This window comes from Xanthomonas sp. F1, assembly GCF_014199855.1.
Window position 1 is genome coordinate 115,344 of the sequence record NZ_JACHOK010000008.1, and the last position, 96,251, is coordinate 211,594.

General features: G+C 66.6%; 87 protein-coding genes and 1 pseudogene (1 of these 88 only partly in view). 52 read left to right on the forward strand and 36 right to left on the reverse strand.

The genetic code is table 11. The features are described from left to right. Positions 1–2,263: the 3' portion of a glycine--tRNA ligase subunit beta gene (gene glyS, locus GGR71_RS16545; RefSeq protein ID WP_160960396.1), read on the forward strand. The gene continues 26 nt to the left of window position 1, outside the view; 2,263 of the gene's 2,289 nt are visible here — the last part of the coding sequence; its start codon lies beyond the left edge, outside the window; it ends in the stop codon at positions 2,261–2,263. A 717-nt stretch (positions 2,264–2,980) separates the two neighbouring features. Here the strand turns inward: glyS and rep are convergent. Then, positions 2,981–4,957, reverse strand: coding sequence for a DNA helicase Rep (gene rep, locus GGR71_RS16550; protein WP_026144192.1), 1,977 nt, complete (start codon positions 4,955–4,957; stop codon positions 2,981–2,983). Positions 4,958–5,092: 135 nt separating this feature from the next. On the opposite strand from rep, the gene GGR71_RS16555 reads away from it, so the two are divergent. Both GGR71_RS16555 and GGR71_RS16560 read left to right on the forward strand, forming a co-directional pair. Then, entirely contained in the window at positions 5,093–5,713 is a 621-nt protein-coding gene (locus tag GGR71_RS16555) for a thymidine kinase (protein ID WP_048491719.1), read from the forward strand. A gap of 171 nt (positions 5,714–5,884) precedes the next feature. Continuing rightward, positions 5,885–6,646, forward strand: a complete 762-nt coding sequence (locus GGR71_RS16560) for a sel1 repeat family protein (protein WP_160960393.1) — start codon at positions 5,885–5,887, stop codon at positions 6,644–6,646. Positions 6,647–7,146: 500 nt separating this feature from the next. Here GGR71_RS16560 and GGR71_RS16565 read toward each other — a convergent pair whose 3' ends face one another. Then, entirely contained in the window at positions 7,147–8,751 is a 1,605-nt protein-coding gene (locus tag GGR71_RS16565; protein ID WP_160960390.1) for a glucan biosynthesis protein, read from the reverse strand. 400 nt (positions 8,752–9,151) lie between these two features. Then, a complete protein-coding gene (gene mutM, locus GGR71_RS16570) occupies positions 9,152–9,964 on the reverse strand; it encodes a bifunctional DNA-formamidopyrimidine glycosylase/DNA-(apurinic or apyrimidinic site) lyase (protein WP_160960387.1) in 813 nt (270 codons plus the stop codon). A 381-nt stretch (positions 9,965–10,345) separates the two neighbouring features. Here mutM and GGR71_RS16575 point away from each other — a divergent pair, with 381 nt between their 5' ends. Continuing rightward, entirely contained in the window at positions 10,346–15,064 is a 4,719-nt protein-coding gene (locus GGR71_RS16575; RefSeq protein WP_237474380.1) for an RHS repeat-associated core domain-containing protein, read from the forward strand. A gap of 3 nt (positions 15,065–15,067) precedes the next feature. Continuing rightward, complete coding sequence (locus tag GGR71_RS16580) at positions 15,068–15,478, forward strand: hypothetical protein (RefSeq protein ID WP_160960384.1); 411 nt, start codon at positions 15,068–15,070, stop codon at positions 15,476–15,478. A gap of 228 nt (positions 15,479–15,706) precedes the next feature. On the opposite strand, the gene GGR71_RS16585 is transcribed toward GGR71_RS16580, so the two are convergent. Next, complete coding sequence (locus GGR71_RS16585) at positions 15,707–16,114, reverse strand: CREC-EF hand family protein (RefSeq protein WP_160960381.1); 408 nt, start codon at positions 16,112–16,114, stop codon at positions 15,707–15,709. Further along, the gene (locus GGR71_RS16590; protein WP_160960378.1) at positions 16,111–17,307 is read right to left on the reverse strand and encodes a DesA family fatty acid desaturase; all 1,197 of its coding nucleotides are present in this window, start codon (positions 17,305–17,307) and stop codon (positions 16,111–16,113) included. The genes GGR71_RS16585 and GGR71_RS16590 overlap by 4 nt, the downstream gene beginning before the upstream one ends. Positions 17,308–17,442: 135 nt before the next feature. Here GGR71_RS16590 and GGR71_RS16595 point away from each other — a divergent pair, with 135 nt between their 5' ends. Beyond that, positions 17,443–18,285 (forward strand): ABC transporter ATP-binding protein, encoded by an 843-nt coding sequence (locus GGR71_RS16595; protein ID WP_160960375.1) that lies wholly within the window; start codon positions 17,443–17,445, stop codon positions 18,283–18,285. A 224-nt stretch (positions 18,286–18,509) separates the two neighbouring features. On the opposite strand, the gene GGR71_RS16600 is transcribed toward GGR71_RS16595, so the two are convergent. Then, positions 18,510–18,962, reverse strand: a complete 453-nt coding sequence (locus GGR71_RS16600; protein ID WP_160960373.1) for a winged helix-turn-helix transcriptional regulator — start codon at positions 18,960–18,962, stop codon at positions 18,510–18,512. A gap of 132 nt (positions 18,963–19,094) precedes the next feature. On the opposite strand from GGR71_RS16600, the gene GGR71_RS16605 reads away from it, so the two are divergent. Beyond that, the gene (locus GGR71_RS16605; protein ID WP_184452145.1) at positions 19,095–20,000 is read left to right on the forward strand and encodes an NAD(P)H-binding protein; all 906 of its coding nucleotides are present in this window, start codon (positions 19,095–19,097) and stop codon (positions 19,998–20,000) included. A gap of 28 nt (positions 20,001–20,028) precedes the next feature. Here the strand turns inward: GGR71_RS16605 and mnmE are convergent, their stop codons facing one another. The 5 genes from mnmE to rpmH form a co-directional block, all read right to left on the reverse strand. Then, a complete protein-coding gene (gene mnmE, locus GGR71_RS16610; protein WP_160960368.1) occupies positions 20,029–21,372 on the reverse strand; it encodes a tRNA uridine-5-carboxymethylaminomethyl(34) synthesis GTPase MnmE in 1,344 nt (447 codons plus the stop codon). Between the two features lie 31 nt (positions 21,373–21,403). Then, positions 21,404–24,145: a polysaccharide deacetylase family protein gene (locus tag GGR71_RS16615; protein ID WP_160960365.1), complete on the reverse strand. Its 2,742-nt coding sequence runs from the start codon at positions 24,143–24,145 to the stop codon at positions 21,404–21,406. Positions 24,146–24,244: 99 nt separating this feature from the next. Then, positions 24,245–25,981 (reverse strand): membrane protein insertase YidC, encoded by a 1,737-nt coding sequence (gene yidC / locus GGR71_RS16620; RefSeq protein WP_160960363.1) that lies wholly within the window; start codon positions 25,979–25,981, stop codon positions 24,245–24,247. A gap of 18 nt (positions 25,982–25,999) precedes the next feature. Further along, positions 26,000–26,437 carry a ribonuclease P protein component gene (gene rnpA / locus GGR71_RS16625; protein ID WP_160960570.1) on the reverse strand — a complete coding sequence of 146 codons (438 nt, stop codon included), beginning with the start codon at positions 26,435–26,437 and terminating at the stop codon, positions 26,000–26,002. Positions 26,438–26,475: 38 nt separating this feature from the next. Next, positions 26,476–26,616, reverse strand: coding sequence for a 50S ribosomal protein L34 (gene rpmH / locus GGR71_RS16630; RefSeq protein WP_003469983.1), 141 nt, complete (start codon positions 26,614–26,616; stop codon positions 26,476–26,478). Between the two features lie 261 nt (positions 26,617–26,877). On the opposite strand from rpmH, the gene dnaA reads away from it, so the two are divergent. From dnaA to GGR71_RS16690, 12 genes are all read left to right on the forward strand, one after another. Continuing rightward, on the forward strand, positions 26,878–28,218 hold the full coding sequence (dnaA, locus tag GGR71_RS16635) for a chromosomal replication initiator protein DnaA (protein ID WP_160960360.1): 1,341 nt from the start codon (positions 26,878–26,880) through the stop codon (positions 28,216–28,218). Between the two features lie 274 nt (positions 28,219–28,492). Beyond that, positions 28,493–29,593 carry a DNA polymerase III subunit beta gene (dnaN, locus tag GGR71_RS16640; RefSeq protein WP_048491731.1) on the forward strand — a complete coding sequence of 367 codons (1,101 nt, stop codon included), beginning with the start codon at positions 28,493–28,495 and terminating at the stop codon, positions 29,591–29,593. Between the two features lie 480 nt (positions 29,594–30,073). Further along, positions 30,074–31,174 (forward strand): DNA replication/repair protein RecF, encoded by a 1,101-nt coding sequence (recF, locus tag GGR71_RS16645; protein ID WP_160960357.1) that lies wholly within the window; start codon positions 30,074–30,076, stop codon positions 31,172–31,174. A gap of 112 nt (positions 31,175–31,286) precedes the next feature. Then, a complete protein-coding gene (gene gyrB / locus GGR71_RS16650; RefSeq protein ID WP_048491733.1) occupies positions 31,287–33,749 on the forward strand; it encodes a DNA topoisomerase (ATP-hydrolyzing) subunit B in 2,463 nt (820 codons plus the stop codon). A 79-nt stretch (positions 33,750–33,828) separates the two neighbouring features. After that, positions 33,829–34,674 carry a CPBP family intramembrane glutamic endopeptidase gene (locus tag GGR71_RS16655; RefSeq protein WP_160960354.1) on the forward strand — a complete coding sequence of 282 codons (846 nt, stop codon included), beginning with the start codon at positions 33,829–33,831 and terminating at the stop codon, positions 34,672–34,674. A 68-nt stretch (positions 34,675–34,742) separates the two neighbouring features. Continuing rightward, entirely contained in the window at positions 34,743–35,549 is an 807-nt protein-coding gene (locus tag GGR71_RS16660; RefSeq protein ID WP_160960352.1) for a M48 family metallopeptidase, read from the forward strand. A 147-nt stretch (positions 35,550–35,696) separates the two neighbouring features. Further along, complete coding sequence (locus GGR71_RS16665) at positions 35,697–36,890, forward strand: tetratricopeptide repeat protein (RefSeq protein WP_048491736.1); 1,194 nt, start codon at positions 35,697–35,699, stop codon at positions 36,888–36,890. Between the two features lie 152 nt (positions 36,891–37,042). Beyond that, entirely contained in the window at positions 37,043–37,717 is a 675-nt protein-coding gene (locus tag GGR71_RS16670) for an energy transducer TonB (RefSeq protein ID WP_184452147.1), read from the forward strand. Between the two features lie 97 nt (positions 37,718–37,814). Beyond that, complete coding sequence (gene exbB, locus GGR71_RS16675; protein WP_010340667.1) at positions 37,815–38,579, forward strand: TonB-system energizer ExbB; 765 nt, start codon at positions 37,815–37,817, stop codon at positions 38,577–38,579. A 40-nt stretch (positions 38,580–38,619) separates the two neighbouring features. Further along, complete coding sequence (locus GGR71_RS16680; protein ID WP_010340666.1) at positions 38,620–39,045, forward strand: ExbD/TolR family protein; 426 nt, start codon at positions 38,620–38,622, stop codon at positions 39,043–39,045. Positions 39,046–39,048: 3 nt separating this feature from the next. Then, positions 39,049–39,462, forward strand: a complete 414-nt coding sequence (locus tag GGR71_RS16685; protein WP_026143210.1) for an ExbD/TolR family protein — start codon at positions 39,049–39,051, stop codon at positions 39,460–39,462. Positions 39,463–39,859: 397 nt separating this feature from the next. Next, the gene (locus tag GGR71_RS16690; RefSeq protein WP_160963701.1) at positions 39,860–40,273 is read left to right on the forward strand and encodes an ExbD/TolR family protein; all 414 of its coding nucleotides are present in this window, start codon (positions 39,860–39,862) and stop codon (positions 40,271–40,273) included. Between the two features lie 179 nt (positions 40,274–40,452). Here GGR71_RS16690 and GGR71_RS16695 read toward each other — a convergent pair whose 3' ends face one another. From GGR71_RS16695 to cls, 3 genes are all read right to left on the reverse strand, one after another. Continuing rightward, positions 40,453–41,208: a pyridoxine 5'-phosphate synthase gene (locus GGR71_RS16695; RefSeq protein ID WP_160963699.1), complete on the reverse strand. Its 756-nt coding sequence runs from the start codon at positions 41,206–41,208 to the stop codon at positions 40,453–40,455. Positions 41,209–41,222: 14 nt separating this feature from the next. After that, positions 41,223–41,489, reverse strand: coding sequence for a hypothetical protein (locus GGR71_RS16700; RefSeq protein ID WP_048491179.1), 267 nt, complete (start codon positions 41,487–41,489; stop codon positions 41,223–41,225). Positions 41,490–41,744: 255 nt separating this feature from the next. Beyond that, positions 41,745–43,217, reverse strand: coding sequence for a cardiolipin synthase (cls, locus tag GGR71_RS16705; RefSeq protein WP_048491180.1), 1,473 nt, complete (start codon positions 43,215–43,217; stop codon positions 41,745–41,747). 408 nt (positions 43,218–43,625) lie between these two features. On the opposite strand from cls, the gene GGR71_RS16710 reads away from it, so the two are divergent. Continuing rightward, a complete protein-coding gene (locus GGR71_RS16710) occupies positions 43,626–44,711 on the forward strand; it encodes a PA0069 family radical SAM protein (protein WP_160963697.1) in 1,086 nt (361 codons plus the stop codon). 151 nt (positions 44,712–44,862) lie between these two features. Here the strand turns inward: GGR71_RS16710 and GGR71_RS16715 are convergent, their stop codons facing one another. The 8 genes from GGR71_RS16715 to GGR71_RS16750 all read right to left on the reverse strand — a co-directional run bounded on the left by GGR71_RS16715 (position 44,863) and on the right by GGR71_RS16750 (position 51,049). Further along, entirely contained in the window at positions 44,863–45,570 is a 708-nt protein-coding gene (locus GGR71_RS16715) for a 2OG-Fe(II) oxygenase (protein ID WP_160963695.1), read from the reverse strand. 239 nt (positions 45,571–45,809) lie between these two features. After that, on the reverse strand, positions 45,810–46,109 hold the full coding sequence (locus tag GGR71_RS16720) for a hypothetical protein (RefSeq protein WP_160963693.1): 300 nt from the start codon (positions 46,107–46,109) through the stop codon (positions 45,810–45,812). A gap of 108 nt (positions 46,110–46,217) precedes the next feature. Next, positions 46,218–46,829, reverse strand: coding sequence for a flavodoxin family protein (locus GGR71_RS16725; protein ID WP_160963691.1), 612 nt, complete (start codon positions 46,827–46,829; stop codon positions 46,218–46,220). Between the two features lie 206 nt (positions 46,830–47,035). Further along, on the reverse strand, positions 47,036–47,308 hold the full coding sequence (locus GGR71_RS16730; RefSeq protein WP_160963689.1) for a hypothetical protein: 273 nt from the start codon (positions 47,306–47,308) through the stop codon (positions 47,036–47,038). Between the two features lie 194 nt (positions 47,309–47,502). Next, positions 47,503–48,048, reverse strand: a complete 546-nt coding sequence (locus tag GGR71_RS16735; protein ID WP_237474655.1) for a hypothetical protein — start codon at positions 48,046–48,048, stop codon at positions 47,503–47,505. 47 nt (positions 48,049–48,095) lie between these two features. Further along, positions 48,096–48,419: a hypothetical protein gene (locus tag GGR71_RS16740; protein WP_160963687.1), complete on the reverse strand. Its 324-nt coding sequence runs from the start codon at positions 48,417–48,419 to the stop codon at positions 48,096–48,098. Between the two features lie 242 nt (positions 48,420–48,661). After that, positions 48,662–49,678, reverse strand: coding sequence for a class 1 fructose-bisphosphatase (locus GGR71_RS16745; protein ID WP_160963685.1), 1,017 nt, complete (start codon positions 49,676–49,678; stop codon positions 48,662–48,664). Positions 49,679–49,846: 168 nt separating this feature from the next. Continuing rightward, the gene (locus GGR71_RS16750) at positions 49,847–51,049 is read right to left on the reverse strand and encodes an aromatic amino acid transaminase (protein ID WP_160963683.1); all 1,203 of its coding nucleotides are present in this window, start codon (positions 51,047–51,049) and stop codon (positions 49,847–49,849) included. A 130-nt stretch (positions 51,050–51,179) separates the two neighbouring features. Between GGR71_RS16750 and GGR71_RS16755 the strand changes: the two genes are divergently transcribed. The 3 genes from GGR71_RS16755 (at position 51,180) to GGR71_RS16765 (ending at position 54,798) form a co-directional block, all read left to right on the forward strand. Then, a complete protein-coding gene (locus tag GGR71_RS16755) occupies positions 51,180–53,306 on the forward strand; it encodes a TonB-dependent receptor family protein (protein ID WP_184452149.1) in 2,127 nt (708 codons plus the stop codon). A 273-nt stretch (positions 53,307–53,579) separates the two neighbouring features. Further along, positions 53,580–54,113, forward strand: a complete 534-nt coding sequence (locus GGR71_RS16760; RefSeq protein ID WP_160963681.1) for a hypothetical protein — start codon at positions 53,580–53,582, stop codon at positions 54,111–54,113. 298 nt (positions 54,114–54,411) lie between these two features. Further along, positions 54,412–54,798 (forward strand): hypothetical protein, encoded by a 387-nt coding sequence (locus tag GGR71_RS16765; RefSeq protein WP_160963679.1) that lies wholly within the window; start codon positions 54,412–54,414, stop codon positions 54,796–54,798. Between the two features lie 149 nt (positions 54,799–54,947). Here the strand turns inward: GGR71_RS16765 and GGR71_RS16770 are convergent. Beyond that, a pseudogene (locus tag GGR71_RS16770) lies at positions 54,948–56,845 on the reverse strand (sigma-54-dependent Fis family transcriptional regulator). Positions 56,846–57,092: 247 nt separating this feature from the next. Between GGR71_RS16770 and adh the strand changes: the two are divergent. The 3 genes from adh (at position 57,093) to GGR71_RS16785 (ending at position 60,172) form a co-directional block, all read left to right on the forward strand. Next, on the forward strand, positions 57,093–58,622 hold the full coding sequence (adh, locus tag GGR71_RS16775; protein WP_160963677.1) for an aldehyde dehydrogenase: 1,530 nt from the start codon (positions 57,093–57,095) through the stop codon (positions 58,620–58,622). 126 nt (positions 58,623–58,748) lie between these two features. Further along, positions 58,749–59,777 carry an alcohol dehydrogenase AdhP gene (gene adhP / locus GGR71_RS16780; RefSeq protein WP_160963675.1) on the forward strand — a complete coding sequence of 343 codons (1,029 nt, stop codon included), beginning with the start codon at positions 58,749–58,751 and terminating at the stop codon, positions 59,775–59,777. Further along, a complete protein-coding gene (locus GGR71_RS16785; protein ID WP_160963673.1) occupies positions 59,777–60,172 on the forward strand; it encodes a DUF779 domain-containing protein in 396 nt (131 codons plus the stop codon). The genes adhP and GGR71_RS16785 overlap by 1 nt, the downstream gene beginning before the upstream one ends. A gap of 109 nt (positions 60,173–60,281) precedes the next feature. Here the strand turns inward: GGR71_RS16785 and GGR71_RS16790 are convergent, their stop codons facing one another. Continuing rightward, entirely contained in the window at positions 60,282–60,584 is a 303-nt protein-coding gene (locus tag GGR71_RS16790; protein ID WP_184452151.1) for a hypothetical protein, read from the reverse strand. Between the two features lie 156 nt (positions 60,585–60,740). Between GGR71_RS16790 and GGR71_RS16795 the strand changes: the two genes are divergently transcribed. Then, positions 60,741–61,136 (forward strand): hypothetical protein, encoded by a 396-nt coding sequence (locus GGR71_RS16795; protein WP_160963671.1) that lies wholly within the window; start codon positions 60,741–60,743, stop codon positions 61,134–61,136. Continuing rightward, a complete protein-coding gene (gene ku, locus GGR71_RS16800) occupies positions 61,136–62,116 on the forward strand; it encodes a non-homologous end joining protein Ku (protein ID WP_160963669.1) in 981 nt (326 codons plus the stop codon). The genes GGR71_RS16795 and ku overlap by 1 nt, the downstream gene beginning before the upstream one ends. A gap of 269 nt (positions 62,117–62,385) precedes the next feature. Here the strand turns inward: ku and lldD are convergent, their stop codons facing one another. The 5 genes from lldD to GGR71_RS16820 form a co-directional block, all read right to left on the reverse strand. Continuing rightward, entirely contained in the window at positions 62,386–63,546 is a 1,161-nt protein-coding gene (lldD, locus tag GGR71_RS16805; RefSeq protein ID WP_160963667.1) for an FMN-dependent L-lactate dehydrogenase LldD, read from the reverse strand. 13 nt (positions 63,547–63,559) lie between these two features. Next, entirely contained in the window at positions 63,560–64,354 is a 795-nt protein-coding gene (gene lldR / locus GGR71_RS16810; RefSeq protein WP_160963665.1) for a transcriptional regulator LldR, read from the reverse strand. Between the two features lie 198 nt (positions 64,355–64,552). Further along, on the reverse strand, positions 64,553–64,810 hold the full coding sequence (locus GGR71_RS21170; RefSeq protein WP_456362635.1) for a DUF2214 family protein: 258 nt from the start codon (positions 64,808–64,810) through the stop codon (positions 64,553–64,555). Beyond that, on the reverse strand, positions 64,744–64,899 hold the full coding sequence (locus tag GGR71_RS21175; RefSeq protein WP_237474657.1) for a hypothetical protein: 156 nt from the start codon (positions 64,897–64,899) through the stop codon (positions 64,744–64,746). Before GGR71_RS21175 ends, GGR71_RS21170 begins: the two co-directional genes overlap by 67 nt. A 10-nt stretch (positions 64,900–64,909) precedes the next feature. Further along, on the reverse strand, positions 64,910–65,491 hold the full coding sequence (locus GGR71_RS16820; RefSeq protein WP_160963663.1) for a methyltransferase family protein: 582 nt from the start codon (positions 65,489–65,491) through the stop codon (positions 64,910–64,912). A gap of 224 nt (positions 65,492–65,715) precedes the next feature. On the opposite strand from GGR71_RS16820, the gene GGR71_RS16825 reads away from it, so the two are divergent. The 3 genes from GGR71_RS16825 (at position 65,716) to fabV (ending at position 69,012) form a co-directional block, all read left to right on the forward strand. After that, positions 65,716–66,813 carry a sensor histidine kinase gene (locus tag GGR71_RS16825; RefSeq protein ID WP_160963661.1) on the forward strand — a complete coding sequence of 366 codons (1,098 nt, stop codon included), beginning with the start codon at positions 65,716–65,718 and terminating at the stop codon, positions 66,811–66,813. Then, the gene (locus GGR71_RS16830; RefSeq protein WP_048491201.1) at positions 66,810–67,442 is read left to right on the forward strand and encodes a response regulator; all 633 of its coding nucleotides are present in this window, start codon (positions 66,810–66,812) and stop codon (positions 67,440–67,442) included. Before GGR71_RS16825 ends, GGR71_RS16830 begins: the two co-directional genes overlap by 4 nt. Positions 67,443–67,806: 364 nt before the next feature. Next, complete coding sequence (gene fabV, locus GGR71_RS16835; RefSeq protein ID WP_160963659.1) at positions 67,807–69,012, forward strand: enoyl-ACP reductase FabV; 1,206 nt, start codon at positions 67,807–67,809, stop codon at positions 69,010–69,012. A gap of 643 nt (positions 69,013–69,655) precedes the next feature. Here fabV and GGR71_RS16840 read toward each other — a convergent pair. After that, positions 69,656–70,678 carry a sugar kinase gene (locus GGR71_RS16840; RefSeq protein ID WP_160963852.1) on the reverse strand — a complete coding sequence of 341 codons (1,023 nt, stop codon included), beginning with the start codon at positions 70,676–70,678 and terminating at the stop codon, positions 69,656–69,658. 295 nt (positions 70,679–70,973) lie between these two features. On the opposite strand from GGR71_RS16840, the gene GGR71_RS16845 reads away from it, so the two are divergent. The 8 genes from GGR71_RS16845 (at position 70,974) to GGR71_RS16880 (ending at position 82,514) form a co-directional block, all read left to right on the forward strand. Beyond that, positions 70,974–73,751, forward strand: a complete 2,778-nt coding sequence (locus GGR71_RS16845) for a TonB-dependent receptor (RefSeq protein WP_160963850.1) — start codon at positions 70,974–70,976, stop codon at positions 73,749–73,751. A gap of 445 nt (positions 73,752–74,196) precedes the next feature. Then, positions 74,197–77,985 (forward strand): LamG-like jellyroll fold domain-containing protein, encoded by a 3,789-nt coding sequence (locus GGR71_RS16850; protein WP_160963848.1) that lies wholly within the window; start codon positions 74,197–74,199, stop codon positions 77,983–77,985. 251 nt (positions 77,986–78,236) lie between these two features. Then, complete coding sequence (locus GGR71_RS16855; protein WP_160963846.1) at positions 78,237–78,599, forward strand: 4-fold beta flower protein; 363 nt, start codon at positions 78,237–78,239, stop codon at positions 78,597–78,599. Between the two features lie 85 nt (positions 78,600–78,684). Continuing rightward, positions 78,685–79,248, forward strand: coding sequence for a hypothetical protein (locus tag GGR71_RS16860; protein WP_160963844.1), 564 nt, complete (start codon positions 78,685–78,687; stop codon positions 79,246–79,248). Positions 79,249–79,306: 58 nt separating this feature from the next. After that, positions 79,307–79,600: an immunity 53 family protein gene (locus GGR71_RS16865; RefSeq protein WP_160963842.1), complete on the forward strand. Its 294-nt coding sequence runs from the start codon at positions 79,307–79,309 to the stop codon at positions 79,598–79,600. A gap of 78 nt (positions 79,601–79,678) precedes the next feature. Then, positions 79,679–80,272 carry a hypothetical protein gene (locus GGR71_RS16870; RefSeq protein WP_160963840.1) on the forward strand — a complete coding sequence of 198 codons (594 nt, stop codon included), beginning with the start codon at positions 79,679–79,681 and terminating at the stop codon, positions 80,270–80,272. An 806-nt stretch (positions 80,273–81,078) separates the two neighbouring features. Then, positions 81,079–81,336, forward strand: a complete 258-nt coding sequence (locus tag GGR71_RS16875; protein WP_160963838.1) for a hypothetical protein — start codon at positions 81,079–81,081, stop codon at positions 81,334–81,336. A gap of 326 nt (positions 81,337–81,662) precedes the next feature. Beyond that, a complete protein-coding gene (locus tag GGR71_RS16880) occupies positions 81,663–82,514 on the forward strand; it encodes a hypothetical protein (RefSeq protein ID WP_160963836.1) in 852 nt (283 codons plus the stop codon). Positions 82,515–82,588: 74 nt separating this feature from the next. Here GGR71_RS16880 and GGR71_RS16885 read toward each other — a convergent pair whose 3' ends face one another. The 3 genes from GGR71_RS16885 to GGR71_RS21180 form a co-directional block, all read right to left on the reverse strand. Then, complete coding sequence (locus GGR71_RS16885) at positions 82,589–83,113, reverse strand: hypothetical protein (protein WP_160963834.1); 525 nt, start codon at positions 83,111–83,113, stop codon at positions 82,589–82,591. Between the two features lie 166 nt (positions 83,114–83,279). Continuing rightward, a complete protein-coding gene (locus GGR71_RS16890) occupies positions 83,280–83,609 on the reverse strand; it encodes a transposase (RefSeq protein WP_237474679.1) in 330 nt (109 codons plus the stop codon). Further along, positions 83,609–83,782 carry a hypothetical protein gene (locus tag GGR71_RS21180; protein ID WP_237474677.1) on the reverse strand — a complete coding sequence of 58 codons (174 nt, stop codon included), beginning with the start codon at positions 83,780–83,782 and terminating at the stop codon, positions 83,609–83,611. Before GGR71_RS21180 ends, GGR71_RS16890 begins: the two co-directional genes overlap by 1 nt. Before the next feature lie 113 nt (positions 83,783–83,895). On the opposite strand from GGR71_RS21180, the gene GGR71_RS16895 reads away from it, so the two are divergent. Continuing rightward, entirely contained in the window at positions 83,896–84,285 is a 390-nt protein-coding gene (locus GGR71_RS16895) for a hypothetical protein (RefSeq protein ID WP_160963832.1), read from the forward strand. A gap of 318 nt (positions 84,286–84,603) precedes the next feature. Then, positions 84,604–85,404, forward strand: coding sequence for a hypothetical protein (locus GGR71_RS16900; protein WP_160963830.1), 801 nt, complete (start codon positions 84,604–84,606; stop codon positions 85,402–85,404). Here GGR71_RS16900 and GGR71_RS16905 read toward each other — a convergent pair. Then, entirely contained in the window at positions 85,385–85,813 is a 429-nt protein-coding gene (locus GGR71_RS16905; protein ID WP_160963828.1) for a Dabb family protein, read from the reverse strand. The two genes, GGR71_RS16900 and GGR71_RS16905, sit on opposite strands and share 20 nt — an antisense overlap. A gap of 159 nt (positions 85,814–85,972) precedes the next feature. Between GGR71_RS16905 and GGR71_RS16910 the strand changes: the two genes are divergently transcribed. Both GGR71_RS16910 and GGR71_RS16915 read left to right on the forward strand, forming a co-directional pair. Next, positions 85,973–86,236: a hypothetical protein gene (locus tag GGR71_RS16910; protein ID WP_160963826.1), complete on the forward strand. Its 264-nt coding sequence runs from the start codon at positions 85,973–85,975 to the stop codon at positions 86,234–86,236. Between the two features lie 70 nt (positions 86,237–86,306). Then, positions 86,307–86,765 (forward strand): T6SS immunity protein Tdi1 domain-containing protein, encoded by a 459-nt coding sequence (locus tag GGR71_RS16915; protein WP_237474675.1) that lies wholly within the window; start codon positions 86,307–86,309, stop codon positions 86,763–86,765. 340 nt (positions 86,766–87,105) lie between these two features. Here GGR71_RS16915 and GGR71_RS16920 read toward each other — a convergent pair whose 3' ends face one another. Then, positions 87,106–87,783 carry a hypothetical protein gene (locus tag GGR71_RS16920; protein ID WP_160963824.1) on the reverse strand — a complete coding sequence of 226 codons (678 nt, stop codon included), beginning with the start codon at positions 87,781–87,783 and terminating at the stop codon, positions 87,106–87,108. 249 nt (positions 87,784–88,032) lie between these two features. Here GGR71_RS16920 and GGR71_RS16925 point away from each other — a divergent pair, with 249 nt between their 5' ends. The 8 genes from GGR71_RS16925 to GGR71_RS16960 all read left to right on the forward strand — a co-directional run bounded on the left by GGR71_RS16925 (position 88,033) and on the right by GGR71_RS16960 (position 92,134). Beyond that, positions 88,033–88,467, forward strand: coding sequence for an Imm26 family immunity protein (locus GGR71_RS16925; protein WP_160963822.1), 435 nt, complete (start codon positions 88,033–88,035; stop codon positions 88,465–88,467). A 111-nt stretch (positions 88,468–88,578) separates the two neighbouring features. After that, the gene (locus GGR71_RS16930; protein WP_160963820.1) at positions 88,579–88,860 is read left to right on the forward strand and encodes a hypothetical protein; all 282 of its coding nucleotides are present in this window, start codon (positions 88,579–88,581) and stop codon (positions 88,858–88,860) included. 59 nt (positions 88,861–88,919) lie between these two features. Continuing rightward, positions 88,920–89,366, forward strand: coding sequence for a hypothetical protein (locus GGR71_RS16935; protein WP_160963818.1), 447 nt, complete (start codon positions 88,920–88,922; stop codon positions 89,364–89,366). Between the two features lie 147 nt (positions 89,367–89,513). Then, complete coding sequence (locus tag GGR71_RS16940) at positions 89,514–89,771, forward strand: hypothetical protein (RefSeq protein WP_343160860.1); 258 nt, start codon at positions 89,514–89,516, stop codon at positions 89,769–89,771. Between the two features lie 268 nt (positions 89,772–90,039). Then, complete coding sequence (locus tag GGR71_RS16945; RefSeq protein WP_048491220.1) at positions 90,040–90,432, forward strand: hypothetical protein; 393 nt, start codon at positions 90,040–90,042, stop codon at positions 90,430–90,432. A 120-nt stretch (positions 90,433–90,552) separates the two neighbouring features. Then, complete coding sequence (locus tag GGR71_RS16950; RefSeq protein WP_160963814.1) at positions 90,553–90,999, forward strand: hypothetical protein; 447 nt, start codon at positions 90,553–90,555, stop codon at positions 90,997–90,999. 304 nt (positions 91,000–91,303) lie between these two features. Continuing rightward, complete coding sequence (locus GGR71_RS16955; RefSeq protein ID WP_160963812.1) at positions 91,304–91,786, forward strand: nuclear transport factor 2 family protein; 483 nt, start codon at positions 91,304–91,306, stop codon at positions 91,784–91,786. Positions 91,787–91,816: 30 nt separating this feature from the next. Beyond that, positions 91,817–92,134: a hypothetical protein gene (locus GGR71_RS16960; RefSeq protein WP_237474671.1), complete on the forward strand. Its 318-nt coding sequence runs from the start codon at positions 91,817–91,819 to the stop codon at positions 92,132–92,134. 16 nt (positions 92,135–92,150) lie between these two features. Here GGR71_RS16960 and GGR71_RS16965 read toward each other — a convergent pair whose 3' ends face one another. Then, the gene (locus GGR71_RS16965) at positions 92,151–92,888 is read right to left on the reverse strand and encodes an OBAP family protein (protein ID WP_456362636.1); all 738 of its coding nucleotides are present in this window, start codon (positions 92,886–92,888) and stop codon (positions 92,151–92,153) included. A gap of 389 nt (positions 92,889–93,277) precedes the next feature. Between GGR71_RS16965 and GGR71_RS16970 the strand changes: the two genes are divergently transcribed. Beyond that, positions 93,278–95,656 carry a TonB-dependent receptor gene (locus tag GGR71_RS16970; RefSeq protein WP_160963808.1) on the forward strand — a complete coding sequence of 793 codons (2,379 nt, stop codon included), beginning with the start codon at positions 93,278–93,280 and terminating at the stop codon, positions 95,654–95,656. Positions 95,657–96,251 lie beyond the last annotated feature (595 nt).

A 96,251-nucleotide genomic window follows, 5' to 3' on the forward strand; every position in this document is an offset into this window, starting at 1 on the left:
CGAACTGGGCACCGAGGAACTGCCGGTCAAGGCATTGCCGGGCCTGGCCCAGGCGCTGTTCGACGGCGTGATCGCCGGGCTGGAGAAGCGCGGCATCGCGGTCGAGCGCGGCGACGCCAAGCCGCTGTCCACGCCGCGCCGGCTGGCAGTGCTGCTGCCGGGCGTGGCCGTCGAGCAACCGGAGCAGCGCGCGGAAGTGCTCGGCCCCTACCTCAACATCGCGCTGGACGCCGACGGCCAGCCGACCAAGGCGCTGCAGGGGTTCGCCGCCAAGGCCGGGATCGACTGGACCGCGCTGGAGCGCACCAGCGACGCCAAGGGCGAGCGCTTCGTGCATCGCGCGGTGAACCCGGGCGCGCGCACCGCCACGCTGCTGCCGGAGATCCTGCGCGAGGCGATCGCGGCGATGCCGATCCCCAAGCCGATGCGCTGGGGCGATCACGACTACGGCTTCGCACGGCCGGTGCAGTGGCTGGTGCTGCTGTTCGGCGGCGAGGTGGTGCCGATGCCGCTGTTCGGCGTGGAGGCCGGCCGCGACAGCCGCGGCCACCGCTTCCTGCACGATGCGCCGGTGCCGCTGGCGCAACCGGGCGAGTACGTGGCCGCGCTGCAGGCCGCGCAGGTGCTGGTGGACCCGGACGTGCGCCGTGCGCGCATCGTCGCCGAGGTCGAACAGGCCGCGCGCGCCGCCGGCGGCAGCGCGCGCATCGCCGAGGACAACCTGGAGCAGGTGGTGAACCTGGTCGAGTGGCCGTCGGCGGTGCTGTGCAAGTTCGAGCCGGCGTTCCTGGCGGTGCCGCAGGAAGCGCTGATCGAGACCATGGAGAGCAACCAGAAGTTCTTCCCGGTGCTGGACGACGGCGGCAAGCTCACCGAGCACTTCATCGGCATCGCCAACATCGTCTCGCGCGATGTCGCCGAAGTGGCCAAGGGCTACGAGCGGGTGATCCGCCCGCGCTTCGCCGACGCCAAGTTCTTCTTCGACGAAGACCTCAAGCAGGGCCTGCAGGCGATGGGCGCCGGCTTGGCCAGCGTCACCTACCAGGCCAAGCTCGGCAGCATCGCCGACAAGGTGCAGCGCGTGGCCGCGCTGGCCGAAGCGATCGCGGCGCAGGTCGGCGTGGACCCGGCGCAGGCGCGCCGCGCCGCCGAACTGAGCAAGAACGACCTGCAGTCGCGCATGGTCAACGAGTTCCCGGAACTGCAGGGCATCGCCGGCCGCCACTATGCCGTCGCCGCCGGCGAGCCCAGCGAGATCGCCCTGGCGATCGACGAGGCCTACCAGCCGCGCTTCGCCGGCGACGACATCGCCCTGTCGCCGCTGGGCAAGGTGCTGGCGATTGCCGAACGCCTGGATACGCTGGCTGGCGGCTTTGCAGCCGGTCTGAAGCCCACCGGCAACAAGGACCCATTCGCGCTACGGCGCAATGCGCTGGGGTTGGCGCGGACGGTGATTGAGAGTGGGTTTGATGTGGATTTGCGCGATTTGCTAGGCGCCGCCACCTTGCAGGCACTGCTGGCTGTCGCCGCATCAGGTCCGAAGAAGGACGCGTCGGCCAGCCAAGCGGCCGCAAACCCCATGGCCGCCAAGGCTTCCGGCAAAGGTTTCGTCGCCGATTTCTTGAAGTCTCACTTCGCCGAACAAGGTCAGTCGGTCGCGGTAGCGGATACAGCCGCTATGGTCGCGGAGTTGTTCGACTTCATCCTCGACCGCCTGCGCGGCTACTACGCCGACAAAGGCGTGCCGGCGACGCAGTTCAACGCAGTGGCTGCGTTGTTCTCGGTCGCGGCTGAAGCCGCTCCTACAGGTGGCACCGCGGGCACTGCAGGAGCAACCGCGACCGCCGCGCTTGGTTCGCTGTACGACTTCGACCGCCGCATCGACGCGATCGGCACCTTCGCCGCCTTGCCGGAGGCCGAGGCGCTGGCCGCGGCCAACAAGCGCATCCGCAACATCCTGCGCAAGGCCGAGGGCGAGATTCCGGCGCAGGTCGACGTCGGCCTGCTGCGCGAGCCGGCCGAGCGCGCGCTGGCCGAGGCGGTGGAAGCGGCGATCGTGGAAACCGACGGCGCGTTGCGCCAGCACGACTACGTCACCGTACTGAACTTCCTGGCGCGGCTGCGTCCGCAGGTGGACGCGTTCTTCGACGGGGTGATGGTCAACGCTGACGACCCGGCGCTGCGCCGCAACCGCCTGGCCCTGCTCAAGCGCCTGGGCGACCGCCTCGGCAGCGTCGCTGCGATCGAACACCTGTCAGCGTAAGCAGCAGAAGCGTCGAACCAGAGACGGGCCGCCTCGCGCGGCCCGTTCTCGTTTCATGGAGATGGCTGCCGCCGCGATGCGCGGCGCAACTGGCTTCGGCACACCGCGATGCGTCGGGACTGAAGTCCCTCCCACAGTGCATTGGCTGTGTGCTCCGCAAGCCTCGGTAGGAGCCGCGCGTGTTTCTGCCGCGGCGAAAGAAACCAGCAATCACACCGCAGAGAACGCGCCTAGCCGGAAGCCTCCAACCCTGCACACAAGGGACAGTGTGCGAGCGCCCGCAATCAAGCCCCTCTCCCTCCGGGAGAGGGGTTGGGGTGAGGATACGGCGCGCAGCGACCCGCGGAGTGTGGGCACACGAGGCTTCGCCCGGACCCTCATCCGCCCCTCCGGGGCACCTTCTCCCAAGGGGAGAAGGAACAGCCGACTAGCCCCTCTCCCTCCGGGAGAGGGGTTGGGGTGAGGGTACGGCGCGAAGCGACCCGCGGAGTGCGGGTGCACGAGGCTTCGCCCGTACCCTCATCCGCCTCTTCGGGGCACCTTCCCCCAAAAAGGGGGCCGTGGTCCCGCAGGGAGAAGGGAAAAGCTGCACTACAGGCATTACGAAACGAATGCCTCACCATCCGCAGCACAACGCACGACCAGCGCTGCCAATCCCCGGCTTTTCAGCAGCCGAATGGCTGATCATCCCCAATCCCGATTCCCCAATCCCCGCTTCTAATCAAACAACGCCTGGATCGCCGCCAACCCCGCATTCGCGCGTTCCTTCTTGCGTGCCGCGTCGGCCACCGGGTCGGCGCCATCGCGCTGCATTTCCTCGGCCGGGATCTCGTCGAAGAAGCGGCTGGGCTTGAGCCGGATGTGCTCGCCGAACTTGCGGGTGAGCTTGCTGTAGCTCATCCACAGCTGCTCCTTGGCGCGGGTGATGCCCACGTACAGCAGACGCCGCTCTTCCTGCAGGTTGCCCTCTTCCAGGCTGACCTCGTGCGGCAGCACGCCGTCCTCGCAGCCAACGATGAACACGTAGCGGAACTCCAGGCCCTTGGACGCGTGCATGGTCATCATCCGCACCTGGTTGCCGCCGTCGTCCTTGTCGTTGCGCGACAGCAGCGCCAATTGCGCGGCCAGGTCGCCGACGGTGGCGCCACGCGGGCCGCCTTCGAACCACTTGGCCAGTTCCTCCAGGTTGCCGCGGCGGCGCTGGAAGCTCGCTTCGTCCTTGCACTGGCTGCGCAGCTCGCGGATCAACCCCGACTGCTCGGCGAGCTGGCGCACCACGTCGGCCGAGGACAACGTGGTCGAGGCCGTGCGCAGTTCGTGCAGGATGTCGACGAAGTCGCTCAGGCCGTTGGCCGCGCGCGGCGGCAACTGCTGCAGCGCACCCACCGACTCGGCCGCGCGCGACATCGGCAGGTGCTTGGCCGAGGCCAGTTCGGCCAGCTTGGCCAGCGAGGTCGCGCCGACCTCGCGCTTGGGCGCCTGCACCGCGCGCAGGAACGCCGCATCGTCGTCGGGATTGACCAGCAGGCGCAGCCAGGACAGCACGTCCTTGACCTCCTGCCGCTCCAGGAACGCGGTGCCGCCGGTGATGTGGTACGGCACGCTGGCCATCTGCAGCGCCTTCTCCAGCGGCCGCGACTGGAAGTTGCCGCGGAACAGGATGCAGAAGTCGCTCCACGGCACCTGCTTGGCAGTGCCCAGGTAGGCGATCTCGGCGGCCACCTTCTCCGCCTCGTGCTCGCTGTCGCGACACTCCCACACGCGGATGCGCTCGCCGTCGGCCTGGTCGCTCCACAGCGTCTTCAGGTGCTCGTGCGGGTTGTGCGCGATCAAGGCGTTGGCCGCGCGCAGCACGCGGTTGGAGCAGCGGTAGTTCTGCTCCAGCTTGATGATCTGCAGGGCCGGGTAGTCGCGGCCCATCTGCATCAGGTTTTCCGGGTTGGCGCCGCGCCAGGCGTAGATGCTCTGGTCGTCGTCGCCCACGCAGGTGAAGTTGCCGCGCGGGCCGGCCAGCATCTTCAACAGCCGGTACTGCGCGTCGTTGGTGTCCTGGCTTTCGTCCACCAGCAGGTAGCCGATGCGTTCGCGCCAGGCCATCACGATGTCCTCGTTCTCCTCCAGCACCTGCACCGGCAGGCGGATCAGGTCGTCGAAGTCCACCGCGTTGAAGGTGCTCAACCGCGCCTGGTAGCGCTCGTACAGGCTGGCCGCTTCCTGCTCGCGGTTGCTGCGCGCCGCCGCCATCGCCTGTTCCGGCGACAGCCCGGCGTTCTTGGCGCGCGAGATCAGGTTCTTGGCGTCCTCGATGGCATCGGGCTTGGCGCCGGGCATCAGGTCCTTGATCTGCGCGGCGGCATCGTCGGCGTCGAAGATCGAGAAGCCGCGCTTCAACCCCACCGCGGCGTGTTCGATCTGCAGGAACTTCAGCCCCAGGGCGTGGAAGGTGCAGATGGTCAGGCCGTCGGCGGCTTCGCTGCGGATGCGCTTGGCCACGCGCTCGCGCATTTCCTTGGCCGACTTATTGGTGAAGGTGATCGCGGCGATGCGCTTGGCCGGGTAGCGGCCGCTGGCGATCAGGTGCGCGATCTTTTCCACGATCACGCGGGTCTTGCCGCTGCCGGCGCCGGCCAGCACCAGCAACGGACCCTCGCAATGCAGGACCGCGGCGCGTTGGGGAGGATTGAGACCGTGCATGAAGACTTCCCTTGGCCGTGCATTGTACCGGGCGCCGGCCGGCGGTTCAGCGCCGCCTGTCCGCCGCCCCTGAACCGGTTCGTGGACCGGTCTGGCGGCGCCAGCGCGCACGGCCGCCGCGCTAGAATCGGCGGCATGGCGAAACTGTATTTCTACTATTCGGCGATGAACGCCGGCAAGACCACCACGCTGCTGCAGTCGGCGCACAACTACCGCGAGCGCGGCATGCGCACGGCGATCCTGACGCCACGGCTGGACCACCGCGCCGGCAGCGGCGTGGTCGCTTCGCGCATCGGCCTGCGCGCCGACGGCATGGGCTTCGGCGCCGAGACCGATCTGCTGGCGACGATCGACGCCGACATCGCCAGCCACGGGCCGCTGCATTGCGTGCTGGTGGACGAAGCCCAGTTCCTCAGCCGCGCGCAGGTCTGGCAGCTCAGCGAAGTGGTCGACCGGCTGCGCATCCCGGTGCTGTGCTACGGCCTGCGCACCGATTTCCGCGGCGAGCTGTTCGAGGGCAGCCAGTACCTGCTGGCCTGGGCCGACGAACTGCAGGAGATCAAGACCATCTGCCACACCGGCAGCAAGGCGACGATGACCGTGCGCGTGGACGAGAACGGCCATGCGGTACAGGACGGCCCGCAGGTGGAGATCGGCGGCAACGAGCGCTACGTGTCGGTCAGCCGCCCCGAGTTCAAGAAGATCATGCGCGGCGAAGGGCGCATCGATCCGCTGCAGATCGCGCTGCCGCTGTAACCCGACTGCATCAGTCGACGCACCGCGCTGGTGCGTCGCATCGAAACGCGATGAACCGCGGCTGACGATTTCCGCGCCGGCGCCGGCGCCCGCGCCTATGCCATCAGTCTATGGAGACAGCTTCGGCGGCAGGCCTAGAATCGCGCCGATCGCACTCATGGGATGAGGAACATGTTTTCGTTGAAAGGACTTTTCGCCGGCGGCGGCACTGCATTGGCCTGTGCCCTGCTGCTTGCCCTGCCCGGCCCCGCCGCTGCGGCCCCGGGCGACCACACCTTCCAGGACATCCCGGCGCAGGTCCTGACCGACGGCTTCCTCGAAGCGCACCTGGACCTGTTCTATCGCCGTGCCGGCATCCGTGCGGACAAGAAGGGCGAGTACGCCGAGGCCAGGAAGCAGTACCAGCTGGCCGCGCGCTATGCCGACAAGCCGTCGCAGGCGCGGCTGGGCGAGATGTACTGGGAAGGCCAGGGCGGCGCCGTCGACCACACGATGGGCTTTCTGTGGATGGCGCTGGCCGCCGAGCGCGGCTACGACCAGTTCGGCGCGCGCAAGATGGAGTACTGGAATCAGCTGACCCCGGACGAGCGCAAGCGCGCGGCCAAGCTCGACAAGTCGATGCTCGCCGACTACGGCGACCAAGTCGCCAAGCCGCGCCAGGAGGCAGTGCTGCGGCGCGAAGCGATGCGCAGCACCGGCGGCCTGCTCGGCCACTCCGGTGCAGCCGGTCCGCTGTCGATCAACGGCCCACGCGGCGGCAGCATCGATCCGGAAGTGTTCTACGCCAAGCAGTTCTGGGAACCGAGCGCGTACTGGAAGCTGCAGGACCAGGTGTGGGACGGCCGCACGCCGGGCCGGGTCGACATCGGCGATGTCGAGGACATCAGCACGCAAGCCACGCCCCCGCCGCCGCAGGAGCCGGCCAAGCACTGAGTGCGAGCCTCGCGCGTGTCGCGCGAGGTGAAGCGTGTCGCGACTGAAATCCCTCCCACACTGTCTCCAGCTTGGTCCGCTGCCTGCTGTTGAGTCCCTCTCTCTCCGGGAGAGGGGTTGGGATGAGGGGACGACGCGCAGCGACGCGCGAAGTAAGCCCCAGCGCCGTGCAGACAGAGACGGGCCGCATCGCGGCCCGTTCTCGTTTGCGAGTGAAACTTCTGCCGCGGGTACGCAGCGCAAGCGGCTTCATCACGCAGCAATGCGTCGGGACTGAAGTCCCTCCCACAAGCGACGTCGTGTGTCGTCCTGCTTGCTGGCACGGCTGCGCGTTTTCCCGCGACCGATGCTCGCGACCGAGTGCAACCTCCCTTGTGGGAGGGACTTCAGTCCCGACGAGCGAAGCGCGACGACATCGCCTCACCGCGCCTGCGCCGGCACGTCCGGATGAGCGCGCCACGTGCCGATGCCAAGCATCGACACCACGTGCGCATGCGTGCTCAGTACAGCTTGCGCTCGGCCGCCGGCGGCGGCGTCCACTGGTACAGCCAGGTCTCGGTGAGCGGGCGCTCGCCGCTGCGCAGGTACAGGCGGATATCGATCTGCTCGGTGCCGTCGTCCGGCGGCACCACGTCGAACATGGCGCGGTAGCCGGAAATCTCGTGCAACGGACGCGCCGAGACGATCTCGGTACGGCCGCGGTTGAGCTGCAGCACCACCTCGACCTTCGCGTCCTTCTCCTTGCCCAGCTTGGCTAGTTCGCCGCCGGCAAAATCCACTGCGAAGCGCCACGAGAAATAATGCCGCTTCTGCCCGACCACGCCGCCCAGGCCGGTACGGGTGGCCACGCAATGCGCCAGCGGCGAGGACGCCGGCGGCTGTGCGCCCCAGTACAGGCGGTAGCCGAACAGCAGTTCCTGGCCGGGCTGCGGCTTGTCCTGCGGGTTCCAGAACGCGACGATGTTGTCGAAGGTCTCGTCGACGGTCGGGATCTCCACCAGTTGCACCGAGCCCTTGCCCCAGCCCTGCTTCGGCTCCACCCACAGGCACGGGCGCTTCTCGTAGAACACGCCGTCGTCCTGGTAATGATCGAAGTTGCGGTCGCGCTGCAGCAGGCCGAAACCGCGCGGGTTCTCGTCGACGAACATGTTGAAGCGCAGGTGCGGCGGATTGCACAGCGGCCGCCAGATCCACTCGCCGCCGCCGGTCCACATCGCCAGGCCGTCGGTGTCGTGGATCTCCGGGCGCCAGTCCCAATCCATGCGGCGGTCGTTCTCGCCGACCTGGTACATGCTGGTGCATGGCCCCAGGCCCAGGCGCTCGATGGTCTTGCGCGGATACAGCGCGCTGTCGATGTCCATCAGCAGCACATCGCCGTTGGTGATCGCGAAGCGGTAGGCGCCGGCCACGCTGGGCGAATCCAGCAGCGCGTACACCACCACCGTGTCCGAGCCGGCCTTGGGCTGCTCCAGCCAGTAGGCGATGAAGTCCGGGAATTCCTCCGGCCCGCCGGTGCCGGTATCGATCGCCAGCCCGCGCGCCGACTGGCCGTACTGGCCCTCCTTGCCGACCGCACGGAAATAGCTGGCGCCGAGGAACGCGGCGAAGTCGCGCTCGGTGTCCTGCTTGGTGTTGAGGCGGAAGCCGGCGAAGCCCAGTTCCTTCGGCAACGACTTGCCCTTCAGCCCGCTGCTGCCGTAATCGAACGCCGCGCTGTCGTAGGCCAGTTCCTGCGCCTGCCCGTCGACCAGGTCGAACATGTGCACCGGCGTCTTGAAGTACAGGCCCAGGTGGAAGAACTTGGCCTGGAACTTCGGGCCCTGCTCGGCCGCCCACAGCGCGTGGTCCTGGCGGTAGCGGATCGACTGGTACTGGTCCCAGGTCAAGCCTTCCACCGGCGCCGGCAGCACCCGCTTGTGGCTCTGATACGGCGCATCGGCCATGGCCCGCGCGTGGCCCTTGAGCCAGGCGTAGTCGAACGGCTGCGGCTTGCCCAGGCGGCGCAGGCCCACCGCGGGGGCCGCCTGGCCGAGCATCGGCATCGCCGGCAAGCCCATGGCGGCGAAGGCGGCGGCGGCGTTCTTGAGGAAATCGCGTCGTTGCATGGCCGGGATCGAAACGGAAAAGGACGCCCATCATAGACAAGCGGCGCAGAAGGTGGCGTTGAGGGTGTCCATGGGAGTGCGCCCCTGGCGCAGAGGTGCAGGAGATGGCGGGCGAGCACGGGCGCCACGGTTGTGCGGCCCGACCACCTCCGCGTCGGCCATGCCCGAGCAGGCAAGACCTCTTCAGAAGCCTCTAACGACACGATAAGGCCCACTGAAAGTCCACTGACAGGAGCGCTTGAGCCGACGCGTTACCGGTAGGGCCCGTCGCGGCGAAGTCGCTCTTGCGGTGGCGACGGCCTGTCTCGCCGAGCCGCTGCAGGAACGCGGTGTTGGCATTGTCGCTGCGGGCGCCGCGCCGCCTGCGTCAGGTGCGCGCAGCGCCGATCGCGTGCGTCGCTCAGCGCTGGCAGTGACCGCACCAGACGCTGGCGCGCTGGCCGATGCTGGCATGGCGCAGCGTGCGCCCGCAGCGCTTGCAGGCCTCGCCCTCGCGGCCGTAGACCGACAGCTCTTGCTCGAAGTAGCCCGGCACCCCGTCCGGGCTGATGAAGTCGCGCAGGGTCGTGCCGCCGCGCTGGATCGCATAGCCCAGGATCGCCTTGGCCGCCTCGGCCAGGCGCGCATAGCGCGCACGCGAGACCTCGCCAGCCTCGCGCAGCGGACTGATGCCGGCCTGGAACAGGCTCTCGGCGGCGTAGATGTTGCCCACCCCGACCACGATGCGCTGGTCCATCAGGAAGGTCTTCACCGGCGCGGTGCGGCCACGGCTGAGCCGGAACAGATGATCGCCGTCGAACGCCTCCGACAGCGGCTCCGGCCCCAGCTCGGCAAGCAGCGGATGGGTCTCGCCCGGTGCCTGCCACAGCAGGCAACCGAACCGGCGCGGATCGTTGAAGCGCAGCACCCGTCCGTCTTCGAGGCTGATGTCGACGTGATCGTGCGCCCGCGGCGGCGTATCGCCGGGCAGCACGCGCAGGCTGCCGGACATGCCCAGATGCAGCAGCGCACTGCCGACCGCGGTATCCAGCAACAAGTACTTCGCGCGCCGACGAATGCCGTCGATACGCTGCCCCGGCAAGTGCTCCGCCACCTCTGGCGGAATCGGCCAGCGCAGATCCGGCCGCCGCAGGATCACCCCATGGATGCGCCGCCCCGACAGATGCGGCTCCAGGCCACGCCGGGTGGTTTCGACTTCGGGGAGTTCGGGCATGGGTTTACAGCGTGATCAGGGAGCGGGTGACGTCGAACTCTAGCATCCCATTTCACACCCAGAAGCCGTGAATGGCAGCGCTGGGCGATGTGGGCGGCGACCGCAAACCGTTTAGCCCTGACGGCTGCGCCTTCAAGTTGAGTCGCCATGGCCACACGCAACGGTCACCACGACACCCGCGGTTGACAATTTTATCTGTGATAGGTATCCATTTCGCGAGCAGGACGCAGGTCGCCGTGGTGCGGCGTTGAAACGGGAAGGGAGCAATCCACTCGGCGGGTGACCTGCTGCTCCAGTAGTGACATTGGCCGCGCACGGAAGCGTGCGCGAAAGAAGTTGCACGTTGCCATGCGCAAGTGCCACCTCATTTAGGGATAAGAAATGCGCCAGAAAGGAAGCTGTCATGCTAAAGCCACCGTCAAAGGACGGCAGAAGTGGCTACCGCGCCTTTGCTTGCTCTTGCCGTTGGCGGCAATGCTGATCAATGTGGTGGAGGCGGAGGAAACCAAGCGGACATGGACGTTGGTCGATTCCGAGGGGGCAAGCCATGGCCAGTACACGACACAAGAGCAGGCTGCGGCCGCCATCACGGAGTTGCCGCCCCCCAATGCATATGTTCCCGAATTCTACAAATACGCCGATCAGATAAGGAGCCAAGAAATCCTCGAGAACGGCGACGTCAAAATCACATACTGGAACGGTAAGGAGTTACCAACGGATCCAGAATGGATGTATGTCGGTGATCAAGATTACTCCACTGAAGAGGAAGCGATAAGGTCGCTTGAACAAATAGCAAACGAAAGTAACAGTCCTTGTCCAGCGACGGCGAAAATCACACTGTTGGGAAACTGGCAGGACAGCCGCACCGATGGCAACGATGGTGGCGAGTGGGGAGAGAAGGCCTACAGGCTCGACTATAACTATCTGGGGGCCGACGAGTGCGTGCCTAAAAGTGAGGAGATGGAGCTTGCTCGCCATCGCAGGACCGAGTGCCCGGTTGAAAAGCTGATGTCCTGGCGCGACAAGTATCAGGCGTGCGTCAACGAATATGCGGTCGCTTTCGTCGTCACCAAAACCCTTGAGCGCGGTTGCGGCTACGAAGGAAATCCGTGCGATACCAAGACAGGCGACAAATATGAAATTGCTTCGGATTTCGATCTTGGCTGGATTGCACTCGAACGGCACTACCACTCCGGCATCTCGAATGACACTGGTGGCTTCGGCTATGGCTGGACACATTCGCATGCCATCAGGCTTACCATTGGCGACGCCAGCATCGGCTTGATCGATGGTGGCGGCTTCCACACTCGGTACCACCGCGTCGGCGATGCATATTTCGCTTCGGACAGTAGTGGCGACCGGCTTATCGCCAACGGCACATTGTGGAAGCTTTACCGCAAAGATGCCGTGCTTATCTTCGATGCCGATGGCAAGCTTCTTGAACGGGAAAGCCGGGACGGTACATTCCTGCACTACGACTATGACGATCTGGGTCGCTTGACCACGATCATACATAGCAGTGGTCGTACGCTCGATTTTCACTACCTGTCAGCGACAAGTGGGGCGTTGATCGGAGCGATCACTACATCCGGCATTCCACTGGTTACTTATACGTATACTCAACGTGGCCAAGTGGACACCGCCACATACCCAGACGGGACCCAAAAGCTATACCACTATGAGGACCCCCGATTTCCTGGAAATCTGACCGGGTTTACTGGAGAAGACGGCCAGCGCTTCAGCACCTTCGCCTACGACGACGTTGGCCGTGCGATCTCCAGCCAGCACGCAGGTGGCATCGATGGCATCACCCTGGCGTACTCGGCGGCTGGCACTCGTGTCACCGATACGCTGGGCGATGTCAACGATTACACGATGACCGAGGCGGGTGGTGCCTCGCCCAAGGTCGCCGCCGTCGCCAGGACCGACGGGACGCTGCAGTACAGCTACAACGACCAGTCCAGCGACTTTCGCCGCCGGCTGAGCAGCGTCACTGATCGGCGTGGTATCCAAACCCAGCACAGCTACGCCGAAGCGACCGAGAATGGTGTTGCGGTAAACATCCATACCGTCCGCGAAGCGGTCGGGCAACCACAGGAGCGCACCACGACCACGCGTACCGCGGCTGACAGCAATCGCCTGCTGTCGGTGCAGACCGGCGGGCGCACTGTGTCCTACAGCTACAACGATCGCCTGCAACCGGTGCAGATGACCAGCACAGATACGGCTACCGGCAAGCAACGCACGCTGACCTACAGCTACTGCGAAGCGGCGGACGTGGCGGCGACCGACAGCACCTGCCCGATCCTGGGCCTACCCAAGACGGTCGATGGCTCACGCACCGACGTCAACGACATCACCCGCTTTACCTACTACCCCACCGACGACAGCACCTGCGCCATGTCCCCGACCACCTGCCAGCATCGCAAGGGCGACCTGTGGAAGGTGACCAACGCGCTCGGCCAGGTCACCGAGTACCTGACTTACGACGGTGCCGGCCGCGTGTTGTCGGCGAAGGACGCCAACGGCGTGGTCATCGACTACACCTATCACCCTCGTGGCTGGCTGACCGCCAGCAAGGTGCGCGGGTCCGACGACAGCAGCGACAGCGACGATCGCATCACCGCGATCGACTACTGGCCGACCGGCCTGGTCAAGCAGGTGACGCAGCCCGATGGCGCATTCACCCGCTTCACCTACGATGCCGCGCACCGGCTGACCGATATCGCCGACAACGCCGGCGACACCATCCACTACACGCTGGACAACGCCGGCAACCGATCCAAGGAAGACACCAAGGACGCGTCGGGCACGCTCAAGCGCACGCTCTCGCGGGTATACAACCAGCTCGGCCAACTGGCGACACAGGCCACTGCGCAGGGCGATCCGACCGACTTCGGCTATGACGGCAACGGCAACACCAAGACCGTCACCGATGCGCTGGGTCATGCCACCCAGAACGATTACGACCCGCTCAATCGCCTGGCGCGTACGCTGCAGGACGTGGGGGGCATCGCCGCCGAAACCAAGTTCGGCTACGACGCGCTGGACAACCTGACCAAGGTCACGGATCCCAAGGGCCTGGACACCACCTACGCCTACAACGGCCTGGGTGACCTGAGCAAGCTCACCAGCCCGGACACCGGCAGCACGACTTACACCTACGACAGCGCCGGCAACCGCGCCACCCAGACCGACGCGCGCAACATCAAGACCAGCTACGGCTACGACGCGCTGAACCGGCTGACCCAGGTCGCCTATCCGACCACCAGCCTCAACGTCAGCTACACCTATGACGTCAGCCAGAGCACCTGCGCCAGCGGCGAGGCCTACGGCATCGGCCGCCTGACCCGAATGCAGGATGGCAGCGGTAGCACCGACTACTGCTACGACCGCTTCGGCGATCTGGTCCGCAAGGTGCAGACCACCAACGGCAAGGTGTTCGTCGTCCGCTACGCGTACACCAAGGCCGGGCAACTGAGCCGCCTGACCTACCCGGACGGCGCAGTGGTGGACTACGTGCGCAACACCCAGGGCCAGACCACCGAGGTTGGGGTGACCCCGCCCGGCGGCACTCGCCAGGTACTGTTGAACCAGGCGACTTACTATCCGTTCGGCCCGGTCGCCGGCTGGACCTACGGCAATGGTCGTCCGATGCAGCGGGTGCTGGATCAGGACTACCACCCGCTGGCGGTCAACGACACCCGTAGCGATGGCTTGGCAATGGGCTTCGCCTTCGACCCGGTCGGCAACCTCAGCGCGCTGACCGCACCGGGCAACACCGCGCCGGTGATCAAACTGGACTACGACCCGCTGGGCCGGCTGACCGCGTTCAAGGACGGCCCGACCGATACGGTGATCGACGGCTACACCTACGACGCCACCGGCAACCGCCTCAGCGCCAAGGTCAATACCACCACGCAGACCTACAGCTATCCGACCACCAGCCACCGCCTGAGCAGCGTGGCCGGTACCGCACGTAGCTATGACGCGGCCGGCAACACCACGGCGATCGGTGGCACGGCCGTGCAGTACGTGTATGGCGCCAACGGCCGGCTATCCCAGGTCAATCGCAATGGCGCCAAGGTGGCGAACTACGCCTACAACGGCCGCGGCGAGCAAGTCCGGCGTGTGGGCAAGACCAATACCTACACCCTCTACGACGAGAGCGGCCACTGGCTGGGCGACTACGACAACAATGGTGCGGTCGTGCAGCAGGCGATCTGGCTGGACGACCTGCCGGTCGGCGTGCTGGCCAAAACCACGCTGCGCTACGTGCAGCCGGACCATCTCGGCACGCCGCGCGCGGTGATCGACCCGGTCCGCGACGTGGCGATCTGGCGCTGGGACCTGAAGGGTGAAGCGTTCGGCGCCACCGCGCCGGATCAGGATCCGGACAAGGACGGCGCCGTGTTTGTGTTCGACATGCGTTTCCCGGGTCAACGCTATGACGCACTGAGTGGACTCAATCAGAACTACTTCCGTGACTACGAGCCCGTGACCGGGCGGTATGTGCAGAGTGATCCGATTGGGTTCGCTGGTGGGATTTCGACTTTTTCCTTTGTTGAATCTTCTCCGCTCAATAGCTTTGATCTTCAGGGACTGCGCAAGTGGGATTTTGATGGTCCGGGAGACACGTCAATGTGTAGTTACCATGAATCACTTTACAAAAAAACGAGGTCACTTTATTACAAGCGCGCCTTTGAAACATGCAAAGGAAATAATAGCCTCATCAACTCCGCGATAAGGTCCGGAATAGTTCACGCGTGGGCGTCAAATAGAAGTTCAGATTCAGAAAGTGTCATTCTAGCGAAAATTAGAAATGGTCTTGTTCGAGAGGATAGACGCTATTCGGTTAGAGACGAACAAGGACGCGTTGTCAGAGAGCCATATGGAAACTTAATCGACGATTATCACTACAAGGTTTTCCAAGAGGCAGGAATAAGTCCTTTGTTTTATGGAGGATCGTTGTGGCCTAGAGGGGTGTATCCTAATTACGTCCCGCAGGTCGGGGATGGATCCGAAGGGATCATACAATCATTACTTGGAAAGACACCCATTGGGGCAAGTCGTGACAACGATTGCGACGCAGGATGGTAGACGATGAAGATTATTAAATGGGTCGTGGTTATTTTATCTTTTTTTGTTTTTTCTGTTATTTCATTAAATACTTTTTTTGCTAACAAACACTTGATTCGCGACTATTCCGCAGGGGACTATCTCCGCTATTTAATTTTCTTCCCTGGAATAACGCTCTGCTTGTATCTGGCTTTTTCACTCCATAAAGCACGGACATGGTCCGAATTTTTCATTGCCGTCTTCCTTTGCCTACCGGCACTGATTGCGGTGCACTTCGTCGTGTCGGTAATGAATGCACATACGGGCGGCACATATTGGTGGTGGCAGGTATTGGAGATCGTGGTGACTTATGTGGCCTGGTCGCGAACAGGAAAGCGCTGGCCCAAACCGCTGCTATCTGATGGAACGGAGCGCCCCACAAACGGAATCTCGTAGAGAACTTCGCCTAGCAACACGTATGCTTCGGCCAATCACTGCAGCCATAGGCTTCATCCGGTTACGTGCTCCCTCGGCGACTGTGAGCATAGGGAAAATGGCTGTCATCGATTTCATTTGCTGTGGTTGCGCTATTCCCAGCACACCAAAGCATCAACACGCCACGTTTTAGATTTTTCTAAAGCCAGACAGTAGAGACAAAAGATCGCGGTTACGTCGGATCCTTGCTCACTGCGGCGGCGCCGCCAGTTCCCGCGCGCTGAGGTAGCCATCGCCGTTGGTGTCCTGCTTGCGGAAGCGGGCGGTCAGGGTGGCGAGGTGCTGTGCGCGGGTGATCGGCGGGCCGCGGCCGCCGGGCAGTTCGGCGGGGCTGAGCACGCCGTCGTGGTCGCGGTCGCGCGCGTCGAAGGCGTAGCTCATCCAGGCCAGGTATTCGTCCAGGCTGACGCGGCCGTCGCCGTCGCGGTCCATGCGCTGCAGGTAGCTGGTGGTGCTGTCGACTGCCTGCGCTTGGGCGCTGACGATGCCACCGGCAAAGAGAACGCAGGCGATGCCCAGCGTCAGCCCGGCCAGTAACGACGAACGCCGCGCAAGGCGGCGTTCGTGCGGCGAGGTACGCGATGCGCCGGGGCTCATGCCAGGGCGTAGCCCTTCAGGCGCGCGGCGTAGGCCTGCAGCGCGGCGATGCCGCTGGCTTCGGCGTCGTGGCACCAGGCCTGCAGGTGCTTGAGGCGTTCGCTGGCGTCATGGGTGCGCGCTTCGAGCAGGGCCGCCAGGCGCGCGCGGTGCTCGACCAGCGTGCGCATGCGCGGGCGCTGCGCCACCCAGTGTTGCAGTTGTTCGCGGGCGTCGGGCTTGAGCCAGCGGCCGTCGTCGACCAGGCCCTTGCGCAGGCGCCGCGGCAGCAGCTTGCGCAGCTTGGCGCCGGCCTGCGCGGCTTCTTCCTTCAGCGCGGGCTTGAACACGTTGCGCTGGTAGTCGGTCATCGCCTGGAAGCGATGCGACAGCAGCGCACGCAGGGTATCGGCGTCGGGCACGGCGATGTTCGGGCGCACGTCCAGGGTCGGCGCCACGCGCAGGATCTTGGCCAGGCGCAGGGCGGCCAGCGCACGGATCGCGATCCAGCCGATGTCCAGTTCCCAGCGGCGCATCGAGAAGCGCGCCGAACTCGGGAAGGCATGGTGGTTGTTGTGCAGCTCTTCGCCGCCGATCCACAGCGCCCACGGGGTCAGATTGGTCGAGGTGTCGGCGGACTCGAAGTTGCGGTAGCCCCACCAGTGGCCCAGGCCGTTGATCACGCCGGCGGCCCAGAACGGGATCCACGCCATCTGCAGGGCCCACAGCGCGATACCGGGCAGGCCGAACAGCGCGAAGTTGACCACGAACAGCGCCACCGGGCCCAGGTTCGCGTACGGGGTATAGAGGTGCCGCTCGATCCAGTCGTCCGGCGCGCCCTTGCCGTACTGCTCGATGTCGCCACGCTGGGTGCGCGCTTCGCGGTACAGCTCCACGCCGCGCCAGAACACGCGGCTGATGCCCTTGGTCTGCGGGCTGTGCGGGTCCTCCTCGGTCTCCACCTTGGCGTGGTGCTTGCGATGGATCGCCACCCATTCCTTGGTGATCATCGAGGTGGTGAACCAGGTCCAGAAGCGGAAGAAGTGCGACAGCAGCGGATGGAAATCCACGCCGCGGTGCGCCTGGCTGCGGTGCAGGTACAGCGTCACCGCGAAGATGGTGAGCTGAGTAAACAGCAGCAGCACGGCCAGCATGCCCCACCAGCCGACGCCGAGCAGGCCGTTGCCGAGGAAGTCGAGGATCGCGTCGAACATTGCCAGAAGCTCCAGAGCGTAGGACGGCGTGAGGGGATGACGACATGATGGGGGTTGCGCAGGCAAACTTCACCCGGCGCTCGCGTATGGTATTCAGCCGCCAAGCGCTTCCGATCACAGAACGGTGTCGGTTCCATGTCAGCCGCCTCTCCCCAAGCAACCCCCGTGCCAGCGGCCGCGCCGTTGATCGAACTCGACCGCGCCAGCGTGGTCCGCGGCCAGGTCCGCGTGCTGCATGCGCTGAGCCTGCGCATCGCGCTCGGCCAGCACACCGCCATCCTCGGCCCGAACGGCTGCGGCAAATCCTCGTTCATCAAGCTCATCACCCGCGAACTGTATCCGCTGGCCCGCGCCGGCGAGGAACCGGCGGTACGGGTACTCGGCCAGAGCCGCTGGCAGGTGGACCGGTTGCGCAGCCAGTTGGGCATCGTCACCGGCGATCTCAGCGTGAACCTCGCCGACATGCCCGGGCTGGACGTGGAAAGCGCGGTGCTGTCCGGATTCTTCGCCAGCTATGTGGTGCCGCCGCACCGCGAGGTGACCGACGCGATGCGCGAACGCGCACGCGAGGCCCTGCAGGCGGCGCATGCGCTGCCGCTGTTGCGACGCCCCTACGCCGAGCTGTCGGCCGGCGAGACCCGCCGCGTGCTGATCGCGCGCGCCCTGGTCAACCGGCCGCAGGCGTTGCTGCTGGACGAACCCAGCACCGGCCTGGACCTCGTCGCGCGCGAGCACCTGCTGGCGACGATGCGCGACCTCGCCCGCCAAGGCATCACCCTGGTGCTGGTCACCCACCACATCGAGGAGATCGTGCCGGAGATCGCGCGGGTGATCCTGTTGCGCGAGGGCCAGGTATACGCCGACGGCACGCGCGAGGACCTGCTGGCCGATGCGCCGCTGTCGGCGGTATTCGGCGGACCGGTGCGGGTGCAGCGCGATGGCGACAGCTATAGCGCGCGGGTCGTTGCGGAGGGCTGATCCCAGCTTGCCCGGCTCGGATGTTCGGGGGCTTGGGGCTTGCGGGCTGCGCGATGTCGCGGTTGATGCGGGAATTTCTGTAGGAGCGGCTTCAGCCGCGACAGGCATTCCCAGCAACGCCCGTCGCGGCTGAAGCCACTCCTACAGATGGCCTTTCGTCGTTGTTGGAGCCGCCCTGAAGCCGCTTCCACTCGCGGGACGTCCACCGTCGTGCCCTGATGCGCTCAGGCAGACGCCGCGCTTGCCCCCCGCGCCGGTGCGTCGGCTTCGAACGCAGCACGCGCATTGCGGATCTGCGCGTGGTGATCGGCAGCCCAGCGCACCAGCGGCGCCAGCACCACGCTCAGCGATTGGCCCAGCGCGGTCAGCCGATACTCCACACCTGGCGGCACGGTGGGCAGCACTTCGCGGGCGACCAGCCCCTCACGCTGCAGGTCGCGCAGGGTCTGGGTCAGCATGCGCTGTGAGATGTCCGGTACCGCGCGGCGCAGTTCGCCGAAGCGGTGCGGACGCTCGGCCAGCAGCATCACGAACAGGGTGCTCCACTTGTCGCCGATCTGCGCCAGCACGTCGCGCACCGGGCACTGGTCGATGGCCATGCCGGCGCGCTGGTAGTCCTGCAGCTGCTGGCTCAGCAGCGCGTCGCAAGCGGCGGCCGGCGGGACGACGCGATCCATGGTGGTTACCTCGAGGTAATCAGGGGCGGGAAAAGTGCCGTCTTTACAGCCCGGCCAAGGTCTCTAGGATAGACCAGGTTCCTTTTCCAGACCATGGCGTCCTGCGACGCCTCCCTTTCTCAGGAGACTGTCATGTCCGCATCTTCCGATTCCCTGCTCGTCACCGGCGCCGGCGGCCAGTTCGGCCAGCGCGTGCTCGCGCATCTGCTCGACACCCTCAAGGTGGCGCCGTCGCGCGTGGTGGCGATGACCCGCCAGCCCGACCGCCTGGCCGCCTGGGCCGCGCGCGGCGTGGACGTGCGCCACGGCGATTTCGACGACGCCACGTCGCTCGACATCGCATTCCGCGGCGCCGGCCGCGTGCTGCTGATCAGCACCGACGCGCTGGACCGCCCCGGCCACCGCCTGCAGCAGCACCAGGCCGCGATCGCCGCAGCCGAGCGTGCTGGCGCCGGCCACCTGGTCTACACCTCCTGCCCAGAACCGCACGACTCGCCGCTGCTGCTGGCCGCCGACCACGCCGGCACCGAGGACAGCCTGGCCGCCAGCGCCCTGCCCGCCTGGACCGTGCTGCGCAACCACTGGTACTTCGAAAACCTGTTCATGAGCCTGCCGCCGGTGCTGGCCTCGGGCCACTGGTACAGCGCGGCCGGCGACGGCGGCATCGCCCATATCGCGCGCGACGACCTGGCCCGCGCCGCCGCGGTCGCCCTGGCCAGCGGCGATGGCAAGCGCACGCTCACCCTCAGCGGCGCGCGCGCCTACACCACCGCCGAGATCGCCGCGCTGGTCGCGCAGGTGCTGGACGTGCAGATCCAGGTGGTGCCGGTGCCGGTGGAGGGCCTGGTGCAGGGCATGGTCGGCGCCGGCCTGCCCGAGCCGGTCGCGCGCATCTATGCCTCGTTCGACACCAACACCGCCGCCGGCCGCGTCGCCACCGTCACCGGCGACTACCAGGCGCTGACCGGACAGGCGCCGCTGCCGTTCGAACAGTGGCTGCAGGACCAGCGTGCGCAGCTGGCGGCGCTGAAGCCGTAAGCGCATTCGGCGGCGCGTGCGGTGCGCGCTACTTGCCGATGCAGAAGCTGGAGAAGATTCGCCCAAGCAGGTCGTCGGCGCTGAGCGTGCCGACGATCTCGCCCAGCGCGGCGTGGGCCAGGCGCAGTTCCTCGGCGGCCAGTTCCAGGCGCTCGTGCTGCAGTTCGGCCGCTGCCGCGTCGGCGTGGCTGGCGGCACGCTGCAGCGCATCGACGTGGCGGGCGCGCGCGGAGAACTCGCCGTCGCTGCCCTCGCCGGCCGCGGCGCCGGCGATCGCGCGCAAGTGCGCGTGCAACTGCTCAAGACCACTTCCGGTGGCGGCGGACACATAGACGCGCTCGGCGCTGGCCGCGGGCACGGCGGCGAGCAGATCGCTCTTGTTGTGGATCCACAGGCGCTGCGGCACGTCGGCGATGGCGTCGGCGATCGCGGCATGGCCGGCCTCGGCGTCGCGCGCGTCGAGCACGATCAGCGCAAGGTCGGCGCGCTGCAGTTCCTGGCGCGCGCGGCGCATGCCCTCGCGCTCGATCGCATCGCCGCCCTCGCGCAGGCCGGCGGTATCGACCAGGGTCAGTTCCACGCCGTCCAGGCGCACGGTCTCGTGCAAGGTGTCGCGGGTGGTGCCGGCGATGTCGGTGACGATGGCGCGGTCGCTGCCGGCCAGCGCATTGAGCAGGGAACTCTTGCCGGCGTTCGGCGGGCCGACCAGCACCGCGTGCAGGCCATCGCGCAGGCGTCGGCCGCGTTCGGCGTCGGCACGCAGCTGGGTCAGATCCGTGCGCGCCTGCGCCAGGCCAGCGCGGACCTGCGCACCGCCCAGCGTGTCCAGCGCCTCGTCGGCGAAATCGATCGCCGCTTCGATGTGGATGCGCAGGCGGATCAGCTGTTCGGCCAGGTCGTCGACCCGACGCGAGAACACCCCGTCCAGCGAACGGCGTGCCGCGCGTGCCGCACGCAGGTCGCCGGCGGCGATCAGGTCGGCGATTGCCTCGGCCTGGGCCAGGTCGAGCTTGCGGTTGAGGAAGGCGCGCTCGCTGAACTCGCCCGGGCGCGCCGGCCGCGCGCCGAGTTCGCAGCAGCGCGCCACCAGGTGCCGCAGCAGCACCGGGCTGCCATGCGCCTGCAGTTCCAGCACATCCTCGCCGGTGAAACTGCGCGGCCCCGGAAACCACAGCGCGATGCCGTCGTCCACGATCTCGCCGTGCGCGTCGCGAAAGCGCGCGTAGCGCGCGCTGCGTGGCATCAAGGTGCCCAGACCCAGTCCATCGGCGATGGCCGCGGCCGCCGGACCCGACACGCGGACCACGCCGACACCGCCCGCACCAGGAGCGGTGGCGATGGCGGCGATGGTGTCGATGGCAGAAGACGGCATGGCGGGGGCAGCAGGTCGATCGCGTGGTGGATTACAGCGTCTGCAATTGGCCGCGCACGTAAGCGGCCGACGCCCCGTTGGGTTGCAGTTCGAGGTACGTCTGGAAGGCGCGCTTGGCCTTGGCCGCATCGCCCAGCTGGCGGTAGGCGTCGCCCAGATTGACGTAGGCCACCGCACGGGAGGGATCGATCTTCAGCGTGTTCTCCAGCCAGCGCACGGCCTGCGCGTACTTGCCCTGGCGATAGTAGATGAAGCCCAGGTTGTTGGCTGCCAGCGCGAAGTCCGGGCGCAGCTTCAGCGCCTCGGTGAATTGCGCCTCGGCCTCTTCGTAGCGCTTCTCCTTGTACAGCTGCAGGCCGCGGTCGTTGGCGCGCTGCGCGCGCTGGCGATCGGACACCGGGCCGGCCGCCGCCGGCACCGCCAGCGGCCGTTCGCCGCCCTGCAGGTCCTTGACCACCACCGCCGGCTTGGACGCAGCGGGCGGCGCGGCGGCGCTGCTGGCGCCGGCAGTCGGCGTCGCGGTCGATGCCGGCGCGGCCGCATCGACGCGATCGTTCATCGCGATCGCCGCCGAGGACAGTTGCTGGGTGCTGGCGGTGAGGAATTCCTCGCCCTCCGGCACCTGCAGCACGAACTCGCCGCCCTGCGAACCGGGCAGGCTGCCGAACGCGGGCGTCTGCTGCGAGATGCTCGACACCGCCGGCGCCACGTAGGCGGCCAGCTCGGTGCCGGTGATCAGGCCGTCGCCGTTGAGATCGGCCTTGCCCGAGAGCGCCTGCAGCAGCACCCAGGTGAACACCGAATGGCCATTGGGACCACTGTCGGCGACCTGCTGGTCCGCACCGCCGGCGGTGAGCATCTGCCGGGCGATGCGCCGCGCGTTCTCGCGCAGGTAGGCGCTGGTGCCGCCGCCGCGGGTCAGGCCCAGGCCGCTGTAGCACGCGTCCATCACGAACAATACGTGCTTGGCTTCCAGGCTTTCGGCGATGTCCTGGATCTCGGTCATCGGAATCGCGTCGGTGGCGAACTGCGCCGGGTCAGAGTCGGCCGGGATGATGTAGCCCAGGTCGCGCCCGGAGGCGAGCTTGCGGGTCGCGCCGTGGCCGGCGAAGAACACGAACACGCGGTCGTTCTTGCCCACGCCGCCGTGCGCCAGGCGGTCGTGGAAGGCGGCCAGGATGTTGTTGCGGGTGGCCTCCTGGCTCTTCAGCACGATCACCTGCGAGGACGGGAAGCCGAAGCTGCCGGTCAGCGTCTGTGCGATGGCCTGCGCATCGTTGGCCGCGTACTGCAGTTTGGGCCAGTGCGCGTAGTCGTCGATGCCGATGACGATCGCCCAGGACTTGTCGTAGCCGCTGGTCACCGCCGGCGCGGCGGCGTTGCTGGCCGCGCGCGCAACGCTGAAGTCGCGCCCGTTCCAGGCGGCGAACTGGTAGCCGTCGGCGCTGAGCCGGTCCAGGATCTGCGGCAGCGCCTTGACCGTACGTTCGTGGATGTCATGGAACAACAGGATGCCGCGCTGCTCGCGGCCGACCTGCTCGAGCACGCGCTGCACGATGGATTCGGGCACCGGGTCGGCCCAGTCCAGCGAATCCACGTTCCACATCACCGACTTCAGGCCGGCCTCGCCGAGGATCTGCATGCCCTCGGCGTTGCGCGCGCCGTAGGGAAAGCGGAACAGCGGCGCACGCTTGGCGTCCACCGCGCGCAGCATGCGGTCGGTGTCGAGGATCTGGCTGCGCAGCGCGGCGCCGGTCTCCTTGGACAGTTGCGCATGGGTCAGGCTGTGATTGCCGACGGTGTAGCCCTGCTCCATCAGGCTGCGGCTGACGCTGGCCAGCGGCGACAGCTCGACCTTGCCGTCCGGCTCGAGCTTGCCCAGGTTGCGGCCGACTTCGAAGAACGTGGCCGGCACGTCGTAGCGCTTGAGGATGGCGACGATCTCGTCGGTGTATTCGCGATGCGGGCCGTCGTCGAAGCTCAGCACCACGGTCTTGGGCGGCAGGTCGCGGCCGAACACTTCGCGGTCGCTGTCCTGCATCGACATCGGGTACGGGTTGATCACGCCGTAGTCGCGCAGGATCGCCTCGCGCGTGTACAGCGTGCCCAAGTGGGCGACGTAGTCCTCCCACTTCTCGCGCTTCTGCACGATCGCGCGGGTACGGTCGAAGCGGCTGAAGATCGCGGTGATCTCGCGGTTGTAGGTGCGTTCGATCTCGTCGAGCGCTTCCAGGTCCTCGCCAATGCGCTGGTGCAGCTTGATCGCCGGCAGCGAGGAGTCCTTGCCGATGCGCACCTGCCAGTCGGCGAGAATCTCCCGGAACGCCAGGCGGTCGGCGTCGTACAGGTCCGGCGCCGATTCGACGTAGTCCAGCAGGCTGCCGACCGCGGCGAAACGCTGCGGGTCCGGCAGCGCCAGCAGCGCGTCGAACTGCCTGGCCAGCGTCTCGCGGCGCTCCAGGCCCTCGTGGAACAACTGCTGGCCGACGCTGCTGGAGGTCTGCCGCTCGGCCGGCGATTGCTTGGCCTCGTCGGCCAGCAACACGATGATCTTGCGCTGCGCCGCCAGCTGCGCCTGCAGGCCCTGCAGCAGCGTGGTCGCCTGGATCTGCAAGGCCGGAGAGCCGGGGATGGCGATCGCCGGCGCGGGTGACGCCGACTTGGCGCCAGTCGTTTCGTTGCCGGCGGGCGGGCGCTCGCAGGCGGCCAGGGCCAAGGCGAGCAGGCCGATCACGGCCACGGACGGCGACAACGGATGACGGCGCTTGCGCATGACCACGGACTCGCGAGCAAAACGATGCGGGAAACGCACACGCCGGCGCCTTCCCCGGCCACATGCGCAACGCCCGCCGGAGGGCGGGCGTTGTCGGATTTACTTCTTGGCCTTGGCCGGCGGTTTGCCGCTGCCGCTGCCGCCACCGCCGGCGGTGGCCGGTTCGCCATGGCGCTTGGTCATCCACCACTGCTGCAACAGGCCCAGCGAGCCATTGGTGACCCAGTACAGCACCAGGCCGGACGGCACGAAGGCCATCATCACGCCGAACACCAGCGGCATGAACTGCATCATCTTGGCCTGCACCGGATCCATGCCCGGCGACGGCGTCAGCTTCTGCGTCAGCCACATCACCGCCACATTGATCACCGGCAGGATGAAATAGGGATCGCGCGCGGTCAGGTCCTGGATCCAGGCGAACCACGGCGCCTGGCGCAGTTCCACCGACTCCACCAGCACCCAGTACAGCGCGAAGAAGATCGGCATCTGGATCAGCACCGGCAGGCAGCCGCCCATCGGATTGATCTTCTCCTTCTTGTACAGCTCCATCATCGCCGTCTGGAACTTCTGCTTGTCGTCGCCGTAGCGCTCCTTGAGCTGCTGGATGCGCGGCTGGAACTTGCGCATCTTGGCCATGCTCTTGTACTGCGCGGCCGACAGCGGATACAGGATCAGCTTCAGCAGCACCACCAGGCCGACGATCGACCAGCCCCAGTTGCCGAGCAGGCTGTGCAGATGGCTGAGGATCCAGAACAGGCCCTGGCCGAGCAGCGCCATCACCGAGAAACGGCTGTAGTCGACCACGCGGTCGAGGCCGCGCACGTTCTCCTTGGTGATCTGGCTGACCAGCTTCGGGCCAACCCACAGCCGCGCCTCGGTGCTGGCGCTGGCGCCCGGCGCCACGGTGAAGCCCGGGCCGCGCGCTTCGATCACATGCCGCGGGCCGTCATTGGACAGCACGTACAACGCCTGCTGGTCGGCCTGCGGAATCCAGCCGGTGAAGAAGTGGTGCTGCAGCAGCGCGATCCAGCCACCGGAGATGGTCTGGTTGAGCGGGCCGTCGTCCAGATAGTCCTTGAACGCACGACGCTGGTAGCCATCGGCCGGGCTGAACCAGGTGGCGCCATTGAAGCTGAAGGAGTCCGGGTTGGTCATGCCACGGCTGACGATGGTCGGCACCCGGCTCAGCTTGCGGAACACGTAACCCTGCCACGGCTTGCTGCCGTGGTTGACGACTTCGTCGTGCACCTGCACGGCGTAGTGGCCGCGCTGCAGGGTGTAGACGCGCCGGATCGTCACGCCGTCCGGGCCGTTCCACACGAACGGCACCTGCAGGCTGTCCTGGCCCTTGGCCAGCACGTAGGCCTTGCCCGGCTCCTCGGGGCGGAAGCCGCCCGGACCCGGCGACGGCGAATTGTGCTCGCCGACCCAGCCGCTGGTGGCGGTATACGGATGCGCCGCGTCCTCGGTCAGCAGCTGCACCGGTGGGCTGCCGGGCTGCTTGCTCTGCGGGAACAGCAACAGGTCGGCGTCGAACACGCTGCGGCCGTCCAGGGTCAGGCGCAGCACGTCGGTGGTGACGGTGACCCGCGGCGCGGCGCTGGCCGCGGCGGTCTCGGGCGTGGTGCTGGCCGGCGTGGTACCGGGCACCGTGGCCTGGGGCACGGCCGGCACATGCGTGGCGCCGGCGTCGGCGTCCTGCGCCGGCGGCACCGTGGTCGCCGCCGCGACCGTCGCCGCGTTGGCGTTCGGCGCGTGTTCCTTGTTCCACTCCATCCACAACAGCGCCGCGACCATCAGCCAGGCGAAAATCAGGAAAAGGCGGGTCTGGTTCATCGGACAGGCAAGCTCGGCTCAGCCAGAAGCGGGTTCTGACGTGGAAGTGGGGGAAGAAGGACGATCGGGCGGCGGCATTGTGCCGTCCGCGGCCGGGGCCGGCAATGCGCCGGCGCGACGCAGCAAGCGCAGATAGGCCTGACGCAGCTGTTCGCCACTGGCCTGGGCGGCGGCACTGCGCGCCACCACCACGTAATCGCCGGGCGCCAGCCACGGCAGCAGCTGCCGCGTGGCGTCACGCAGCACCCGCTTGATGCGATTGCGCACGACCGCGCGCTTGTCGACCTTGCGCGACACGGCCAAGCCGAGCCGCGCCGGATGCGCCGCGCTGCGCCAGTGCAGGCTCATCAGCGGCTCGGAACAGCGGCGCGCGGCGTCGAACACGACGCGGTATTCCGCAGACGTGCGAACCCGCGCAGAGCGAGGAAATCGCCTACGCGGGTCGGGAAGATTCACGGTCCGGATTGCAGGCGCCGCCTGGGGCGGCGAAGCAATCAAGCGCTCAGGCGCTTGCGGCCCTTGGCGCGGCGACGGGCCAGGATCTTGCGGCCGTCGGCGGTGGCCATACGGGCACGGAAACCGTGGTCGCGCTTGCGCTTGAGGTTGCTGGGCTGGAAGGTGCGCTTGGTGGCCATCGGGGCGCTCTGATCTGAATGGGGCGGAAAGAACCGGAAATTCTATAGGACCCCTCACACCGCGGTCAACTCCCTGTCGCGACGGGAACGCGGGATGGCAACGCCACGCCTGTGGATGGATCTGTGAATAGCCGTGGGAAAACCATTCCCGACCCTGCGCGCCGGTGGTAGTCTGATCCATCCGCTTTCCTCTCCCACCGGCCGAATGCGCCGCGCCCGAGCGCGCCCTTCATGCCCGGTCTATCGACGAATTTAGATCTGATGGATGCTTGGCCCCGTTGCCTGGAACGTCTGGAAGCCGAATTTCCAGCCGAGGACGTTCACACTTGGTTGAAACCGCTGCAAGCCGAACAGCGCCATGACAACAGCATGGTGCTGTACGCCCCGAACGCCTTCATCGTCGAGCAGGTGCGCGAGCGCTACCTGCCGCGCATTCGCGAACTGCTGACCTACTTCGTCGGCAGCGGCGAGGTGCTGCTGCAGGTCGGGTCGCGCCCGCGGGCGCCAGAACCGGCGGCGGCCCCGCCCAGTGAGACCGCCGCCGCACGCACGCCGGCGCCGCCGTTGCTGGAGCCGTTCGCCGGCAACCTCGATTCGCACTACACCTTCGCCAACTTCGTCGAAGGCCGCAGCAACCAGCTCGGCCTGGCCGCGGCGGTGCAGGCCGCGCAGAAGCCTGGCGACCGTGCGCACAACCCGCTGCTGCTGTACGGCGGCACCGGCCTGGGCAAGACCCACCTGATGTTCGCCGCCGGCAACGCCATGCGCGAGCAGAATCCGAACGCGCGGGTGATGTACCTGCGCTCGGAACAGTTCTTCAGCGCGATGATCCGCGCGCTGCAGGACAAGACCATGGACCAGTTCAAGCGCCAGTTCCAGCAGGTGGACGCGCTGCTGATCGACGACATCCAGTTCTTCGCCGGCAAGGACCGCACCCAGGAAGAGTTCTTCCATACCTTCAACGCGCTGTTCGACGGCCGCCAGCAGATCATCCTGACCTGCGACCGCTACCCGCGCGAGGTCGAGGGGCTGGAGCCGCGGCTGAAGTCGCGCCTGGCCTGGGGCCTGTCGGTGGCGATCGATCCGCCCGATTTCGAGACCCGCGCGGCGATCGTGCTGGCCAAGGCGCGCGAGCGCGGCGCGGAGATCCCCGACGACGTGGCGTTCCTGATCGCCAAGAAGATGCGCTCGAACGTGCGCGACCTGGAAGGCGCGCTCAACACGCTGGCGGCGCGCGCCAACTTCACCGGCCGCGCGATCACCACCGAGTTCGCCCAGGAGACCCTGCGCGACCTGCTGCGGGCGCAACAGCAGGCGATCGGCATCCCCAACATCCAGAAGACCGTGGCCGACTACTACGGCCTGCAGATCAAGGATCTGCTGTCCAAGCGGCGCACACGCTCGCTGGCACGGCCGCGGCAGGTGGCGATGGCGCTGACCAAGGAACTGACCGAACACAGCCTGCCGGAGATCGGCGATGCGTTCGCCGGCCGCGACCACACCACCGTGCTGCACGCCTGCCGGCAGATCAAGCACCTGATGGAGACCGACGGCAAGCTGCGCGAGGATTGGGACAAGCTGATCCGCAAGCTCAGCGAGTAGTGCGACGGCCGGTGCGGAGGACGCCGGATAAATCGGTGCATGACTTCGCGACAAATCCGGGAGAAACTGTGGATAACGCGCGACGCGGCGGCGACGGCAAAACTATCCACAGGTTTCCCCACCAGTTCCGGGACAGTAGTACACGGGATTGAGGGCGGTAAAAATCTTTTGTTTTCAGTGGGTTGAGCTACATTTGCACCGAATTTCGCTCTACCATCACCACCAAGCTTTTGATTTATTCCACATCTTTTAAAGCATAGGGGCACGGAACCACATGCGTTTCACACTGCAGCGCGAAGCCTTCCTCAAGCCATTGGCGCAAGTCGTCAATGTGGTCGAACGCCGCCAGACCTTGCCGGTCCTGGCCAACTTCCTGGTGCAGGTGCAGGGCGGCCAGCTGTCGCTGACCGGCACCGATCTGGAAGTGGAAATGGTCTCGCGCATTGCGGTCGACGATGCCCAGGACGGAGAAACCACGATCCCGGCGCGCAAGCTGTTCGAGATCGTGCGTGCCCTGCCCGACGGCAGCAAGGTCACGGTCTCGCAGTCCGGCGACAAGATCACGGTGCAGGCCGGGCGCAGCCGTTTCACCCTGGCCACGTTGCCCGCCAACGACTTCCCGTCGGTCGACGAAGTGGAAGCTACCGAGCGCGTGGTGGTGCCGGAAGCCGCGTTGAAGGAGCTGATCGAGCGCACGGCGTTCGCGATGGCGCAGCAGGACGTGCGCTATTACCTCAACGGCCTGCTGTTCGACCTGCACAACCAGACCCTGCGCTGCGTGGCCACCGATGGCCATCGCCTGGCGCTGTGCGAGACCGAACTGGAGAATGCCGGCGGCGCCAAGCGCCAGATCATCGTGCCGCGCAAGGGCGTGACCGAACTGCAGCGCCTGCTGGAAGGCGGCGAGCGCGAAGTCGAGCTGGAAGTCGGCCGCGCACACGTGCGGGTCAAGCGCGACGATGTCACCTTCACCTCCAAGCTGATCGACGGCCGCTTCCCCGATTACGAAGCGGTGATACCGATTGGTGCGGACCGCGAGGTCAAGCTGGATCGCGAAACCCTGCGCGCGGCGCTGCAGCGTGCGGCGATCCTGTCCAACGAGAAGTACCGCGGCGTGCGCGTGGAAGTCTCGCCGGGCCAGCTGAAGATCAGCGCGCACAACCCGGAACAGGAAGAAGCGCAGGAAGAAGTGGAAGCCGACACCAAGGTCAGCGACCTGGCAATCGGCTTCAACGTCAACTACCTGCTCGACGCGCTGTCCGCGCTGCGCGAGGAGTTCGTGGTGATCCAGTTGCGCGACGCCAACTCGTCCGCCCTGGTCCGTGAAGCCAGCAGCGCCCGCTCGCGCCACGTGGTGATGCCGCTGCGTCTCTGACGTTCCGCTTCGTGTTCCACGTGGAACACGTGCGAAGAGCGACCCGGCCTCGTGCCGGGTTTTCTTTTTCTGGCTGGGCAGGACGCATCGAATTCGCCTGGTTTGGGTGGATTTCTGCCGGGCAACGACAAGAGGCCGAATCCATCGGCTGCGGGATGTCATCGACGGAACAACGCCGTGGGTGCAGCGCCACTGAGGCCGCCGGCAGGGACGCCAGCAATCGCTGGTTCCCGGTGAACTGGGAGACAGCGCGACGCCTGGCGTCTCTGCGCACTCTGCTGGCCTCCTGTTGCGCGCACTTCTTCTGGCCTTGCCCGTCGCGGCGTCCAGCGGAGAGGAGGCAGCGTGACCGGTCACGGCGTGGTGCTTCCCTGACGTGGCGTTTCACCAACCTCAGCCTGCCGTTTTGGGTATGCTGCCGCCCTCCCCCAGCCTTGATCTGCGTGCGCCCGATACGAGCGCCTTCGCCTCTGTCCCTGCATGCACGTCTCCCGCCTCGACTTCCACCATCTACGCCGGTTCGCGACGCTCGAACTGGCGCCTGCGCCCGGGCTGAATCTGATCACCGGCGACAACGGCGCCGGCAAGACCACCGTCCTCGAAGCGATGCACCTGATGGCCTACGGCCGCAGCTTCCGTGGTCGAGTGCGCGATGGTCTGGTCAGCCAGGGGCAGGAGGCGCTGGATGTCTTCGTCGAATGGCAGGAGCAGGCTGGCGATGCGGGCACGGCGCGACGTCGGCGCGCCGGACTGCGCCACAGTGGCCAGGAATGGCGTGGCCGCCTCGACGGTCAGGACGTCGCCCACCTCGGCACCTTGTGTGCGGCGCTGGCGGTGGTCACGTTCGAACCGGGCAGCCATCTGCTGGTCAGCGGTGGCGGCGAGCCCCGGCGCCGCTTCGTCGACTGGGGCTTGTTCCACGTGGAACCTGACTTCCTATCGCTGTGGCGGCGCTATGCGCGGGCACTCAAGCAGCGCAACGCCCTGCTGAAGAGCGGAGGCAGCGGCGCGGCGCTGGATGCCTGGGATCATGAGCTGGCCGAGTCCGGCGAGCCGCTGACCTCGCGTCGCCAGGACTATCTGGACCGGCTGCTGCAACGCCTGCTCGCCCTTGCCCCGCAATTGGCGCCGGCACTGGGGATCGTGCATCTGCAGTTCGCGCCTGGCTGGCGCCGGCAGGAGATTTCGCTGGCCGATGCACTGCTGCTCAACCGAGAGCGCGACCGGCAGCTGGGCTATACCTCGGCGGGGCCGCACCGGGCCGACTGGGGCCTGAGCTTCGCCGAAATCCCCGGCCGCGACGCCCTCTCCCGCGGCCAGGCCAAGCTCACCGCCCTGGCCTGCCTGTTGGCCCAGGCCGAGGACTATGCCGAGCAGCGCGGCGAGTGGCCGGTGATCGCCCTGGACGACCTCGCCTCGGAGCTGGACCGCCACCACCAGGCGCGGGTGCTGGAGCGCTTGCGTGCCGGCCCGGCGCAGGTCTTCGTCACCGCGACCGAAACCCCGCAAGCACTGGCAGATGCTGGCCTGCCGATTGCACGGTTCCACGTGGAACATGGTCGGATCCTGGCCGTTTCCTAGGCCACCGCGGGTCCGCTGGCCCGGGCTGCTATAATTTCTGCCAATCCCCTATCCCGCGGCGCGAACCGGCCCCCGCCTGTCTTCGCCGCCTCGTGGAGCCTACGGCACCCGCATGACCGACGAACAGAACACCCCGCCCAGCAACGGCAACTACGACGCCAACAGCATTACCGCCCTGGAAGGCCTGGAGGCGGTCCGCAAGCGGCCTGGCATGTACATCGGTGACGTCCATGACGGTACCGGCCTGCATCACATGGTGTTCGAAGTCGTCGACAACTCCATCGACGAAGCCCTGGCCGGGCATGCCGACCACGTCGCGGTGACCATCCATGCCGACGGCTCGGTGTCGGTGTCCGACAACGGTCGCGGCATCCCGGTCGGCAAGCACGCGCAGATGAGCGCCAAGCTCGGCCGCGAGGTTTCCGCCGCCGAGGTGGTGATGACCGTGCTGCATGCCGGCGGCAAGTTCGACGACAACAGCTACAAGGTGTCCGGCGGCCTGCATGGCGTGGGCGTCAGCGTGGTCAACGCGCTGTCGGAGAAGCTGCTGCTGGACGTGTTCCAGGGCGGCTTCCATTACCAGCAGGAATTCAGCAACGGTGCGGCGGTGGCTCCGCTGGCGAAGCTGGGCGAGACCACCCAGCGCGGCACCACCGTGCGCTTCTGGCCGTCGGTGGTGGCCTTCCACAACAACGTGGAGTACCACTACGACATCCTGGCCCGGCGCCTGCGCGAGCTGTCCTTCCTCAATTCCGGGGTCAAGATCGTGCTCGCCGACGAGCGCGGCGAGGGCCGCCGCGACGACTTCCACTACGAGGGCGGCATCCGCAGCTTCGTCGAGCACCTGGCGCAGCTGAAGACCCCGCTGCACCCGAACGTGATCTCGGTCACCGGCGAGCACAACGGCATCACCGTGGACGTGGCGCTGCAGTGGACCGACTCCTACCAGGAGACGATGTACTGCTTCACCAACAACATCCCGCAGAAGGACGGCGGCACCCACCTGGCCGGCTTCCGCGGCGCGCTGACCCGCGTGCTCAACACCTACATCGAGCAGAACGGCATCGCCAAGCAGGCCAAGATCAACCTGACCGGCGACGACATGCGCGAAGGCATGATCGCGGTGCTGTCGGTGAAGGTGCCGGATCCGAGCTTCTCCAGCCAGACCAAGGAAAAGCTGGTCAGCTCCGACGTGCGCCCGGCGGTGGAAAACGCCTTCGGCGCGCGCCTGGAGGAGTTCCTGCAGGAGAACCCCAACGAGGCCAAGGCCATCGCCGGCAAGATCGTCGATGCCGCCCGCGCCCGCGAGGCCGCGCGCAAGGCGCGTGACCTGACCCGTCGCAAGGGCGCGCTGGACATCGCCGGCCTGCCCGGCAAGCTGGCCGACTGCCAGGAAAAGGATCCGGCGCTGTCGGAGCTGTTCATCGTCGAGGGTGACTCGGCGGGCGGTTCGGCCAAGCAGGGCCGCAACCGCAAGAACCAGGCGGTGCTGCCGCTGCGCGGCAAGATCCTCAACGTCGAGCGCGCGCGCTTCGACCGCATGCTGTCCTCCGACCAGGTCGGCACGCTGATCACCGCCCTGGGCACCGGCATCGGCCGCGACGAGTACAACCCGGACAAGCTGCGCTACCACCGCATCATCATCATGACCGACGCCGACGTCGACGGCGCGCACATCCGCACCCTGCTGCTGACCTTCTTCTACCGGCAGATGCCGGAGCTGATCGAGCGCGGCTACGTCTACATCGGCCTGCCGCCGCTGTACCGGCTCAAGCAGGGCAAGCAGGAGCTGTACCTGAAGGACGACAACGCGCTCAACGCCTACCTGGCCAGCAGTGCGGTCGAAGGCGCGGCGCTGGTCCCGGCCAGCAACGAACCGCCGATCACCGGCGCGGCGCTGGAGAAACTGCTGCTGCTGTTCGCCAGCGCCAACGAGGCGGTGGCGCGCAATGCGCACCGCTACGACCCGGCGCTGCTGAGCGCGCTGATCGACCTGCCGCCGCTGGACGTGGCCCAGCTCGAGGCCGAGGGCGAGGCGCATCCGAGCCTGGACGCGCTGCAGGCGGTACTCAACCGCGGCAGCCTGGGCTCGGCGCGCTACAGCCTGCGCTTCCAGGCGTCCAACGCGCAGCGCCCGGCCACCCTGCTGGTGGAGCGCCGGCACATGGGCGAGGAAACCACCTACGTGGTGCCGATGGCGGTGTTCGAGAGCGGCGAGCTGCGGCCGCTGCGCGAGATCGCGCGGGAGTTGCATGGGTTGGTGCGCGAAGGCGCGCAGATCGTGCGCGGCAACAAGAGCCAGGCCATCACCAGCTTCGCCCAGGCCTACGCCTGGCTGTTCGAAGAGGCCAAGAAGGGCCGCCAGATCCAGCGCTTCAAGGGCCTGGGCGAAATGAACGCCGAGCAGCTGTGGGAGACCACGGTGAACCCCGACACGCGCCGCCTGCTGCAGGTGCGTATCGAGGACGCGGTCGCCGCCGACCAGATCTTCAGCACCTTGATGGGCGACGTGGTCGAACCGCGCCGCGACTTCATCGAGGAGAACGCGCTGAAGGTCGCCAACCTCGACATCTGACCGCGGCGGTTCCCGCCCCTGGCCTGCGCCGGGGCGGGCGTCCCGCTGTGCCTTCCGCCCGCTTCCGCTCAGGATCGCGATGACCGCACCGCCGTTGCCCGCCACCCCGTTGCCGTTGTCTTCCACACCGCCGGCCCGCCCGCGCCGGCCGATCCTCGGTTTCTTCCTCGACGTGCTGCTGGCGGCGGTGGTGCTGCTGGCGGTGAGCGTGCTGTGCGGCCTGGTCTGGGGTGTGCTCCGCGGCTTCCAGCTGGCGATGGAGCTGAAGGCGCAGGGCATCCCGGCAGAGCGGCTGGCATCCGTGGTCGCGCAGCAGGTCGGCCAGCCCGGCGCGCTGGCGCAGCTGTTGATCGCCCTGGTCAGTACCCTGTCCGCGGCGCTGTTGCTGTACTTCCTGCGGCGGCCGGCCAACGCCGCCGAGCGTCGCGCCTCGTGGCAGGCCGCGCGCGTGCCGTCGACCTGGGGCTGGGTGCTGCTGGTCGCGGCCGGGGTGTTCTTCGGCAGCGCGGCCATCTCCGCGCTGGCGGCGCAGTTCGGTATCAAGCCGGTGCCGACCAACCTGCCGCTGATGCAGGAGGCGATGGCGCAGATGCCGCTGTTCCTGGTCGTGTTCGCGGTGGTGATCGCCCCGGCCTACGAGGAACTGCTGTTCCGCCGCGTGCTGTTCGGGCGGCTGTGGGACGCGGGCCGGCCGCAGCTGGGCATGCTGCTGAGCGGCGCCGCCTTCGCCCTGGTGCATGAGGTGCCCGGGACCACCGGCAACAGCCTGGCCGCGACGGCGCAGCTGTGGCTGGTCTACGGCGGCATGGGCGCGGCGTTCGCCTGGCTGTACAAGCGCACCGGCACCTTGTGGGCGCCGATCGCCGCGCACGGACTCAACAACGCCCTCGCCGTCGCCGGCCTCTACTGGTTTGGCGCGACCTGAAGGTTTGTTTGACGAAATGTTAAGACGCGGCCCCCCACACTGCGATGCGTGTCAGGAGGGGGGACCGTATGAAGCAAGTGGTACTTGGCGCGTCGTTCGCGATGCTGCTGTCAGCGTGCGCGACGACGACATCGCCAACCGGGCGTACCCAGGTCGTGGGCGGCATCTCGCAACAACAACTCGACCAGATGGGCGCGCAGGCGTTCGCCGAAGCCAAGGCCAAGGAACAGCTGGATACCGATCCCAAGCGCAATGCCTATGTGCGCTGCGTGGTCAACACGCTGGTCGCACAGTTGCCCGCGCAATGGCGCGGCACCGGCTGGGAGACCGCACTGTTCAACGACAAGGAACCCAACGCCTTCGCCCTGCCCGGCGGCAAGGTCGGGGTCAACAGCGGCATCTTCAGCGTGGCCAAGAACCAGGACCAGCTCGCCGCCGTGCTCGGTCACGAGATCGGCCACGTCATCTCGCGTCACCACGAGGAACGCATCACCCGCCAGCTCGGCGCGCAGGCGGGACTGAGCGTGATCGGCGCGCTGGCTGGCGCGCGCTACGGCCAGGGTGCGGCCGACACCGTCGGCCAGGTTGGCGGCATGACCGCGCAGGCGGCTTTTTTATTGCCTGGCTCGCGCAAGCAGGAAACCGAGGCGGACATCGTCGGCCAGCGCCTGATGGCGCAGGCCGGGTTCGACCCGGCACAAGCGGTGGATCTGTGGAAGAACATGATGGCCGCCGGTGGCGATCGTCCGCCGCAATGGCTCTCCACCCACCCCGATCCAAGCGCCCGCATCGGCGAGCTGCAGCGCGACGTCGCCGCGCTCGAGCCGGTGTATGCGCAGGCGCGCAGTGCCGGCAGGACGCCCAAGTGCGGCTGAGTCGGCTGTCCTCCCCGCGCGTGTCACAGAAAACGCATCCAAAAACGTTTTCACGGCGTACAGGTTTCTGATAGGTTTGCTGGCTCGGCCGAGGAATGGCCGCTCCGTCTTCCGTGCCGCTCCGGGCGGTTTCCACCGAGGTGACCCATGAAATTCCGCATCCGCAAGCAAGCGTTGTTGTCCCTGGTGATCGCCGCCGCCCTCGGTGGCGCGGTGGTGACCGATGCCGCTGCGCAGAGCGATCGCACCGACCACCGTTCCTCGCGCAACGCGAAGAACGAAAAGGCCGCAGTGCTGTTCCCCAATGCCGAGCGCAAGGAACCGACCGGCAAGCCGTCGTCCAAGCTCGGCAGCAAGCTGCAGAAGCTGATCGATACCTACAACAAGGGCGAGGACTACGCGTCGGTGCGCGCCCAGGCCGATGAGATCCTGGCCAACAGCGGCGCCAACGAGTACGACAAGTCGGTCGCCGCGCAGCTGGCCGCGCAGGCCGCCTATAACCTCGACGACAGCAAGGCGGCGCAGGCCTACCTGAAGCAGGCGATCCAGTTCAACGGCCTGGACAACAACGGCCACTACCAGTCGATGCTGATGCTGGCGCAGTTGCAGCTGCAGGACGAGCAGACCGCCGAAGGCCTGGCCACGCTGGACAAGTTCCTCGCCGAAACCAAGTCGACCCGCCCGGAAGACCTGATCCTCAAGGGCCAGGCCCTGTACCAGGCGCAGCGCTACCAGGAAGCGATCCCGGCGCTGAAGCAGGCGATCGCCGCCTCGCCGGAGCCCAAGGACAGCTGGAACCAGCTGCTGATGGCGTCCTACGCCGAAGCCGGCCAGACCGGCGAGGCGGTCAAGGCCGCCGAGGCGCTGGCCGCCAAGTCGCCCAACGACAAGAAGGCCCAGCTCAATCTGGCCAGCATGTACATGCAGGCCGACCAGATGGACAAGGCCGCGGCGGTGATGGACAAGCTGCGTGCCGCCGGTCAGCTGACCGACGAGAAGGAATACAAGCAGCTGTACTCGATCTACGCCAACACCGATGGCCATGAGAAGGACGTCATCGCGGTCATCAACGAAGGCATGCAGAAGGGCATCCTGAAGCCGGACTACCAGACCTACCTGGCCCTGGCGCAGTCGTACTACTACACCGACCAGCTGCCGCAGGCGATCGAGAACTGGCAGAAGGCCGCGCCGCTGTCCAAGGACGGCGAAACCTATCTCAACCTGGCCAAGGTGCTGCATTCGGAAGGCCGCGTTGCCGAAGCCAAGCAGGCCGCGCAGCAGGCACTGGCCAAGGGCGTCAAAAAGCCGGAAGACGCCAAGAAGATCATCAACCTGAAGTAGCACGCAAAAAAAGCCCCCGACGACCAGTGCTGAAAGTAGTGCAGGTAACAGGGATTGGTATAAGCTTGGAGGTTCCTGCGGTGTCATCCCCGCGTGAACTTGGATTCCGCTCCACGGCGGAATCCGCCCCCCTTTAATCGAGTCATTGGCGCATGACGGAACAACTGGTCATCCATCGGCATTACGACAAAGATGACGCCTCCGGCCTCAGCTGGCCGCGCATCATCGGTATTGCCTTCGTAATCGCGCTGCACCTTGCAGCGCTGATGTTGCTGCTGATTCCGGCTGTTGCGCCCAAGGCGATGGCGGAGAAGGAACGCAACATCATGGTCACCCTGGTGGACGCACCGCCGCCGCCTCCCCCGCCGCCGCCGCCGCCGCCGAAGCCGCCGGAAACGCCGCCGCCGCCGGTGAAGAACCTGGCGCCGCCGAAGCCGACCCCGCTGCCGCCGCCGCCGGAAGCCCCGGTGATCGATGTGCCGGAGCCGCGCCCGAACGACGTAGCCACCCCGCCGTCGCCGCCTGCGCCGCCGGCCGCGCCCTCCGACATCAGCGCTAGCGTCGACATCTCGTCGAAGAACATGAACCCGCCGAAGTACCCGCCGGCTGCATTCCGGTCGGGCGCGCAGGGTGAGGTGATCCTGATCATCGACGTCGACGCCAGTGGTAACGTCACGAACGTTGCCGTCGAGAAATCCAGCCGCAACCGCGACCTGGACCGCGCCGCCATGGAAGCAGCGCGCAAGTGGCGGTTCAATGCCGCTGTCGTCAATGGACAGAAGACCGCAGGCCGCGTCCGCGTCCCGGTCAACTTCGCGCTGAACTGATACAAAGGTTGCGCGGACCGGCGCACCGCCGGTCCGCAAGCCCTGTCTACTCTTTGCACCACCCTCATCACCACCACACACAACAAAGGTAAGCGTCATGCTGCAGGAAATTTTCATCGCCGCTGCTGCGGGGGGCAACAACGCATCGAACGCCCTGTCGCAGATGGGCTTCGAGCACCTGATCACCGAAATGACCTCCAAGCCGGGTGACTTCGCCGTCTCCTGGGTGGTGCTCATCACCCTGATCATCATGTCCGCCTCGTCCTGGTACTGGACGATCATCAACATCTTCCGCGCCACCCGCCTGAAGAGCCAGGCCGACCGCGTCACCAGCCTGTTCTGGGACACCCCGAATGCCCAGGACGCCATCCGTGCGATGGAAGAGCAGCCGGCCTCCGAGCCGTTCTCGAAGATCGCCCTGGACGCCGCGCAGGCCGCTGCGCACCACCAGCGTGCCGAAGCCGGCACCGGCACCGGCCTGGGCGAGACCCTGAGCCGTTCGGAGTTCGTCGACCGCGCCCTGCGTCAGGCCGTGACCCGCGAAAGCACCAAGCTGCAGTCGGGCATGACCCTGCTGGCGACCGTCGGTGCGACCGCGCCGTTCGTCGGTCTGCTCGGTACCGTGTGGGGCATCTACGGCGCGCTGATCAAGATCGGTGCCACCGGCTCCGCCTCGATCGACGCCGTGGCCGGCCCGGTCGGTGAAGCGCTGATCATGACCGCGATCGGTCTGTTCGTCGCGATCCCGGCCGTGTTCGCCTTCAACTTCTTCAGCAAGGTCAACAGCTCGGTGATCGCCAAGTTCGACACCTTCGCTCACGACCTGCACGACTTCTTCGCCACCGGCTCGCGCGTTCGCTGATCCCGGCTAAGTCGTCCACGCAACGTTAACGGAGCCCGTTATGGCTTTCAGTAGTGGTAACAGCGGCGGCCCCATGGCCGACATCAACGTCACGCCCCTCGTGGACGTGATGCTGGTGCTGCTGATCATCTTCATCATCACGGCACCGCTGATGTCCCACAAGGTCAAGGTGGAACTGCCCCAAGCCAACTTGAAGCAGGATCCGGACAAGGACGACAAGCGTTCGAATCCGATCACGCTGGCGGTCAAGGAAGACGGGTCGCTGTACTGGAACGATGAGCCGATTTCCAAGGAAGCCCTGGAGTCGCGCTTCTCGACCGCTGCACAGCAGACCCCGCAGCCGCCGCTCAACCTGCGTGGCGACCGCACCACCAAGATGCGCACGATCAACGAGATCACCAAGATCGCGCAGAGTCAGGGCATGCTGGACGTCGGCTTCGTTGCGACCAAAGAGAAGGGGAACTGAGCCATGGCGTTCAGCTCAGGAGGCGGCCGTGGTCCCATGGCCGACATCAACGTCACGCCGCTGGTCGACGTGATGCTGGTGCTGTTGATCATCTTCATCGTGACCGCGCCGATCATGACGTATCCGATCGACGTGGATCTGCCGCAGCGGGTCATCAACCCGCCGCCGCAGTTGCGCGATCCGCCGCCGCCGATCGATCTGCGGATCGATGCGTCGAACCAGGTGTTCTGGAACAACAGCCCGGTGGCGGTGACTGCGCTTCCGCAGATGATGGAAAACGAAGTCCAGCGCGATCCGACCAACCAGCCGGAACTGCGCATCGATGCCAATCCGGATTCCGAGTACGAAGTGATGGCCAAGGTGCTGGCCGCCGCCAAGAACTCGGACATGAAGAAGATCGGCTTCGTGCAGCAATAAGCTTCACCGCAATTCGCTTTACCGCAACACCTCAGTCATGACGCGACTGCAAACGCCACCGGCAACGGTGGCGTTTTTTTATGCGCGTGGCGGGGTCCGACTGCCCTGCCCGTTCCGCCGGCGTCGGCTTGCGGCCGAGCGCGTCGCAAGGCGCGCCCCGCCTGCCGCGCTGGACGCGCTTCGCGCTCGTCTGCCTCTCGGCCCAAGCGGCCGAGAAGCGCACCGAGCGCCTCTACGCGCTGGGGCGTGCGCATGCTGGCGGTGGCCGAGTTCGTGCCCGGCCTGTCGATGGTGACCGTTCTCCGCCCGGGCCACGTCGCCCCTCGCCGCCCCTCGCACACCGCTGCGTTGCGGGTGTAGGCTGGGGTCGCGACACCACACCCACAGGAGGCTGGCCATGGCGTTCAGTACTGCAGGGAATCGGGGACCGCTGGCGGAGATCAATGTCACCCCGCTGGTCGATGTGATGCTGGTGCTGTTGATCATCTTCATCGTCACCGCGCCGATGCTGACGCGCACGATCACCATGGACCTGCCGCAGCGAACGTCGGCGCCGTCCACGCCTTTGCCGCCGCCCGACCCGATCCAGTTGCGTCTGGATGCCAGCGGCCAGTTGTTCTGGAACGCCACGCCGCTGCCCATGCGCGATCTGCAGCCGCGCCTGCAGGAGGCCATGGCGCAAGCCGCTGGCAATCCGCCGGAGCTGCGCATCGATGCCAGCCTGGATGCGGAATACGCGTCGATGGCCAAGGTGCTGGCGGCCGCGAAGAACGCCGACGTCCAGCGCATCGGCTTCGTGCAGGCGCACTAGCGAACGTTAGCGACCGTTGCCGTAACGCGCGTCAGCAGCGATGCTGGCGCGCGTGCGGTGGCGTGCTTGGCACGCTCTGGCCGCTTCCCTGCCGCACCTCGAAGCACGTGAATCGCGGACCTTGTGTGGCGATCGCCCTGTGCGGCCGCGCTCAGGGCAGCGAAGCCAGGGTCCGGCGGCTACCGGTTCGCCGCCAGCACCGCCAGATACGCCTTCACCGTGGCGTCGAGCCCGGCGTACAGCGCCTCGCCGATCAAGGCGTGGCCGATCGAGACCTCCAGCACCTGCGGCACGTTCGCCAGGAACGCGCCGAGATTGGCCTGGGCCAGGTCGTGGCCGGCGTTGACGCCCAGCCCGGCGGCCTGGGCACGGCGTGCGGCAGCGGCGAACGGCGCTGCCGCGTTGTTGCTGTCGCTCCGCTCCCATGCGGCGGCATAGGGGCCGGTGTACAGCTCGATGCGGTCCGCGCCCAGTTCGGCCGCCACCGCCAGGTCGGGGTTGTCGGCATCGACGAACAGGCTGACCCGGCAGCCCAGCGCCTTCAGCTCGGCGATCAGCGGTCGCAGGCGGTCGCTGTCGCGGCCGAAGTCGAAGCCATGGTCGGAGGTGAGTTGGCCGTCGCCGTCGGGCACCAGCGTGGCCTGCGCCGGGCGGGTCTGCGCGCACAGCGCGATCAACCCTGGATAGCCGGGCCGCGGCGGCGCGAACGGGTTGCCCTCGATGTTGAATTCGACGCCGCGCTCGCGGGTCAGCACGGACAGCGCCAGCACGTCCTCGGCATGGATGTGGCGCCGGTCCGGTCGCGGGTGCACGGTGATGCCGTGCGCGCCAGCGTCCAGACAGGCGCGCGCGGCCTCGAGCACGCTTGGCAGGTCGCCGCCGCGCGAATTGCGCAGCACCGCGATCTTGTTGACGTTGACGCTGAGCTTGGTCATCGCCGGCGTGCCGGTTACGGCGCCGCGGCGTCGTCGCTGGCGGCGGCCGCGGCGCGGCGCGCCTCGGCCTGCTCGCGCAGGCGGCGCAGTTCGGCCGGGTCGATCATCGGCATCGCGTCGCGCTGGCTGGCGTCGCCGATCTTGGCCACGTACCAGCCGCGCGCCCAGCCCAGCAGGAACGCCAGCGCGGCCAGCAGGCTCACCACCAGCAACCACATGTGCGGCGTCGTGAACGCCAGAACGAAAGCACCCAGCGCGAGCGGCAGAAAGAGCCAGTACATGACGATCTCCCCAAGGATGGCGCAGTGTAGCGCCGCCGGGCATGCAGGTTCCACGTGGTGCGCGGCCGGCGCAGGTCCGGCTGGCGGGGCGCCGCGACCAAGGGCACCTCCAATCACGACGCAAGCCCCACTGCAGGAGCGGCTTTAGTCGCGAGGGGCGTTACCGGGGACTTCCCGTCGCGGCCGAAGCCGCTCCCATGAGGGTGCCACGCTGTGTCCGGTTGAGCCATGGCAAAGCGCGTTGTCGGAGATGCTCTACAGCAGCGGCGAGGTCAGCCGCGCCACCGCCTCGGGCAGCCGGTAGCGCCACAGCGAGCGCTTGCGGTCGTCGCGCACGCGCACCGCGTCGGCCATCTCGCCTTCCAGCAATTCGGCCAGCTGCTTGGTCAGCCCGCGGTCGCGGAACAGCGTGGCGACCTCGAAATTGAGCCGGAAACTGCGATTGTCGAAGTTGGCGCTGCCGACCAGGCACAGGTCCTCGTCGGTGATCAGCGCCTTGGTGTGCAGCATGCGCGGGCCGTACTCGTAGATCCGCACGCCGGCCTGCAGCAGTTCGTCGAAGTACGAGCGCGCCGCCAGCGTCACCAGCCGCGAGTCGCTGCGCTTGGGCACCAGCAGGCGCACGTCCAGCCCGCCCAGCGCCGCCGAGGTCAGCGCCATGCGCGCGGCCTCGCCCGGCACGAAGTACGGCGTGACCAGCCACACCCGCCGTTGCGCCTCGTAGATCGATGCGACCTGCAGCCGATGGATGCTCTCCCACGACGAGTCCGGGCCCGACACCAGCACTTGCGCCTGGATGGTGCCGGCGTCGCGGCTGGGCATGTCGCTGGGCCAGATCCGCGCCATGTCGAAGGCGTCGCGGCCCTGCCGGGTGGCGTACAGCCAGTCCTCCACGAAGACCAACTGCAGGCTGCGCACCACGTGGCCCTCGCAGCGCAGGTGCAGGTCGCGGTAGGCGTCGGCGCGCAGCGCCTCGTTTTCCTCGTCGGTGACATTGATGCCACCGGTGAAGGCGATGCGGCCGTCGATCACCACGATCTTGCGGTGGGTACGCAGGTTGACCCAGGGCCGCTTGAACTTGAACGGCCGCAGCAATTGCGTGGGATGGAACCAGGCCACCTCGGCGCCGGCGTCCAGCAGCGGCCGCAGGAAGCGCTTGCGCACCTGCGAGGAGCCGACCGCATCCAGCAGCAGGCGCACCCGCACGCCGGCGCGGGCGCGCTCGACCAGCGCGTCGCGGATGCGCGTGCCGGTGCGGTCGGGATTGAAGATGTAGTACTCCAGGTGCACGTGATGCTGCGCGGCGCCGATGTCGCGCACGATCGCCTCGTAGGTGGCCGCGCCGTCGACCAGCCACTGCACCGCGGTGGCCGAGCTCGGCGCCAGGCCGGTGGTCGCCTGGGCGATCTTGGCCAGTTCCGTGCAGTCGGCGTCCGGCGGGCACACGCTGCTGTAGTGCTCCATGCCCGAGCGCGAGCGGCCGCGGCGCAGGCGCTGCCGCTTCACCTTCTGCGGGCCCAGCAGGTAATAGATGACGAAGCCCAGGTAGGGCAAGGCGGCCAGCGACAGCACCCAGCTCAGCGTCGCCGCCGGCTCGCGCTTCTGCAGCACGATCCAACTGCTCAGCCACAGGATGTACAGCAGGTAGGCGGCGGTGACGTAGGCGCCGATGTGCGGGATGCCGGTCAGCCGGTCCCAGGTGTTCTGCAGAGTCGCGATCACGAGCATCGGCGGATTCTAGAGGGTGGCGCGCGTGTTGCGGCGGAGGCGATGCCGGCCTGGCACTTTTGGCAGCCTGCCGGATCGCGCGTGGCTGCTGTCTGTCTTGCCGGCGGCCACCCTGCTCTGCGAACCGGCGCCGTACTGCGTGGGTATGCCACGTGTCCGCGGCAGCCGCATGACGCCAAGGCGTCGGCATTCGCATGCGCCGGCGACGACGTCCCGGTCCGGCCAAATGAGGCGTCGGCAAGCGCTGCGCGGCTGCGGCTGGGCCGCCGATGAGTGCTGTGCTGCCGGCACATCCGATGCGTCCACCAGGTGCGGTGGTGAGCATGTCGCCTGCGTCGGCCTGAAAGATTCAGCGCACCGGCGGGTAGCGTCGCATCCGCCGAGACGGCCGGCGCGTAGCCTATGCCGATGAGCATTGCCATCAAGGGCCGCGGCGCCGGCAGCCACCTGCCGGGCCGCTTCGAGCAGACCGTCAGCCAGGCCGAGGACGACGGCTGGCATCCCGACGACAGCGAGGAATTCGCCGCCCCGCGCCTGCGCACCCAGGTGAGCGAGGAGACCGCGCGCAGCATCATCAGTCGCAACCAGTCGCCGGACGTGGGCTTCGCGCAGTCGGTCAACCCGTACCGCGGCTGCGAGCACGGCTGCAGCTACTGCTTCGCCCGCCCCAGCCATGCCTATCTGAACCTGTCGCCGGGGCTGGACTTCGAGACGCGGCTGTTCGCCAAGACCAATGCGCCGGAGCTGCTGCGCCGCGAGCTGGCCAAGCCCGGCTACGTGCCCAGCCCGATCGCGCTGGGCATCAACACCGACGCCTACCAGCCGATCGAGCGCAAGCTGCAGCTGACCCGGCGCCTGATCGAGGTCTTCGCCGAGACCCGCCACCCGTTCTCGCTGATCACCAAGAACGCGCTGGTCGAGCGCGACCTGGACCTGCTGGCGCCGCTGGCCCGCGACAACCTGGTCAGCGTGCATTTCTCGGTGACGTCGCTGGATCCGCGGCTGTCGGCCAGGCTGGAGCCGCGCGCCTCGGCGCCGCACGCGCGGCTGCGGGCGATGCGCACCCTGCACGAGGCCGGGGTGCCGGTCGGAGTGATGGTGGCGCCGGTGATCCCGTGGATCAACGACCACGCGCTGGAAGCGGTGTTGGAAGCGGCCCGCGAATCCGGCGCCGAGTCCGCCGGCTACGTGCTGCTGCGCCTGCCGCACGAGGTGGCGCCGTTGTTCCGCGACTGGCTGCAGGCGCACCACCCCGACCGCGCCGCGCACGTGATGAGCACCGTGCAGCAACTGCGCGGCGGCAAGGACTACGACAGCACCTTCGGCAAGCGCATGCGCGGCGAAGGGGTCTATGCCGACTTGCTGGCACGGCGCTTCGCCCTGGCGCACAAGCGACTGGGTTACGCCGTGTTCTCGCGTCGGCAACTGGACTGCAGCCGCTTCATCAAACCGCTGCCGCCGCGACCGCCGTCGCCGCAGGGCGAGCTGTTTTGAGCGGGGATTGGCGATTCGGGATTGGGGATTCGCAAGAGCGGCGCGGCGCTGCGGCCCGACGCAGCCACTGCAATTCCGCTGCCAAGAAAGCAGCTTTTACGAATCCCCAATCCCGAATCCCCGCTTTTGACGAATCCCGAATCCCGAATCCCTATTCCCGGCCGTAAAGCGCCTGGGCCGACTGGAACAGGATCCAGCTCGTCGCGATGAACTTGTCGCCGCGCTGCGGGCGGTTGCCGCGGTGGGTGTGGGTGAAGGCGGTGGGGGCGATCAGTAGGCTGCCGGCGCGCGGGGCGATCTTGCGGCGCTGGAACAGGAACTCGGTCTCGCCTTCTTCGAAATCGTCGTTGAGGTACAGGGTCCACAGCAGGTGCCGGTGCAGGGTCTCGGCGCTCGGATCGCGTGGGTACAGTTCGCAGTGCCAGTACGGATAGCCGCCCTCGCCCGCTTCGTACCACTGCAGGTTGATCGCGCCCGGGCGCAGGCAGGTGCGCGCCAGGTTAGACAGCGCGGCGTCGTCGAGCAGGGTGAAGTCGTCGGCGCCGAGCCGATGCGGCTGGCCGTCGGCGCCCGGTACCTGCAGCATCAGCGGCGAGATCAGGGTCTGTGGGTACTTGCGCAGGTAGCCCAGCAGCCCGCCGAACACCGCCTGCTGCAGCCGCTGTTCCACGTCGCTCCAGGCCTCCAGGCCGCTGATGCGCAGGTCGCGGCTGCGCTTTAGCTCGGGAAACACGCCGCTGCCGACCTCGCCCGGCCGCAACTGGGTGCTGCCGCGCAGTCGGCGCAGGATGGCGGCGCAGTCCTCGCGGGACATGGCGCCCTCGAACACTTCGATGAAATCGGGATGCGTGTCGGACATCGCGCGACCTTACCAGTGATTCTCGGGCACCGCAGCTACGGACGGCGCCGGGACGCTGCCGGCCGCGGATGGCTCAGCCAGCCATGCGCTGCGACGACGCCTGGGCTGCCGCGGCGTCCGCTGGTGGGTGGCTTGGTGGCGGCGCATTGGAAGAGCACGCGGTGCCGGCGAACCTCAGCCCTTCCGGCGAGGGCATCTCGGCTCGGGCAGGCGGCTGGCGAGCCGCGGCCGCCGCAAGGTCATTCCGTGCGGTCGTCAGCGCTGCTGGCGCGTTTGCGCGCCTTGCGCCGTTGGTTGTCCGCACGCAGCGCCGCCTTGCAGTCCGCGCTGGTCGGCAGCGTGCTCCGGGTATCGACGGTGTAGAAACCGCCGCAGCCGGGATCGGAACAGCCGCACGGGGTGAAGCGTAGCGGATGCTGCGTCAGCCCAAGCCGCTTCTGTCGCGCGTTGGCGCACTCGCCGCGCTTGATGACGTCGATGATTGCGCTGCGCTGCAGGAACTTTCCAGCCACGCGTCTTTCCTCCGCCGGTGTGACCACGGCACCCGCCCTGCGGCGTGGGAAGCCGTGCGGCAGCGACTGGGGCCGTCATCCATGATAGACGATGGCGTTGTTCCCACCGCCGCCGCCGCGTCGCGGCGGTCGGCATCACGCCAGCGGCGGCGGGTAGGGATTGGCCTTGAGCAGGCGCGCCAGATGCGCGGCGTTGCTGGCGGCGGTCCTGATGGTGTCGGCCAGGACCTTCGGTGTCTGTTTCAGGTCCTGGTAGTCGGTGCTGCCCATCGCCTCGCCGACCCAGTACGGCGGGCTGCCGGCGGCGACACTGAAGCCGAAGTCCGTCAGCCCCTGGTACAGATCGGCGCTGACCTTGTGCGCGCCGTCTTCGTTGCCCACCACCGCGACCATGGCCACGCGGTTGAAGGTGGGATAGACGCCGTCGTCGCCGATTTCGCCGAGAAACGCATCCATGCGCTCCAGCACGCGCTGCGCATGGCTCGAGGGATGGCCGACCCAGATCGGTGTGGCCAGTACGAAGATGTCCGCGTCCAGCACGCGCTGGCGCAGCTGCGGCCAGGCGTCACCCTCGCCTTCGTCCGCGCTGACGCCAGGATGCACGTCGAAGTCGGCCACGCGCGCCGAATCGCCTTGCACGCCGTGCGCGGCCAATGCCTGCAACACCTGGTCGAGCAGCCGCTGGGTGGACGAGGGTGCAGTGCCGCGCTTGAGCGTGCAGTTCAGGCCGAAGGCGCGCAGGGACATGGTCCGACTCCATCAGGAAAACATCACTGTGGATCGGCCGCGATGGGTCTGGCGTCGCGACGTTGTGCAAGAGTCGTGAGCGCTGTGGCGCTGCGAACGCGCGCCGTGCGCGGCCCGCGTGGCGTCGAGATCGCCATGCGTCTACAGCCGCCAGGCACCTCCGTCGCCTATCGCGCATCGAACCGGTGCTGGGGCGTTAGCGGCTGCTAGGAACGTTTGGATGACGCAGGATTGCCGCGGATCGCGATGCCCAACAGGGCCAGCCACACCGCCAGCGCCAGCAGGGTCGGCAGCTCGAAGCGGCTGGAGTTGTACAGGGTGAAGCTCCTGGCGGCGAAGAACAGCAGCGTCCACAGTGCCAGGTTCACCAACACGATCCGCCGCCGCCAGCGGTGGCGGGTGAACAGGGCGATGACGGTAGGCATCAGCGCGACCGGTGCGGTGGCGAAGAAGAACAGCACGACGAGGGTCTGGTTCATGGGTTCCTCCCGCCCGGTACGACCAGGTGCACGCGACGACCGCCGGCGATCAACGCGCTCTGCTGTCGCCGGACGCCGCTACCCTACAGCAGCCAGGGCGTTAGGCAACCGACGGCGCGCCGCCAGCGGCGCACAGGAGCGGTGTCGCAGCGGACGGACTGTCGTGCGTCATGACGAGCGACGCTTCCAACGCCTCAGTGTGCCGCACTCGCTGGCCAGACCCGATCGACCAGGTCGCCGATTTCGATCGGCGACTGTTCGCCTTCCGCAGCACGCTGCCAGGCCGCTGGCGATGGACCTTGGCGCTGGGTCGGCGGTGCGTCCCACAGCGTGACGTTGAGCGCGAACACCACCACACCGCCCTTGCCCTCGAATGGCGGTACCCGCTCCAGTGCGGTGACCAGCGTGTTCGCCACCGCATCGGGCAGTGCAGGTGTCACATCCAGCCAGACCCGGGACCGGCCGCCGGGGCGGACGGCCACGGCGACGAAGCCGGCAGCAGGCCGGGGTGTGCCGACCTGCGCCAGTTCGCGCGACGCCGCAGCATCCAGCGCCTTGACATACGCCGCCAGCGCCTCGATGTTCCCGGCCCGATCGCGTATCACCGCTTCGGGTTGCAGCAGCATCAGGTTCTGCATGCGAAAGGGTTCGGCAGCCGCCAACACGCCGCTCCACATCATCGTCACCAGCATCAGGCACCAGCGCATCGGAACCTCCTTGTTCGTCTCGGGTGCTTGCATCCTGCCGCCTCGCCGCGCGCTCGGCCACAGGCGCAGCGAGCATGCGATCAGTACAGCAGATCGACGTAGTGGATCTTTTTCGCACCGAAGCCGCCACAGCCCTCGCTGGTCGTGTACTGCAGCACGACCTGGGTCCTGGACGTGGCGGCGGACAGGATGGCCGAATACTTCTCCTTGGCGATGGCATCCGAGGAAAAATCGATCACCCAGCGCCCGTCCGAGGCGCATTCGTTGCTGGTCGGCTGGTTCTCCAGCCAGACCGAGGCGTAGTTGGATTCGACCACGACGCGGGTGATCTTCCCTTGTTGCGTCGTGTCGGCACACGCGACACCCGAGACGAGCAGCAGCAATAGCCCGACGGCACGTTTCATTGCAGTTTCCCCTGTTTGAGTTCTTTACCGGCTTCGGCATTACCGCGACAGCGCACGCCCCGAACCGGGACGCCGCCCCAGGACGATCTCGCCGAATCGCAATGCGCCGCTGTAGCGGCCTTAGCGGCCCCCCTGCACCTGCCGCGACCATGTCGGCGAAGCGGCACCGACTATACGGCAGCGCTGGCGACAGCCGCCATCGTCCAGGGGCGCCCGGACGCGCGACTGCCGCGCCACCACGCTCAGCCGTGGCGGCTGTCGTGCTCCAGGTGATACCGCACGGCCTCGGCCACTTCGTTCTTCGAGCCCAGGAACACCGGCACGCGCTGGTGCAGTTGTTCCGGCTGCAGGCCGAGGATGCGCGCGCGGCCGGTGCTGGCGGCGCCGCCGGCCTGCTCCACCAGCATGCCCATCGGGTTGGCTTCGTACATCAGCCGCAGCTTGCCGGCCTTGCCGGGATCCTTCTTGTCCCACGGGTAGATGAAGATGCCGCCGCGGGTGAGGATGCGGTGCACGTCGGCGACCATGCTGGCGATCCAGCGCATGTTGAAGTTCTTGCCGCGCACGCCTTCGCTGCCGGCCAGCAGGTCGGCCACGTACTGCTGCATCGGCGCTTCCCAGTGCCGCTGGTTGGACATGTTGATCGCGAACTCGGCGGTGTCCTCGGGGATGCGCATGTCGGCCTGGGTCAGCAGGAAGCTGCCCTCCTCGCGCTCCAGGGTGAAGGCGTGGGTGCCGTGGCCCAGGGTCAGCACCAGCATCGTGCTGGGGCCGTAGATGCAGTAGCCGGCGGCGACCTGCGCGGTGCCCGGCTGCAGGAAATGCTCGTCGCCGGGCTTGTCGGTGCCCGGCGGCGCGCGCAGCACCGAGAAGATGGTGCCGACCGAGACGTTGACGTCGATGTTGGAGCTGCCGTCCAGCGGATCGAACAGCAGCAGGAAATCGCCGCTGGGGTACTTGTCGGGCACCGGCTGGCAGTGGTCCATCTCCTCGGAGGCGCAGGCGGCGAGGTGGCCGCCCCAGGCGTTGGCTTCGAGCAGGATGTCGTTGCTGAGCACGTCCAGCTTCTTCTGCGCTTCGCCCTGCACGTTGCCGGTGCCGGCATCGCCGAGCACGCCGCCCAGGGCGCCCTTGCTGACTGCGATGGAAATGCGCTTGCAGGCGCGGGACACGATCGTGATGAGCTGGCGCAGCTCCGGGCCGATACGCCCGGCATGCTGTTCTTCGATCAGAAAGCGGGTCAGCGACGTTCGCGACATGGGCAGGACGGCCTTGCGTGAGAAGGGGCCGCCATTGTCGCGGGTTGTGCCGCAGATTTCGATCAACGGTGTTCCGCGGGCGTGCGGTGCGCGCAGACGCAGCAGCCAAACAGGCGCAAAAAAAGCCGGAAGCGCTGGGCTTCCGGCTTTCTGACGCAACCGCGGGGCTCAGCCCTTGTGCACGGTCGCCACGGCCTGGGTCACGTAGTCCAGGTTGTTCTGGCTCAGCGCGGCTACGCAGATGCGGCCGGTACCGACCGCGTAGATGCCGAACTCCTCGCGCAGCCGGTCCACCTGCGCCTTGCTCAGGCCCGAGTACGAGAACATGCCGGCCTGCTGCTGGATGAAGCCGAACTCCGGCGCGCCCAGGGCGGCCAGCTTCTGCACCATGCCGGCGCGCAGGGCGTGGATGCGTTCGCGCATCTCGGTCAATTCCTGTTCCCACATCGTGCGCAGTTCCGGGCTGTTGAGCACCCCGGCGACCAGTGCGGCGCCGTGCGTGGACGGGCTGGAGTAGATGGTGCGGATGATGCGCTTGACCTGCGACTGCACCGCCTTGCTCTCGGCGGCGTTGGCCGAGACCACCGACAGCGCGCCGACGCGCTCGCCATACAGCGAGAACGACTTGGAGTAGGAACTGGCGACCACGTAGTTGTCGATGCCGACCTCGGCCAGCAGGCGCACCGCGTAGGCGTCGGCGTCGATGCCCTTGTCGAAGCCCTGGTAGGCGATGTCCACGAACGGGAACAGGTTGCGTTCCTTCAGCAGCTCGGCCACGGTGCGCCACTGCGCCTGGCTCAGGTCGGCGCCGGTCGGGTTGTGGCAGCAGGCGTGCAGCAGCACCACGCTGCCCGGCGCGAGCTGGCGCAGGTCGGCGAGCATGCCGTCGAAGTTCAGGCCGTGGCTGGCCGGGTCGAAGTAGGTGTACTCGACCACGTCGAAGCCGGCGGCGCCGAACACCGCGCGGTGGTTCTCCCAGCTCGGGTTGCTGATGGCGATGGTGGAGGTGGACAGCAGCTTCTTCAGCAGGTCCGCGCCCACGCGCAGCGCGCCGCTGCCGCCGATGGTCTGCGAGGTGGCGACGCGGCCGGCGGCCAGCAGCGGCGACTCGGCGCCGAACAGCAGCTTCTGCGTGGCCAGGTCGTAGGCGGGCAGGCCGTCGATCGGCAGGTAGCCGCGCGGTTTGGCGTCCTGGGCCAGCTGCTGCTCGATCTGCTGCACGGCGCGCAGCAGCGGGATGCGGCCGTTTTCGTCGTAGTAGATGCCCACGCCCAGGTTGACCTTGGTCGGGCGGGAGTCGGCGTTGTAGGCCTCGGTCAGGCCCAGGATCGGGTCGCCTGGGACCTGTTCCACGTTTGCAAAGAAGGACACGGCGGTACTCGTTCGGTGGCGGAGGTGGGGGCCGGAAGGACCGGAGCCGGCACGGTCAAACACCTCATCCTAACAAACGCTGATGCGCTTGGCCGGGTGCGGCCCGGCGGCACATGGGCGATGATGGCGCATGTCCGTTCCCCTGCCCCCTGCCCTGCTCTGCGGGGCCTGCGCCCTGGCGCTGTCGTCCCTGGTCCGCGCCGCTCCCGGCGAGGATCCCGCCACCACCCTGCCCGCGTTGCAGGTCCAGGCCGCCCGCGTCGGTGGCGTGGCCGATTTCGACCTGCCGGCGTCGCTGACCACCACCGGCCTGGGCGACAGCGACCGTCTCGGCGTGCAGGCCTCCGAAGCGCTGGCCGGCGTGCCCGGCCTGCTCGCGCGCGACCGCCAGAACTATGCGCAGGACACCCAGCTGTCGATCCGCGGCTTCGGCGCGCGTTCGGCGTTCGGCGTGCGCGGCGTGCGCCTGCTGCTGGACGGCATCCCGGCGACGATGCCGGACGGCCAGGGCCAGCTCTCCAACTTCAACCTGTTCGGCAGCGAGCGGGTCGAGGTGCTGCGCGGCCCGTTCTCGGCGCTGTACGGCAACTCCTCCGGCGGCGTGGTGCAGCTGTGGAGCGCCGACGGCCAGCCGGACGATCCGTGGCGGCTGCGCAGCGCGATCGGCAGCCACGGCACCGCGGCCCTCAGCGCGCAGGCGCTCGGCCAGCAGGGCGACGTCCACTACAACCTGGCCGCCACCCATTTCAGCACCGACGGCTACCGCGACCACAGCCACGCCCAGCGCACCACCTTCAACGCCAAGATCGGCATCGACCTGGCGCCCGGGCGGCGCCTGGACCTGCTGCTCAACGCGCTGGAGGCGCCCGATGCGCAGGATCCATTGGGCCTGAGCCGTGCCCAGGCCGCGGCCGACCCGCGCCAGGCCACCGCCGCGGCCAGCCAGTTCGATACCCGCAAGTCCACCCGCCAGGTGCAGGCCGGCGCCATCTTCACCCAGCAGGTGGACCAGCAGACCTGGCGGCTGATGGGCTACGCCGGACGCCGCGACGTCACCCAATACCTGTCGGTTCCGGTGAGCGCACAGAGCAACCCGCTCAACGCCGGCGGGGTGATCGACCTGGACGGCGACTACGGCGGCCTCGACGCGCGCTGGGCCTGGCAGGGCGAACTGGGCGGCCGCCCGTTCCAGTTCACCGTCGGCGCCAATGCCGACCGCCAGCAACAGCATCGCACCGGCTACGAGAACTTCGTCGGCAGCACGCTCGGGGTGAAGGGCCGGCTGCGCCGCGACCAGCAGGATCGGGTGGAGAACGTGGACCAGTTCGCCCAGGCCTGGTGGCAGTTCGCCGAGCGCTGGTCGCTGTTGGCCGGGCTGCGCCACAGCCAGGTGCGGTTCCGCTCGGACGACGCCTACATCGTCGGCCGCAATCCCGACGACAGCGGCCGCACCGACTATGCGGCGACCACCCCGGTGGCCGGGCTGGTGCTGCGCGTCAGCGACGACCTGCGGCTCTACGCCTCGGCCGGGCGCGGCTTCGAGACCCCGACCTTCAACGAACTGGGCTACCGCCGCGACGGCGGCGCCGGCCTGGCGCTGGACCTGGCCGCCGCGCGCAGCCAGAACCTGGAACTGGGCGCGAAGTGGCGCAACGCCGCCGGCGCCAGCTGGGACGCGGCCCTGTTCCGCGCCAGCACCGACGACGAGCTTGCGGTGGCCAGCAACACCAACGGCCGCAGCACCTACCGCAACATCGGCCGCACCCGCCGCCAGGGCGCCGAGACCAGCCTGACCCTGCCGCTGGGCGCCAGCGCGCAACTGCAGGTGGCCTACACCTGGCTGCAGGCGACGGTGCGCCAGGCCTACCTGACCTGCGCCAGCAGCGGCTGCGCGACGCCCACCGCGGTGGTGACGGCCGGCACCCGCCTGCCCGGCGTGCCGCAGCAGCAACTGTTCGCGCGCTGGCAGTGGCAGCCGCGCGCCTGGCAATTCGCGGCGGAGGGCGTGGTCGCCGGCGACACCGTGGTCAACGACCTGGCCAGCGAAGCCGCACCCGGCTATGCGCTGCTCAACCTGGAGGCGGCGCGCCGCTGGACCACCGCGCACGGCACCCTGCGCACCTTCGCGCGCATCGACAACGCGTTCGATCGCCGCTACATCGGCTCGGTCATCGTCAACGACGGCAATGGGCGTTACTACGAGCCGGGTCCGGACCGCAGCTATACGGTCGGGTTGCAGTGGGATTTGCCGCACTAGCCGACAGCGGGATGGCGCGCGATCGCGTGGCGCGCGCCTCGCAATGGCGTCGGTAGGCTTGCGCGGTTCGCGTCACGGCCTGCGTGCCCATCTCCATCCGGATGTGGAGGCGCCGCATCCGGATGGCGATGGGCATGTGCGCTGGCAGATGCGTGCGCTGCGGCAGACGCTTCACAAGCCGGCCTCGCCCGACGCTTAGCAACGGAAGGGCGCCGTCCGCCATGCCGCGCCGCACCGTCGATGCGGGCGACGGCGACGCGGCATGGATGGGCCATGCAGGCTGCCTTGTCGGGAGGACGCGTGGAGGACAAGCTGGACCGGCTGCTGGGCGACGTCGATGCGCTGCGCCGCCGGCTGGAGAGGCGCAGGAGCCTCAGCGATCGCGCGTTCTGGATCCTGGAGAAGCTGCTGGTGCCGCTGGCGATCGCGATCCTGGCGTTCTATGGCAGTGTCGCCGCGGACAAGATCGCCGCCGGCCAGCTGACCCTGGCCAGGGCCAACGTCGACGACCGTCAGCGGGAGTTCGCGCTGTCGCTGCAGACCAAGTACGTGGAGCTGTTCCATGCCGACATCGCGTCCGGCGATCCGAGGCGCGAAGCCAACGCACTGGCGTTGTTGCGCCTGATGGATCCGGCGCTGGCGGTGCAGTTGGCCGACTTCGTCGCCTCCAATCCTGCGGCCTCGCCCGCGCTGCAGGCGCGAGCCGCGATCGCCAGCGGGCAACTGCGGCGCACGGCCGCCGCGCACGCTGCCAACCTCGCGGCGCATGCCGCAGTCGATGCCGACGCGGTACATCCACGGCAGTGATGCACGACGCATTCGCGCCGGTCTTCGTTGCCGACGGTTGCGCACGCGCACATGCCGCGTGTCTGCACTGCAGGCACGGCTGTCGCCAACCGCGCCTGTCCGTGTGCGGCCGCATCGGCTAGGCCATGGCGTGTGACGAAACGCGGAAAAACGCGCGGAAATGTCTACGAATCCAGGTTGAGCTGTCTACTGGCGACGGCCGATTCGCTGGCTGCCTGCGCGTTGCCGGCGATAGCGTATCGATGCGTGAGCCACACGCAGCAGTCCCATCCACCGATGCGCAACGGGAGACCGAATCATGGACAAGAAAGGCGACAAGGTGCTGGCCGAAGGCGTCAGTGCAACGCAGTACCAGGGAACGTTCGTCGTCAACAACGGGACGGGCCAGGTCATCACCAACGTCAGCGTGAAACACACCTGCGGCGACTTCGTGAACACGTCGGTGGCGGTCTCGCTGCAGCCCGGCGAATCGACGCCGCCGGTGCTGCTGCAGGCGCAGACCGGATCCAACGACGACTGGAGCCTGTCGTTCCAGATGGGCAACGTCTCGCGCAGCCGCAACAGCAAGCAATGCAACTACGAGACCGAGGATGCGCCCAACACCTGCATCATCGCGTTGTACGACGACAGCTTCAGCGTGATCACGCCGAAGAGCTCGCCGTGTCTGAACAATAGCTACGATTGAACGGCTGCGATGGCCGATTGCCGCTGCCGTTGTGTCGGCAGCGGCAGTGTCGTGGTAGCGCGCCGCGGCATCTGTGCGGCCTGGACGATCGGGAATGCGACGTCGATGACAACGTGCAGCGATGTCAGCATCCCGGCGACACGCGGCCCTTAGTGCGTCCCCAACTGCAGCCGCCGGTACAGCGTGCTGCGGCTGATGCCCAATCGGCGTGCGGCCTGCGAGACGTTGCCGTCGCAGGCGTCCAGGGCCTGGCGCATGGCCTGCAGCGCCAGGCTGTCGAGATCGGCGGCCGGCAGCGGCGACGGTGCAACGTGGGTGCCGCCCTGCTCTGCCGCGCGGATGCCGGGCAGATAGGCCGGCAAGGCGTCGATATCCACCAGCGCGTCCGGCTCGCTCAGCGCCACCAGCGTGCGCAGGCAGGCCACCAGCTGGCGCAGATTGCCCGGCCACGCATAGGCGCTCAGCGTCGCCAGCGCCGCCTCGGTCAGGCGCCTGCCCTGCCCCAGCCGCGCCCACAGGTCGCCGACCAGTGCGCGCCGGTCCGGATGCGCGCGCAGCGCCGGCACCTGCACGCTGTGGTGGGCGATGCGGTAGTACAGGTCGGGCCGGAAGCGCTGCTCGGCCATCGCCGCGTCCAGGTCGCGGTGGGTGGCGCAGATCAGGGCGAAATCCAGTTTCACCGGCTTGCCGCCTCCCAGCGGCAGCAATTCGCGTTCCTGCAGCACGCGCAGCAGCCGCGGCTGCAGGGCCAGCGGCATGTCGCCGATCTCGTCCAGGAACAGCACGCCGCCATCGGCCTGGCGCAGCAGGCCCGGGCTGCCGTGCTTGCGCGCGCCGGTGAAGGCGCCATCCTCGTAGCCGAACAGTTCCGCTTCGATCAGTCCTTCCGGCAGCGCGGCGCAGTTGACCGCCACGAACGGCCGCCCGGCGCGCGCGCTGCGCCGGTGCAGTTCGCGCGCGAACACTTCCTTGCCGGTGCCGGTCTCGCCCTGCACCAGCACCGGCAGGTGCGCGTCGAGCACGCGTCGCGCGCGTTCCAGCGCCAGTTCCTGCGTGGCATCGAACAGCGGCGCATCGGACGCCGCCGCGGCCGAGGGCCGCGACGCGGTCACGGTGATCGGCGCCTGCTGCGGGCGCCGCCGCGGACGGTCGTCGGCCGGGCTGTCGATGCGTCCGTGCAGGGCGCGCCCCTGCAGGTCGAACACGCTGCCCTGCTGGCGCAACCGCGACAGCGGCTCCTCGAATAGCGCCTCGTAGGGCGCACGGCCGAGTTCGTGGCGTTCCAGCCCGAATAGCCGCAACGCGGCCTGGTTGGCGGCCACCAGGCGCGGCCATTGCGGAATGCCAGCAGCGCCTCGCGTGCGGTGCCGAGCAGCGCCGGGTCGTGGTGCACGCGCAGCAGCTCGCAGCCGGCAATGCCGTCGTCGAAATAGCGGTGCTCGATGTTGGCCACCGCCATCCGCGCCAGCGCCAGCGCGTGCATGTGCTGCACGCTGGCGTCGCCGGAGATGTCGAGCACGCCGGCCAGGCGGCCGTAGGGATCGAAGATCGGCACTGCCGCACAACTGAGGATCTGGTGCGGCGCGAAGTAGTGCTCGCCACCGCGCACTTCCACCGAGCGGCTTTCGACGATGGCGGTGCCGATCGCATTGGTGCCGACCTGGGTTTCGCTCCAGCAGGCGCCGGGCATCAGCGCCACCCTGCCCGCCTTGTCGAGGAAGCGTGGGCTGCCTTCGGCGTCGAGGATCCAGCCGGCCTCGTCGGTGAGCAGCACGATGCTGCCGGTGGCCGCGGCGTCGCCGGCCAGGCCCTCCAGTTCGGCGCGGGCCAGCCGCCACAGGCGCTCGTGCGCTTCGCGCAGGGCGCGCAGGCGCGAGGCTTCCAGCGGCTCGATCGCCGGTTGCGCGTCCGCGGCCAGGCCCAGGCGCTGGCAGCGCTGCCACGACTGCAGGATGGTGTCGGGCACCTGCCCGACCGGCGCGCCGCCGCGTTCGAAGAAGGCGCGGCGGGCCTGGCCGAGTTGATGTTGCGAGGGTTGCTGCGCCATGTCCGGCTCCGCTGTCGCAGATTGCGACACCTGGTGATACGGGTGTTCCGATAAACAGCACATCCGCCGGCGCGGCGCAATCGGCAGGCGTGACGCGACGCAGCAAAACCGGCACGCGTGCGTCGATCTGTCGCGGCACGACGACGTGACGCGGCGCAGCACGCAAAACCTGGCATCGGTCTTGCGCTTACGCAGCTACCCGGACGGGCCTGCCCTGTCCTTCTCGACCGCCGAAGGAGACACCACGATGAATGCCGTCAGCACCGCCAAGCCGCATGCCACCGATCCGCAGTCCATCTTCAAGTCGCGTTACGGCAACTTCATCGGCGGCAAGTGGGTGGAGCCGAAGAGCGGGCAGTACTTCGACAACAGCACGCCGATCAGCGGCAAGGTGTTCACTTCGGTGGCGCGCTCCAACGCCGAGGATATCGAGGCCGCGCTCGACGCCGCGCATGCGGCCAAGGACGCCTGGGGCAAGAGCTCCAGCACCGAGCGCAGCAACGTGCTGCTGAAGATCGCCGACCGCATCGAGCAGAACCTGGAGCTGCTGGCCTACGCCGAGACCTGGGACAACGGCAAGCCGGTACGCGAGACGCTCAACGCCGACGTGCCGTTGTGCGTGGACCACTTCCGCTACTTCGCCGGCGCGGTGCGCGCGCAGGAAGGCGGCATCTCCGAGATCGACCACGACACCATCGCCTACCACTTCCATGAACCGCTCGGCGTGGTCGGGCAGATCATCCCGTGGAACTTCCCGTTGCTGATGGCGTGCTGGAAGCTGGCGCCGGCGCTGGCCGCGGGCAACTGCGTGGTGATGAAGCCGGCCGAGCAGACCCCGGCCTCGATCCTGGTGCTGATGGAGGTCATCGGCGACCTGCTGCCGCCGGGCGTGCTCAACGTGGTCAACGGCTTCGGCCTGGAGGCAGGCAAGCCGCTGGCCAGCAACCCGCGCATCGCCAAGATCGCCTTCACCGGCGAGACCACCACCGGCCGGCTGATCATGCAGTACGCCAGCCAGAACCTGATTCCGGTGACGCTGGAGCTGGGCGGCAAGTCGCCCAACATCTTCTTCGCCGACGTGATGGCCGAGGACGACGATTTCCTCGACAAGGCGGTGGAAGGCTTCGTGCTGTTCGCCTTCAACCAGGGCGAGGTGTGCACCTGTCCGTCGCGCGCGCTGATCCAGGAATCGATCTACGACAGGTTCATGGAGAAGGCGCTCAAGCGCGTGGCGGCGATCAAGCAGGGCAACCCGCTCGATCCCAACACCATGGTCGGCGCGCAGGCCTCCGGCGAGCAGTTGGAGAAGATCCTGTCCTACATCGACATCGGCAAGCAGGAAGGCGCGCAGGTGCTGATCGGCGGCGAGCGCAACGCGCTGGACGGCGAGCTGGCCGGCGGCTTCTACGTCAAGCCGACGGTGTTCAAGGGCCACAACAAGATGCGCGTGTTCCAGGAGGAGATCTTCGGCCCGGTGGTGTCGGTGACCACCTTCAAGGACGAGGCCGAGGCGCTGGCGATCGCCAACGACACGCTGTACGGGCTCGGCGCCGGCGTGTGGAGCCGCGATGCCGCGCGGCTGTACCGCATGGGCCGCGCGATCCAGGCCGGGCGGGTGTGGACCAACTGCTACCACGCCTATCCGGCGCATGCCGCGTTCGGCGGCTACAAGCAGTCGGGCATCGGCCGCGAGAACCACAAGATGATGCTCGACCACTACCAGCAGACCAAGAACCTGCTGGTCAGCTACTCGCCGAAGGCGCTCGGCTTTTTCTGAGGCATGGGGCAGGGCGGTGGCACGCAACCGGCGTGTCGCCGCCAAGCCCGCCAACTGATCTGGATCAAGGCACTCCGTCGCCGGTCGCGCGATGGTGACATCACCCGTTTTTTCAGGAGCGTTGCAATGGACAAGACGATGAAAGCCGCCGTGGTGCGGGAGTTCGGCAAGCCGCTGGCGATCGAGGAAGTGGCGGTGCCGCGGCCGCAAGCCGGCGACATTCTGGTCAAGATCGAGGCCTGCGGCGTGTGCCACACCGACCTGCACGCGGCCGAAGGCGATTGGCCGGTGAAGCCGAATCCGCCGTTCATTCCCGGCCACGAGGGTGTGGGCCATGTGGTGGCGGTCGGTGCCGGCGTGGACCATGTCAGGGAAGGCGACCGCGTCGGCATTCCGTGGCTGTACTCGGCCTGCGGCCATTGCGAGCATTGCCTGGGCGGCTGGGAAACCCTGTGCGAGGCGCAACAGAACTCCGGCTACTCGGTCAACGGCGGCTTCGCCGAGTACGCGCTGGCCAACGCCAACTATGTCGGGCACCTGCCGAAGGCCATTGGCTTCGTCGAGGTCGCGCCGATCCTGTGCGCCGGCGTCACCGTGTACAAGGGGCTGAAGGTCACCGACACCAAGCCTGGCAACTGGGTGGTGATCTCCGGCATCGGCGGCCTCGGCCACATGGCGGTGCAGTACGCCAAGGCAATGGGCCTGAACGTGGCCGCGGTGGACGTGGACGACGCCAAGCTGGCGCTGGCCACGCGCCTGGGCGCGACGGTGACGGTGAATGCGCGGACCACCGATCCGGTGGCGTACCTGAAGAAGGAAATCGGCGGGGCGCACGGCGCGCTGGTCACCGCGGTCTCGCCGAAGGCCTTCGAGCAGGCCATCGGCATGGTCCGCCGCGGCGGCACCGTGTCGCTCAACGGGCTGCCGCCGGGGCAATTCCCGCTGGATATCTTCGGCATGGTGCTCAACGGCGTGACCGTGCGTGGCTCGATCGTCGGCACCCGCCTGGACCTGCAGGAATCGCTGGAATTCGCCGAGCAGGGCAAGGTCGCCGCGACGGTGGCCACCGATACTCTGGACAACATCAACGATGTGTTTGCGCGCATGCATGCCGGCAAGATCGAAGGCCGCATCGTGCTGGACATGGCCGCCTGATGGACGCGTCCGTGCCCGCTGACGCGCTACCGCCGCAGGTGCTGGCCACGCTGCCGGCCCTGCAGCTGATCGCGAAACTGCGGGCGCGGCGCGGCGCGCTGCTGTTCCACCAGTCCGGCGGCTGCTGCGACGGTTCCTCGCCGATGTGCTACCCGCAGGACGACTTCATCGTCGGCGACCGCGACGTGTTGCTGGGCGAGATCGGAGAGGCGCCGTTCTACATCAGCCCGTCGCAGTTCGCGTACTGGAAGCACACGCAGCTGATCATCGACGTCGTGCCTGGGCGCGGTGGCATGTTCTCGCTGGAGAACGGCGAGGGCGTGCGCTTCCTGGTGCGCTCGCGGTTGTTCACCGACGGCGAATATGCCGCGCTGGAGGCGGCGGGGAAGGTGTAGTGGACTGTAAAAGCGGCTTTAGCCGCGATGGGCGTTACCGGGAACGCTCATCGCGGCTAAAGCCGCTCCTACAGATGTGATGCATCGCGTCGACGATGCCCCTGGCGGCCTACGATGCCTTCGGCGCCTTCGCCGGCACGAACGGCGACACCGGGTCGCTGGCGGGGAAGGTCTCTTCCAGGGCTTCGTCCTGGTTGGCGTCGGCGTGCCGGCCGTGCGCCGTGTCCGGGGTGGAATGCGCTGGCGTGTCGGGCGGGGCAGGGCGGTTTTCGCCGGTACGCGGTTCGCGTTCGACGATGGTTTCGGGGCGGTCGCCGGCGCCGCGGTCTTCGCTGCGTTGCGTCTCGCGTTTGCCGCGTTGCTCGCCGGGGACGGGGGCCGCGCGGCGCAGCGGATCGGTAGGCGTGGACATGTCCGGTTCCTCCAGGCAATGGCGGAGGGCCAGTTCACCGCCGCCGCGGTGAAGCCATTGCGAATCGCGCATCCTCCACGCGTCGGTCACGGGTCGCTAACGGCCGCAGCGCTACTGCTGCGCGTCCCCGCCGACGTTGCCGCCCGGAGCCCTGCCATGCGCCCCAGCGACCGCCCCGACCCGCTGTTGTTCAACGCCCACCTGGACCCCTTGCCGAGCGTATCGCCGCAGCGGCGCCGTGGCGCCGCGCCGCGTCCGCAGGAGGCGCCGGACTACCGCCGCTACAGCCTGGCCGACTACCGCCAGCGCCGCGCCCGCCACCGCACCCCCTGGCGCGATCTGTGCCCGGCCTACGCCTTCGCCCTGCAGACCCATGCCCGCGGCTGGCCGCGCGGGCCGGGTGCCGAGACCGAGGACGAACTGGCCGCGCACTGGGACCTGATGCGCGGCGACTCGCGGCTGGACTGGATCCAGGCGCGGCAGGTGATCGAGGACGCCTGGCAGGCCCTGGACCACCTGCCGGCGCAGGCCGCCGGCGGGGAGGCGCACTGATGCCGCGCCCGATCTGGACCGGCACGCTGTCCTTCGGCCTGCTCAACGTGCCGGTGTCGCTGATGTCCGGCGAACGCCGGATCGATCTGCACTTCCGCATGCTCGACGCGCGCGACAAGCGCCCGATCCGCTTCGAGCGGGTCAATGCCGACACCGGCGAGGAAGTGCCGTGGAAGGACATCGTCAAGGCCTACGAATACAGCAAGGGCAACTACGTGGTGGTCGAGCAGCAGGACATCGCCTCGGCCGCACCGGAGAGCCACGAGACGGTGGAAGTGGAGGCCTTCGTCGACGCAGCGGAAATCGACCTGCGCTATTTCGAGAAACCCTACGTGCTGGTGCCGGGCAAGAAGGCCGAGAAGGGTTACGTGCTGCTGCGCGAGACCTTGCGCAACACCGGTAAGGTCGGCATCGCGCGGGTGGTGATCCGCACCCGTGAATATCTGTCGGCGGTGATGCCGCTGCAGGACGCGCTGGTGCTGATCCTGCTGCGCTATCCTCAGGAACTGGTCGACCTGGACGACTACACGCTGCCCAGCGGCAAGGCCGCCGACTACCGGATCAGCGCCAAGGAAACCGAGATGGCGGCGCAGCTGATCGACTCCATGTCCGGGCGCTGGGACCCCGATTCCTATCACGACGAATTCCGCGAGCGACTGCACGCGGTGATCCAGAAGCGGATCAAGGCGCAGGAAGGCACGACCCAGGTCGACGAGGACGCCGAGGCGCCTCAGCGCGAGGACGCCACCACCAACGTGGTCGACTTCATGTCGCTGCTGCAGAAGAGCCTGGATGCCAAGAAGCGCACGCCGGCCAAGCAGGACGAGCGCGTGCCGGTGCGCAAGACCACGGCGAAGAAGAGCGGCAAGCCGGCCAAGAGCGCGGCCGGCAAGGCAAAGAAGGCGACGCGCGCCAAGCCGGCGGCGGCCAAGGCCAAGCCGGCCGCGCGCAAGGCGCCGGCACGGCGCAAGGCCGGGTAGGGCAGGGTGCGGCGGCGCCAGGTGCGCCGCCCATGCCGAGGACGCTGCATCGGACTGGCAGGTGCGCCGCTGGCGTCGCCGTGCGCAGCGGTCGACCGGTGGTCAGCTCACGCCGCGCGGCGTCGGTGGTGCGCCTGCCTGGCCAACGCGAACCATCGCGGTGGCGTGAGGTGTCATTGCTCAGCCGTGTCCCGGCGTCCACGTCCTTGCTTCCTCGCGACAGGCACGCGCAATCGCCGCGCGGCATGCGCGCGGCTGGTTGGCACGTCCTACGGCGAGACCATCCCCTCCCGCGTCACCTGCGCCAGCGAATCGCGTGAGATGGCGGCGATCGACTTGGCGCCGGTCAGGGTCATCGCCACCTGCATCTCCTTCTCGATCAGGCTCAGCAGATGCTCCACCCCGGCCTGGCCGGCGGCGGCCAGCGCGTAGACGAAGGCACGGCCGAGCAGCACCGCGTCGGCGCCCAGCGCCAGCATGCGCACCACGTCCAGGCCGCTGCGCACGCCGGAGTCGGCCAGGATCTTCAGCTCGCCCTTCACCGCATCGGCGATCGCCGGCAGCGCCCGCGCGCTGGACAGCACGCCGTCGAGCTGGCGCCCGCCATGGTTGGAGACGACGATGCCGTCGGCGCCGAACCGCACCGCATCGCGCGCATCATCCGGATCGAGGATGCCCTTGATCACCATCGGCCCGGTCCAGAACTCGCGGATCCACTCCAGGTCCTTCCACGCGATCGACGGATCGAAGTTGGCGCCGAGCCAGCCGATGTAGTCGGCCAGTCCGGTGGGATGGCCGCGGTAGGTGGAGATGTTGCCCAGGTCGTGCGGACGCCCGTGCAGGCCCACGTCCCAGGCCCAGCGCGGATGGGTGACCGCCTGCAGCATGCGCCGCAGCGGCGCGTTGGGGCCGCTCATGCCCGAATGCGCGTCGCGGTAGCGCGCGCCCGGCACCGGCATGTCCACGGTGAACACCAGGGTGGTGACGCCCGCCGCCTTGGCCCGTTCCAGCGCGTTGCGCATGAAGCCGCGGTCCTTGAGCACATACAGCTGGAACCACATCGGCCGGTCGATCGCCGGCGCCACTTCCTCGATCGGGCACACCGACACCGTGGACAGGGTGAACGGCACGCCCTTGGCCGCCGCCGCCTTCGCCGCCTGCACCTCGCCGCGGCGCGCGTACATGCCGGTCAGGCCCACCGGCCCCAGCGCCACCGGCAAGGCCAGGCGTTCGCCGAACAGCTCGGTGTGCAGGTCCAGCGCCGACATGTCGCGCAGCACCCGCTGGCGCAGGGCGATGTCGCTCAGGTCGGCCACGTTGCGGCGCAGGGTGTGCTCGGCATAGGCGCCGCCATCGATGTAGTGGAACAGGAACGGCGGCAGCCGGCGCTGCGCGGCGGCACGGTAGTCGGTGGAGGCGGAAATGATCATGGGGGCAGGGCGGTCAGGGAGAGGAGGGCAGGCGCGAGGCACGGGCGCGACGCGCATCGTCCTCGTCGAGGGTGCGCAGCGCGCTGTGCACGAATTCCAGGTGGGCGTGCGCGGCGGCGCGGGCGCGTTCGGGGTCGCCGGCCAGGATCGCGTCGCGCAGCGCGCGGTGCTGGGCGTGCAGCGCGGCGAAGATGCGCGGCGAGGCGAACAGCTGCTGCCGGCTCTGCGAGATGTTGGCCTGCAGCAGGTCGAACAGCCCGCGCATCACCTGCAGCAGCACGCGGTTGTGGGTGGCCTCGGCGATGGCCAGGTGGAAGTCGGCGTCGGCGTGCGCCTGCGCCGCCGCATCGGCCTGCGCATGGGTCTGCAGCAACGCCTCGTAGGCGGCCTCGATGCGCGCGCGGTCGTCGTCGGTGGCGCGCAGTGCCGCGTGCCAGGCGGTGGCGCCTTCCAGCGCATGGCGGGCCTCCAGCACGTCGAAGCGGTACTCCGGGTCGGCGTGCAGCAACGGCAGGAACGGCTGCAGCGGCGCCACCACCTGGTCCTCCGGTGTCGGTGGCCGTTGCACGTAGGTGCCGCCGCCCACGCGGGCCCGCAGCAGCCCCTGGCTGGCGAGCTGGGCGATGGCCTCGCGCAGCACCGGGCGGGAAACGCCCAGTTCCGCGGCCAGGGCGCGCTCGGCGGGCAGGCGTGCATCGACCGCGAGGCCGCGTTGTGCGATCAGCGTGCGCAACTGCGCGACGACCCGGTCGCTGAGCCGGGTGGGGGACTCGGTGGCAGCGGTCGTGGTTGTGGAATTATTGGTCATACCAATAACTGGAGAGGCGCAAATGGTGTCGCCATTAGGCGCCGAATCTCATGCATCGTCAATGCTTTCAGTGGTGCGGGATGCCTAAATTGGTAATACCAATTGCGGCGCGCTGTCGCCGACCATCGCCGCAGCCAGTACCACCAGCACCGCCAACAGGCCCGGTTCCACCCCGATCAACCGGCGCAGCGTGCGCACCTATGCTGCGGTCGACGCCCACGTTGGCTGCCGCCGTGCTGGCGACGCCAGCGCAGGCGCAGCGTCGGCACCAGGGAGAGCAGGCCGATCGCTGCGAAGGTGCCGAGCTTGGGCCCAGAACCAGGGGGTATGCAGGTAGTAACCGGTGCCCTTGAGCCCATAGCGCACGCGCAGGGCGCCCACCGCCAGGATCAGCAGTGCGGCCAGCGCGTAACCGGCGTCGGCGCGAACCAGCCGCGCCAGCCGGGGGCGGTCCAGCGCAGCAGGCTCCATCCCGCCACCAGCGCGGCGATCAGCAGCATCGCCAAGTGGTGCAGGGCGCCCAGGATCAGGTCGACAGTGACCATCGTCGCAGCGTCACCACACCCACGGCAGCAGCCGCCAGCTGTGCGCGGCGTAGTCCGGATATTCCTCGGGGAAGGCCTGGGTCAGCATCGCTTCCTCGACCCGGATGCGGCGCAGGAACGCCCAGGTCACCGGCAGCACGATCGCCAGCAGCGACAGCACGTTGCCCATGCCCAGCGCCAGCCCGTAGAACGCCAGCAACGCGCCGGTGTACGAGGGATGCCGCAGATAGCGATACGGCCCGTGGCGGACCAGGCGGTGGCCTTCCTGGATGGTCACGTCGACGGTGAACCAGCGCGCCAGTACGCGGATCGACCACAGCCGCAGCGCCAGGCCACCGCCCAGCAGCACGCAGGCCGCCCAGCGCAACGGCTCGCGCAGGTGCGGCGCATAGCGCCACACGCCGAGCAGCGACAGCAACACGCCCAGCGCTACCGCCGCGTACAGCACGCGCCACAGCAGGCGCAGCGTGCCCTGGTCGCGCGCACCGCCGTCGGCCGCGCGGCGGCGGCGACTGAGCAGCAGTTCGTACGCGCCCCAACTCAGGCCGAGCAGCATGAACAACAGATCCGGATGGCGCAGGGTCAGGGGCATGGCGGTGTTCCTCGTGGCAGCGTGCACGACGCATTGCGTGGCAGGGCGGATGAACCGGGCCCGTCCTGCGTGTCGATCGGCCGGCGCGCAGCGGGGCATGGACGCAGTGTGCCGCCATCGTGGTGGCGCGGCAGTGGCCGCTGGTCATGTCCACTGCCTGCCGGAAGTCACTTTCTGCGCCCGGCCCATTGCCGCGGCGCGGGTGCGCGGTCAGCATCGGTCGCATGAACCGATTCCTGCGCGACCTGATCGAACCCAAGCGCCTGGCCGGGCTGCTGACCGTGGCCACCGTGCTGTGGTCGTTCCAGTTCGCGCCGCATACGCTGGCGCCATGGCGCTGGATCGCTGCGGCGCTGTTCCTGCTGCCGCTGCTCGGCGCGCACTACCTGCCCGTGCGTTGGCGCGACGCCGCACTGTGGCTCGAGGCCGCCGCGGCGATGGTCCTGGTCTGGCTGGAGCCGCATGTCGGCACGGCGCCGGTGCTGTTGGTGGTGGTGGTGGCGCAGGTGGCGCTGCAGTGGCCGCCGCGGCCGGTGCTGGTGCTGGCGCTGCTGGCCAACCTGGGCACGTTCCTGGCGCTGTCCGCGGCCGGGATCAAGCATCCGCTGCTGACCACCCTGATCTACGCCGGCTTCCATGCCTTCGCCGGCCTCAGCGCGCACTACGCGCGCACCACCGAGCTGGCGCGCGAGGCGCTGGCACGGGTCAACGCCGACCTGCTGGCCACGCGCGCGCTGCTCGCCGACAGCGCGCGCGATGCCGAGCGCCTGCGTCTGGCGCGCGAACTGCACGACGTGGCCGGCCACAAGCTGACCGCGATGCGGATCAACCTGCGCCTGCTGCTCGCCGACCCGGCACTGGCGCGGCACGAAGAACTCGGTGCGGTCGAGCGCCTGTCCGGCGAACTGCTGGCCGACATCCGCAACGTGGTGCAATCCTTGCGCGACGAACGCGGCCTGGACCTGGAAACCGCGCTGCGCGCGCTCGCCGCGCCGTTGCCGCGCCCGCAGCTGCGGCTGCAGATCGACTCCGGCGTGCGCATCTCCGATCCGCACCTGGCCGAGACCCTGCTGCGACTGGTGCAGGAAGCGCTGACCAATGCTGCGCGGCATGCCGATGCCGGTGAGGTCCACGTGCGCCTGCGGTACGAGGACACGCAGCTGTGCCTGGACATCGAGGACGACGGCCACCGCGCCGAGCGCATCCGCGAAGGCAACGGCATCGCCGGCATGCGCGAGCGCCTGGCTGCCCTGCAAGGACGCCTGGAGCTGGGCCGCACGCCGCTGGGCGGTATGCAGTTGAGCGCGAGGCTGCCGCTGTGAGCGCGTTGCGGATCGCCCTGGCCGACGATCAGGTGCTGGTACGCGCGGGCCTGCGCGCGCTGCTGCAGACCCAGGGCATCGTCGTCGCCTGCGAGGCCGACGACGGCCAGGCCCTGCTCGACGCGGTCGCGGCCACGCCGGTGGACGTGGTGCTCAGCGACATCCGCATGCCGGGCATGGACGGCATCCAGGCGCTGCAGCAGCTGCGCGCGCGCGGCGACCGCACGCCGGTGCTGCTGCTCACCACCTTCGACGACTCCGACCTGCTGCTGCGCGCCACCGCCGCCGGCGCGCAGGGTTTCCTGCTCAAGGACGCCGCGCCGGAGGACCTGCGCGAGGCGATCGCACGCGTGGCCGCCGGCGAGACCCTGCTGCAGCCGGTCAGCACCGACCCGGTGCGCGCACGCTACCGCTACCGCGACGAGGACGCCCCGCGCGACACCTTCAACGAACGCGAAGTGGCGATCCTGCGCCTGCTCGCCGGCGGCTACTCCAACAAGGAGATCGCGCGCAGCCTGTTCCTGGCCGAGGGCACGGTGAAGAACTACGTCTCCACCATCCTCGACAAGCTCGGCACCCGCGACCGCACCCGCGCCGTGCTCAAGGCGATTACCTTGCGCATCATCTAGTGCTGACAAGCGGCATCGCCGCGACGGCCGCCGGCAGCGCGTCGGGACTGAAGTCCCTCCCACACTGTCTCCATCCAATATGGCCGCGCGCTGCGGCTTGCCGTAGGAGCGGCTTCAGCCGCGACAACCGACGTCGCGGTGCAAGGGATGCCGATGAGCCCTGTTCCCATAGCGCCAGCACACATCCACCGCCGCGACGCCGCCCTTTGTGGGAGCGACTTCAGTCGCGACGCGACGCCACCCGAACGCGCGCGCCTCCACCCGCACCGAACTCCATACCCCGCCGTGTGCTGCCGCCGGGACTTCTGCATGCCCGCCGCAGACATTAAGATGCCGCGGGCATTGTGCCGACGAGGAATTCACGTTGATCATCCATCCGAAAGTCCGCGGTTTCATCTGCACCACCACGCACCCGCTCGGCTGCGAGCGCAACGTGCTCGAGCAGATCGCCGCCACGCGCGCGCGCGGCGTGCGCCACGATGGCCCAAAGAACGTGCTGGTGATCGGCGCGTCCAGCGGCTACGGCCTGGCCTCGCGCATCACCGCCGCGTTCGGCTTCGGCGCCGCCACCCTCGGCGTGTTCTTCGAAAAGCCCGGCAGCGAGAAGAAGGCCGGCACCGCCGGTTGGTACAACGCCGCCGCGTTCGACAAGCAGGCCAAGGCCGACGGCCTGTACAGCAAGTCGATCAACGGCGACGCGTTCTCCGACCAGGCGCGCGAGAAGGTGATCGAGCTGATCAAGCAGGACATGGGCGGCCAGGTCGACCTGGTGGTGTATTCGCTGGCCTCGCCGGTGCGCAAGCTGCCGAGCACCGGCGAAGTGAAGCGCTCGGCGCTCAAGCCGATCGGCCAGACCTACACCGCCACCGCCATCGACACCAACAAGGACGCCATCATCGAGGCCTCGATCGAGCCGGCTACCGAGCAGGAGATCGAAGACACCGTCACCGTGATGGGCGGGCAGGACTGGGAACTGTGGATCGACGCGCTGGACGCCGCCGGCGTGCTCGCCCCGGGGGCGCGCACCGTCGCCTTCAGCTACATCGGCACCGAGATCACCTGGCCGATCTATTGGCACGGCGCGCTGGGCAAGGCCAAGGTCGACCTCGACCAGACCGCGCAGCGCCTGCACGCGCGCCTGCAGCCGCACGGCGGCACGGCCAACGTGGCGGTGCTGAAATCGGTGGTGACCCAGGCCAGCGCGGCGATTCCGGTGATGCCGCTGTACATCTCCATGGTCTACAAGATCATGAAGGAAAAGGGCCTGCACGAAGGCACCATCGAGCAGGCCGACCGCCTGTTCCGCGAACGCCTCTACCGCGAGGACGGCCAGCTGGCCGCCACCGACGACGAGAACCGCCTGCGCCTGGACGATTGGGAACTGCGCGACGACGTGCAGGACGCCTGCAAGGCGCTGTGGCCGCAGGTGACCACCGAGAACCTGTTCCAGCTCACCGACTACGCCGGCTACAAGCACGAGTTCCTCAAGCTGTTCGGCTTCGAGCGCAAGGACGTGGACTACGACGCCGAGGTCGATCCCGACGTGACCTTCGATTGCGTGGAGCTCTGAGGGGCGGGGATTGGGGAGTGGGGATTCGGGAGTCGTTTGATCCCGGATCCCGGACAGACCATGCGGCCGGCAGCGATGTCGGCCGTTTTCTTTTTGGTGACGGCCGCGGCGATGGCAGCGCCGGGATGAGCAGAACCACGTGTGAGACAGGCGAGGGCTGTGCAGTCGAGGCACACCAAGGCCGTGCAGTGGAGTGCGTGGTGGTGTCCACGCACCGCAGCAGCAACATGTGCGCCGTTGCGCTCGCACCTCGCATCGCCAACGTTCGATTGCCGGTCGCGGCTGAAGCCGCTCCTACGAGCGCGCGCGCTGCACCGGTAGGAGCGGCTTCAGCCGCGACGAGCGAAGCAGCGATGCATGCGTTGACCGAACCGCGTCGGGACTGAAGTCCCTCCCACAAGGACACCATCCATCCCCGCGGCAGCTTTCCCCTGTAGGAGCGGCTTCAGCCGCGACATTCGAAGCCGCGGTGCAGGAACTGCCCGCACAGCATCAGGACTAAAAAACGCCACATCGCAACGCCAATCCGCACGCAAACCCCGCAGCGCCAGCGCCTTTACGATTCTCCACTCCCCACTCCCCACTCCCCACTCCCCACTCCCCACTCCCCACTCCCCACTCCCCACTCCCCACTCCCGGCTTTTCACCGCCTCACATCGAACCGCGTCGCCCCCACACACGCCTGCACCTCGGCCTCGCCCAGCGCCAGCACGTCGCCCGGCAGCGTGTGCTTGAGGCAGCCGGCGGCCAGGCCGAAGCGGATCGTCACGGTGTCGTCCCAGCCACGGCTCAACCCATGCAGCACGCCGGCGGCGAAGGCGTCGCCGCCGCCGATGCGGTCGACAATGCCGCTCAGCTCCTCGGCCGGCGCCTGCGCCACACCGCCATCGCGGCGCAGCAGCATCGCCCCCAGGCTGTGCCGGTCCACGCTATGCGCCACGCGCTGGGTGCAGGCCATCGCCTGCAGCTGCGGGAACGCGGCGAAGGCATCGCGCGCGCCCGCTTCCACCCGCGCCTGCACGCTGTCCTGCGGGTAGCGGTGGCCTAGCACCACCTCCAGGTCGCGGTAGTCGGCGAACAGCACGTCCGCCTGGGCCAGCAGCTGCCGCAGGATCCCCGGCGCATCGCCGTTCCACGCCTCCCACAGCTTGGGCCGGTAGTTGCCGTCGAACGACACCCGCACCCCGGCCGCGCGTGCCGCCTGTGCGGCCGCCAGCGCCGCGGCCGCGCCACGTTCGCCCAGCGCTGGGGTCACTCCGGACAGGTGCAGCCACTGCGCGCCGTGCAGCAGCAACGGCCAGTCGTGCTGGTCGCCGGCATCCAGCGCGAAGGCCGAGCCGGCGCGGTCGTAGGTGACCTCGCTGGGCCGGTGCCCGGCACCGGTGCTGAGGAAGTACAGGCCCATGCGCCCGGGCACGAAGCGCACTCCGCTGGTGTCCACGCCATGCCGGCGCAGTTCGCCGGCCGCGGCCTGGCCCAGCGGGTTGTCCGGCAGCACGCTGACCACGGACACGGCATGGCCGAAATGCGCCAGCGCCACGCCCACGTTGGCCTCGGCGCCGCCTACCTGCACCTCCAGCCGCGGGGTCTGCAGCAGTCGCTCGTGGCCGGGTGCGCCCAGGCGCAGCAACAGTTCGCCGAAGCAGACGATGCGGGAAGCGGTCATGGCGGGCGGGTCCGGCGGCCGAAGGGACGCCAAGCATGCCGCGAAATGCGAACGTGGGCCAGAAAAAGTGACTAGCGGTGTCATTTCTGTGCGGCAGCAGGCGGTCCGGCACTGGCCGACGTCGCGATCCTGCGCTATCTCATTGACTGCAAAGACCCTTGGATCGCCGGGCACTCTGTTGCGCTGCAAGATGCCGCAATGTTTCGCAACTGTTAACGTTGGTTTTGACCAGCGGTGTCATTCGCGACAACGCCCGTAGTTCCACGCCGTCATGTAACCCTTGGGAGGGGAGGACATGCAATCACGTACCGAACGCCGGAAGACACCGGTTACCTTGCTCGCGCTGTCGATCGGCCTGGCCCTGCAGGCCGGTGCCCTGCAGGCACAGGAGGTGCCGGCGTCCGCGCCGCCCGCCACGGCCTCCGCCGATGCCACCACCGAGCTCGACACCGTCGTCGTCACCGGCTACCGCGCCAGCGTGGAGAAGGCGCTGGACATCAAGCGCGCCGAGAAGGGCATGGTCGACGCCATCGTCGCCGAGGACGTGGGCAAGTTCCCCGACACCAACCTCGCCGAATCGCTGCAGCGCATCCCCGGCGTGGTCATCACCCGCGACGCCGGCGAAGGCCGCAACATCTCCGTGCGCGGCCTCGGCCCGGACTTCACCCGCGTGCGCATCAACGGCATGGAAGCGCTGACCACGGTCGGCGCCAGCGACCAGAGCGGCGGCACCAACCGCGGCCGCGGCTTCGACTTCAACGTGTTCGCCTCGGACCTGTTCACCCAGATGGTGGTACGCAAGACCGCCTCGGCCGACGTCGAGGAAGGCTCGCTGGGCGCCACCGTCGACCTGCGCACCGCGCGGCCGTTCGACTACGACGGCTTCACCTTCGCCGCCAACGGCCAGGCCACCTACAACGGCATGTCGCAGAAGGCCGATCCGCGCATCGCCGCGCTGGTCGCCAACACCTGGGCCGACGGCACCTTCGGCGCGCTGATGTCGGTGGCCTACTCCGAGCGCCAGGTGCTCGAGGAAGGCAGCGGCACCACCCGCTGGGCCAACGGCCCCAGCAACAACGGCTACAGCCCCGCCTCGCCATTCGCCGCGGCCAACAGCGCCAACGTGTTCAGCCCGCGCATCCCGCGCTACACGCAGATGGAGCACGAGCAGAACCGCCTGGGCGTGACCGGTTCGCTGCAGTGGAAGCCCAACGACAGCACCGAGTTCTCGCTGGACGGCCTGTACTCGAAGATCGACGCCAAGCGCGACGAGCACTACATCGAGGCGATCAGCTTCAGCCGCGGCCGCTCGCAGAACGGCAAGCCGGACATGATCGTGCGCGACGGCTACGTCGACCCGGCCTCCGGTGCGCTGCTGTACGGCCGCTTCGACAACACCGACATCCGCTCGGAGAACCGCCACGACGAGTGGAACACGGTCTTCAAGCAGCTCACCTTGAACGGCGAGCACCGCTTCAGCGACACCTTCAAGATCACCGGCGAGATCGGCACCTCCAGTTCCAAGCACCGGAACCCGATCCAGACCACGGTGATCATGGACAAGAACAACGTCGCCGGCTACAGCTACGACTACCGCAACAGCTACACCTCGCCGGTGTTCAACTACGGCATCGACCCGACCGCCGCCAACGGCTGGACGCTGGCCGAAGTGCGCATGCGTCCGCAGTCGGCCAACAACAGCTTCGACACCGGCTCGCTGAACTTCGAGTGGAACCTGGGCACCAACTTCACCCTCAAGGGCGGCGTGCTGGCCAAGAACTACGGCTTCGACACCAAGGAGTTCCGCCGCGCGTCCGAGACCAGCGTGCCGACCTTCGCCACCGGCAACCGCATCGTGCCGACCGACCTGGTCGCGCTTGCAGGGTTGAAGGGCATCGAGGGCACGCCGTCGAACTGGGCGGTGCCCGACCTCAACGGCATCGCCGATGCGCTGGGCATCTACAGCGGCACCGGCACCTGGACGCTGACCGAGCGCGCGGTCAACACCCGCAGCGTGGAAGAGAAGGACCGCGGCGCCTGGTTGATGGGCGACTTCGCTTTCGACATCGGCGCGATTCCGTTCTCCGGCAACGTCGGCGTGCGCTACGTGAAGACCAACCAGTCCTCCACCGGCTACGCCCTGGTCGGCGCGAACCTGATCAACACCACGGTCGAGCGCACCTACAACGACACCCTGCCGTCGTTGAACCTGGTGGCCGAGATCACCCCGGACTTCCTGGTCCGCTTCGGCGCCGCCAAGGTGATGACGCGGCCGGGCCTGGGCAGCCTGACCCCGGGCGTGACGGTCGCCGTGGCCGGCGGCGCGCGCACGGTCAGCGGCGGCAATCCGAACCTGGATCCGATCCGCGCCAAGACCGCCGACCTCGGTTTCGAGTGGTACCTGCAGGAAGGCGCGATGCTGGGCCTGGCGCTGTTCTACAAGGACATCGACAGCTTCGTGCAGACCGCGCGCACCATCGCCCCGTACTCCAGCAGCGGCCTGCCGGTCAGCCTGCTCGACGGCACCGGTGCGGCGGCCAGCGACGACTTCGTCTTCAGCGTGCCGCTCAACACCCCGGGCGGCAAGCTGAAGGGCGCCGAGTTCAACTACATCCAGCCCTTCACCTTCCTGCCGGGCAAGTGGGCCAACTTCGGCACCCAGCTCAACTACACCTACGTGCAGTCGAAGATCCAGTACGTCACCGGCACCGGCGCGCTGTCGTTCAACACCGACCTCACCGGCCTGTCGAAGAACTCCTACAACGCCACGCTGTTCTACGAAGGCGAGCGCTTCAGCGGCCGCGTGTCGCTGACCCACCGCGACGGCTACCTGACCCAGGTGCCGGCCACGGAAACCGGCTTCGACATGCACGGCATGCGCGGCACCAATGTCGTGGACGCCAAGCTGACCTACAAGATCGACGAGAAGATCGACATCAGCCTGGAAGGCTCGAACCTGACCAACGTGCCGTACTACGAGTGGGTGCAGACCAGCGCCACCGGCGCGCAGCTGCCGCTGACCTACAGCGAGACCGGCCGCCAGTACGCGATCGGGGTGCGTTACAAGTTCTGAAGACTGCGTTCGCCGGTGCCGCGCTGCGGCATCGGCAACGCCCCGCTGCCCGCATACTCGCGGGCCGGGGAGGGAGATCGACGCGCGCCGTCATGGTGCGCGCCGATCGCAAAGGAGCGAGATGAAACAGGCAATGTGCGGCAGCGCGGTGGGCGCCGGCGGTGGTGTGTCGGCGATCGGTCTTGGGGTGTGGCGTCGCCTGAAGGCGAAGGCGGTGCACCTGCTTGCGTCCATCGGCTCTCCGCGATTGCCACAGGATGTGCCGGCATCGCGCGTCGCGGCTGAAGCCGCTCCCACATGTGCGTTGCTGCACTGTGGGAGCGGCTTCAGCCGCGACGCGCTGTTCCTACCCACTTCGGCAAAGCAAGGCTTTACTGCATACGCCTCCAAATCGCAGAGCCCAAGTCGCATCTCACACCGCCTCGCCCTGCTCTGTGCCCTCGCTTTGCCAGCGATCGCCGCAGCCGCCACCCCCGAACTGCTGTTCCGCGTCTCCGCCGACAAAGGCCTGGACGCCGACGTCGCCCATGGCGACCCCCAACCCAACTTCCGCGACAAGATCGCCCTGGTGCCGACTGGCGTATCCGGCCAGGCCATCGAATGGGCCGACGACGGCGTGCTGTCCTGGAACGCACCGGGCAACCTCTACACCCAGCGCGGCACCCTGTCGTTCTTCTGGCGCTCGCGCTACCCGGTCGGCGAAGCGCCGTTCGTGATCTTCCGCGTCGGCTACGCCGACCACACCAGTTGGGACATGGCCTGGCTGCGCATCGACTGGAATGGCCACGGCTTCGATGCCTTCGTCACCGACGCCAACCTGGCCCGCACCCGCGTCTCCTTCACGCTCGACAAGCACCCGGCGCCTAGTGCCTGGACCCACCTGGCCTTCGCCTGGGACGAGACCCGCGGCGTGCGCCTGTACGTGGACGGCAAGGAGGCCGCGCGCGTGGACTGCACCCAGGCCTGCGCCGATGGCGGTTCGCTCGACTTCGACGCCGCGCTGGACCAGCTCGGCCTGGCCGCGCGCGTGCTGGCGCCGCACCAGGTGCAGAGCCGCTACAACTTCCTGCGTGGCAGCGACTTCGACGAGATCCGCGTCTACGACCGCATGCTCGACGCCGCCGGCGTCGCCGCCCTGGCCAAGCAACAGGAACCGCGCAGCGCCGAGGCCGTGCCCGACAGCGCCGCGCGCAATGCCTGGCTGCACCGCTTCGGCTGGGACCACGGCCGCGCACCGCCGGTGCTGGACGCGCCATCCACGCGCATCCGCAAGGTCGAGTTCGCCGACGCCAAGGACCTGAAGGAGTGGATGTGGAAGGCGACCGACGGCATCGCCGAGACCACCTGGCCCGGCGTGTACAACCGCTCGCGCCTGCCGGGCCGTAACGACTACTTCCAGCTGCCCGACTGGAACGTCTACGTCGAAGGCGGCAAGGCGCTGGACCTGGCACTGCCCGACGAACCGTTCAACCGCATCGAACTGCGTGGCGCCGCCTACGGCCAGGCCACCTATGCCGCCGATCGCGGCACGCCTGCGCCGCTGTTCTCGCGCGCCCAGGGCACTGTGCGCAGCGTCGACCAGTTCGAGCGCCGCCGCGGCGGCCACCTGCGCTTCACCAACATCGCCCAGGAAACCCCGATCCAGGAAATCTGGGCCTACGACGTCGGCACCGGCGCCGAGCCGGCCAACCCCAGCGCCACGCTGCGCTACACCGTGCGCAGCGACACCGCCCCGGACTACGCCAACCTCGCCGCGCTGCGCGCCTACATTGCCGGGCGCTACCCGCCGGACGAACGCAGCACCGTGGTCGCGCTGCCGACCAAGGCGCCGTCGCGCAAGCGTGCCGACGAAAAGACCGCGATGCAGCCACTGCCGATCGTGCACGTGCTCATTCCCTCCAACCTCGGTGATGCGCCGGCCGCGCAACCGCTGATGCGCAGTTGGTCGTACGGCTGGGAGAACATGCACGACGGCCTGGATGGCATCGCCATCGACCTGCCGGCGCTGCAGTTGCCGGCCACGCACAACGGCCTGATCCCGCTCAACATCCGCGTCAAGGATCCGATCTGGCCCGGCCGCGACATGCTCGACGTATCGGTCTCGGTCGCGCCCGGGCAGGCGCGCACGCTGTGGCTGGACCTGCGCGACCGCATCCTCACCGACGACAGCCTGATGCTCAGCATCGCCTCGGCCGCGCCCGGCTTCGACGCGCGCGCGCTGGACGGCGCGCAACTGCGCCTGCTGTTCAAGCCGCGCGAGCAGGCGAAGGCCGAGCACATCGCCGACCGCTTCAACCAGGTCAAGGACAACTGGGGCTTCCTGGTCGAGGAACACACCACCTCCAAGCGCCAGCGCCTGTACGCGCGCCTGGATGCCGACATCCACGACCTGCTGCGGGTGGACCCGGACAACGCGCTGGGCCGCCAGTACTGGGCCGACATCAGCTACGGCAACCAGGGCCTGCTACCGGTGCAGTTGCCACAGCCGCCCAAGGGCGTGCCGGGCTGGGCGTTCTGGCAGCTGGAAGACCTCAAGGCCACGCGCCGCTACATCAACTGGTGGATCGACGAGCGTCAGGTCGAGTACGGCGATTTCGGCGGCGGCATCTCCGACGACTCCGACCTCACCCAGCAATGGCCCGGCGTCGCCCTGATGGGCGTGGACCCGGACAAGCTCAACGCTTCGCTCACAGCCCTGTCCGACGCCAACTACCGCAACGGCATGTTCACCGACGGCCTCTCCACCATCGAGACCGACGAACTGCATTCCTACGAGGACGGCATCAACATCAACAGCGAAATGCTCTACCTCAATTGGGGCGACCCGCTGACGGTGGAGCGGCTGATGCGCACGGTGAAGGCCTTCGATCGCATCATCCAGGTCAACCCGCAGGGCCACCTGCTGTTCGCCAGCAACTGGTTCGGTGGGCGCAAGGTCTACCGCGAACCGAACTGGCAGTGGCAAAAACCCTATTCGTTCCCGATCCTGCACCCGGCGCTGCTGCTGGGCGGCTACAACGCCGACCCCAACAGCCGCCGCATCGTCACCGGCCTGGCCGACGGCTACCTGGCCCATGCCTACACCGACGCCAAGGGCCAGTGGGCGCTGCCCAACGAGATCAACTGGGCCACCGGCAAGACCCGCGGCGGCAGCCTGTTCGACGGCAGCGGCGGCCCCGACACCCTGCATACCTTCTGGGCCGCCTACCGCTGGACCGGCGATGCGCGCTACCTCCAGCCCATCGACTACCGCGTCGCCAAGGCCGGCCCCGGCGGCCTGTCCCTGCTCAACGAGAATTTCCTCGACGTGCTCGGCAAGCGCGACAGTTGGGGCGCCAGCCTGGCCAAGGCGGCGGCCGACGCCTTGGCCGACGATGCCCCGGACTTCGCCCACCATGTCGCCTGGGAACAGAGCGGTGACCCGCGCTGGCTGGAAACCCTGTACCGCGCCGAGACCCGCGACAAACTGCAGAGCTTCTACATGAACACCGAAGGCCACTGGTGGAGCGACCGCGTCGAATCGCCCACCGTGAACCTGCAGCGCGCCCGCCTCGGCGGCGTCGCCCTCAAGCGCAACCAGACCTACCCCGGCCACACCGTCAGCTGGCGCTTCGCCGATCCGGAAGGTGCGGCGCAGGTGGCGCTGCTGCTGCCGAAGCCGCGGCAGGATCGCTTCACCGTCATCGGCTACAACACCAGCGGCAAGACGCAGCGGGCGCAGATGACGGGGTGGAATGTCGCGGCCGGGCAGTGGCGGATGCGCTCGGGTGTGGATCGCGATGGCGACGGGAAGATCGATGGCAAGGCGGCCACGCGCGAGTTCGCGTTCGAGAAGAGCGGGGCCGTGGATGTGGAGTTTCCGGCTGGGCAGACGTCGGTGATGGAATTCGAGCTGGTTGCGCCTGCTGCAGTGCCAGTCGAGCTGCGGCCGGATCTGGGGATCGGGCGTGGGGATGTGTGGGTGACTGCGGATGCCATCGAGGTCACCGTACATAGCCTGGGGCATGTGGATGCGCCGGCGGGGTTTGTGGTGTTGGAGGATGCGCGTGGCAGGGAACTGGCGCGGGCAGCGTTTCCTGCGTTGGAGGCGCCTGAGGATTTGGAGCCGAGGACGGCGCATGTGCGGTTGGTCTTGCCGGGTAGCGGAAGCATCGAGGGCGTGTGGTTGCGCGTAGTGACCGAAGGGAACGTGGCCGAGGTCACCCAACGCAACAACATGCTGGAGGTGCGGTGAAATCCGAAAGCGGTGCGCTGGTGTGCTGGGATATCGGCAGGGCCTTCATTACACCTGTAAATAAGTGGCGGTAACGCTTACACCCGCCAAAAATACGGCATAACGTCCTGTGGTGAAGTTGGCACAAGCCGGTAGAGGCAAGGAACCACAGATGTTTCAGCCGGATTGACGGTGTTCAATTACTCGGCGAGGATGGTGTTACTCCGCGTTTAGGCGGTCCAACGGTAGTTAGGCACTGCAGGGGGAATTCAATGACACCGATTTTCGATTCTGGAGCCAATCTCGTGGCTTGGTTCGATGGACATCACTTCTTCGACCTTAATCAGGAGTGGATCGCCTTTGCGGCCAATGGGCATATATTTTCAGCCAGCCGCAATACGTGGCTTGGACCGTTCCATAACGGATCTCTCTTAGACACAAATGGCAAGCCCGTAGCTTGGCTTCAGAACACCGCGCCCAGCGGCTCTCTTAAGCGTGTGAAACCACTGAATCCACTCAAGCCCCTTAGGCCTTTGCGTCCCCTCCGCCCGCTTCAGCCACTCAAGCCTCTTCAACCACTTCAGCCTCTTGGAGGCTGGTCGCAAATGAGGTTCGCTCAATGGCTGGCGCAGTAGTGCCTAACAATTCATTCAAGCCGACGCCGCTTCGCGGCGCGGCTTAACTCGGGCGTTAGACCGACTTATACACTCAAGGAATGCCGTGACCCAAGACAAGCAAAAGCCGCTAGTTGAGAGGTTACACAAAGCCACCGTTCTACTGGCTGAAAATTTGGTGGGTGAAAATTCATCTAACTTTACGACCTTCCCATTCGTAGCCAAGCTAGCGAACGGAAATCATGCGCTGTTTATGCCGGGCGCCGACCCGAAGAATGCAGACTATGACTATCTGCACGCGTTCGTTGTCAATGCTGGATTAACACTCGAACTCAAACTAAAGCATCTCCATATGCTTGAGAGCGGCAGCCCGCCGCGAGGGCACAACCTTCTGTCCCTGTTCGATAAACTTAGCACTGACACGAAGGAATTCATCCAGAATCACATCAAGACACAAGTGAGTGGATCTCACGCACATCAAACTATTAGTGATGTCGCAAAGGATAAGCTAAACATCACTGTTTCTTGGGATGCGCGTTTTCTGTTAGATAAGTCTTCATATGCCTTCGAGCGGTGGCGCTATGTCTATGAAGATCAGAATAAAGGCTCTTGGTTTTGTGGGTACATTGAACTTTACAGAGCGCTCGAAGAACGAATCGGGTCGGTCTAACAACTCATTCAAGTCTAAGTTGCTTCGCAACTCTGCTTAATTCTAGCGCTAGGCCGCTATGAGCACTCTCCAAGATCTTCAGGATTGGTACTTCTCACAATGCAACGACGACTGGGATCACGGCCACCGAGTGCGCATTGAGACGTTGGACAATCCTGGCTGGGCCTTCCGTATTGACCTGACTGATACAGTTCTTAGTGGGCGGGAATTTCCTGTACACAGCTACGGTGTTGGAGAGAAGGCGGAAACTAGCGGCAACGAATGGCTCATTTGCGAGATCAAGTACAATAAGTTCACCGCCCATGGCGGACCTGCAAAGTTGGAGGAGATGATCAACGTGTTCCTCAACTAGGCCAGGGCAGCGGCCTAACAATTCATTCAAGCCGAACCCGCTTTAATTCAGGCGTTAGGCATCAGGTGGAGATCATCGATGACCCGTGATCAGGAAATCATTCTGACGCTAGACCTTCAGCTATCTGATCGGGAAATGTTTCTGATCGGGATGATCGTCGCCCACTGGGGAACGTTAGAGCATGAGGTCTTTACGCAGACCCTGCTAAGCTTCGATGACGCTGATAATCAAGCCGCCAATCTTCCAAAAGCAATGAACAATATTCAGTTCACGCAAGTGCTTGCTTTGTGGAAAGAGCGGGTTGTAGACAAATCCAAGGGAAAGCGAGCTACCGTCCTGCGAAAGGTCTATGACGAACTTCTCGCAATGAAGGAGCCGCGAGATGCGCTAGTCCATGGCATGTGGCAATGGTCGCCCGAGAATCCAGATCGGATCAGCACCATACGGGTCAAGAAGCGGAAGGTACTTACGAGCCACTTCAACGTCGAGTACTTGCAAGAATTTGCGCTTCGCCTGTCACAACTCAACTTCCAGATCCATTATCCTCGTGGCACCATAGATCTCGCCGCATCTAGACAACAAGCCGGATTCTACATTAGCCGCAAGGGTCTCCAACTTATGGCGGATATGGCAAAATTCAGGCGTGGCTCGGGAAAGTCGGCTGATGCCTAACAATTCATTCAAGCCGAACACGCATCAGGGCGGCGCCTGAATGCACGCCTTCAGCTATATTTGCACTCAGTCGCCGCCCCACTATGGGTCGGCTTAATTCAGGCGTTAGGGCTCACAAGGAGAGATCATGGCTTGCCCAGTAGGAAAGATCAGCATCATTAAGCAATTTAACGATGACCCTGATGCAGTGTGGACTGCATACAAGGCGAATAATCCGAATCATAGTGACGCACATCTCGAGATCTACTTCGACGAGCTGTACTCGCATTGCTACGCCAAAAATGCTCCTGAGCATTCGCCTGAGACTTCGTTCAATCTTCCGCAAAGCATCCGGGATGCCATCACCAAGTGCATCACTACTACCAAGGTGCCAGTGCCGTAATCCCTAACAGAAATAGGGGTCAGAGCGCAAAAACAGTGGTCAGAGTGAACTTTTTTATGTGGTAAATTTGAAGTTCACTTTGAGCCCGTCCCCACTCCCTGCTAGTCCTCCCTAGGCGATCCAATAAACGCCGCTTCGTAGCACAGCTTAACTCAGGTGTTAGGTATCACAAGACCACCGAAAATAGGGGTCAGAGTGCATTTTTCTTGTATGCAAGGTCATTTAAAGTTGGCTCTGACCCCAGTTCTGGCGTTTACTCAAGGGTACACAGAACGAGGCGGGCTGGCAGACTATAAGCGCAATAAGTAACGTTGGGCCGGCTAAAAATTGATTCAAGTCGACACTGCCTCGCGGTGCGACCTAATTCAAGCGTTAGGCCGCTTCTTAGAAATCCCCGCTTTTGATATCAATCGGAGACGCACACATGCCCGTTCGTAACGTTACAAAAGATGATTGCGGTAGACTCGAGGGTAAAGACATCACACCGCTTTACTCCGCTTTCAAGCAGGTCTGCCCGGGAATCGAGGGTGAGGGTCTGTGGGAAAAGATCCGAGAAAAATACAAACTTGGTGTCGCTGCTGACTGTGACGCTTGGGTCGTGCGCATGAATAATGCGATCTCGATCTGGAACGCGCAAAATCCAAGGAACTGCGCTGCCGTAAAAACTGCATTTGGTGTTTAGGTTGCTTGCGCGCGGCCTAACAATTCGTTTAAGGCGGACGGCTTCGCCGCCGCTTAAATCCAGCGTTAGGGCTCACATGAGGCTATTCCGCAGATGAAAGAAACAACAAAGCAGGATTGTCCCTTGTGCGCTGCATCCGCCGAGTACAATCTGGTGGATTACGACAAGTGCAAGTATTTCCAAACAGGGGTCAGAGTGCAATTTTCTTAGAAAGTCCACTCAAGTAAGCGGGGTTAGAGTAAAGTTTCCCGAAAAACTCTAGTAAGTTCGCTCTGACCCCAGTTTTACGGATTAATTTAAGCTTTTGGCAACAGTGGAGGCCACTAGTGACCCTTAAGAAGAAGCCTGCACAGCGCAAACGTCACGGCTACTGCAAATTAACAGGCGGACACGGAGCGTTCGTCAAATCCCATTTGATTCCTGAAGCGCTCACCAGGCCGAGTCAGCCCGGCGCACCACTTTTTCAGTACGGTGACGGGCCTAAGCCCAGTCGTCGGTGGAGCAGTTGGTACGACTCTGAGCTTGTCACTCGAGCAGGTGAAGAAATCCTGTCGGCTCTCGATACTTGGGCAATCGCGGTGCTTCGAGAGCACAAGCTCGTTTGGAGCGGCTGGGGCGAAGCCGTTGAGCTAGGCAAACTGCATACGAAGTTCAGTGAGCATCTCGGTATTCGCGAAGTCTCACTCGACACAAAGAGGTTGCGAACGTTCTTTCTCAGCCTGTTATGGCGTGCGGCTGCGAGCGAGCGATATGAGTTTAAAGACGTGGTCTTACCCCCAAAAGATCTTGAAGTTCTTCGCAAGATCCTGCTCGGCCAGGAAGAGCCAGATCCGGGCTTCTATCCTGTCCAGCTAACCCAAATTTCCACTAAGGGCCTGATGCACAACCAGACGCCTTATCCTGAAATCAAATACGTTCCTGATATCAAAAACGAGAGTACAATACCATATCCTATGAAAACGATACGGTTTTACTTCGATGGCCTTATAGCTCATTTTGCCACTGAGCTTCCGGCTTCGCACAACGCATCTGATCTCGGAAAGATCGTTGTTGGAACAGAGCCTACAGTGGTGCTATCGACTGTCACTTTTGAAGATTCGACGCAAGGAAGAGAGATGTACGCCGTACTTGAGAAGTATCACCCGGAAGATAACGGGCTGGGGCAAACTGTTGCGTAACAACTCGGTCAAGCCGACGCTACCTCCTGGCGAAGTCTAACTCATGCGTTAGGCGTCGCGGAGAACCTTTCTCGCTACAACCACGCGTCCGGCCGCGCCTCCCGTACTACTGCCGCTACAAGGTCGATTGTTTCTGAGCAGTAATGCAGGAATGCGTTATCTGCTTGCACTAGTGTTGCGATTTCGGACACATCGCCTTCCTCAAAGAACTCGTCCTCGGCTCGCACTCTGAACGGCAAAGCTTCTCGCCGTGCCAGTAGATCGTTGTGGCTTCGGCCACGCCCATGCTTCAGCACATTCACAGCAAGCTGCACGTCTATAAATCTGGCGCGCAGTTCTGGTTGGCCTGCGCTCTCGATCAGTCTTTCTGCTTCTCGGAAACCATTGTCGCTGCCGAGCGCGTCCTGAAGCGCGGCTTCGAACATGGCTACCATGCCCACGGCCACTATCGCGCCTTGAAGCTCTAATGCCTGGAGTGCTTTCACCAAGCGGGTGGCCCCGCTTTCTCGCAGCTCGGTGAGGACGTGTGTTCTAGTCTCACCCAACAAGCCGCTGGTCAACGCTACGCAGCGGGTGGCCAATTCAGTAAACGGGTGCATGGGTACATCCTAAAACAAAGGGGCGGAGGTAATTAAGCGACTAGGTTCGAGAGTAAATGGAGAGAGTAAATGGGGTCAGAGTACACTCTCCCTGTGATCGCCGCTCTATAAAGAGGATAAATAGGGGGCAGAGTTCACTTTTGTTGTTTGCTACACCTTTCAAAGTTCACTCTGACCCAAGTTTTAAAGAAAGATGGGGCATTAGTGCCGAGTGTTCCCGCTGGCCGAGATTGGCTGCGCAACTGGACGAGCGATACGCGGCCACATCGTCGATGAGACGAGCGCGTGAAGGGTTGAGTCCGATGTAGCGATAGCAGCGCAGTACACAGTCGGCGCTGTCCACAAAGCATGACGTGTAGCGCCCTTCCCAGAGCGTGCCGGTACGGCCGTGACGGCCATTGAAGAGGGCCACATAGTGACGACCGAGTCGCTGCATTAGCGGTCCGATCCTTCCGTCCTCTGGCGGTGTGGCAAGCAGGTGCACATGGTTGTCCATCAAGACGTAGGCATGTAGCCGGCATCCGGTGGCATGCAGGCATTACGCAAGCGGTGCAGATAGCGCATGCGGTTGCCATCATCAAAAAAATGGAAGGTTGTCATTGCCGCGCTGTACGATGTGCTGTGATATGCCAGGAAGATCAAGGCGAGGAAGGCGAGCCATGCGAGCAAGTGCTATCACCGACATCGAGCAAGCTCCGTGACAATTGTCAGTCATTGCCTTATAGGATTGTAGGAAGTGAAACTGACCCCGTTATTGATCAGACGTTAGGCCCTGAGACCAGATGAATCGCACTCATGGTATCCAGCAAGCATACGAGCTCCATAAACATGCGGCGTATGGCCGCCATCTGAAACTGTGTGAGTTGCTTGAGCGCGCCGCAGCGGGTGAGTTACAAGAGTCCTTAGCTGCGGAGTTGATCGCTATCGAGGTTGCAATCGAAGCGGCTGCATTGCCATTGATCCGAGCACTCTCAATGCTTCAGGACCAGGAACTGATCGAACTTCTTCGCTGCACCCCGGAGCAGTACGCCGCTTGGCGGCAGGAAGATGCGGATCTGTCGGACCTCGTGCAGTTCAAACACGAGATCTACCGCTACATTGTAAGACCGAGTCCTAGCGTGGCAGACGCCCATGCCCAACATGTATCCGAAACTACCAACGTCGGGGTCTAACCATTCGTCCAAGCCGACATCGTTTCGCGGCGCGGCTTAATTCAGGTACTTGGCCCGCAGAAAGGACATGTATGCCCGAAGAAGACTTGCCTCATTCGGCGTCGTTGCCCCACTGCGCTCATTGCTTTCGATCTCGGTTACGTCCAGCAGCTAGGCAACCTTGGCAGGCCCCAAGAAGCGAAATAGGGGTCAGAGTGCACTTTTTGTTGTTCGAAATAGGGGTCAGAGTGCACTTTTTGTTGTTTGCTACACCTTTGAAAGTTCACTCTGACCCCAGTTTACTAAAATTAATTCTGACCATAGCCCAAGGGAACCAACATGTACTCGCTTCTTCTTGCAGCAGCACTGGCCGCGACGCCCAATAGCCCTCCGCCGCTGACTGCACAAGAGGCCAGAACTCTTCCACTGCATGAGCTTGCAAAACGGCTGCTTGGTGCATCCGGCTCAATCATGATCGATGTAGATCGTCCCAGATACGATAGCTTGGAGCCGATACGTTTCTACGGTCATGCCATCGCCTGGGGAAGCTATTTTGGCGTGTGTGCGTCGGATCTGGTTACGGTCGAGTTCGATGAGCAAGATCGTATTGAATCACTCCAATCGCAACGTCGCTTCGGAGTGGAGGGCGACATCCATAGAGCGCCCGGAGAGTGGGACTACGATGAATTTGGAAAGATTTGCTCAGCGGTCACATCGACGCGCAACTACTTTCCTGCTCCTGATCACGGCGCGGCCTTGGACATCGCCCTCTACATTGAGGCTCTTGCGGGCAAAGGCCCTTTTGCGAAACAACGATTCGAGTATGCCTGCTCCGGAGCGTGCTCGGACAAGCGGACGGAGTTGTCGTGGCTAAGACTCGATGAGATCAAGGCGGCCCGAAGCATCGACTGTGATTCGGTGACTCTGAAGCTTCCCACGTGTTATGAAATTCAGATTGGCTCAGGCGTCGGCCCATTCCCTAAGATGTTTCGGGTGTACGGCTCAAACTACATGAATAAGACAGTTGTCGTTCGTGTCTCAGTTGATGTTGGCATGACCCTAACAAAGACTGGAGGCGAGCAAGAAATGAGGTTAGAGAGCACTCCTAGTCGCCGACTAGTTACAGCGCGACGGCCTTGACGTCATACACAACCACACGCTGCCATAGGTGCTCGCAATCGGCGACAAACTGCTTGTGAATGGGGTGGACTTGGTAGGCGTTCTGTCCGGCGACATCGTCGAAGAACAGGAGTTCCGAGGCGCTGTAGCTGCCGTCGACGACACCACGTTGCTCGGTCTCCGCAGGCACGCCGATGTGGAGACCGCGGACGGTGTCGATGCCAGCTAGCGTCCGCAAACCGGCGAGCAGTTTGGCTAGGTCCTCCTTGGAATCCGGATGCTTCAGCCAGAAGAACACGTGGTGCACGACGGGTGGGAACGCTGCCTTGTTGGCGGACGTGGCCGTGGCTGCATGGGAGCTGGTGGCAACCACGCCGGCAGCCAAAGCAGCGGCGGCAACGATGAGATCTCGGCGCGTGCGATCGGTCATGATCCGGGTCCTTCCGTTCGTAGTCTGCGAGCCTGCGAGTATAGGACGGCAAGAACGTAGTCAGGTTCACTTGGGAGGAAGTCACACTGACCCCGCTTTTCTGCGTTTATCCTTGATGGTTCTCAGTCACTGGTTGAGGATCGTCCCAATCAATCCCCCATGACCACATTCCAATTCCAACCTCGCTGGAAGGAAGAGCTCGTCTGCACCGGCCCGGGCGGCGAATTCGTGCTGGATTTCCCGATGGGCGTGCCCACGGTCTACGTGCCCACCGAGCATGCCTGGGCGCAGAGTGCACCTGCATGGGCGCGCGACCTGTGGCCGGTGTTCAAGGCCGAGCTGGAAACTTGGTGCGATGCGCGCGACGTGCGGTTCTTCCTGGATGGATCGGCCAAGTGCTACGGAGCCACTGCCAAGTCGTAGGTGAACACGCTGACAGCAGGCGGATGCGCGTGGCTTGGTATCCTGGCGCGCCATCGCAGCAAGGTTTCCAATGAGCCAGAGTGCAGAGCGCGCCGACGCGACGAACGTCCCGCTGTATTACCTGATCGTGCCGGAATCGCACGAGGTGCTCGGCCCGTGGGCGGACGCGTTCCCGGCGTATACCGTCGTCGTCGGTTACTCGAGCCTCGGCCACTTCTTTCTGCATGATCCGGCCAGCCAGGATTACGCGGTGCTGCATCCGTTCAAGGCCGCCGGCAAGTCGTATGGCGCGCATGCCTCCATCGCGGCGTTCGAGGCAGCCATCCTGCGCGATCCGGGCTTCGAGGAGTACGTGTTGCGCGGCGACCACGTCCGGGCGATCGCGGCGCGTCTCGGCCCGTTGAAGCCCGAGCAGATCTACATCCCGCAACCGTATCCGACGCTGGGCGGAACGGAAGCACCCGAGACGTATGACAAGGGCGATGTATGGGTCTTTGCGGACCTGGTCGCGCAAAGCGTGGGTTTGTGACGTAAACCCGAACGATTTCGTAAGGCATGCCTGATGGGGATGTGGCGCGAAAGCCGTCAATCGACACGTGTGCTGTGTCTGCTTGTCGGCGTGCTACTTGGTTTTGCCGCGTTCTGCGTGGGTGTTGATCCCGGGTCCCTGCTACGGTCCGGCGTAGGCGTGCTGCTCGCGATCGGTGCCAGCATCTATCTGCTATCTGTGTTTCTGGGCAGTGACGCCTGGCGTAGTCGCTTGATTGGGCTATGGCCGGGCATCTAAAGGCACGCTTCCAGGGAGAACCCAGGCGGCACCAAATCGCCGCCCGGATCAGATGCAACGCGGAAACCGCAGAAGCCGCGCCTCAGTGCTTCGCCGCCTTGCGCCGGTAAACACCATTGAAACTGACGTTGGCGCCACCGCACTCCAGGTTGTCCGATGCAACCAGCAGGTCGCCGACCAGCTGCAGGCGGACCTTGCAGTCATCCTGGCTCAGTTCCAGCCGATTGCCTTCCGGAAAGCCGCGCGCGGTGACGGCGCCCAGGTTCGGGCCGCCGGGCCTTTCCTCGGGGCTCGGGTTGGCGCTGGGCCAGTAGGCATCGCCGTTGGCGGTGATGGTGCCGTCGCCGTTGGCGATCAGCTGCAGTTCGTTGTCGCCGTCGTGCCACTGGCCGACCCAGGCCTGCGGCTTCGGTGCGGCCGTCGCCGGCAGTGGCTGCACGCTCGACGCCGCCACCCAGCCGGCGCTGCCGCCGACCTTGTTGGGGTAGAACGCGCAGACGAAGCCGCCCCGACGCTGCGCCAGGATCACCGTGTCGTCCTTGACCACATAGGCGCGCTGCCGGCACGCGGCCTCGCCCTTGGCCGGGCAGCCGTCGTCGTCGTTGAGCAGGTACAGGCGCGGCACCGCGACCTTGGCGAGCGAGAACCCGGCCGTGCTCATGGGGAAGCCGCCATTGCGGCACATCGCCGTGTCCTCGTCCGGCGCCGCGTAGGCCAGTGCGGGAACCGCCAACAAGGCGAGCAGCCAAGTCTTGTGCATCAGAGTCGCTCCAAAGGTGGGGCGATAGTGTGGTGCATTACGGGTGAACCGGTGGCGAGCGAATCGGTAGGCGAGGACGTAGTGCGGCGCGCCCGGCATCGCGCCTGCGGAGAGTGACGTGGTCTTCTCGCAACCCATGCGCGTCGCCAGCAGCACCGACGCTGGCGAACGCCTCGACCGTAAGGTGGATGCCATCAGGCACACCGCGGGGCTACCCTTGCCGCGGTCCAGATTTCAGAGGGTGATGGAATGGCAGTGAAGTACCGGGCAGGAGATGTCTTCGCGATCCCGTTGGATGCGGGGACGTACACGCTCTGCCAGGTGCTGTGGGCGCCGCAGGGTGACTATCGCAAGGTGGTCGGCTTCTGTGTGCTGGAACGACAGGCATCGGAACCGACGCTTGGCCCGTCGCCGGCACAGCCGCTGCCGGTGCGCGATGGCGACAAGGACCAACGATTGCTGTTCACCGGCACCCAGAAGCTCAAGCGCGGCGAATGGCAGATCGTCGGCCACGCGCCGCTGCCCAGCGATGCCAGGGAGCTGCTGACTTTCCACATCGCCGGGGAGCTGCACGAGGGCGATACCTTCGTGCGGATGCTGTCGGTGGACGAGTACGCCCGCTATGCGTCGATGTCGGTGCTTGGATTCGAACTGGTGCAGCGGCTGCTGAGCGAAAGCCGGTGATCGGGGGCGCAGGCCGTTGACGGCCAGTGGCCGCTCGGCGAGCATCGCATGCAGCCTCAAAGCAGGGGCGTGGCCAACGCCGCACATCACTTCTCTGGCTCAGATGACACCATGCCCGCAAGCCTGCTGACCGAAGTCGTCCTGCGCCCGCTGTTCGAGATCGTCCTCTACGGCCTGTGCTACGTCGTCGGCATGATCGTGGTGCCGGCGTTCTCGTTCGGCTACTACAGTGTCGAACCGTGGAGCAGCAAACGGCGTAGCAAATCCGGCAAGCGCAGCGCCTATCTGGCCCCACGCGTGGTCTCGGCCGACACGGCGGCCTTCTGGGGCGGGTTCGCCCTGGTGGGATTGGGGCTGTTGGGCTATGCGCTGTGGAGCGCGGCGGGGGCTTAACCTCGAAGCAGCTGCATCGCGCTACGCTTTCCGGCCTAAGACTGCAAAGGATTGCACCTATGCCGCATTCCGGCACCTGCTTCATCACGCGATACACGCTGTCGGCGCTGCGCGATCAGATTCACCAAAGACCCGAACTGGTGATGGCGGTCGAAGGCTTGATCGAGGTGGAAGAGGAGCACTTCCCTGATCCACCGACCTACGCTGCGCTGTCGCATCTGGCGCAATGCACCGCTTGCCAGGCCTGGAGTGCGCTTTGGCTGGAGGCACAGTTTCCCGAGAGCGGGGCATGGCGCGAGCGCGTCGCTCGCTACTGCTGCTTCAGCATGTTCGAGGCAGTGACCAAGCCGGACAGGGTGGTGCGGATCGGGTTCGATTTGTTCCGTGGCGAGGATCCGACCTGGTACCTCAACGACGCGATCTGCGTGCAGTTCTGTCCGTGGTGCGGGCAGCGCCTGCCCGATCAGCCGTTCGAGCCGGATCTGGAGCCGGAGCCAGCACCATGACGCCGTGCCGTCGCGTCGCCGTGATCGCCTCAGTGCAACCGGGAGGGTCGACCGGCCTGCGGATTCCTGCCGACGTTGCCGATCCGCCGAATAATTCGGATGGCTTTTGCCGCCACGTGGCGACGCTAGCACATGGCGGCGTGCCATGTGGCAGCGCTGCTCGCCCTCGCGATCGCGCTGCTGTCCGCCGGTTGGGTACTGCCAGCGTGGTGCGGCGTCGAAACCTGGCTGACGTTCTGGCAACGCCAGGGCGTGTCGGCGATGCAGCATGGTCCTCCCGGCGATTCGTTCCCCTACCTGGCCTTCGCCTCGGCCTGCTTCAAGGTCGCCGGCGTGTGGCTCGTTGCCGCGATCGACATCTGGGCGTATCTGGGGGCGCGTGCCTGTCTACGACGGATGCGATGAGTTGTCATGCAGGCGTGCTGCAATGGATCCGGCCGGTTGCGGCGATGGCGTCCGGTTCCGGTAGCCGGCGCTGCGAGCGCCGTACGCATCGCGCAGCGTCTGCGGGCCGCAGACGACTGCACCGGGCCGCAGGACGCATCGCGCCGCTGTCCACCTGGACCGACGCGCGTGCGTTTACCCTCCGGCACTGCCCATCCGCGCATGCTATGACGCCTGCCGCGCCGATGCGGGCGTCCGTCATCCGATCATTCGAGAGTCAAGCTGCCACATGCATCCTGTCATCCACTTCCGCTCCCGCCTGCTCGAGGTGAGCGCCGAGCCGGAGAATCCGATCAATCCGATCCGTGGCAGTTCGCTGCTGGACTGGCTGCGCGTGCGCGTGGGCGACGCCATGGTCCTGTCCGAACCGGATCCGGAGGATTGGGGCTGGGCCTCCGAAGCGGAATGCCAGGGGCGCACCTATCTGGTTGGTGCCTACGCCGAGGAAGAGGTCGATGGCAACCATACCTGGATGCTGCAGATCGAGAAGGAGCGCTCGTTCTGGGAGCGGCTGCTCGGCCGGCATGCGATGCGCGACGACGATCCGTGCTTTGCGCGGCTGCATGCGCTGATCGCCGCCGAACCGCGGTTCACCGATCTTGTGGTGGAGCGTGAACCCTGACGGCCGCTGCCGTCCCGGTGGCACCGCGACGCGGCGCGCTGTCACGCCGCCGCCAACTGCAGCACACGCGCCATCGCGCTTGGGTATGCTCGGCGGCCCGTCTCCATCCGCGTGCCCATCATGCCGATCCGAACCCTATCGCTGTTCCCATTGCTGCTGATCGGCACCTCGCCCGAGGTGATGGCGGCGTCCAAGCATTGCCTGCCATATGGGCCGACTCAGGTCACCCTGTCCGGTATTCTCGCGCCGCCGTCCACCGACACCGCCACGCCTACCGCGCCGCACACGCACACGCAGGGCGGCGCCGCTGGCGGTGCGGCAGCGACCCAGGAAGAGGTCCTGATCCTGCCGCAGCCGTTGTGCGTGGCGGCGTCGGCGGATGGGCGCCAGCCGCGGCACGAGCAGGTGCGCCAGCTGCGGCTGGCGGTCACCGCGGACCAGGCGGCGCATCTGCGTGAGGAGGGGACCAGCCAAGTGGTACGGGTGACGGGAAGACTGGCACATGCGCCGGCCGGCCCGGATGCACCGCCGCTGCGCTTGAGCGTGCTCGGGGTGGACAGTGACTGAGGGCATCGCTGCTACGTGCTTTTGCCGCGACTCGGCGGCATGGGGCGTTGCGTAGGAGCGGCTCAGCCGCGACCGGCGTCACCGGAAAAGCCCATCGCGGCTGAAGCCGCTCCTATATCGCTTCCCACCGTAGTTTTCCACTGGCCAAGCGCGTTTCGCGTTGCCCAGGCTCGCCTGGTTTCCGCGTCCACGTTGGCCCCTGGCTGGTGCACGGTGGCGCATTCGCATTGACGGCGCGCAGCGCCTGGCCGAGGATCGCCGTGCCGCGCCTGGCGGCCCAAGGTGTCACCGATCCATGAGGGGAATGCGTTTTCTGTGTGCGATGAGTCTGTGGCTGGGCGCGTTCGCCGCCATCGCGGGCGAGCCGCCGGCGCGCGCGGTCCAGACGTTCTATGCCTGGGCGATCGCGCCCGAGCACGCCGACGGCAATGTTGCGCAGGTGCGGCATCTGCTGGGGCGGGAATTGTTCGCGGCGCTGGAGGCGCAGCGCGCCTACGAGGCGGCCTGCGCCAAGCGGGTGCCGGCAGACATCAAGCCGCACATGCTCGACCAGAGCCCTTTCTTCCTGTGGCCGGATCAACCGACTGCGTTGGTCTCGACGACCGAGCAGGTCAAGGGCGACACCGCACGGGTGCGCGCCCGCCTGGCCGTCGACGGCCTGCAGTGGACGGACACGGTGGTGCTCGGCCGCCAGGACGATCGCTGGGTGATTCTCGACATCGCCTGGCAGGAAGGAACGCTCACCCGACGCCTGGCCGAATTCGCTGCGCAGCGCTGCACGCCTTGATGGCCACCGGCGCGGGCGAGGGAAGGCACGATGGATGACGTCGGCAGCCGTACCGCGTTATTGCTGAGCCTGCAGCGCGCCCTGCTCGGTGAAGTGCACCCGCAACTGCGGCAGGCCTCGATCGAGGCCGACCAGGCGCGCCGCGTGGTCCGGTTGCGCTTCGAATACGACGGCCCGCCGATGGAAGCGCCGCGCGAACGCTGCTCGTGCGCCGCCACCGAGGTGCTCGCGGACTTCCCGGCGAGCTGGGACCTCGAAGAAGCGCATGTCGCCGTGCCGGTACCGGCGCCGCTGCAGCCACTGCGGCACGTGGCATACCTGCGCGTAGAACCGGACGCTTCGGCCTGAATAGCGCCGTGGGGTTCTATCGTTCCTCCGTACCTGCCTCCACCACCCCGGGGATCGGCGTTGCCGCCGGAAACGCGTCACGCAGCAGGTCCACGCCCTGTTGTGGCTTGGCCAACGGCGTCAGGTCCTGACGGTCGGCGCGCAGTTCGGCGCTGCGATGCGGGGCGATGGCGTCGCGGTGGGCCTGCAGCTCCGGCTGCAGTTCGCCGTCGCGGTTGAATGACCAGGCCAGCATGGGCTCACCCAAGGGCAGAGCATCGCCGGGCTCTGCGCCGTCGCGCGAATGCCAGGTGTGCCAGGTCTTGCCGTAGCTGTTGAGCTTGCTGCGCATCAGTGCCTTCTCCGCGGTGAGCGGCAGGCCAGGCGCGGACAGCTGGCCGGACAGGATCTCGCCATTGTGCGGATGCCAGTAGCGACGCTCCTCCGGCGGCAGCCGCTGGAACAGGACCTCGGAAATGATGTACTCCACGCCGGTGAGGTTGGCCTGCGCGGTGTCGCCGTCGAACAGGGCGCACTGGGCGAAATCCTCGTTGACCTGGCGGCAGAAGTGGTGGGCTTCCATCTGCTGGTGCGGGTGGTCGCGCATCGGGTGGAAGCCGACCAGGTGGATGTCCAGCACTGCGGCCGGGCCATTGTCCTGCAGCGCCTTGGCGCCGGCTTCCAGGACCCGGGTCTTGGCGCTTTCGACAGCGCCAGGCGGTTGTGTGGCGGGCTCGCTGCGGTCGCGGCCGCAGGCCGCCAGCGTCAGCAACAGGGGAACGAACAGGATCCGGCGCATGCGGTGTCTCCAAGGGCGGCGCGGCGCGCGGGACCGCATGTCCCGGACGCGTGGCGCACGACCGGGGCAGCATCGGCTGCATCGCGTTGAACGACAGTGCCCGGGGTGTCTGCGCGGTGTGGTGATGCGCAGGCCTGAGCACGCGGCGGCGCGATGCATGCAGGTCCGCGGATGTCCGCTGCGACCGCTTGGCGTGACGTGATGCGGTCACGCACCGTCGCGCCGTGGCCGCCACGCCGTCATTGCAATGGCGGTGCAACACAGACGACATATCGTGCCGCGCTGCGCCACCGTATGGCGCATGCCGTCGCGTGCTGCTGCGCAAGCCGAACGGACCCGATCTTGCGCGCTCACAAGGATCCGACATGTTGCATCCCCATCTCTCCCCGCGGCCGCTGACCGCGCGCGCCGCGCCGGCCCGTACCCGCTTGGCGCAGGCCTGCGCCGCCCTGGTGCTGGCCTCGGTCGCCGCCGCCGCCGCCGCGCAGGACAGCGCGCCGTCGCTGGCCGGCAGCGAGACCCGCCCGGCCAATGCCGCCGGCAATGGCGATGCGGCGACCTCGCTGGACACCATCATCGTCACCGCCGAACACCGCGAGCAGAACCTGCAGGAGGTGCCGGTGTCGGTGGGCGTGGTGCAGGGCGAGGCGATGCGCGACTTCACCGCCGGCGGCGACGACACGCTGCTGGCGCTGTCCGGCCGCGTGCCCAGCTTCTACGCCGAAACCACCACCGGCCGCATCTTCCCGCGCTTCTACATCCGCGGCCTGGGCAACATCGACTTCTACCTCGGCGCCTCGCAGCCGGTGTCGATCATCCAGGACGACGTGGTGCTGGAGCACGTGGTGCTGAAGTCCAACCCGGTCTACGACGTGGACCAGGTGGAAGTGCTGCGTGGTCCGCAGGGTTCGCTGTTCGGCCGCAACACCACCGCCGGCATCGTCAAGTTCGACAGCATCAAGCCCAGCGACGACTACAGCGGCCGCGTCACCGCCAGCTACGGTAGCTACAACACCGTCTCGGTCGACGGCGGCATCGGCGGCCCGATCAACGACGTGCTGTCGTTCCGCGTGTCCACGCTGTACCAGCACCGCGACAACTGGGTGGACAACACCTACAACGGCCCCAGCGCCGACGGCACGGTCACCCCGAAGAAGGATGCGATGGGCGGCTACGACGACCGCAACGCGCGCCTGCAGCTGCTGCTGAAGCCGAGCGAGAACTTCTCGCTGCTGGGTTCATTCCACACCCGCGACTACGACGGCACCTCCACCCTGTTCCTGCGCGGCGCGCTGACCAAGGGCTCCAACAAGGTCGACGTGCCGCGCGACCAGGTGGCCTACGACGAAGCCCACGACAACCCGCAGGCGTACAAGACCCACGGTGCCTCGCTGAAGGCGATCTACGACTTCGGCGGCGTCTCGCTGACTTCGATCAGCGCCTACGAGACCACCTCCGGCTACAGCCGCGGCGACACCGACGGCGGCGCCGCGGCCAACTTCCCGGTCAACGGCGTCCCCAACGGCTACGGCCAGTCGATGGGCCAGGTGCGCGACCTGGACCAGTACACCCAGGAACTGCGCCTGGCCAGCGAAGGCGACGCCCCACTGCAGTGGCAGGCCGGCGCGTTCTACTTCGACGGCAAGGACACCACCGATTTCTACCAGCGCGCCTATTTCCTGCAGACCGCCGCGCGCAATCCCAACAACTGGGTGCGCCTGCACAACAGCAACACCTCCTGGGCCGGCTTCGGCCAGCTGACCTACAAGGTCACCGACGCGCTGACCCTGACCGCCGGCGTGCGCCAGACCCGCGACAGCAAGGAGACCAAGCTGCTCAAGACCGCCGACACCGCGGCCGGCGTGGTCACCTACAAGGGCCGCCGCGACGTGCGCCTGGCCGACACCCAGCCGAGCTGGGACCTGAGCGCGATGTACGAAATCAACCCGAACGTCAACGTGTACGCCAAGGTCGCCCGCGGCTTCCGCGGCCCGACTATCCAGGGCCGTTCGGCGGTATTCAATTCCGACTTCACCACCGCCGACTCGGAGACCATCCTGTCGTGGGAAGCGGGCATCAAGAGCAACCTGTTCGACAACCGCTTGCGCCTGAACGTCACCGGCTTCACCTATACCGTCGACGACATCCAGCTCAACGGCAACGACTCCAACGGCAACGGCGTGCTGTTCAACGCCGACAAGGCCAAGGCCTATGGCATGGAAGCGGACCTGGACTGGCGCCCGATTCCCAACCTGTCGCTGACCGCCGGCCTGAGCCTGCTGCACAGCGAGATCCAGGACAAGCGCGTGTATGCGCAGGTGTGCGGCCTGAACGGCGTGGTGGTGTGCACGGTGAAGGACCCGACCATCCGCATCGGCAACAACACCTTCGCCCAGATCGACGGCAACCCGCTGCCGAATGCCCCCAAGTACAACGTCAACCTGGCCGCGCGCTACGACATCCCGGTCAACGACGGCGGCGCCTTCTTCGTCGCGACCGACTGGAACAAGCAGGGCTACACCAGCTTCGTGCTGTACGACTCCACCGAGTTCACCTCCAACGGCAACTTCGAAGGCGGCCTCAAGCTGGGCTACACCGGCGACTACGGCGCATGGGAAGTGGCCGCGTTCGCCCGCAACATCACCAACGAGAAGAACCTCAAGGGCGTGATCGAGAACTACATGGCGGCCGTCTACAACGAACCGCGCATCGTCGGCGTCTCGTTCAACCTGCACTGGCACTGATCGCAGGGCGTCGTAGCACCACGTCGGCAGCACCTGCCGGCGCCAGCGGGCGGGAGGGCAAAAGCCCTCCCGCCCGTTTGCGTTTCGTGGATGCCACTGTAGCCATAGCCTTCGCTGTCGCTGTCGCTGTCGCTGTCGCTGTCGCTGTGCTGTTGCTTGGTGTTGGCTCTTGCTTTTGCCTTGCCGGGTTCCCTTCCGAAGCGGCGGCCAGTTCGGGGAAAAACCCGAAGGGCGGCGCACATGGACGTGCGCCGTCCGCGGCAGGGGCAGGATGCCCCTTCCGCGGATCCCCGTGATGGACGCGGACCCGGAGCGCGCAGCGCGGAGGGCGCGTAGGCAGGGTGTGCTTTCTTTTGGTTACTTTTCTTTGCACAAGCAAAGAAAAGTAACTCGCCGCAAGGCGAAAGCCTTTGCTGTTGCTTCAAGCATGAGTGTCAGACAAGAACAACCGTAGGAGCGGCTCAAGCCGCGACCTTCGCGGTAAAGCCCGGTCGCGGCTAAAGCCGCTCCTTGTATCTGGACGTGACGCCCCTAAACAGGCGTCATGTCTTCCGACTGATCATCGGAGGAGGTGCGGGAAGTCCAGTCGCTCCTA

What these genes read in the sequence shown, in the direction of transcription:
- rep (WP_026144192.1), bottom strand. Translation starts at nt 4,957, where the DNA reads ATGCACGGTCTCAATCCTCCCCAACGCGCCGCGGTCCTGCATTGCGAG.
- GGR71_RS16555 (WP_048491719.1), top strand. Translation starts at nt 5,093, where the DNA reads ATGGCGAAACTGTATTTCTACTATTCGGCGATGAACGCCGGCAAGACC.
- GGR71_RS16560 (WP_160960393.1), top strand. Translation starts at nt 5,885, where the DNA reads ATGTTTTCGTTGAAAGGACTTTTCGCCGGCGGCGGCACTGCATTGGCC.
- GGR71_RS16565 (WP_160960390.1), bottom strand. Translation starts at nt 8,751, where the DNA reads ATGCAACGACGCGATTTCCTCAAGAACGCCGCCGCCGCCTTCGCCGCC.
- mutM (WP_160960387.1), bottom strand. Translation starts at nt 9,964, where the DNA reads ATGCCCGAACTCCCCGAAGTCGAAACCACCCGGCGTGGCCTGGAGCCG.
- GGR71_RS16575 (WP_237474380.1), top strand. Translation starts at nt 10,346, where the DNA reads ATGCGCCAGAAAGGAAGCTGTCATGCTAAAGCCACCGTCAAAGGACGG.
- GGR71_RS16580 (WP_160960384.1), top strand. Translation starts at nt 15,068, where the DNA reads ATGAAGATTATTAAATGGGTCGTGGTTATTTTATCTTTTTTTGTTTTT.
- GGR71_RS16585 (WP_160960381.1), bottom strand. Translation starts at nt 16,114, where the DNA reads ATGAGCCCCGGCGCATCGCGTACCTCGCCGCACGAACGCCGCCTTGCG.
- GGR71_RS16590 (WP_160960378.1), bottom strand. Translation starts at nt 17,307, where the DNA reads ATGTTCGACGCGATCCTCGACTTCCTCGGCAACGGCCTGCTCGGCGTC.
- GGR71_RS16595 (WP_160960375.1), top strand. Translation starts at nt 17,443, where the DNA reads ATGTCAGCCGCCTCTCCCCAAGCAACCCCCGTGCCAGCGGCCGCGCCG.
- GGR71_RS16600 (WP_160960373.1), bottom strand. Translation starts at nt 18,962, where the DNA reads ATGGATCGCGTCGTCCCGCCGGCCGCCGCTTGCGACGCGCTGCTGAGC.
- GGR71_RS16605 (WP_184452145.1), top strand. Translation starts at nt 19,095, where the DNA reads ATGTCCGCATCTTCCGATTCCCTGCTCGTCACCGGCGCCGGCGGCCAG.
- mnmE (WP_160960368.1), bottom strand. Translation starts at nt 21,372, where the DNA reads ATGCCGTCTTCTGCCATCGACACCATCGCCGCCATCGCCACCGCTCCT.
- GGR71_RS16615 (WP_160960365.1), bottom strand. Translation starts at nt 24,145, where the DNA reads ATGCGCAAGCGCCGTCATCCGTTGTCGCCGTCCGTGGCCGTGATCGGC.
- yidC (WP_160960363.1), bottom strand. Translation starts at nt 25,981, where the DNA reads ATGAACCAGACCCGCCTTTTCCTGATTTTCGCCTGGCTGATGGTCGCG.
- rpmH (WP_003469983.1), bottom strand. Translation starts at nt 26,616, where the DNA reads ATGGCCACCAAGCGCACCTTCCAGCCCAGCAACCTCAAGCGCAAGCGC.
- dnaA (WP_160960360.1), top strand. Translation starts at nt 26,878, where the DNA reads ATGGATGCTTGGCCCCGTTGCCTGGAACGTCTGGAAGCCGAATTTCCA.
- dnaN (WP_048491731.1), top strand. Translation starts at nt 28,493, where the DNA reads ATGCGTTTCACACTGCAGCGCGAAGCCTTCCTCAAGCCATTGGCGCAA.
- recF (WP_160960357.1), top strand. Translation starts at nt 30,074, where the DNA reads ATGCACGTCTCCCGCCTCGACTTCCACCATCTACGCCGGTTCGCGACG.
- gyrB (WP_048491733.1), top strand. Translation starts at nt 31,287, where the DNA reads ATGACCGACGAACAGAACACCCCGCCCAGCAACGGCAACTACGACGCC.
- GGR71_RS16655 (WP_160960354.1), top strand. Translation starts at nt 33,829, where the DNA reads ATGACCGCACCGCCGTTGCCCGCCACCCCGTTGCCGTTGTCTTCCACA.
- GGR71_RS16660 (WP_160960352.1), top strand. Translation starts at nt 34,743, where the DNA reads ATGAAGCAAGTGGTACTTGGCGCGTCGTTCGCGATGCTGCTGTCAGCG.
- GGR71_RS16665 (WP_048491736.1), top strand. Translation starts at nt 35,697, where the DNA reads ATGAAATTCCGCATCCGCAAGCAAGCGTTGTTGTCCCTGGTGATCGCC.
- GGR71_RS16670 (WP_184452147.1), top strand. Translation starts at nt 37,043, where the DNA reads ATGACGGAACAACTGGTCATCCATCGGCATTACGACAAAGATGACGCC.
- exbB (WP_010340667.1), top strand. Translation starts at nt 37,815, where the DNA reads ATGCTGCAGGAAATTTTCATCGCCGCTGCTGCGGGGGGCAACAACGCA.
- GGR71_RS16680 (WP_010340666.1), top strand. Translation starts at nt 38,620, where the DNA reads ATGGCTTTCAGTAGTGGTAACAGCGGCGGCCCCATGGCCGACATCAAC.
- GGR71_RS16685 (WP_026143210.1), top strand. Translation starts at nt 39,049, where the DNA reads ATGGCGTTCAGCTCAGGAGGCGGCCGTGGTCCCATGGCCGACATCAAC.
- GGR71_RS16690 (WP_160963701.1), top strand. Translation starts at nt 39,860, where the DNA reads ATGGCGTTCAGTACTGCAGGGAATCGGGGACCGCTGGCGGAGATCAAT.
- GGR71_RS16695 (WP_160963699.1), bottom strand. Translation starts at nt 41,208, where the DNA reads ATGACCAAGCTCAGCGTCAACGTCAACAAGATCGCGGTGCTGCGCAAT.
- GGR71_RS16700 (WP_048491179.1), bottom strand. Translation starts at nt 41,489, where the DNA reads ATGTACTGGCTCTTTCTGCCGCTCGCGCTGGGTGCTTTCGTTCTGGCG.
- cls (WP_048491180.1), bottom strand. Translation starts at nt 43,217, where the DNA reads ATGCTCGTGATCGCGACTCTGCAGAACACCTGGGACCGGCTGACCGGC.
- GGR71_RS16710 (WP_160963697.1), top strand. Translation starts at nt 43,626, where the DNA reads ATGAGCATTGCCATCAAGGGCCGCGGCGCCGGCAGCCACCTGCCGGGC.
- GGR71_RS16715 (WP_160963695.1), bottom strand. Translation starts at nt 45,570, where the DNA reads ATGTCCGACACGCATCCCGATTTCATCGAAGTGTTCGAGGGCGCCATG.
- GGR71_RS16725 (WP_160963691.1), bottom strand. Translation starts at nt 46,829, where the DNA reads ATGTCCCTGCGCGCCTTCGGCCTGAACTGCACGCTCAAGCGCGGCACT.
- GGR71_RS16730 (WP_160963689.1), bottom strand. Translation starts at nt 47,308, where the DNA reads ATGAACCAGACCCTCGTCGTGCTGTTCTTCTTCGCCACCGCACCGGTC.
- GGR71_RS16735 (WP_237474655.1), bottom strand. Translation starts at nt 48,048, where the DNA reads ATGCAAGCACCCGAGACGAACAAGGAGGTTCCGATGCGCTGGTGCCTG.
- GGR71_RS16740 (WP_160963687.1), bottom strand. Translation starts at nt 48,419, where the DNA reads ATGAAACGTGCCGTCGGGCTATTGCTGCTGCTCGTCTCGGGTGTCGCG.
- GGR71_RS16745 (WP_160963685.1), bottom strand. Translation starts at nt 49,678, where the DNA reads ATGTCGCGAACGTCGCTGACCCGCTTTCTGATCGAAGAACAGCATGCC.
- GGR71_RS16755 (WP_184452149.1), top strand. Translation starts at nt 51,180, where the DNA reads ATGTCCGTTCCCCTGCCCCCTGCCCTGCTCTGCGGGGCCTGCGCCCTG.
- GGR71_RS16760 (WP_160963681.1), top strand. Translation starts at nt 53,580, where the DNA reads ATGCAGGCTGCCTTGTCGGGAGGACGCGTGGAGGACAAGCTGGACCGG.
- GGR71_RS16765 (WP_160963679.1), top strand. Translation starts at nt 54,412, where the DNA reads ATGGACAAGAAAGGCGACAAGGTGCTGGCCGAAGGCGTCAGTGCAACG.
- adh (WP_160963677.1), top strand. Translation starts at nt 57,093, where the DNA reads ATGAATGCCGTCAGCACCGCCAAGCCGCATGCCACCGATCCGCAGTCC.
- adhP (WP_160963675.1), top strand. Translation starts at nt 58,749, where the DNA reads ATGGACAAGACGATGAAAGCCGCCGTGGTGCGGGAGTTCGGCAAGCCG.
- GGR71_RS16785 (WP_160963673.1), top strand. Translation starts at nt 59,777, where the DNA reads ATGGACGCGTCCGTGCCCGCTGACGCGCTACCGCCGCAGGTGCTGGCC.
- GGR71_RS16790 (WP_184452151.1), bottom strand. Translation starts at nt 60,584, where the DNA reads ATGTCCACGCCTACCGATCCGCTGCGCCGCGCGGCCCCCGTCCCCGGC.
- GGR71_RS16795 (WP_160963671.1), top strand. Translation starts at nt 60,741, where the DNA reads ATGCGCCCCAGCGACCGCCCCGACCCGCTGTTGTTCAACGCCCACCTG.
- ku (WP_160963669.1), top strand. Translation starts at nt 61,136, where the DNA reads ATGCCGCGCCCGATCTGGACCGGCACGCTGTCCTTCGGCCTGCTCAAC.
- lldD (WP_160963667.1), bottom strand. Translation starts at nt 63,546, where the DNA reads ATGATCATTTCCGCCTCCACCGACTACCGTGCCGCCGCGCAGCGCCGG.
- lldR (WP_160963665.1), bottom strand. Translation starts at nt 64,354, where the DNA reads ATGACCAATAATTCCACAACCACGACCGCTGCCACCGAGTCCCCCACC.
- GGR71_RS21175 (WP_237474657.1), bottom strand. Translation starts at nt 64,899, where the DNA reads ATGGTCACTGTCGACCTGATCCTGGGCGCCCTGCACCACTTGGCGATG.
- GGR71_RS16820 (WP_160963663.1), bottom strand. Translation starts at nt 65,491, where the DNA reads ATGCCCCTGACCCTGCGCCATCCGGATCTGTTGTTCATGCTGCTCGGC.
- GGR71_RS16825 (WP_160963661.1), top strand. Translation starts at nt 65,716, where the DNA reads ATGAACCGATTCCTGCGCGACCTGATCGAACCCAAGCGCCTGGCCGGG.
- GGR71_RS16840 (WP_160963852.1), bottom strand. Translation starts at nt 70,678, where the DNA reads ATGACCGCTTCCCGCATCGTCTGCTTCGGCGAACTGTTGCTGCGCCTG.
- GGR71_RS16845 (WP_160963850.1), top strand. Translation starts at nt 70,974, where the DNA reads ATGCAATCACGTACCGAACGCCGGAAGACACCGGTTACCTTGCTCGCG.
- GGR71_RS16855 (WP_160963846.1), top strand. Translation starts at nt 78,237, where the DNA reads ATGACACCGATTTTCGATTCTGGAGCCAATCTCGTGGCTTGGTTCGAT.
- GGR71_RS16865 (WP_160963842.1), top strand. Translation starts at nt 79,307, where the DNA reads ATGAGCACTCTCCAAGATCTTCAGGATTGGTACTTCTCACAATGCAAC.
- GGR71_RS16870 (WP_160963840.1), top strand. Translation starts at nt 79,679, where the DNA reads ATGACCCGTGATCAGGAAATCATTCTGACGCTAGACCTTCAGCTATCT.
- GGR71_RS16875 (WP_160963838.1), top strand. Translation starts at nt 81,079, where the DNA reads ATGCCCGTTCGTAACGTTACAAAAGATGATTGCGGTAGACTCGAGGGT.
- GGR71_RS16885 (WP_160963834.1), bottom strand. Translation starts at nt 83,113, where the DNA reads ATGCACCCGTTTACTGAATTGGCCACCCGCTGCGTAGCGTTGACCAGC.
- GGR71_RS16890 (WP_237474679.1), bottom strand. Translation starts at nt 83,609, where the DNA reads ATGGACAACCATGTGCACCTGCTTGCCACACCGCCAGAGGACGGAAGG.
- GGR71_RS16895 (WP_160963832.1), top strand. Translation starts at nt 83,896, where the DNA reads ATGAATCGCACTCATGGTATCCAGCAAGCATACGAGCTCCATAAACAT.
- GGR71_RS16900 (WP_160963830.1), top strand. Translation starts at nt 84,604, where the DNA reads ATGTACTCGCTTCTTCTTGCAGCAGCACTGGCCGCGACGCCCAATAGC.
- GGR71_RS16905 (WP_160963828.1), bottom strand. Translation starts at nt 85,813, where the DNA reads ATGACCGATCGCACGCGCCGAGATCTCATCGTTGCCGCCGCTGCTTTG.
- GGR71_RS16910 (WP_160963826.1), top strand. Translation starts at nt 85,973, where the DNA reads ATGACCACATTCCAATTCCAACCTCGCTGGAAGGAAGAGCTCGTCTGC.
- GGR71_RS16915 (WP_237474675.1), top strand. Translation starts at nt 86,307, where the DNA reads ATGAGCCAGAGTGCAGAGCGCGCCGACGCGACGAACGTCCCGCTGTAT.
- GGR71_RS16920 (WP_160963824.1), bottom strand. Translation starts at nt 87,783, where the DNA reads ATGCACAAGACTTGGCTGCTCGCCTTGTTGGCGGTTCCCGCACTGGCC.
- GGR71_RS16925 (WP_160963822.1), top strand. Translation starts at nt 88,033, where the DNA reads ATGGCAGTGAAGTACCGGGCAGGAGATGTCTTCGCGATCCCGTTGGAT.
- GGR71_RS16930 (WP_160963820.1), top strand. Translation starts at nt 88,579, where the DNA reads ATGCCCGCAAGCCTGCTGACCGAAGTCGTCCTGCGCCCGCTGTTCGAG.
- GGR71_RS16935 (WP_160963818.1), top strand. Translation starts at nt 88,920, where the DNA reads ATGCCGCATTCCGGCACCTGCTTCATCACGCGATACACGCTGTCGGCG.
- GGR71_RS16945 (WP_048491220.1), top strand. Translation starts at nt 90,040, where the DNA reads ATGCATCCTGTCATCCACTTCCGCTCCCGCCTGCTCGAGGTGAGCGCC.
- GGR71_RS16950 (WP_160963814.1), top strand. Translation starts at nt 90,553, where the DNA reads ATGCCGATCCGAACCCTATCGCTGTTCCCATTGCTGCTGATCGGCACC.
- GGR71_RS16955 (WP_160963812.1), top strand. Translation starts at nt 91,304, where the DNA reads ATGCGTTTTCTGTGTGCGATGAGTCTGTGGCTGGGCGCGTTCGCCGCC.
- GGR71_RS16960 (WP_237474671.1), top strand. Translation starts at nt 91,817, where the DNA reads ATGGATGACGTCGGCAGCCGTACCGCGTTATTGCTGAGCCTGCAGCGC.
- GGR71_RS16970 (WP_160963808.1), top strand. Translation starts at nt 93,278, where the DNA reads ATGTTGCATCCCCATCTCTCCCCGCGGCCGCTGACCGCGCGCGCCGCG.